The 86,642-nt window shown below is 72.2% G+C and carries 70 protein-coding genes, 1 tRNA gene and 1 pseudogene; 43 read left to right on the forward strand and 29 right to left on the reverse strand.

Annotated elements, in window-relative coordinates; all coding sequences use genetic code 11:
• Positions 1-358 precede the first annotated feature (358 nt).
• The 4 genes from pepN (at position 359) to AVW11_RS12050 (ending at position 7,533) form a co-directional block, all read left to right on the forward strand.
• Positions 359-2,869: an aminopeptidase N gene (gene pepN / locus AVW11_RS12035; RefSeq protein WP_076043973.1), complete on the forward strand. Its 2,511-nt coding sequence runs from the start codon at positions 359-361 to the stop codon at positions 2,867-2,869.
• Positions 2,870-3,336: 467 nt separating this feature from the next.
• Positions 3,337-4,719, forward strand: coding sequence for a pyridoxal phosphate-dependent decarboxylase family protein (locus AVW11_RS12040; RefSeq protein WP_076043974.1), 1,383 nt, complete (start codon positions 3,337-3,339; stop codon positions 4,717-4,719).
• Positions 4,716-6,125 (forward strand): lysine N(6)-hydroxylase/L-ornithine N(5)-oxygenase family protein, encoded by a 1,410-nt coding sequence (locus tag AVW11_RS12045; protein WP_076043975.1) that lies wholly within the window; start codon positions 4,716-4,718, stop codon positions 6,123-6,125. The genes AVW11_RS12040 and AVW11_RS12045 overlap by 4 nt, the downstream gene beginning before the upstream one ends.
• 124 nt (positions 6,126-6,249) lie before the next feature.
• A complete protein-coding gene (locus AVW11_RS12050; protein WP_076043976.1) occupies positions 6,250-7,533 on the forward strand; it encodes a HEAT repeat domain-containing protein in 1,284 nt (427 codons plus the stop codon).
• A 138-nt stretch (positions 7,534-7,671) separates the two neighbouring features.
• Here the strand turns inward: AVW11_RS12050 and AVW11_RS12055 are convergent, their stop codons facing one another.
• On the reverse strand, positions 7,672-9,498 hold the full coding sequence (locus AVW11_RS12055) for a bifunctional metallophosphatase/5'-nucleotidase (protein ID WP_076043977.1): 1,827 nt from the start codon (positions 9,496-9,498) through the stop codon (positions 7,672-7,674).
• Positions 9,499-9,624: 126 nt separating this feature from the next.
• Here AVW11_RS12055 and AVW11_RS12060 point away from each other — a divergent pair, with 126 nt between their 5' ends.
• The 4 genes from AVW11_RS12060 to AVW11_RS12075 all read left to right on the forward strand — a co-directional run bounded on the left by AVW11_RS12060 (position 9,625) and on the right by AVW11_RS12075 (position 13,124).
• Positions 9,625-10,350, forward strand: coding sequence for an SIMPL domain-containing protein (locus AVW11_RS12060; RefSeq protein ID WP_076043978.1), 726 nt, complete (start codon positions 9,625-9,627; stop codon positions 10,348-10,350).
• A gap of 146 nt (positions 10,351-10,496) precedes the next feature.
• Positions 10,497-11,924 carry a pyruvate kinase gene (gene pyk, locus AVW11_RS12065; protein WP_030846441.1) on the forward strand — a complete coding sequence of 476 codons (1,428 nt, stop codon included), beginning with the start codon at positions 10,497-10,499 and terminating at the stop codon, positions 11,922-11,924.
• Positions 11,925-12,030: 106 nt separating this feature from the next.
• Positions 12,031-12,489 carry a MarR family transcriptional regulator gene (locus AVW11_RS12070; protein WP_076043979.1) on the forward strand — a complete coding sequence of 153 codons (459 nt, stop codon included), beginning with the start codon at positions 12,031-12,033 and terminating at the stop codon, positions 12,487-12,489.
• A 50-nt stretch (positions 12,490-12,539) separates the two neighbouring features.
• A complete protein-coding gene (locus AVW11_RS12075; protein ID WP_076043980.1) occupies positions 12,540-13,124 on the forward strand; it encodes a GNAT family N-acetyltransferase in 585 nt (194 codons plus the stop codon).
• Here the strand turns inward: AVW11_RS12075 and AVW11_RS12080 are convergent.
• Positions 13,121-13,885: a helix-turn-helix domain-containing protein gene (locus tag AVW11_RS12080; RefSeq protein ID WP_420856374.1), complete on the reverse strand. Its 765-nt coding sequence runs from the start codon at positions 13,883-13,885 to the stop codon at positions 13,121-13,123. The genes AVW11_RS12075 and AVW11_RS12080 overlap by 4 nt on opposite strands.
• Before the next feature lie 111 nt (positions 13,886-13,996).
• Positions 13,997-14,069: transfer RNA gene (locus tag AVW11_RS12085), tRNA-Leu, on the reverse strand.
• Between the two features lie 126 nt (positions 14,070-14,195).
• Here AVW11_RS12085 and AVW11_RS12090 point away from each other — a divergent pair.
• Complete coding sequence (locus AVW11_RS12090; RefSeq protein ID WP_030846426.1) at positions 14,196-14,822, forward strand: ANTAR domain-containing response regulator; 627 nt, start codon at positions 14,196-14,198, stop codon at positions 14,820-14,822.
• Positions 14,823-14,894: 72 nt separating this feature from the next.
• On the opposite strand, the gene AVW11_RS12095 is transcribed toward AVW11_RS12090, so the two are convergent.
• From AVW11_RS12095 to AVW11_RS12130, 8 genes are all read right to left on the reverse strand, one after another.
• Positions 14,895-15,611 (reverse strand): ABC transporter ATP-binding protein, encoded by a 717-nt coding sequence (locus tag AVW11_RS12095; protein ID WP_030664901.1) that lies wholly within the window; start codon positions 15,609-15,611, stop codon positions 14,895-14,897.
• Entirely contained in the window at positions 15,608-16,699 is a 1,092-nt protein-coding gene (locus tag AVW11_RS38955; protein ID WP_076044000.1) for an ABC transporter ATP-binding protein, read from the reverse strand. The genes AVW11_RS12095 and AVW11_RS38955 overlap by 4 nt, the downstream gene beginning before the upstream one ends.
• A gap of 5 nt (positions 16,700-16,704) precedes the next feature.
• Positions 16,705-18,435, reverse strand: a complete 1,731-nt coding sequence (locus AVW11_RS12105; protein WP_076043982.1) for a branched-chain amino acid ABC transporter permease — start codon at positions 18,433-18,435, stop codon at positions 16,705-16,707.
• Between the two features lie 5 nt (positions 18,436-18,440).
• Positions 18,441-19,373 carry a branched-chain amino acid ABC transporter permease gene (locus tag AVW11_RS12110; protein ID WP_060178966.1) on the reverse strand — a complete coding sequence of 311 codons (933 nt, stop codon included), beginning with the start codon at positions 19,371-19,373 and terminating at the stop codon, positions 18,441-18,443.
• Positions 19,374-19,490: 117 nt separating this feature from the next.
• On the reverse strand, positions 19,491-20,723 hold the full coding sequence (locus AVW11_RS12115; RefSeq protein ID WP_060178967.1) for a branched-chain amino acid ABC transporter substrate-binding protein: 1,233 nt from the start codon (positions 20,721-20,723) through the stop codon (positions 19,491-19,493).
• Positions 20,724-21,263: 540 nt separating this feature from the next.
• Positions 21,264-21,665: a hypothetical protein gene (locus AVW11_RS12120; RefSeq protein WP_060178968.1), complete on the reverse strand. Its 402-nt coding sequence runs from the start codon at positions 21,663-21,665 to the stop codon at positions 21,264-21,266.
• A 206-nt stretch (positions 21,666-21,871) separates the two neighbouring features.
• A complete protein-coding gene (locus tag AVW11_RS12125) occupies positions 21,872-22,363 on the reverse strand; it encodes a PaaI family thioesterase (RefSeq protein WP_030846413.1) in 492 nt (163 codons plus the stop codon).
• 54 nt (positions 22,364-22,417) lie between these two features.
• Positions 22,418-24,688: an FdhF/YdeP family oxidoreductase gene (locus tag AVW11_RS12130; RefSeq protein WP_076044001.1), complete on the reverse strand. Its 2,271-nt coding sequence runs from the start codon at positions 24,686-24,688 to the stop codon at positions 22,418-22,420.
• A 200-nt stretch (positions 24,689-24,888) separates the two neighbouring features.
• Here AVW11_RS12130 and polA point away from each other — a divergent pair, with 200 nt between their 5' ends.
• On the forward strand, positions 24,889-27,612 hold the full coding sequence (gene polA / locus AVW11_RS12135; protein WP_060178969.1) for a DNA polymerase I: 2,724 nt from the start codon (positions 24,889-24,891) through the stop codon (positions 27,610-27,612).
• A gap of 40 nt (positions 27,613-27,652) precedes the next feature.
• Here the strand turns inward: polA and AVW11_RS12140 are convergent, their stop codons facing one another.
• Complete coding sequence (locus AVW11_RS12140) at positions 27,653-28,546, reverse strand: DUF4184 family protein (protein ID WP_076043983.1); 894 nt, start codon at positions 28,544-28,546, stop codon at positions 27,653-27,655.
• Positions 28,547-28,731: 185 nt separating this feature from the next.
• On the opposite strand from AVW11_RS12140, the gene AVW11_RS12145 reads away from it, so the two are divergent.
• The 3 genes from AVW11_RS12145 (at position 28,732) to pgfA (ending at position 31,335) form a co-directional block, all read left to right on the forward strand.
• Positions 28,732-29,964 (forward strand): lytic transglycosylase domain-containing protein, encoded by a 1,233-nt coding sequence (locus AVW11_RS12145; RefSeq protein WP_076043984.1) that lies wholly within the window; start codon positions 28,732-28,734, stop codon positions 29,962-29,964.
• Positions 29,965-30,196: 232 nt separating this feature from the next.
• The gene (locus tag AVW11_RS36515) at positions 30,197-30,337 is read left to right on the forward strand and encodes an SPW_0924 family protein (protein ID WP_106971437.1); all 141 of its coding nucleotides are present in this window, start codon (positions 30,197-30,199) and stop codon (positions 30,335-30,337) included.
• Positions 30,338-30,351: 14 nt separating this feature from the next.
• Positions 30,352-31,335 carry a cell envelope lipid trafficking protein PgfA gene (pgfA, locus tag AVW11_RS12150; RefSeq protein ID WP_030846403.1) on the forward strand — a complete coding sequence of 328 codons (984 nt, stop codon included), beginning with the start codon at positions 30,352-30,354 and terminating at the stop codon, positions 31,333-31,335.
• On the opposite strand, the gene AVW11_RS12155 is transcribed toward pgfA, so the two are convergent.
• Together AVW11_RS12155 and AVW11_RS12160 are read right to left on the reverse strand one after the other, a co-directional pair.
• Entirely contained in the window at positions 31,322-33,994 is a 2,673-nt protein-coding gene (locus AVW11_RS12155) for an ATP-dependent RNA helicase (protein WP_076043985.1), read from the reverse strand. The two genes, pgfA and AVW11_RS12155, sit on opposite strands and share 14 nt — an antisense overlap.
• A gap of 4 nt (positions 33,995-33,998) precedes the next feature.
• Positions 33,999-34,847 (reverse strand): class I SAM-dependent methyltransferase, encoded by an 849-nt coding sequence (locus AVW11_RS12160; RefSeq protein ID WP_030846399.1) that lies wholly within the window; start codon positions 34,845-34,847, stop codon positions 33,999-34,001.
• 352 nt (positions 34,848-35,199) lie between these two features.
• Here AVW11_RS12160 and rpsA point away from each other — a divergent pair, with 352 nt between their 5' ends.
• From rpsA to AVW11_RS12180, 4 genes are all read left to right on the forward strand, one after another.
• Positions 35,200-36,708, forward strand: a complete 1,509-nt coding sequence (gene rpsA, locus AVW11_RS12165; protein ID WP_030666059.1) for a 30S ribosomal protein S1 — start codon at positions 35,200-35,202, stop codon at positions 36,706-36,708.
• 247 nt (positions 36,709-36,955) lie between these two features.
• On the forward strand, positions 36,956-37,894 hold the full coding sequence (locus tag AVW11_RS12170) for a PAC2 family protein (protein ID WP_076044002.1): 939 nt from the start codon (positions 36,956-36,958) through the stop codon (positions 37,892-37,894).
• A gap of 59 nt (positions 37,895-37,953) precedes the next feature.
• On the forward strand, positions 37,954-38,577 hold the full coding sequence (gene coaE / locus AVW11_RS12175; RefSeq protein WP_076043986.1) for a dephospho-CoA kinase: 624 nt from the start codon (positions 37,954-37,956) through the stop codon (positions 38,575-38,577).
• A gap of 65 nt (positions 38,578-38,642) precedes the next feature.
• The gene (locus AVW11_RS12180) at positions 38,643-39,029 is read left to right on the forward strand and encodes a tetratricopeptide repeat protein (protein WP_030846384.1); all 387 of its coding nucleotides are present in this window, start codon (positions 38,643-38,645) and stop codon (positions 39,027-39,029) included.
• Positions 39,030-39,112: 83 nt separating this feature from the next.
• On the opposite strand, the gene AVW11_RS12185 is transcribed toward AVW11_RS12180, so the two are convergent.
• On the reverse strand, positions 39,113-39,379 hold the full coding sequence (locus tag AVW11_RS12185) for a DUF6343 family protein (RefSeq protein WP_030846381.1): 267 nt from the start codon (positions 39,377-39,379) through the stop codon (positions 39,113-39,115).
• An 89-nt stretch (positions 39,380-39,468) separates the two neighbouring features.
• Positions 39,469-40,086, reverse strand: coding sequence for a hypothetical protein (locus AVW11_RS12190; protein ID WP_076043987.1), 618 nt, complete (start codon positions 40,084-40,086; stop codon positions 39,469-39,471).
• Positions 40,087-40,275: 189 nt separating this feature from the next.
• Here AVW11_RS12190 and AVW11_RS12195 point away from each other — a divergent pair, with 189 nt between their 5' ends.
• The 3 genes from AVW11_RS12195 to AVW11_RS12205 all read left to right on the forward strand — a co-directional run bounded on the left by AVW11_RS12195 (position 40,276) and on the right by AVW11_RS12205 (position 45,817).
• Complete coding sequence (locus AVW11_RS12195) at positions 40,276-41,601, forward strand: helix-turn-helix domain-containing protein (RefSeq protein ID WP_079250600.1); 1,326 nt, start codon at positions 40,276-40,278, stop codon at positions 41,599-41,601.
• 95 nt (positions 41,602-41,696) lie between these two features.
• Positions 41,697-44,615, forward strand: coding sequence for a DEAD/DEAH box helicase (locus AVW11_RS12200; protein ID WP_240528163.1), 2,919 nt, complete (start codon positions 41,697-41,699; stop codon positions 44,613-44,615).
• Complete coding sequence (locus AVW11_RS12205) at positions 44,612-45,817, forward strand: SWIM zinc finger family protein (protein WP_076043988.1); 1,206 nt, start codon at positions 44,612-44,614, stop codon at positions 45,815-45,817. Before AVW11_RS12200 ends, AVW11_RS12205 begins: the two co-directional genes overlap by 4 nt.
• On the opposite strand, the gene AVW11_RS12210 is transcribed toward AVW11_RS12205, so the two are convergent.
• Complete coding sequence (locus AVW11_RS12210; RefSeq protein WP_060178977.1) at positions 45,798-46,346, reverse strand: hypothetical protein; 549 nt, start codon at positions 46,344-46,346, stop codon at positions 45,798-45,800. The genes AVW11_RS12205 and AVW11_RS12210 overlap by 20 nt on opposite strands.
• A 195-nt stretch (positions 46,347-46,541) precedes the next feature.
• Between AVW11_RS12210 and AVW11_RS12215 the strand changes: the two genes are divergently transcribed.
• On the forward strand, positions 46,542-47,171 hold the full coding sequence (locus tag AVW11_RS12215; protein WP_413081428.1) for a chaplin: 630 nt from the start codon (positions 46,542-46,544) through the stop codon (positions 47,169-47,171).
• Here the strand turns inward: AVW11_RS12215 and AVW11_RS12220 are convergent.
• Positions 47,164-47,832 (reverse strand): DUF2293 domain-containing protein, encoded by a 669-nt coding sequence (locus AVW11_RS12220; protein ID WP_060178979.1) that lies wholly within the window; start codon positions 47,830-47,832, stop codon positions 47,164-47,166. The two genes, AVW11_RS12215 and AVW11_RS12220, sit on opposite strands and share 8 nt — an antisense overlap.
• A 148-nt stretch (positions 47,833-47,980) precedes the next feature.
• Between AVW11_RS12220 and AVW11_RS12225 the strand changes: the two genes are divergently transcribed.
• Positions 47,981-48,379 (forward strand): cupin domain-containing protein, encoded by a 399-nt coding sequence (locus AVW11_RS12225; protein WP_060178980.1) that lies wholly within the window; start codon positions 47,981-47,983, stop codon positions 48,377-48,379.
• Positions 48,380-48,424: 45 nt separating this feature from the next.
• Here the strand turns inward: AVW11_RS12225 and AVW11_RS12230 are convergent, their stop codons facing one another.
• A complete protein-coding gene (locus AVW11_RS12230; RefSeq protein WP_076043990.1) occupies positions 48,425-49,879 on the reverse strand; it encodes a WGR domain-containing protein in 1,455 nt (484 codons plus the stop codon).
• 93 nt (positions 49,880-49,972) lie between these two features.
• Here AVW11_RS12230 and AVW11_RS12235 point away from each other — a divergent pair, with 93 nt between their 5' ends.
• On the forward strand, positions 49,973-50,620 hold the full coding sequence (locus AVW11_RS12235) for a nucleoside/nucleotide kinase family protein (RefSeq protein WP_060178982.1): 648 nt from the start codon (positions 49,973-49,975) through the stop codon (positions 50,618-50,620).
• Between the two features lie 265 nt (positions 50,621-50,885).
• Here the strand turns inward: AVW11_RS12235 and AVW11_RS12240 are convergent, their stop codons facing one another.
• Both AVW11_RS12240 and AVW11_RS12245 read right to left on the reverse strand, forming a co-directional pair.
• Positions 50,886-51,830, reverse strand: a complete 945-nt coding sequence (locus AVW11_RS12240) for a carbohydrate kinase family protein (protein ID WP_076043991.1) — start codon at positions 51,828-51,830, stop codon at positions 50,886-50,888.
• A complete protein-coding gene (locus AVW11_RS12245) occupies positions 51,827-52,771 on the reverse strand; it encodes a pseudouridine-5'-phosphate glycosidase (protein WP_060178984.1) in 945 nt (314 codons plus the stop codon). The genes AVW11_RS12240 and AVW11_RS12245 overlap by 4 nt, the downstream gene beginning before the upstream one ends.
• Before the next feature lie 82 nt (positions 52,772-52,853).
• On the opposite strand from AVW11_RS12245, the pseudogene AVW11_RS12250 reads away from it, so the two are divergent.
• Both AVW11_RS12250 and AVW11_RS35765 read left to right on the forward strand, forming a co-directional pair.
• Positions 52,854-53,615, forward strand: a pseudogene (locus tag AVW11_RS12250) (class I SAM-dependent methyltransferase); the annotation flags it as partial.
• A gap of 93 nt (positions 53,616-53,708) precedes the next feature.
• Positions 53,709-54,131 carry a cupin domain-containing protein gene (locus AVW11_RS35765; protein ID WP_079250601.1) on the forward strand — a complete coding sequence of 141 codons (423 nt, stop codon included), beginning with the start codon at positions 53,709-53,711 and terminating at the stop codon, positions 54,129-54,131.
• On the opposite strand, the gene AVW11_RS12260 is transcribed toward AVW11_RS35765, so the two are convergent.
• The 3 genes from AVW11_RS12260 to AVW11_RS12270 all read right to left on the reverse strand — a co-directional run bounded on the left by AVW11_RS12260 (position 54,121) and on the right by AVW11_RS12270 (position 57,174).
• Positions 54,121-55,326: an MFS transporter gene (locus AVW11_RS12260; RefSeq protein WP_173675320.1), complete on the reverse strand. Its 1,206-nt coding sequence runs from the start codon at positions 55,324-55,326 to the stop codon at positions 54,121-54,123. The two genes, AVW11_RS35765 and AVW11_RS12260, sit on opposite strands and share 11 nt — an antisense overlap.
• A gap of 315 nt (positions 55,327-55,641) precedes the next feature.
• Positions 55,642-56,205 (reverse strand): methylated-DNA--[protein]-cysteine S-methyltransferase, encoded by a 564-nt coding sequence (locus tag AVW11_RS12265; RefSeq protein WP_076043992.1) that lies wholly within the window; start codon positions 56,203-56,205, stop codon positions 55,642-55,644.
• Between the two features lie 66 nt (positions 56,206-56,271).
• Entirely contained in the window at positions 56,272-57,174 is a 903-nt protein-coding gene (locus AVW11_RS12270) for a glycerophosphodiester phosphodiesterase (RefSeq protein ID WP_060178986.1), read from the reverse strand.
• Positions 57,175-57,408: 234 nt separating this feature from the next.
• On the opposite strand from AVW11_RS12270, the gene uvrB reads away from it, so the two are divergent.
• The 4 genes from uvrB (at position 57,409) to AVW11_RS12290 (ending at position 63,458) form a co-directional block, all read left to right on the forward strand.
• Positions 57,409-59,574: an excinuclease ABC subunit UvrB gene (gene uvrB, locus AVW11_RS12275; RefSeq protein WP_030846332.1), complete on the forward strand. Its 2,166-nt coding sequence runs from the start codon at positions 57,409-57,411 to the stop codon at positions 59,572-59,574.
• Between the two features lie 88 nt (positions 59,575-59,662).
• Positions 59,663-60,241, forward strand: coding sequence for a TerD family protein (locus tag AVW11_RS12280; RefSeq protein WP_030028963.1), 579 nt, complete (start codon positions 59,663-59,665; stop codon positions 60,239-60,241).
• A gap of 44 nt (positions 60,242-60,285) precedes the next feature.
• Positions 60,286-62,235, forward strand: coding sequence for a TerD family protein (locus tag AVW11_RS12285; RefSeq protein ID WP_076043993.1), 1,950 nt, complete (start codon positions 60,286-60,288; stop codon positions 62,233-62,235).
• 239 nt (positions 62,236-62,474) lie between these two features.
• Positions 62,475-63,458: a TerC family protein gene (locus AVW11_RS12290; protein WP_030846326.1), complete on the forward strand. Its 984-nt coding sequence runs from the start codon at positions 62,475-62,477 to the stop codon at positions 63,456-63,458.
• Between the two features lie 14 nt (positions 63,459-63,472).
• On the opposite strand, the gene AVW11_RS12295 is transcribed toward AVW11_RS12290, so the two are convergent.
• From AVW11_RS12295 to AVW11_RS12305, 3 genes are all read right to left on the reverse strand, one after another.
• On the reverse strand, positions 63,473-64,798 hold the full coding sequence (locus tag AVW11_RS12295; RefSeq protein ID WP_037833317.1) for an MFS transporter: 1,326 nt from the start codon (positions 64,796-64,798) through the stop codon (positions 63,473-63,475).
• A 203-nt stretch (positions 64,799-65,001) separates the two neighbouring features.
• On the reverse strand, positions 65,002-65,658 hold the full coding sequence (locus tag AVW11_RS12300) for an MBL fold metallo-hydrolase (RefSeq protein WP_030846320.1): 657 nt from the start codon (positions 65,656-65,658) through the stop codon (positions 65,002-65,004).
• A 23-nt stretch (positions 65,659-65,681) separates the two neighbouring features.
• Positions 65,682-66,371 (reverse strand): maleylpyruvate isomerase family mycothiol-dependent enzyme, encoded by a 690-nt coding sequence (locus tag AVW11_RS12305; RefSeq protein ID WP_076043994.1) that lies wholly within the window; start codon positions 66,369-66,371, stop codon positions 65,682-65,684.
• Positions 66,372-66,556: 185 nt separating this feature from the next.
• On the opposite strand from AVW11_RS12305, the gene uvrA reads away from it, so the two are divergent.
• Entirely contained in the window at positions 66,557-69,550 is a 2,994-nt protein-coding gene (gene uvrA, locus AVW11_RS12310) for an excinuclease ABC subunit UvrA (RefSeq protein ID WP_076043995.1), read from the forward strand.
• 201 nt (positions 69,551-69,751) lie between these two features.
• Here the strand turns inward: uvrA and AVW11_RS12315 are convergent, their stop codons facing one another.
• Positions 69,752-70,633, reverse strand: coding sequence for a carbohydrate kinase family protein (locus AVW11_RS12315; protein ID WP_076043996.1), 882 nt, complete (start codon positions 70,631-70,633; stop codon positions 69,752-69,754).
• Positions 70,634-70,750: 117 nt separating this feature from the next.
• Here AVW11_RS12315 and AVW11_RS12320 point away from each other — a divergent pair, with 117 nt between their 5' ends.
• A complete protein-coding gene (locus tag AVW11_RS12320) occupies positions 70,751-71,182 on the forward strand; it encodes a Rieske (2Fe-2S) protein (protein WP_030846307.1) in 432 nt (143 codons plus the stop codon).
• 22 nt (positions 71,183-71,204) lie between these two features.
• Here AVW11_RS12320 and AVW11_RS12325 read toward each other — a convergent pair whose 3' ends face one another.
• Positions 71,205-72,155, reverse strand: coding sequence for a hypothetical protein (locus tag AVW11_RS12325; RefSeq protein WP_076043997.1), 951 nt, complete (start codon positions 72,153-72,155; stop codon positions 71,205-71,207).
• 229 nt (positions 72,156-72,384) lie between these two features.
• Here AVW11_RS12325 and AVW11_RS12330 point away from each other — a divergent pair, with 229 nt between their 5' ends.
• From AVW11_RS12330 to AVW11_RS12385, 12 genes are all read left to right on the forward strand, one after another.
• The gene (locus AVW11_RS12330) at positions 72,385-73,023 is read left to right on the forward strand and encodes a papain-like cysteine protease family protein (RefSeq protein ID WP_060180274.1); all 639 of its coding nucleotides are present in this window, start codon (positions 72,385-72,387) and stop codon (positions 73,021-73,023) included.
• A gap of 5 nt (positions 73,024-73,028) precedes the next feature.
• Entirely contained in the window at positions 73,029-73,820 is a 792-nt protein-coding gene (locus AVW11_RS12335; RefSeq protein WP_060180286.1) for a hypothetical protein, read from the forward strand.
• A 395-nt stretch (positions 73,821-74,215) separates the two neighbouring features.
• Positions 74,216-76,252 carry an excinuclease ABC subunit UvrC gene (gene uvrC / locus AVW11_RS12340; protein ID WP_076043998.1) on the forward strand — a complete coding sequence of 679 codons (2,037 nt, stop codon included), beginning with the start codon at positions 74,216-74,218 and terminating at the stop codon, positions 76,250-76,252.
• The gene (gene rapZ / locus AVW11_RS12345) at positions 76,249-77,196 is read left to right on the forward strand and encodes an RNase adapter RapZ (protein ID WP_030766667.1); all 948 of its coding nucleotides are present in this window, start codon (positions 76,249-76,251) and stop codon (positions 77,194-77,196) included. The genes uvrC and rapZ overlap by 4 nt, the downstream gene beginning before the upstream one ends.
• Positions 77,193-78,248 carry a gluconeogenesis factor YvcK family protein gene (locus AVW11_RS12350; protein WP_060180272.1) on the forward strand — a complete coding sequence of 352 codons (1,056 nt, stop codon included), beginning with the start codon at positions 77,193-77,195 and terminating at the stop codon, positions 78,246-78,248. The genes rapZ and AVW11_RS12350 overlap by 4 nt, the downstream gene beginning before the upstream one ends.
• Positions 78,239-79,234, forward strand: coding sequence for a DNA-binding protein WhiA (gene whiA, locus AVW11_RS12355; protein WP_030009075.1), 996 nt, complete (start codon positions 78,239-78,241; stop codon positions 79,232-79,234). The genes AVW11_RS12350 and whiA overlap by 10 nt, the downstream gene beginning before the upstream one ends.
• A 150-nt stretch (positions 79,235-79,384) precedes the next feature.
• On the forward strand, positions 79,385-82,345 hold the full coding sequence (locus tag AVW11_RS12360; RefSeq protein ID WP_060180271.1) for a M14 family metallopeptidase: 2,961 nt from the start codon (positions 79,385-79,387) through the stop codon (positions 82,343-82,345).
• Positions 82,346-82,577: 232 nt separating this feature from the next.
• On the forward strand, positions 82,578-83,582 hold the full coding sequence (gap, locus tag AVW11_RS12365) for a type I glyceraldehyde-3-phosphate dehydrogenase (RefSeq protein ID WP_030846288.1): 1,005 nt from the start codon (positions 82,578-82,580) through the stop codon (positions 83,580-83,582).
• A 127-nt stretch (positions 83,583-83,709) separates the two neighbouring features.
• Positions 83,710-84,921, forward strand: a complete 1,212-nt coding sequence (locus AVW11_RS12370; protein WP_060180270.1) for a phosphoglycerate kinase — start codon at positions 83,710-83,712, stop codon at positions 84,919-84,921.
• A 6-nt stretch (positions 84,922-84,927) separates the two neighbouring features.
• Positions 84,928-85,704 carry a triose-phosphate isomerase gene (tpiA, locus tag AVW11_RS12375; protein ID WP_076043999.1) on the forward strand — a complete coding sequence of 259 codons (777 nt, stop codon included), beginning with the start codon at positions 84,928-84,930 and terminating at the stop codon, positions 85,702-85,704.
• A 130-nt stretch (positions 85,705-85,834) separates the two neighbouring features.
• Complete coding sequence (gene secG / locus AVW11_RS12380) at positions 85,835-86,065, forward strand: preprotein translocase subunit SecG (protein ID WP_030831296.1); 231 nt, start codon at positions 85,835-85,837, stop codon at positions 86,063-86,065.
• Positions 86,066-86,246: 181 nt separating this feature from the next.
• Complete coding sequence (locus tag AVW11_RS12385) at positions 86,247-86,582, forward strand: RNA polymerase-binding protein RbpA (RefSeq protein ID WP_010352468.1); 336 nt, start codon at positions 86,247-86,249, stop codon at positions 86,580-86,582.
• The last annotated feature ends 60 nt before the right edge of the window (positions 86,583-86,642 follow it).

The raw sequence follows: 86,642 nt of genomic DNA on the forward strand, positions 1-86,642 counted from the left end.
TCCGACGCACCGCGGCCCCCCTCGCTCAGGCGAGGGGGGCCGCGCTTTTGTGGGCCTGACCTGCACGTTCCCCAAGATCAATTAGGGGATTCTTAGGGGACGAGGTCCGGTACTGGTAGTGGTCTGAGAGTGTGCGCAGAGTGTCCTGAGAGTGCCGAACCGTGGGTCGGGGTCCGACCACTATGGCATCTGACCTGCCACTTCCTGGACTGGGCTGCAGCTCGGAGGCGTGGCCAAGACTCCCTAAAAGATCTTCTCAACTTCATCATCGCCGAGGTCATCCGCCACCACGAGACGATCGCCGCGGGCGAAGAATAGACACTCGGGGTCCGGCCGCCCCCTGCGGCAGCATGGCCCCATGTCCGCACTCAAGCGCAACGAAGCGCAGCTCCGAGCCCAGCTCCTCGACGTCCACCACTACGCCGTCACCCTCGACCTCACCGGCGACGACGACACCTTCGATTCCACCACCCGCATCCGGTTCACCGCCCGGACCAGCGGCGACACCTTCGTGGAGCTGAAGCCGGACACCCTGCGCTCGGCGACCCTCGACGGCAACCCCCTCGACCCGGCCGCCCTCGAAGACAACCGGCTGCCGCTCACCGGCCTCACCCAGGGCCCCCACGAGCTGCACCTCGACACCCGCATGCGCTACTCCCGCACCGGCGAGGGCCTGCACCGCTTCACCGACCCCGCCGACGGCCAGACGTACGTCTACAGCCAGATGTTCCTCGACGACGTCCAAAGGGTCTTCCCGGCCTTCGACCAGCCCGACCTCAAGGCCGTCTTCGAGTTCACCGTCACCGCCCCCGCCCACTGGACCGTCCTCGCCAACGGCATCACCACCCGCCTCGCGGACCGCGACACGGACGGCGCCGGCATCTGGCAGTCCGCCCCCACACCCGTCATCTCCACCTATCTCGCCGCCGTCGCCGCAGGCCCCTGGCACAGCGTGACCACCGAACACGCCGGACTGCCCTTCGGCATCCACTGCCGCCAGTCCCTCGCCGCCCACCTGGACGCCGACGCCGACGAAATCCTCTCCATCACCAAGGCCTGCTTCGACCGCTACCAGGTCAAGTTCACCGAGCCCTACCCCTTCGACTCCTACGACCAGGCGTTCGTCCCCGAGTTCAACGCCGGCGCCATGGAGAACCCCGGCCTCGTCACCTTCCGCGACGAGTTCATCTACCGCTCCGCCGTCACCGACACCGAACGCCAGTCCCGCGCCATGGTCATCGCCCACGAGATGGCCCACATGTGGTTCGGCGACCTCGTCACCCTCGCCTGGTTCGACGACATCTGGCTCAACGAGTCCTTCGCCGAATACATGGGCTACCAGACCCTCACCGAAGCCACCCGCTTCACCGACACCTGGACCGACTTCGGCGTCACCCGCAAGCCCTGGGGCTACGACGCCGACCAGCGCCCCTCCACCCACCCCGTCGCCCCCACCCCCGACGACGTCCCCGACACCGCCTCCGCCCTCCTCAACTTCGACGGCATCTCCTACGCCAAGGGCGCCTCCGCCCTGCGCCAACTCGTCGCCTGGCTCGGCGAGAAGGACTTCCTGGCCGGCATCAACACCCACTTCGCCCGCCACAAGTTCGCCAACGCCTCCCTCGCCGACTTCATCGACTCCCTCGCCGCCCACACCGACCGCGACGTCCGCGCCTGGGCCGACGCCTGGCTGCGTACCACCGGCATCGACACCCTCACCCCGCGCATCGAGGACCCCGAGGGCGCCAACGGCTGGACCCTCACCGTCGACCGCGACGGCAGCCGCCCCCACCACATCGCCGTCGGCGTCTACGACCACGACCCCGTCGACGACCGCATCCTCGAACTGCGTGAACTCCTCGACCTCGACGTCCCCTCCGACGAGATCATCTCGGCCGGCGGCACCCGCCCCGCGCTGCTCCTCCTCAACGACGCCGACCTCACCTACACCAAGGTCCGCCTCGACGACACCTCCCTCGAAACCGTCCTGCGCAACCTGTCCGGCATCCCCGAAGCCCTCACCCGCGCCGTCGTCTGGAACTGCCTGCGCGACATGGTCCGCGACGGCGAACTCGACCCGCAGGCCTACCTGGCCACCGCCGGCGCCCACCTCCCCGCCGAACACGACCTCGCCATCGTCCAGGGCGTCCTCGCCTTCGCCCGCACCCAGATCGCCGACCACTACGTCGCCCCCGAGGGCCGGCCCGAGGCACTGGCCACCCTCACCACCATCGCCCGCGACCTGCTCCGCCGCACCGAGGACGGCTCCGAACCCGGCATGCGGCTCACCGCCGTACGCACCCTCGTCGGCAGCGCCACCCAGCCCGACACCATCGCCGCCTGGCTCGCCGACGACACCGTCCCCGGCGGCCCCGTCCTCGACCCCGAACTGCGCTGGCGCATCCTCACCCGCCTCGCCGTCCTCGGCGCCGTCGGCGAGAGCGACATCGACGCGGCCCTCGCCGCCGACCCCAGCGCCACAGGCGAGGAAGGCGCCGCCCGCTGCCACGCAGCCCTCCCCACCCCCGAGGCCAAAGCCGCCGCCTGGGACCGCCTCTTCCACGACGACAGCCTCTCCAACTACCTCTTCAGCGCCACCGCCCAAGGCTTCTGGCAGCCCGAACAGGCCGACCTCGTAGCGGAGTACGTCACCCGCTACTACCCCGAAGCCGTCGCCCTCGGCGCCCGCCGCGGCCCCGCCATCGGCGAAGCCGCGGGCCGCTACGCCTTCCCCGCCCACGCCGTCGACGAAGCCAACCTCAAGGCCGGCCAGGCCTGCCTCGCCGACCCGGACGTCATCCCGCTCCTGCGCCGCAAGCTCGTGGACCAACTGGACGACCTGTCCCGAGCCCTCCGCATCCGAGGCTGACCCTCACCCCCCCTGCGGGGGCTCGGCGGAACGGGGGCCGGTGCCGGTCCGGGGCACCGCCCGGGACTGCATGATGTATGGCGCCTTCACGGCAGTGCCCCGCAGGGGCATACGTCCCGGTCGACACCCCGGCCCGTCCCCGACCCCGGCGGGGCCGCGCGGCCGGTGACGGGGGCGGGGCGGGGTGCTGTCCGGGACGTAAAACGTGATTTGTTGGCGCGGTGACCGCCTGCGCGGGACGCTCCTGCGAAGGCGCCATAAATCATGCAGTCCCGGACGGCATCCCGCCCCGACCCCGGCACCGGCACCCCGCCTCCGGCAACGCCGACCCCCGCACCCCGCCTCCGGCAACGCCCACCCCGCCGCCGAGTCGGACAAACCCCGGCGGTTACCCCATTCGGGTCTGATCGTTGTACTGCTCGGGTGTCCCGCGCCGCACGGCACCCGGCCAGCCCCCGGAGGTCCCGTTGACAGCGCCGCACGGCAACCCGCTCGCCGGCGGAGCAACCGGCCCCCAGGCCCTGCGCCCCCTCCTCGACACCGTCCTCGACGCCCTGCGCACCGGCACCGCCGAACGCCGCGGCCCCCTCCCCGCCGGCGGCCCCGACGCCGTCACCGCCCACGTCCGCGCAACGCTCGGCACCGTACTCCCCGACCACGGCACCGGCGACCACGAAGCCCTCCGCACCCTCGTCCACGCCCTCGCCGCCGGCGCCGCAGACCCCGCCGACCCCCTCTGCGCCGCCCACCTCCACTGCCCGCCGCTCGCCGTCGCCACCGCCGCCGACCTCGCCGCCGGCGCCCTCAACCCCTCCCTCGACTCCTGGGACCAGGCCCCCGCCGCCTCCGCCATCGAAGCCCTCCTCACCCGCACCCTCGCCGCCGAGTTCTACGACACCCCCCACCCCGACGCCCTCGTCACCACCGGCGGCACCGAAGCCAACCAACTCGCCCTGCTCCTCGCCCGCGAACGCCACGGCCCCCACCTCACCGTCCTGCACGGAGCCAACGCCCACCACTCCGTCCCCCGCGCCGCCTGGCTCCTCGGCCTGCCCCCGGCCACCGAACTCCCCACACCCGCCGGCGTCCTCGACCCGGCCCGCCTCGCCGACGCCCTCGCCGCCACCCCCGGCCCCACCCTCGTCACCGCCACCGCCGGCACCACCGACGCAGGACTCATCGACCCCCTCCCCGCCATCGCCGACCTCTGCGAACACCACGGCGCCGACCTCCACATCGACGCCGCATACGGCGGCCTCCTCACCCTCAGCCCCCGCCACCGGCACCGACTCACCGGCCTCGGCCGCGCCCACTCCCTCACCGTCGACCTGCACAAACTCGGCTGGCAGCCCGTCGCCGCAGGACTCCTCGCCGTCCCCGACACCACGCTCCTCGCCCCCCTCGCCCACCAGGCCGACTACCTCAACGCCACCGACGACACCGACGCCGGCCTCCCCGACCTCCTCGGCCGCTCCCTGCGCACCACCCGCCGCCCCGACGCCGTCAAGATCGCCGCAACCCTGCGCTCACTCGGCCGCAACGGCCTCGCCCACCTCATCGACCGCACCTGCGAACTCGCACACCACCTCGCCCAGCGCCTCGACGCCCACCCCGGCTTCGAACTCCACTCCCCACCCACCATCAGCACCGTCCTCTTCCGGCCCACCCGCGCCACCGACGACGAGCTCGCCACCCAGCGCCGCGCCCTCCTCCACCAAGGCCGCGCCGTCCTCGGCCGCACCCACGCCGACGGCCGCCTGTGGCTCAAAGCCACCCTGCTCAACCCGCACACCACGGCGGGAGACCTGGACACCCTCATCGCCCTCCTGGAAGGCAGCACCCACCGATGACCGCCCAGCTCGATGCACCCCACGACCTCGTCGGAATCGGCATCGGACCGTCCAACCTGTCCCTCGCCGCCCTCGCCCACGGCCTCCCCCACCAAGGAGCCGGCGAACTCGCCACCGCCTTCTACGAGCAGCGCCGCGACTTCCGCTGGCACCCCGGACTCCTCATCGACGGAACCACCCTCCAAGTCCCCTTCCTCGCCGACCTCGTCACCCTCGCCGACCCCTCCAGCCCCTGGAGCTTCCTCAGCTACCTCAAGCACAAGGAACGGCTCTACCCCTTCTACTTCGCCGAGCAGTTCCACATCCACCGCGCCGAATACGACGCCTACTGCCGCTGGGTCGCAGGCCGCGTCCCCGGACTCCACTTCGGCCACCAGGTCGACGCCGTCCGCTGGAACCCCGAACGCGACCTCTTCGAAGTCGACTTCACCCAGCTCGACCCCGCCGGCGAAGCCGAAGCCCTCGGCCGCACCCACACCCGCAACCTCGCCCTCGGCATCGGCACCGCCCCCCACATCCCCGACCCCCTGCGCCCCCTCGCCGAAGCCCCCACCGTCCCCGTCATCCACTCCGCCGACTACCTCGACAACCGCCAGCGCATCCTCGCCGCCGAACACGTCACCGTCATCGGATCGGGCCAGTCCGGCGCCGAAGTCTTCCTCGACCTGCTCCGCGCCCGCCCCGCCGGCCGCGAACGCCTCACCTGGCTCGCCCGCACCCCCTCCTTCGCCCCCATGGAGTACTCCAAACTCGGCCTCGAACACTTCACCCCCGACTACACCCGCTACTTCCACTCCCTCCCCGAACCCGTACGCGACCACCTCGTCCCCGCCCAATGGCAGCTCCACAAGGGCATCGACACCGCCACCATCGCCGCCATCCACGACGAGCTCTACCGCCGCACCCTCCACGGCGGCTGGCCCGACGCCGTCCTCACCCCCGGAGTCACCGTCCGCACCGCCGGACGCGTCGCCACCACCAAGGTCGAACTCCACCTCGAACACACCGAACAGGGCGCCCGCTCCCGCCTCACCACCGACGCCGTCGTCCTCGCCACCGGCTACCGCGAACGACCCCTCACCCGACTCCTCGCAGGCCTCGACCCCTACCTGCGCAAGGACTCCTCCGGCCGCCCCCGCATCGACGACCGCTACCGGATGATCCTCGACCCCTCCGTCACCGGCAGCATCTTCGTCCAGAACGGCGAACGCCACACCCACGGCGTCGGCGCCCCCGACCTCGGCCTCGCCGCCTGGCGCAGCGCCGCCATCCTCAACACCCTCACCGGCAAAGAGCCCTACCCCCAGCCCCCACGCACCGCCTTCACCACCTTCGGCCTCGAACCCCGCCCGGAACCCCACCCCCGGCCCACCGTCGAACTCCGCCCCCTCGCCGACCACGCCTGACCCGCCCGCCCGCCCCCGGCCGGGACCCCCGCCACCCCCAGGCCCCGGCCACAAAAACCATGCGGGCGCATCAGACCGGCTGCCGTAGGCTGACCAGCGCAGACGCCACGGGGGGAGCACAATCATGCGCACGGACGGACACGCGAGCGCTCGGACGGAAAGCCCGCTGGCCGCAGCCGCCAGGGCCGGTGACAAGCTCCGCGTGCAACAGCTCCTGGAAGAACGCGACTTCTCGCCCTACCAGGGCCGCGACCACGAGACCGCAGCCTTCACCGCGGCCGTCCAGTCCTTCCACACCGACATCGCCGACATGCTCCTCAGATACGGGGCCGATCCCGCCCGGGTCGCCCCCGACGAGCTGCCCTCCCTACGCGAAGCCGTCGACTCGGGCTCGCCCGCACTGGTCGAAGCCCTGACCGCCCGCGACATCCTGGACAGGTACCCGACATCCGAGCTGGAGGACATGCGGGACCTGGCACGCACCTGGCACGAGAGCGGAACCGAGGCCGAACTGCGCCGCCGAACCGGCTCCCCGGACGCCATCGCCCACACCCGCGTCCAGGACGACGAATACTCCACCGTCGGCGAACTCACCCTCGGCGCACTGACCGTACGGGACGGACACGGAGCCATCCTCACCATCCTGGAGGAGAGGCTCGCCATCCGCACCCCGTGCGAGGAACTCATCACCCGCGCCCTGGAGCGCGACGCGAATCACCCGGCGTGGTCTCAATCCGCGATCATGCTCTCCCACCGACGCGAACAGGAATCCTGGGCCGCGGCCGAGACCCTGCGGACCGCCACCGACCCCTCCCGCCGGCTGTTCGGCGCCAAACTGATGCGACTGTTCGAGCTCTTCGCCGACAGCCACGACGAGGAATACTGCGTCCTCGCCGTCGCCGCCCTCACGGACTGGTCCGCCGACGAGACCGACCCCGGCGTCCTGGCAGAGGTGCTGTACGGCCTCTCCTCGTACCAAGGCCTGCGCGCCGAAGCAGCCCTCCTGGCACACCTCGGCCACCAGGACACCGGGGTCCGGCATGCGGTGGCCGCCGGCCTCGGCACGTCCCCGGACCCCGGACACCTGTCCGGCGAAGCCCGCGCGGCACTCCTGACGCTGATGGACGACCCGGACACCGACGTACGGATCGCCGCCTGCGGCAGTGCCGCCGAGATCGCCGACGGCGACCCCGCACTGACCCACGCCATGGCGGCCCTCCTCGACCACCCGGACCGCCGGGTCCAGCTCGCCGCCGTCCACGGTCTCGCACGCCACGACGACGAGCGGTGCGTGCAAGCCGCACAACGCCTCGGCCCGCCGCGGCCCGGCTTCCGCGACGAGGAGCGCTCCTACCTGGAAGCGGCCTGGCGGTACGAATGGCGCCGCGAGCAGGAGACACGACCCTGACCTGACACACACCAGGCTCACCAGGGCAGGGGCAGGGGCATGGGCAGCGGCGGCAGCCGCCCCGGTCCGGCGCCGACGCAGGGCACCGGACCGGGCACACACCGCACGCCGCGGGGCCCGCCCTTCGGGCCGCCGGCGCTACTGTGCGGACACGGCCTGGAACACCGGCACGCCCGCCCGCGTCAGCCGCCAGTCCACCGAAGCGAACTGCGCCGGATCGATCGTCCCCTTCGCCTTCACCCACTGGACGATCGTGTTGCGGATCTCGTCCGAGTTCGACCACAACTGCTTCGCCTGCGGCACGTGCGGGAAGTTCCCACCACCCGACGCCCGGTAGTTGTTCACCGCCAGCACGAACTGAGCCGCCGGATCCACCGCCTTCCCCTGGAAGGACAGCCCCGAGATCCGCGAACCCGCCGGCTGCGCAATGTCGATGTCGTACACCAGCCCGTACACCGCGTCGTAGTTGTAGTCCGGGATGCCCTCCGCGTTCGTCAGCTTCGCCGGATCCACCGCGTCACCCGGCGCCGTCCGCACGAAATACCGCGCCGAGTACTCCAGATAGTCCTTCAGCTGCGCACCCGTCAGCAGCCGCGCCTCCATCGTGTTCTCGAACGGGTACAGCCCCGCCGCATCCCTGATCGTCACCTGCCCGGCCGGGATCGCCGCCGTCCGCGAGAAGCACGAAGCCTGCGACAGCACCGGAAGCGCCGCCCACTGCGAACCCGCCAGCGCCGCCTTCACCGTCTCCGCCTGCACATGGTTGATCAGGTCGATGATCGGCACGTCCTTGACCGGACCCTCCGCCGAGGACATCGCCTGAGTCGAGGTGCCGATCACCTGGTTCACGTACGCCACGACCTTGCGGTGCTCGTCCGACAGCAGCCGCGTGATCTTCGCGTCCTCCGCCACCGTGTTCGAGTTCAGCACCTTCGCCGCGACCTTCGCCACCGACCAGCGGCCCTTCTCCCACACCAGCTCGAAGTCGAACAGCGTCAGCCGCTGCCCCCACTTCAGCGGCTCCGACAGCACCACGTCCTTACCGGTCGCCTTGTTCTTCACCCGGTACTCGGGGATCTCCGTGTGCGCGTGCCCCACCAGGATCGCGTCGATCCCCGGCACCTGCTCCGCCACCAGCGCCGCCGCGTTCTCGATGTACGGCAGCTGGTCACCGTAGGACGACGTACCGCTCGACCCCGAGTGCGCCGACACGATCACCACGTCCGCACCCATCGAACGCAGCCGCGGCACATACTTCGCCGCCTGCTCCTCCAGCCCCGGGAACGTCATCTTCCCCTGCACGTTCGCCTTGTCCCACAGCGCGATGCCCGGGTTCGTCAACCCCAGCACCGCCACCTTCACGTCCCGACCGCAAGGCGTGCGCAGCTTGTGCATGCTGTACGGCGCGAACGCCGGCTTCAGCGTCTTCGCATCCAGCGCGTTCGCCCCCAGCAACGGGAAGTCGCACTGCTCCTCGAACTTCCGCAGCACCGGAATGCCGTAGTTGAACTCGTGGTTTCCCAGCGCCGCCGCGTCATAGCCGATCGCGTTCATCGCCTGCGCCATCGGGTGCACCGGACCACGCCGCGCCGTGATCGGATCGACCTTCGCGTAGTAGTACGACAGCTGCGTGCCCTGGATGGTGTCACCCGCGTCGATCAGCAGCGTGTTGCGCCGCCCCTTCTCCGCCCGCACCTGCTCCACCAGCGTCGAGATCTTCGCCAGACCGACGTCGTTGTGCGCCTTGTCGTCGAACTCCTTGTCCGTGAAGTAGTCCCAGTTGAAGACGTTCCCGTGCAGGTCGGTCGTCCCCATCACCGTGAACGCGTACGTCCGCGGCCCCTTCGCCTTCGCATCCTGCACCCCGGCGGCCGCCGACGCCGGGGTGCTCGCGGCCCCCGCCAGCGCCACGGCCGCACCCGTCGCGGCCGTGGTCCCTATGAAAGTCCTGCGGTCGAACGCCATGCCATCTCCCTCTTACGGCTGAACAACGCGCGTAGATTCTGACCCGGCAGTAACAGGCCGCAACACCCCTGCCAGGTTTCGATCCGGTGACCACCCCCGAACGGGCGACAGTGCGAGAGTGAATCCATGACCCAGGACGCAGCGCACACACCGCACGCATCCCACCAGCCCTACGGCACCCCCGAAGTACCCCGCGTAGCAGTCCGCGGCGAAGCCCGCCTCGAAGTCGACCCCGAGATCGCCCGCATCGGCATCACTGTCAACGCCCGCGGTACCGACCGCCGCACGGCACTCGAAGACCTCACCCGCCGCAACAACACCGTCCTCGACCTCATCAAAAGCTACGGCGACCCCGTCGAAAAACTCGAAACCGGCGCCCTCTCCATCACGCCCGAACTCACCCGCCACGGCCGCGCCGAACGCGTCCGCGCCTACCACGGCCGAGTCCACATCACCGCCGAACTCAGCGACTTCACCGCCCTCGGCGAACTCACCACCCGCCTTGCCGACCTCGAACTCACCCAGGTCGACGGTCCCTGGTGGGCCCTGCGCCCCACCTCACCCGCCCACGGCGAAGCCCGCCGCCAAGCCGTGCTCGAAGCCGTCCAACGCGCCCGCGAATACGCAGAAGCCCTCGGCGCCCGCCTCGCCGCCCTCGTCGAACTCGCCGACCTCGGAGCCGAGAACGCCGCCCCCTTCCCCCAGGCCCCCGGCGGCTCCGGCATGCGGACCATGGCCTTCAGCACCGCCACCGAGGACGCCGGCCCCCCGCCGCTCGACCTCGAACCCCAGCGCCAGACCGTCTACGCCCAGGTGAACGCACGCTTCACCATGACCCCGCCGCAACTCTGAAACGCGGATAAAAAGGGCCCCCGGGGGTGCTCATCAGAGCACCCCCACGCACATTCAACAATTGTCAACAACCTTTCGCCCATTGGTTGTTGAGAGGACACCAGGAAGCGATTACCTACCCGTTGGTAGGGGAATAGGCTCGCCCCATGCGCCGAGCGAAAATCGTATGTACCCTGGGCCCCGCCACCGACTCATACGACCAGATCAAAGCACTGGTCGAAGCCGGAATGGACATCGCACGCCTCAACCTCAGCCACGGCACCTACGCCGAACACGAGGAGCGCTACCAGCGCGTACGCAAGGCCTCCGACGAGACCGGCCGCAGCGTCGGCATCCTCGCCGACCTTCAAGGCCCGAAGATCCGCCTCGGCCGCTTCCACGAAGGACCCGTACTCCTTGAACGCGGCGACGACTTCACCATCACCGTCGAAGACCACGAAGGCGACCGCCACACCTGCGGCACCACCTACAAAGGACTCGCCGCAGACGTCACCACCGGCGAACGCATCCTCGTCGACGACGGCCGCGTCACCCTCGAAGTCACCCACGTCGACGGACCCCGCGTCCACACCCGCGTCATCGAAGGCGGCATGGTCTCCGACCACAAAGGCCTCAACCTCCCCGGCGTAGCCGTCTCCGTCCCCGCCCTCTCCGACAAGGACATCGAAGACCTCCGCTGGGCCCTGCGCACCGGCGCCGACGTCATCGCCCTCTCCTTCGTCCGCAGCGGCCGCGACATCGAAGACGTCCACCGCATCATGGACGAAGAAGGCCGCCGCCTCCCCGTCATCGCCAAGATCGAAAAGCCCCAGGCCGTCGACAACATCGACGACATCGTCGCCGCCTTCGACGGCATCATGGTCGCCCGCGGCGACCTCGGCGTCGAAATGCCCCTGGAACACGTCCCCATCGTCCAGAAGCGCGCCATCAAACTCGCCAAGCGCAACGCCAAACCCGTCATCGTCGCCACCCAGATGCTCGACTCGATGATCGACAACTCCCGCCCCACCCGCGCCGAAGCCTCCGACGTCGCCAACGCCGTCATCGACGGCACCGACGCCGTCATGCTCTCCGGCGAGACCAGCGTCGGCAAATACCCCGTCGAAACCGTCCGCACCATGTCCCGCATCGTCGAAGCCGCCGAAGAGGACATCCTCGCCAAGGGCCTCCCGCCCCTCACCGACCGCAACAAGCCCCGCACCCAAGGCGGAGCCGTCGCCCGCGCCGCCGCCGAAATGGGCGACTTCCTCGACGCCAAATTCCTCATCGCCTTCACCCAGAGCGGCGACACCGTTCGCCGACTCTCCCGCTACCGCTCACCCATCCCCCTCCTCGCCTTCACCCCCGACCCCGCCACCCGCTCCCAGCTCAACCTCACCTGGGGCGTCGAAACCTTCCTCGGCCCCCACGTCGACTCCACCGACGCCATGGTCGCCCAGGTCGAAGAAGAACTCCTGCGCATCGGCCGCTGCGTCCCCGGCGACACCGTCGTCATCACCGCCGGCTCACCCCCCGGCGTCAGCGGCTCCACCAACCTCGTCCGCATCCACCACATCGGCGACCCCGTCCGCTGACCCCCACACCCACCACCGCGCCGGGCCCCACCGAACGGCCCGGCGCGCCACGACCACCACAACACCCCTTGACCCCAAGTCCACTTGAGGTCCTACGGTCACCCACATGACCACCACCCGGCAGTACTCCCGCGAACAACTCGCCGCCCAGCCCATCGGCCACTGGAGCCGCACGGCCGCCGACCTCGTCATCGCAGGCCTCCGCACCGCCCTCGCCGAGGAACACCTCACCCAGCCCCACTGGTGGGCCCTCAACCACGTCGCCGGCGCCCCCGGCACATGGACCCGCCCCGCCCTCACCGCGAAGCTCACCCCGTACGACGACCAGCACACCGACTTCGACACCGTCTACGACGACCTCGCAGCCCGCGGCTGGCTCACCGAGACCACCGACGGCCTCACCCTGACCGAGACGGGAGAGGCCGGACGCCTCCGCGCCCACGACCGCAACGCCAAGGTCCACACGAGGCTGCGAGAAGGCATCGACGACGCCGCATACGCCGCCACGATCGACGTCCTGCGCCGCATCGTCGCCAACCTCGGCGGCGACGGCGACCTGCCGTAGCCGAAGAAAGGGCTGGCGACAGACCCCGGCCGCCCAGTAGGAAGGGCGCCATGAGCACCTCCATACGGACCTTCGCCCGCACCACGCTCGACCTCGGCGACGCGCAGCTCCACCCCTGGGGCCGCAACCCCGCCGGACCGGAACTCCTCGACGACCTCGTCGCCGCCGCGGCCGACCCGAAGATCGCCCTCTGGAACCCCCTCGCCGCTGCCGACCACAAAGCCGCCCAGGCCTGGCTCGACGCCCGCGAGGACGGCTGGGACCGGGGCGCGGGCGCCGCCTTCGCGGTCCTGTCCGCCACCGACGGCGCCCTGCTCGGCACCGTCAACCTCCGCTGGGTCGACCGCGCCGACGGCCTGGCCATGATCGGCTACTGGTTCCTGCCGGACGCCCGCGGCCGCGGCCTCGCCACCCGCGCCACCCGGGCGGTCACCACCTGGGGCTTCCGCACGGGGGGCGCCCGCCGGATCGAACTCGCCCACGCCGCCGGCAACGAGGCCTCCTGCCGCGTCGCCGACCGCTGCGGCTACCTCCCCGAGGGCGTCCTGCGCGAGTCCCACCTCTTCGGCGACGGCCGCCACCACGACGAACACCTCCACGCCCGCCTCGCCACCGACCCGGAACCGGGCCCCTAGCACTTCGGCCCGATGTGGGCGTCCATGAGGGCGACGCAGTCCTTGCGGGCGATGGAGATGTTGAAGGGGTCGCTGCCGCGCGCGAGGACGGTCCACCGGACGCCGACCTTCGCGAGGGTGTCGGTGCAGAGCTTCCGGATGTCGTCGGACTTGTTCGTGAAGAAGTACCGCGGGTACTCGTAACGCTTGCCGTTGCGCACCGTCCAGTTGGTGACCCGACACCCGTCGGAGTGGATCAGCCCCCGGAGGAACTCCCACGGGTGCGCGTCGACGATCTCCTGCTGCCAGTCCTCCAGGACGATCCGCCGCTCGTGCTTCTTCCCGGGCCCGTGCTGCGGGAACAGGCACGTCCAGTGCCATGTGTACGACTTGACTTCGACGCAGCCGTGCTGCCGGCGCCGGCCCACCTTCGGCTGGGGCATGACCCGGTGCATGGCTTCTTCCGCTGCGTCGATGAGCCCCGGCTGTGACGCGTTGCAGAAGATGGACAGGTGGTGCTGCTTGTACTTGGAGATGATGTGGCCGTCTCCGAGGTACAGGCCCAGGAGGTAGGCGTAGGCGGGCCGGTCCATTTCCCGAGTTGTGCAGCGCGGACAATCGGTGGGTTGGACGTACACCTCGCCGCGCTGTCTGCGGTCCTCGTGTCGCCACCAGCCGACTGTTCCTCGGGGGATGCCCAGGTGCTCGGCCACGACCCTGTTGGTCACACCTCTGCGCAGCAGAAGGACTGCTTCTTCGCGTATCGCGGGATTGTGCTCCACGTACGGGAGCTTTGCCGACATTCGGCCGGTCGGTCGCAATTCGAAGTTTCGTTCACTGCGACGAGTGAAGATCGCAAAATTCGCTTGGCGACCTTGAAATCGAAGGAGAAGTACCCCGGGTCGGATTCGAACCGACGCTGAATGGGTTTTGAATCCATCGCCTCTACCGCTGGGCTACCGGGGCCCCTTCGAAATGAAGGATACAGAAGACCCTCCGTGTCACAAACATACAGGAGCTAGGTAGGCTCGGGGGAGCTGAATCGCCTTGCAACAAGGAGCCCCCGTGACCGCCGAGCACGAGTCGACGCCCATGCCCGACGCCGACCAGTCGCACGTTCCGCCGCTGACGACCCGGGTCGTCATCGCCGAGGACGAGGCGCTCATCCGTCTCGACCTCAAAGAGATGCTCGAAGAAGAGGGCTACTCCGTCGTCGGCGAGGCCGGCGACGGGCAGACGGCCGTCGAGCTCGCCCGCGAGCACCGGCCCGACCTGGTCATCCTCGACGTGAAGATGCCCGTCCTGGACGGGATCTCCGCCGCCGAGAAGATCGCGCAGGAGTCCATCGCCCCCGTCCTGATGCTGACGGCGTTCTCGCAGCGCGACCTCGTCGAGCGGGCCCGGGACGCCGGGGCCATGGCGTACCTCGTGAAGCCGTTCAGCAAGAGCGACGTGGTGCCGGCCATCGAGATGGCCGTGTCCCGGTTCGCCGAGCTGCGCGCGCTGGAGCAGGAGGTCGCCGACCTCTCGCAGCGGCTGGAGACCCGCAAGCTGGTCGACCGGGCGAAGAGCATCCTGCAGACGCAGTACGGGCTGACCGAGCCGGCGGCCTTCCGCTGGATCCAGAAGTCGTCCATGGACCGCCGCATGTCCATGCAGCAGGTCGCCGAGGTGGTCATCGAGGACGCCGAGGCGAAGAAGAAGGAGAGCGGGAAGTAGTTCCCGTCCCGGGCTTCCCGGAACATGCGTGAGGCCCGCCTCCCCCGAGGGAGGCGGGCCTCACACGTTGTGTCAGTCCTCGCCGAGGTAGGCCTTGCGGACGTCCTCGTTGTGGAGGAGGTCCTGGCCGGTGCCGGAGAGGACGATCTTGCCGATCTCCATGACGTGCGCCTGGTCGGCGAGGGAGAGCGCCGCCTGGGCGTTCTGCTCGACGAGGAGGATCGTCATGCCCGAGGCCTTGAGCTCGGAGATGGTCGACATGATCTTCTGCATCATCAGCGGGGAGAGGCCCATGGAGGGCTCGTCCAGCATGAGGAGCTTCGGCTGGCACATGAGCGCGCGGCCCATGGCGAGCATCTGCTGCTCACCGCCCGAGAGGGTGCCGGCGGCCTGCTTGCGACGCTCGCCCAGGATGGGGAAGAGGTCGTAGGCGCGCTGGATGTCCTTCTCGATGCCGTCCTTGTCGCTGCGGAGGAAGGCGCCGAGCTGGAGGTTCTCCTCGATCGTCAGCCGGGGGAAGATGTGGCGGCCCTCGGGGGAGTGCGCCAGCTTCAGGGCGACGATCTTGTGGGCGGGGACGCCGACCAGGGGCTGGCCGTCGAAGGTGATGCTGCCCGCGGTGGGCTTCAGGAGCCCGGAGAGGGTGCGCAGGGTGGTCGTCTTGCCGGCGCCGTTGGTGCCGACGAGGCAGACGATCTCGCCTTCGTTGACTTCGAAGGAGATTCCCTTGACGGCTTCGATCTTGCCGTAGGCGACCTTGAGGTCCTCGACCTTGAGCAGTGCGGTCACTTGGCCTCTCCTTCCGTGCGGGTGGTGCTGGTGGTGCTGTCCGCGTCGGCGGCCGGGGCCGAGTCGGTGGGGGCCTCGGTGTCCGGGTCGGCCGCGGGGGCCTCGTCGTCGTCCGTGGCTTCCGTCTCGGTCTCGGCGGCAGCTTCGGCGGCCTCAGGCTCGGCCTCAGCCTCAGCCTCGACCTCAGCCTCAGCGTCGGCCTCGGCCTCGGGCTCGGCCTCCGCGTCGGCCGCGGCTTCGGCGTGGGCCTCTGCGGCCTCGACCTCGGCGATCTCCGCCGCGCCCGGCTCGCCCTCGAAGGGGGTGCCGAGGTAGGCCGCGATGACGCGCTCGTCGCCCTGGACCTCGGAGGCGGTGCCTTCGATGAGCTTCTCGCCCTGGACGAGACAGGCGACGCGGTCGCAGAGGTTGAAGATGAAGCGCATGTCGTGCTCGATGACGAGTACGGCGATGCCCATGTCCCGGATCGCGAAGATGAGCTCTTCGGCGGCGCGGGTCTCCTGCGGGTTCATGCCGGCGGTGGGCTCGTCCAGGAGGATGAGGCCGGGGTCGCTGGCGAGTGCGCGGGCGATCTCCAGCTTGCGCTGCTCGCCGTAGGGGAGGTTCTTCGCGAGGTGGTCGGCCTTGTGCTCCAGGCCGATGAACTCGAGGAGTTCCATGGCGCGTGCCTCGCTGGCGGCTTCGGCCTTCTTGAAGCCGGGGCCGCGCAGCAGGGCGGACCAGAGGCCTTCCTTGGTACGGGTGTGGCGTCCGACGAGGACGTTCTCCATCACCGTCATGTTGTGGAAGAGCCGGATGTTCTGGAAGGTGCGGGCGATGCCGGCCTCGGTGACCCGGTGGGGCTTGGGCGGGAGGACCGTGCCCTTGTAGCTGACGGAGCCCTCGGTGGGGACGTACAGCCCGGTGAGGCAGTTGAAGAAGGTGGTCTTGCCGGCGCCGTTGGGGCCGATGAGTCCGACGATCTCGCCTGCGTTGACCTGGAGGTCGACGCCCTTGACGGCGGTGAGGCCGCCGAAGCGCATGGTGACGCCCTTGGCTTCGAGGACCGTGGTCTTCGTGGTGGTCGTGGTGTCCGTGGTGGTCGTCATGTTGTTCACGCCCCCGCCTTGGCGGTGGCCAGGTCCTTGGGGGCCTGGTCAGCGGTGTCGTCGTGGAACTCGAGCTGCGCGCGCTTGTTGGCGATGAGGCCTTCAGGGCGGAAGCGCATGAGCAGGATGAGGGCGATGCCGAAGGCGAGGAGCTGGTAGTCCTGGAGGAAGGCCAGCTTCGCCGGGATCAGGAAGAGGAGTGCGGCGCCGAGGATGGGGCCGCGGATGGTGCCCATGCCGCCGAGGATGACGGCGGCGAGGAGGAACGCGGAGTTCGGCGGGACGGGCCCGGCGAAGACGTAGTTCTCGGGGACGACCGTGGTGTTGACGTGGGCCTGGACGGTGCCGGCGAGGCCGGCGAGGGTGGCGCCGAGGGCGAAGGCGATGAGCTTGACCTTGAAGCCGTTGATGCCCATGGCTTCGGCGGCGGTCTCGTCCTCGCGGATGGCGACCCAGGCGCGGCCGATGCGGCTGTTGCCGGCGCGGGCGAAGACCAGGACGACCAGGGCCATCACCAGCAGCATCAGGAAGTAGTAGTTGGCGTAGGCGCCGAGTTCGATGCCGGCGACGATGTGGGACTCGCCGAAGTTCCACCCGAGGATTTCGAGGTGGGGGATGTTCGGGATGCCGTTGGGGCCGTTGGTGATGTCCGGGCCGGAGGTGCCGTCGAGGTTGCCCATGGCGATGCGGAAGATTTCTCCGAAGCCGAGGGTGACGATGGCGAGGTAGTCGCCGCGCAGGCGGAGGGTCGGTGCACCGATGACCACGCCGAAGACGAGCGAGACGATGGCGCCGACGATGACCGCCGCCCAGAAGGGGAGGTGGATGCCGAAGGCGGAGGCGGTGCTGCCGGAGACCAGGGCGGCGGCGTAGGCGCCGACGCCGAGGAAGGCGACGTATCCGAGGTCGAGGAGGCCGGCGAGGCCGACGACGATGTTCAGGCCGAGGGCGACGGTCGCGAAGATCAGGATGTTGACCGCGATCAGCGTGTAGGTGTCGCCGCTCTGCTGGATGAACGGGAAGGCGATCGCGGCGGCCGCGGTGCCGAGGAGGGTGACCTGGCGGTTGTTCGCGGTGAGGACCGAGAAGCGGGCGAGGAGGCCCGACTTGTTCAGGGCGAGGGCCGCGACGCCGACCGTGATCAGGTAGGCGACGAAGAGCTGCGGTTCCTTGTCATCGGTGTCGATGCCGAAGGTGATGACGAAGAGGCCGAGGGCGAAGACGCCGGTGATGATGAGGATTTCGGCCCAGTTGGGCAGGGTGCTCTTGGCGGGGGTGACCTTGCGGCTGTCGTCGGGGAGCTTGTGCGCGGCGAGGGCCGGGACGAGGGAGCCGACGAGGGCGACGTAGGCGCCGGGTTCGAGGTTGACGATGCCGCCGAGGACGACGGTGATCGCGATGACCGTGAACCAGGTGGCGGCCAGGTTGCCGAGGGCCAGGAACCAGATGGCCTTGCGGGAGCCGCCGGGGGTGAGCCAGCCGAAGCCCTTGACGCCGAGCGCGGAGAGCGCGTGGACGAGGGTGAGGGCGGCGCCGGCCAGGGTGACGTACTGGAGGTCGGCGGGGCTGCCGTAGAAGGTGAGGTCGCCGGGGAAGTCGGGGGTCCAGGTCCAGGCGAGGAAGGCGCTGACGATGGTGAGGAGGCTGCCACCGATGATCGCGTAGAGGAGCGTGGCGGGTGCGGCTGCCGTCTTCGCGGTCTGCGTCTGCGTCTGCGGGGTGGTGTTGGTGGTCATGGTTCTCACGCCCGATCCGTGACGCGCTGGCCGAGCAGGCCTTGGGGCCGTACGAGGAGGACGACGATGAGGAGTACGAAGGCCCAGACGTTGGACCAGGCTCCGCCGCCGAGCTGCTGCATGCCGGGGATCTCTTCGATGTAGGCGATCGAGAGGGCTTCGGCGAGTCCGAGGACGACGCCGCCGACCATGGCTCCGTAGATGTTGCCGATGCCGCCGAGGACGGCTGCGGTGAAGGCCTTGAGGCCGAGGATGAAGCCCATTTCGAAGTTGATCTGGCCCTTGTCGACGCCGTAGGCGACGGCGGCGACGGCGGCGAACGCGGCACCGATGGCGAAGGCCATGACGATGATGCGGTCGGTGTTGATGCCCATCAGCTTGGCGGTGTCGGGGTCCTGCGCGGTGGCCTGCATGGCGCGGCCGCTGCGGCTCTTCTGGACGAAGACGCCGAGGGCGAGCATGCAGAGCGGGGCGAGGATGAGGACGAAGAGGTCCGCACGCTGGATCGCGAGGCTTTCGGTGATCTTGAAGGCCGGGCCGGTGAACTCGGGGAAGCTGACGGCCTTCTTGGCGTCCGGGTAGAACTGCCAGACGAGCTGCTGGAGAGCGATCGAGAGGCCGATTGCGGTGATGAGGGGTGCGAGCCTGGGAGCGCTGCGCAGGGGGCGGTAGGCGAAGCGTTCGGCCGCGCATGCCACGGCGACGGAGCAGATGGCGCCGCCGACGATCATGACGGGTATCGCGATCAGCAGGGTGGTGCCGGTCGGGAGGATGGCGTAGGCGGTGAGCGCGCCGAAGCCGCCGATCATGAAGATCTCGCCGTGGGCGAAGTTGATGAGCTGGACGATGCCGTAGACCATGGTGTACCCGATGGCGATGAGGCCATAGAGAGCACCGAGGGCCAGGCCGTTGGCCAGCTGTTGCGGCAGTTCGTGCACCGCAGGGCCTCCGATGAGCGTGTCGGATAAGACTCCGCGCGAGGGCACTGTTTGCGCCCTCGCGCGGCGTTGGTTCAGGTGTTGCGCGTGTTACGGGTGGTGCTGGGTGTTACGGGCTTACTGGTTGAAGGTGTCGCTCTTGACGTCGACCCACTTGCCGCCCTCGACCTTGTAGACGGTGAGCTGCTTGTTGGTGGTGTCGCCGTACTGGTCGAAGGCGACCTTGCCGGTCACGCCCTCGAAGGAGACCTTGCCGAGGGCCTCGACGACCTTGGCGCGGGCGTCGTCGGGGAGCTTGCCGTTGTTGGCGGCGGCGACGGCCTTGACGGCCTGGATGACGGCCCAGCCGGCGTCGTAGGAGTAGCCACCGTAGGCGGCGTACGGGTCCTTGTAGCCCTCGGCCTTGTAGTCCTCGATGAACTTCTTGGCGGTGTCCAGCTTCTCGACCGGGTAGCCGATGGAGGTGGAGAGGTCGCCCTCGTTGGCCTCGCCGGAGGCGCTGATGAAGGCGGGGTCCTGGATGCCGTCGCCGCCCATGAGCGGGACGTTGGCGCCGGTCTTCTTGATCTGGTCGGCGAGGAGGCCGCCCTCGGGGTACTGGCCGCCGAAGTAGACGGAGTCGGCGCCGGAGGACTTGACCTTGTCGGCGGTGGAGGAGAAGTCGGTCTCCTTCACGGTGACGTGGTCGGTGCCGACGATCTCGCCGCCGAGCTTCTTGAACTCGTCGGAGAAGATGGCGGCGAGGCCGGCGCCGTAGGTCTGCTTGTCGTCGACGACGAAGACCTTCTTCTTGCCGGCGTCCTTGAAGAGGTACTGGGCGGCGAACTTGCCCTGGACCACGTCGGTGGCGGCGGTGCGGAAGTAGGTGTCGAAGGGGCGCTTGAACTCGCCCTTGCCCCAGTTGTCGCCCTGGCTGAGCGCGGGGTTGGTGTTGGCGGGGGAGACCTGGGCCAGCTTGGCGGAGGCGAAGACGCCCTGCATCTGCTGGGCGACGCCCGAGTTCAGCGGGCCGACGACGCCGACGACGTCCTTGTTGCCGACGAGCTTGGTGGCGTTGGCCTGACCGGAGGCCGGGACGGCCTGGTCGTCGAGGGCCTCGACCTTGAACTCGATGCCCGGGACCTCGTTGTTCTTGTTGGCCGTCTTGGCCGCGAGGTCCACGGAGTTCTTGATGCCCTGACCGAGAGCGGAGAGGGAACCGGTGAGCGGGGCGTCGACGCCGATGACGACGACGGTCTTCTTGCCGCCGCTGTTGTCCTTGGAGCCTCCGTCGCGCGATCCGCAAGCGGTGAGGGTCAGTGCTCCCGTGGTGATCACGGTGGTGAGGATGAGCAAAGAACGGTGTCGCACGATTCTTCCTTTCCCTGGCGCAGCCCTCTGTCGAGGTGCCGTTGGGTCGCCGGGCCGCACTGGAGAGGTCCACGGCCGTGCTGATTCGCGCCCTGCGGCGCGGTGACTGGCCGTGACTCTAGGGCCGAGGTGGCGAGCACCGGGAGGCGGGAAAGGAGGATGTGACGCTCTTGTTATGCCAAGGCCAAGAATGTGTGGTGGGAGTTTAAACAAAACGGACATTTAGGTGCCCTTGAGATCGTCCGCATGGTGAGAAATCGCAGTTCCTCTAAGGGGCTTGAGGGCTTCATGCTCCTGTCCGGGATCAAATTGAGCCGAATGTGGCTGCGCGTGCCCGAAAGAATCCTCCGGGTGGCCATTCTCAAGGGAAAAGGCGGATTCGAGCCGTCTTGGGAATTACGCAGAGTGATGATTTCGGCGTTGTGTCGGGACTGTGAACGATCTTGTTCTGGCGGCGTTAGGGCCTCCCACCTGCGGTTCGTCCCTCCGGGCGCATCTGCCCGGAAGACGGACAGCGTGCTCGGAATGCGGTGACGCCGGTCACAGCGGAGGGCGCTGGTTCTCCGAGCTGCCGGTCGCGCCGCCCTGCTCGGCGCAGCGTTGCGCCACGAAGCGGTCGATCAGCTCAAGTGCCTTGTCCCGCCCGGAAGTTCGCTCTTGCGCGCGTCCTGCGGCCACCGCGTCCTCGTGGATCGCGTACTGGTCGTTGGACAGGCCCTTCTGCTCCCAGTCGAGGCCGGACCACCTGGTGCCCAGGAGGGTCTCCTTCGCCCAGTAGGACACCAGGCTCGTGCACACCTGTACGGGCGAGGCGGGGGTGGGGGCGGACGGGCTCGCGGAACCCGCCGCGGAGGGTGGCGCGGAGGATGGGCATCCGGTCAGGGCGAGCGCCGCGAGGAGGGTGGGGGCGGCGTACCGGGCCGTGCGTGGCGTGGTCCCCATGGGGGGACGGTAGGCGGTGGCCGGCGGTGAGACAACAGATGTCACCGCAGAGCGTGCGGACTGGCGGATTCCGGGCGGTTGCGGCGCCGGTCGCCCGGGCGGACGCGCTGCGGGAGCTGCGCCGGAGCCTCGGCGCGGCCGGGAGGGGCCGGCCTGGGCTCCGGCGGCGGGTGGGCGGCCTGCTCGTCGGGGCTGTGCGGGCCGGGTCAGGCCTGGGAGTGGGCCTCGGCGCCGCCGGCGACCTGGTCGACGTCGCGCAGCAGGCAGGTCAGGCGGGCGGTGCAGATCCGCTTGTCCTGCTCGTCGGTGATGACGATCTCGAAGGTGGTGGTCGAGCGGCCGCGGTGGACCGGGGTGGCGACGCCGGTGACGATGCCGGTGCGGGCGCCCCGGTGGTGGGTGCAGTTCAGGTCCACGCCGACGGCGATCTTGCCGATGCCGCCGTGCATCATGGCGCCGATCGAGCCGAGGGTCTCGGCCAGGACGGCGGAGGCCCCGCCGTGCAGCAGTCCGTAGGGCTGGGTGTTGCCCTTGACGGGCATGGTGGCGACGACGCGGTCGGCCGAGGCCTCCAGGATGCGGATGTCCATGCGCTCGCCGAGGTCTCCGGCCGAGAACAGCGCGGGCAGGTCGACGCCCAGGGCCGCGTACTCGTCGAGGACCTCCTGCGGGAACTTCACTGCGTGCTGCTCAGCCATGGTCGGGCTCCGTTCGTCAACGCTCGTTAACCATCAATTCCTGAGGTCGTTCTATCAGGCCGGTTCGAAGCGCACGACGACGGACTTGCTGGCCGGGGTATTGCTGGTGTCCGCGGTCGAGTCGAGCGGGACCAGCACGTTCGTCTCGGGGTAGTACGCGGCGGCGCAGCCGCGGGCCGTCGGGTAGTGCACGACGCGGAATCCGGGCGCGCGGCGCTCCACGCCGTCCTTCCACTCGCTCACCAGGTCGGTGTACGAGCCGTCGGCGAGGCCCAGCTCGGCGGCGTCGGCGGGGTGGACCAGGACGACGCGGCGGCCGCCGGTGATGCCGCGGTAGCGGTCGTCGAGGCCGTAGATGGTGGTGTTGTACTGGTCGTGGCTGCGCAGGGTCTGCAGGAGCAGCCGGCCCGGCGGGACGCGGGGGTACTCGACGGGTGCGGCGGTGAAGTTCGCCTTGCCGGTCCTGGTGGGGAAGCGGCGTTCGTCGCGCGGGGCGTGCGGCAGCCGGAAGCCCTCGGGTCGGGCGGCGCGGGCGTTGAAGTCCTCGAAGCCGGGGACCACGCGGGCGATCCGGTCGCGGATGGCGGCGTAGTCGCGCTCGAAGTCCTCCCACGGGGTGGCGGAGGCGGAGCCGAGGACGGCGCGGGCCATGCGGGCCACGATCGCGGGCTCGGAGAGCAGGTGGGGGGAGGCGGGGGCGAGGTTGCCGCGGGAGGCGTGGACCATGCCCATGGAGTCCTCGACGGTGACGAACTGCCGGCCGGCGGCCTGGACGTCCTTGTCGGTGCGGCCGAGGGTGGGCAGGATCAGGGCGCGCCGGCCGGTGACCGCGTGGGAGCGGTTGAGCTTGGTGGAGACGTGGACGGTCAGGGCGGTGCGGCGGATCGCGGCCTCGGTGACCTCGGTGTCGGGGGTGGCGCCCACGAAGTTGCCGCCCATGGCGAAGAGGACCTTGGCCGTGCCGTCGCGCATCGCCTGGATGGAGCGGACGACGTCGTAGCCGTGGCCGCGCGGCGAGGTGATGCCGAATTCCTTGTCGAGGGCGTCGAGGAAGGCGGGCGCGGGCCGTTCGAAGATGCCCATGGTGCGGTCGCCCTGGACGTTGGAGTGGCCGCGGACGGGGCAGACGCCGGCGCCGGGGCGGCCGATGTTCCCGCGCAGCAGGAGGAGGTTGACGACCTCGCGGATGGTGGCGACGGCGTGCTTGTGCTGGGTGAGGCCCATGGCCCAGCAGACGATGGTGCGCTTCGAGGCCAGGATCATGGCGAGGGCGCGCTCGATCTCGGGGCGGGTCAGGCCGGTGGCCGTGAGGGTCTCGTCCCAGTCGGCTTCCTTCGCGGCGGCCGCGAGGGCCTCGTAGCCGTGGGTGTGCTCGCGGATGAACGCCTCGTCGGTGGCGCCGTCGGTGTCGATGACGAGTTTGTTCAGGAGGCGGAAGAGGGCCTGGTCGCCGCCGATGCGGATCTGGAGGAAGAGGTCGTTGAGTGCGGTGCCCCGGAGCATGCCGAGGGGGGTCTGGGGGTTCTTGAACCGCTCCATGCCGGCCTCGGGCAGCGGGTTCACCGAGATGATCTTCGCGCCGGCGGTCTTGGCCTTCTCCAGGGCGGAGAGCATGCGCGGGTGGTTGGTGCCCGGGTTCTGCCCGGCGACGATGATCAGGTCGGCCTGGTGGAGGTCTTCGAGGGAGACGCTGCCCTTGCCGATCCCGATGGTCTCGGTCAGCGCCGATCCCGAGGACTCGTGGCACATGTTGGAGCAGTCGGGCAGGTTGTTGGTGCCGAACTCGCGGGCGAAGAGCTGGAAGAGGAACGCGGCCTCGTTGCTGGTGCGGCCCGAGGTGTAGAAGAGGGCCTCGTCGGGGGAGCCGAGCGCGTTCAGCTCCTCCGCGATGACGCCGAAGGCGCGCTCCCAGCTGATCGGCTCGTAGCGGTCGCCGCCCTCGGGGAGGTACATCGGCTCGGTGATGCGGCCCTGCTGGCCGAGCCAGTAGCCGGAGCGGGCGGCCAGGTCGGGCAGGGGGTGCGCGGCGAAGAACTCGGGGGTGACCCGGCGCAGGGTGGCCTCCTCCGCGACGGCCTTGGCGCCGTTCTCGCAGAATTCGGCGGTGTGCCGCTTGTCCCCTTCGGGCCAGGCGCAGCCGGGGCAGTCGAAGCCGTCCTTCTGGTTGACCTTGAGGAGGGTGCGGGCGGTACGGGCCATACCCATCTGGGCCCCCGCGATCCGCAGGGTGTGGCCGATCGCCGGGAGGCCGGCCGCCGCGTGCTTGGGCGGTGTGACCTGCGGTGCGTCCTGTACCGGATCACCTGTGGGCGGCTTGGTCGCCATCGCGCTCCCCTTCGAGCGTACGTACGGGTGCAGCACGGGTGGCCGCGTGCTTCGATCCTTGCACGACCCACGGGTTCCGGGGGAGGGCGGTCCGGTGCTCGCGGCACCCGGCCGGGTGCGCCGGGGGCGTCCCGTGGGGCGGATGCGCCGGGGGAGGCGACCGGCCTGAATTGTCGGTGGGGGCGCCTAGGATCGGGGGCGTGGCAGATTCAGCATCGAAGAAGACGGACCAGACGACCGCAGCGGACCGCCCCCGCCTGATGCTCATGGACGGGCACTCCCTGGCGTACCGGGCGTTCTTCGCGCTGCCCGCGGAGAACTTCACCACCGCGACGGGGCAGCCGACCAACGCCATCTACGGCTTCGCGTCGATGCTGGCGAACACGCTGCGCGACGAGGCGCCCACGCACTTCGCGGTGGCGTTCGACGTGTCCCGCAAGACGTGGCGTTCGACGGAGTTCCCCGAGTACAAGGCGAACCGCTCCAAGACGCCCGACGAGTTCAAGGGGCAGGTCGAGCTGATCGGCGAGCTCCTCGACGCGATGAAGGTGCCGCGGTTCGCGGTCGACGGCTTCGAGGCCGACGACGTGATCGCGACGCTGGCGACGCAGGCGGAGGCACTCGGTTTCGAGGTGCTGATCGTCACCGGCGACCGGGACTCCTTCCAGCTCGTGTCCGAGCACACCACCGTGCTGTACCCGACCAAGGGCGTCTCGGAGCTGACCCGCTTCACGCCGGAGAAGGTCGAGGAGAAGTACGGACTCACCCCGCAGCAGTACCCGGACTTCGCGGCCCTGCGCGGCGACCCGTCCGACAACCTCCCCGGCATCCCGGGCGTCGGCGAGAAGACCGCCGCCAAGTGGATCAACCAGTTCGGGTCGTTCGCGGAGCTGGTGGAGCGCGCCGACGAGGTCAAGGGCAAGGCCGGGCAGAACTTCCGGGACCACCTGGAGTCCGTCAGGCTCAACCGGGTCCTGACCGAGATGGTCAAGGACGTGGAGCTGCCCAAGGGCGCCGCCGACCTGGGCCGCCTGCCCTACGACCGGGCCGCGGTGACCGGCGTCCTGGACGTGCTGGAGATCCGCAACCCCTCGCTGCGCGAGCGGCTGCTGGCCGTGGACCCGGGAGCGGCCGAGCAGGAGGCGGCTCCGGCGCCCGCGGCCGGGGTGGAGCTCGACGCGTCCGTGCTGGGCACGGGCGAGCTGGCGCCGTGGCTGGAGAGCCACGCGGGCGGTCCGCTGGGTGTCGCGACCGTCGACAGCTGGGCGCTGGGCCAGGGCAGCATCGCCGAGATCGCGCTGGCCGCCGCCGGAGGGGCCGCCGCCTGGTTCACGCCCGCCGAGCTGGACGAGAGCGACGAGCGGGCCTTCGCGGCCTGGGCGTCCGACGCGGCCCGCCCCAAGGTCGTGCACAACGCCAAGGGCCTGATGCGGGTCTTCCCCGAGCACGGCTGGAGCCTCGCCGGCGTCACCATGGACACCGCGCTCGCCGCCTACCTGGTCAAGCCCGGCCGACGCTCGTTCGCACTGGACGCCCTGTCCACGGAGTACCTGCACCGTGAGCTGGCCCCCGCCGCCGCCGACGGGCAGCTGGCCTTCGGCGCCGACGAGACGGCCGAGGCCGAGGCGCTGATGGCGCAGGCCCGCGCCGTTCTGGACCTGGGCGACGCGTTCTCCGGCAGGCTCACCGAGGTGGGCGCCGCGGAGCTGCTGCACGACATGGAGCTGCCGACCTCCGAGCTGCTCGCCCGGATGGAGCGCGCCGGCATCGCCGCCGACCGCGACCACCTGGAAGCCATGGAGCAGCAGTTCGCGGGAGCCGTGCAGCAGGCGGTCAAGGAGGCGCACGCCGCGGTCGGCCACGAGTTCAACCTCGGCTCGCCCAAGCAGCTCCAGGAGGTCTTCTTCGGCGAGCTGGACCTGCCGAAGACGAAGAAGACCAAGACCGGCTACACCACGGACGCCGACGCGCTGGCCTGGCTGGCCACGCAGACCGACCACGAACTCCCGGTGATCATGCTCCGCCACCGGGAGCAGGCCAAGCTGCGCGTCACCGTCGAGGGCCTGGTCAAGACCATCGCCGCGGACGGCCGGGTGCACACCAGCTTCAGCCAGACCGTCGCCGCGACCGGCCGCCTGTCCTCCACCGACCCGAACCTGCAGAACGTGCCGGTGCGCACCGACGAGGGACGCGCCATCCGCCGCGGCTTCGTCGTCGGCGAGGGCTTCGAGTCGCTGATGACGGCCGACTACAGCCAGATCGAGCTGCGCGTGATGGCCCACCTCTCCGAGGACGCGGGCCTGATCGAGGCGTTCGCCTCCGGCGAGGACCTGCACACCACCGTCGCCTCCCAGGTCTTCGGCGTGGAGCGCGACCAGGTCGACGCCGAGATGCGCCGCAAGATCAAGGCCATGTCCTACGGCCTGGCCTACGGGCTGTCCGCCTTCGGCCTCTCCCAGCAGCTGGGCATCGAGCCCGCCGAGGCGCGCGGCCTGATGGAGACCTTCTTCGAGCGCTTCGGCGGGGTCCGCGACTACCTCCAGCGCGTGGTGGACGAGGCCCGGGCCACCGGCTACACGGCGACGATCTTCGGCCGCCGCCGGTACCTGCCCGACCTCAACAGCGACAACCGCCAGCGCCGCGAGGCCGCCGAGCGGATGGCGCTCAACGCCCCGATCCAGGGCACCGCAGCCGACATCGTCAAGGTCGCGATGCTGCGCGTGGACAAGGCGATCACCGAGGCGGGCCTGCGCTCGCGCATGCTGCTCCAGGTCCACGACGAAATCGTGCTGGAGATCGCCCCCGGCGAGCGCGAGCGGGTGGAGGAGCTGGTGCGCCGCGAGATGGGCGCCGCCGTCGAGCTCCGCGCCCCGCTGGACGTGTCGGTGGGCGTCGGCTCCGACTGGGAGTCCGCCGCGCACTGACCTAATACGACCACGCGCGGCAGCGCCCGTCCCCGTCCGCTCAGGCGGCGGGGACGGGCGTTCGCGTCTCCTCGTCCGCGCGGTCCCCGCGGTCTCCCCGGTCTGCGCGGTGCCCGTCGCGTCCCCGGTCGCGCCACTGCCGCAGGCGGACGAGGACCCCGTACACCAGCAGGGACACGCACAGGCCGCCGCCCGCCCCGAAGCAGACCGTCGGGATGATGTCGAGGGGCGTACGGATCCGGTCGAAGAAGGTGAAGAAGCGGATCACCCGGAACGTCACCCCGGCCGCGACGCCCGCCGCGATCAGCGCCAGCGCACCCCGGTGCTCCGCGCGGCCGAGCACCGGCACGGACGCGGGCGGCCTGCCGTCGGGCAGCCGGCGCAGCGCGGTCGCCGTGAACCACAGCAGCGCGCCAGCCGCGATCGCCGAAGTGCCGTACTGCAGGAAGGTGTAGGCCGGGAAGCCGAAGGCCACGGGCTCACCCAGCCAGGGAAGCGCGTTCGTCCCCCACCGGTCCAGGTGCGTGAAGCTGTCCCACAGCACGTGCGTCAGCGAACCGATGACCGCCGACACGTAGAACCAGGCGGCGAACACGGGCAGTCGGCGGCGGGTACGCCATTCCTCGCCCCGGACGAACGCGTGCACCCTGCCCTGCCACCCGCCCGGCAGGAGCGCGACGAGGGGCTCGCGCAGCAGCAGCCAGCCCCCCACGAGCAGCGCGGTGAGGACCGCGTCCAGCGTGAAGATCCCGAGCAGCGAGTGCGTGACGCTCCCGTACGCCATGAAGCCCTCGACGACCGCGTCGGTGAAGTAGAAGGTGTCCGGCGCGAAGGAGCCGAGGACCATCGCGGAGGCGACGAGGGGGCCCCGTGCACGCCCCGTCCGGCGGATGGCCGGAAGTACGGCGGCCGCATGGCTGAGAGTGAACGGCATGACACCTCTTCTGCGCGCTGCTGGGCGGTCGTTCCCCCTTGGGGCCGATGCGCCCGAAGGGTCCCGACAGTATGCGTGAGCTGCCCGTGGACGTGGGGATCCGGTGAAATCCGGCCCGTGATACGTGCCCGTGGAAGGGAGTTGACGTAGGGTCACGCGGACGTCGAGGGGGAGGGGTCCGGCTCATGTCGTCTCGGATATTCGGCCGCAGGCTGCGCCGGGGGACCACGGCCGCGCTGGTCTGCGTGCTGACGGTCGCCGCACTGACCGCTTCGCGGGGCCCGGCGGGTCCGGTGCCGAACACGGCCGTGGCGGCCGGCGGGGAAGCGGACGGGTCGCCCCCGGCGCCGCAGAGCGGCGGCGACGCGGCCTACTTCACCGAACTGCCCCCGCTGGTGAGCCCGCAGCCGCCGGCGGTGCTGCTGCCGGACGGGACGCCGCCGGCGGCGGGCACGCAAGCAGCGGCGCAGCCGGAACAGCCCTCCGCCCCGGTCGGGACGGGGCCGCGCGAAGGGGCGCAGGGGATACCGGCGAGCGTGCTCGCGGCCTATCAGCGGGCGGAGCGGACGGTCGGACAGAGCGACCCCGGCTGCGGACTGCGCTGGCAACTCCTGGCAGCCATCGGCAAGGTGGAGTCCGGACAGGCACGCGGCGGCCAGGTCGACGCGGCCGGCACCACCCTGCGGCCGATCCTCGGACCGGTGCTCGACGGCAACGGCTTCGCGCACATCACCGACACCGACGGCGGCGCGTACGACGGCGACGCACGGTACGACCGGGCGGTCGGGCCCATGCAGTTCATCCCTTCCACCTGGGCGGCCTGGGGCCAGGACGCGGACGGCGACGGGCGCCGCAACCCGAACAACGTGCACGACGCGGCCCTCGCGGCCGCCCGCTACCTGTGCGCGGGCGCGAGGGACCTGCGGGTGGAGGCCGACCTGGACCGGGCGGTGCTGTCCTACAACCACTCCACGGAGTACCTGCGGACGGTGCGGTCCTGGTTCACGTACTACCTGAAGGGCACGCACGAGGTCCCCGACGCCGTCGGTACGCCGACACCGGCACCGGTCCCCGCAAAGCCGTCCCTCAAACCGACGCCGACCCCCACGCCGACCCCGTCGCCGACGCCCACGCCGTCCCCGACGCCTACCCCCACGCCGACCCCGTCGCCGACGCCGACACCGACCCCCACGCCGACCCCGTCGCCGACACCCACGCCGAGCCCGACGGCGACCCCGTCGCCGACGCCGACCCCCACGCCGACCCCGTCGCCGACGCCGAGCCCGACCGCGACCCCGTCGCCCCGGCACACCCCCACCCCGACGCCGACCACGACGGCCACCCGGACCCCGGCGCCCACGGCCACCCCGAAGCCCGCCGCGTCCCAGGCACCGACGCCCGCGGCGACCACCCCGTGAGGCAGTCCGGGTGATCGCCGAGCGGACGCGGTGTGCCTATGCCCGCCGTGCCCGCCGTGCGCGCCGTGCCCGCCGTGCCCGTGTCCGTGTCCACCGGCGGCCGGGCCCGGCCGCACCGTCCGACCGCCCGCGCCCGCAGGCCGCGGACCCGTCGCCCTGACGGTTCTCATCTGGCCCCCGCGTTGCTACGGTGCCCCCTCTCTGACGCCTCATCAGATCTCGGAGCCCCGGCATGCGCGCATTCGTCGCCGCCGTCATCGGCCTCGCGGCCGCGCTGGCCCTCGTGTTCGCCATCACGGCGTTCGGGGTGCCCGAAGGCGAGACCTCACCCAAGCCCCTGCTCACCACCGCGCCCCCCGCGCCCGGAAAGTAGAGGAGGGCCCGACCGTGCGACGCAGAGCGAGCCTTGTCCTGCTGGCCCTAGCCGTGTTCTGCGCAGCCCTCGCGCCGCTGCTGCGCTGGTACGCGTTCCCGCGCCTGGCGAAGATCCCGCCGAACCAGTACCAGGAGATGGTCCTGGAGGCGAAGGACGCGACCCTCCTCGACTACACCGGCGGCATGCAGCCCAAGAAGGTCGACAAGGTCACCATCGTCCAGACCCTCAAGGGCAACGTGGAGGCCTCCAGGGAGATCGAGGCCACTGCCGGCAAGGACGTCGTCGTCTGGGACACGCTGTCCCACATCATCGGCCCGGACGGCAAGATGGTCTCCCAGATCCCCGAGCGCTACATCTTCGACGCGCACACCCAGGACCCGGTGCACGCCACCGGCGAGATGGTCGACGGCGACGCGGTCAAACGCCAGGGCATCGAGTTCAAGTGGCCCTTCTTCACCGAACCCCGCGACTACCTCTACTTCGACGCCCAGACCCGCACCTCCTCGCCGATCCACTACGTCGGACCGCGCCGCTTCAAGGGCATGGACGTCTACTACTTCGAGCAGACCATCCCCTGGACCAAGGTGGCCATGCCGAAGAAGATGCCCATCGAGGGCATCGACCCCGCGACGATCGAGGCGGCCACCGGCACCACCCTCTGGTACACCGCCAAGGTGCGCTTCTGGGTCGACCCGGTGACCGGGGCGCCCGTCAACGCCGAACAGGACATCCAGCAGGAGATGCGCGGCGGCATCGCCTCGGGCGGCCCCGACGGCAGGCTCACCGCCTTCGCCGGGCACGTCACCATGCGCGAGGACTACTCCGACCACACCGTCGCCCTCGTCAAGGCGAACCGGGCCAAGATCCTCACGCTGCACACCTACGCCCCGGCCGGCCTGGCCGCCGGCGGCCTCGCGCTGCTCGGGCTGGCGCTGTGGCTGGAGGCCCGAGGCCGCCGCGTACGGGACGGGGACGAAGGGGTCAGCCCCGCCTGAGCCGGGCGTTGGTGTGGCGGGTGGGCTCGGCCGTGGCCGGGTCCTGCGGCCAGGGGTGCTTGGGGTAACGGCCGCGCAGCTCCGCCCGGACGGCGCGGTAGCCGCCCTGCCAGAAGGAGGCCAGGTCGGCCGTGACGGCCGCCGGACGCCCGGCCGGCGACAGCAGGTGGACGACTACGGGAACCCCCGCCACCCGCGGGGTCTCGGCCAGCCCGAACAGCTCCTGGAGCTTCACCGCCAGCACGGGCTGCTCGGACGTGTAGTCGACACGGATCCGGGATCCGCTGGGGACCTCGATCCGCTCCGGCGCCAGCTCGTCCAGCCGCGCCGCCTCGCCCGTCGCCCACGGCAGCAGCCGGTTCAGGGCCTGGCCGGCGTCGATCCGGGCCAGGTCCGCGCGCCGCCGGGCCCGGGACAGCTCGGGCTCCAGCCAGTCGTCGGCCCGCTCCACGAGCGCCGCGTCCGCCTCCACGTCGGGCCACGGGCCGCCGACCGTCCGGTGCAGGAAGCCCAGGCGCGCCCGCAGCACCCGCGCGTCCGGGGACCAGCGCAGCAGGCCCAGCCCCTCCGCCCGCAGCCCGTCGAGGAGAGCCGCCCGGACGAGCGCCGGGTCAGGGCTGCGCAGCGGACGTACCGCCAGCTCGACCGCCCCGAGCCGCTGCGCCGCACGGGCGACCACGTCCCCGTCCTCCCAGTGCACCTCCTCGGCGTCGCTGCGCAGGTGTGCGGCGGCCGCCAGGGCGGTGTCCTCGTCGATGACGGCGGCCAGCCGGATCCGTGCGGAGGCCGAGTGCGGGGGCCGGTCGGCGACGGCGACGGCCAGCCAGGGCGCGTTGCGCAGGCCCGAACCGTCACCGAGCTCCGCCCCGGTGCCGGAAGCCATGAGGAACGCCCCCGCCCCCTTGGCCCGGGCGACCCGCTCGGGAAAGGCCAGCGCGGCGACGAGCCCGGCGGCGGCATCGTCGGGGCTCCGCCCCACACCCCCGCCGACGCTCGACACACCCGAAGCCCGGCCCCCGGCCCCGGAGTCGCTGCCCGCACCCCCGGCCCCGGCCGCATGCCCGGCCCCGGCCGCATCCCCGGCCCCGGCCGTAGCCCCGGGCGCGGGGTCGGAGGTGCTGTCCGCGGGCCCGGCTCCGGTTTTCGGCGAGCTCCCCGCAGGGGCGACGGCACGGGCCAGGCGGGCCGCCTCCGCGCGCCAGCGCGCCGCGTAGCCGTCGCCGCCCGCGCGGGCCCGCCGCCAGGCCGCCGCCAGGTCGTCCCCGTACTCGCGCGGCGGCTCCTCGCTCAGCAGCGCCACCACCTCCGCCGCCCGCTGGGCGCCGAGCGCGGCGCCGCCGTCCAGCAGGGCACGCGCCAGCCGCGGGTGCAGCCCGAGCCGGGCCATCCGCGCCCCGCGCGGGGTCGGCCGCCCGGCCGCGTCCACCGCGCCGACGGCCACGAGCACCTCCCGCGCCGCGGCCATCGCACCGGCCGGCGGCGCGTCCAGCAGCGCCAGCCCGGACGCGTCCGGGTCGCCCCAGCAGGCCGCCTGCAAGGCGAACTGCGCCAGGTCGGCGATGCGTATCTCCGGCGCCGGGAACGCCGGCAGCCGGCCGTCCTCCGCCTCCGTCCAGCACCGGTACACCACGCCCGGCGCCTCACGCCCGGCCCGACCCGCCCGCTGGCGCCCGGCCGCCCGGGAGGCCCGTACGGTCGCCAGCGCGCCCAGCCCGCGGGCATGGTCCACCCGGGGTTCGCGGGCCAGCCCCGAGTCGACCACCACCCGCACCCCGGGGACGGTCAGGCTCGACTCCGCCACCGCCGTCGCGAGGATCACCCGGCGGCGGTCCGAGGCCGTCAGCGCCGCGTCCTGCACGGCCGCCGGAGCCCGCCCGTGGACCTGGAGCAGCTCCGCGTCCACCCCGCCCAGCTGCCCCGCCACCCGCGCGATCTCGCCCACACCGGGCAGGAAGCACAGCACGTCCCCCGAACGCTCCGCCAGCGCCCGCCGCACCACCGAGGCCACGTGCGCCAGCTGCGCCGGATCCACCCGCATCCCGTGCGGGGGCCGCACCGGGCGGGCCGGAGGCGCCCAGACGGTCTCCACCGGGTACGAGACCCCCGCGGCCTCCACCACCGGCGCACCCCCGAGCAGCCGGGCCCAGCCCGCGGAGTCGGTCGTCGCCGACGCCGCCACGAGCCGCAGCTCCGGGCGCAGGGTCTCCCGTACGTCCAGGAGGAACGCGGCGACGGTGTCGGCGTCCAGGTGCCGCTCGTGGCACTCGTCCAGGACCACCACGTCCACGCCGGCCAGCTCCTGGTCGCGCTGGAGCCGCTGGAGCAGCACCCCGGTGGTCACCACCTCCACCACCGTGCCGGGACCCGCCACCCGCTCGCCGCGGACCGTGAAACCGACCGAGCCGCCGGCCCGCTCGCCCAGCAGCCAGGCCATCCGGCGCGCCGCCGCCCGGGCGGCGATCCGCCGCGGCTCGGCCACGACCACCCGGCGCCGCGGCCCGCCGCCCACCAGACCCGCGAGGACCAGCGGGACCAGCGTCGTCTTGCCGGTCCCGGGCGGCGCGCACAGCACCGCGGTGCCGTGCGCGTCGAGGGCGGACACGAGCCCGGGCAGGGCCTCGCGTACGGGCAGGGCGTCGAGGGCGGCCTGGCGGATCAAGACGTCAGGCCCTCTCGCAGACGAAGATCGCGGTGCCGGGGATCAGGTTGCCGCGCAGCGGGGACCAGCCGCCCCACTCCTGGCCGTTCCACTCGGGCCACTCGGGCTCGACGAGGTCGAGCAGGCGGAAGCCGCCCGCCACCACGTCGCGGACGCGGTCGCCGAGGGTGCGGTGGTGCTCCACGTAGACCGCGCTGCCCTGCTCGTCCTGCTCGACGTACGGGGTCCGGTCGAAGTAGGAGGCGGAGACGGTCAGGCCCTCGGGGCCGGGCTCGTCGGGGAAGGCCCAGCGGATCGGATGGGTCACGGAGAACACCCAGCGGCCGCCGGGGCGCAGCACGCGGTGCACCTCGCGCATGACGTTCACCGGGTCGGCGACGAAGGGGACGGCGCCGTAGGCGGAGCAGGCGAGGTCGAAGGAGGCGTCACGGAAGGGGAGCCGGCCGGCGTCGGCCTCGACGAGCGGGATGTCGTCGCCGATGCGCAGCGCGTGCTGGAGCTGGCGGTGGGAGAGGTCCAGGGCCACCGGGCGGGCGCCCTGGGCGGCCAGCCACCGCGAGCACTGGGCGGCGCCGGCGCCGATCTCCAGCACGTCCTTGTCCTTGAGGGAGGCCGCGGGGCCGAGGAGGGCCGCGTCCGCCTCGTCGAGGCCCTCGGGCCCCCAGACGAAGCGGTCGTCGCCGAGGAAGGCGCCGTGCTCGCTCTGGTACTCGTCGGCGTTGCGGTCCCACCAGCCGCGGCTCGCCCGGCTGCTCTCCGCTTCCCCCGCGTCACGGCGTGTGGCCTCGGCGTCGTCCGCGGAGCCCGGATCGGCCGCGTACGCGTTCTCGGGGGCGTCGTCCTCTTGGTTCATGGGGCCCGTCGTCGTAGTCTGCGAGTGTCTTGGGAAGTGGCAGGAACCGCCATCAGGGCGTTCCCGCCCATGAATTGTGCCGGTTGTGCGGTGATCCGCCCGGGGTGTGGGGCTTCGCGCATTGACCCTGTCCGGCCGCCCCCGTATGCTACAAGTTGCGCTGCGAGCCTGTGCTCCTCAGACCTAGCAGGCTGCGCTTGCATCTGTTGATGTCCCCTCGGTTTTCGAGGCCTCCCCGCTTGTGCGGATCAGGGGCTTCCTTGGCTGTCCGGCTTCTTCGGCAGATGCCGATAAGGGCTCCCGGCGTAGCAGTACCTACGACTTTCTGTCCGTAACCGGAGCCCTTTCCCACATGACGAGCAGCACCGAGACCACCTCTACCACTCCGCAGGTAGCGGTCAACGACATCGGTAACGAGGAAGCCTTCCTCGCCGCGATCGACGAGACGATCAAGTACTTCAACGACGGCGACATCGTCGACGGCGTCATCGTGAAGGTCGACCGGGACGAGGTCCTGCTCGACATCGGTTACAAGACGGAAGGCGTGATCCCGAGCCGCGAGCTCTCGATCAAGCACGACGTCGACCCGAACGAGGTCGTCAAGGTCGGCGACGAGATCGAGGCCCTGGTTCTCCAGAAGGAGGACAAGGAAGGCCGCCTGATCCTGTCCAAGAAGCGCGCTCAGTACGAGCGTGCCTGGGGCACGATCGAGAAGATCAAGGAAGAAGACGGCATCGTCACCGGTACCGTCATCGAGGTCGTCAAGGGTGGTCTCATCCTCGACATCGGCCTCCGCGGCTTCCTCCCGGCCTCCCTGGTCGAGATGCGTCGTGTCCGCGACCTCCAGCCCTACGTGGGCAAGGAGCTCGAGGCGAAGATCATCGAGCTGGACAAGAACCGCAACAACGTGGTCCTGTCCCGCCGCGCCTGGCTCGAGCAGACCCAGTCCGAGGTCCGCCAGACGTTCCTCACCACCCTGCAGAAGGGTCAGGTCCGCTCCGGCGTCGTGTCCTCGATCGTCAACTTCGGTGCCTTCGTGGACCTGGGTGGCGTCGACGGTCTGGTCCACGTCTCCGAGCTGTCCTGGAAGCACATCGACCACCCGTCCGAGGTTGTCGAGGTCGGCCAGGAAGTCACCGTCGAGGTCCTCGACGTCGACATGGACCGCGAGCGTGTCTCCCTGTCGCTGAAGGCGACGCAGGAAGACCCGTGGCAGCAGTTCGCCCGTACGCACCAGATCGGCCAGGTCGTCCCGGGCAAGGTCACCAAGCTGGTTCCGTTCGGTGCGTTCGTCCGCGTGGACGAGGGCATCGAGGGTCTGGTCCACATCTCCGAGCTGGCCGAGCGCCACGTGGAGATCCCGGAGCAGGTCGTCCAGGTCAACGACGAGATCTTCGTCAAGGTCATCGACATCGACCTCGAGCGTCGCCGGATCTCGCTGTCCCTGAAGCAGGCCAACGAGTCCTTCGGTGCCGACCCGGCGTCGGTCGAGTTCGACCCGACCCTGTACGGCATGGCCGCGTCCTACGACGACCAGGGCAACTACATCTACCCCGAGGGCTTCGACCCCGAGACCAACGACTGGCTCGAGGGCTACGAGAAGCAGCGCGAGGCCTGGGAGACCCAGTACGCCGAGGCGCAGGCCCGCTTCGAGCAGCACCAGGCTCAGGTCATCAAGAGCCGCGAGGCCGACGAGGCCGCTGCCGCCGAGGGCGCTGCCGCCCCGGCCGCCGGTGGCAACGCCGGTGCGGGCATCTCGGGTGGTTCCTACTCCTCGGAGTCGGACGAGACCTCCGGCGCCCTGGCGTCGGACGAGGCCCTGGCCGCGCTCCGCGAGAAGCTGGCCGGCGGCCAGAGCTGATCGCAGCGCGCATCGCACCGACGGTGTGAGCAGAGCTGATCGAGTACGACGGTGAGGCCCGTCCCCTTCGGGGGGCGGGCCTCTCCGCGTTCCCGGGCCGGTCGTCCGGTCGCGCGTGGTCCCGGCGAGTCGGTGGTTGCCGTGATCGGTGTGATCCATTGCGTTCCTGTGAAGGGGGCCAACTGGGGAATGGCGGCGCCGCCTTGGACGTTCTTCGCAGAGAACGAGACGAGGAGGAGTGGTGGCGGTGCTTGATCCACAGGGCTTGTACGAATGGGATGCCAAGGGTCTGGCGGTGGCGGACCTGGCGGTCGCCCAGGACTCGGCCGGGCTGGTCATGCTGTACCACTTCGAGGGGTACATCGACGCGGGAGAGGCCGGCGAGCAGATCGTCGAGCGGCTGCTGGACACGCTGCCCCACCAGGTGGTCGCCCGCTTCGACGCGGACCGGCTCGTGGACTACCGGGCGCGCCGTCCGCTGCTGACCTTCCAGCGCGACCACTGGGCGGAGTTCGAGGAGCCGCGGCTGGAGGTCCGGCTGGTCCAGGACGCCACCGGGGCGCCGTTCCTGCTGCTGTCCGGCCCGGAGCCGGACGTGGAGTGGGAGCGCTTCGCCGTCGCCGTCCGGCAGATCGTCGAGCGCCTCGGGGTCCGGCTCTCGGTCAACTTCCACGGCATCCCGATGGGCGTCCCGCACACCCGGCCCGTCGGCATCACCCCGCACGGCAACCGGACCGACCTCATGCCGGGTCACCGCAGCCCCTTCGACGAGGCCCAGGTGCCCGGCAGCGCCGAGTCCCTGGTGGAGTTCCGTCTGTCCCAGGCCGGGCACGACGTGCTCGGCGTCGCCGCGCACGTCCCGCACTACGTGGCGCGCTCCCCGTACCCCGACGCCGCGCTGACGGTGCTCGAGGCCATCACCGCGGCGACCGGTCTGGTGCTCCCGGCCGTGGCGCACGCACTGCGGACCGAGGCGCACCGCACCCAGACGGAGATCGACCGGCAGATCCGTGAGGGCGACGAGGAGCTGGTCGGCCTGGTGCAGGGGCTGGAGCACCAGTACGACGCCGCCGCCGGGGCCGAGACCCGGGGCAACATGATCGCCGAGCCGGCCGAGCTGCCGTCGGCGGACGAGATCGGCCGCGAGTTCGAGCGGTTCCTGGCGGAACGCGAGGGTGAGGGCTGAGCCCCGACCGCCGGGCCCGACCCCGCACGGGTGTGCGGACACCCCCTAAGCTGCGGTCCATGCTGAAAGTGGGCCTGACGGGCGGAATCGGAGCCGGCAAGAGCGAGGTCTCGCGACTGCTGGCGGGGTACGGGGCGATCGTCGTCGACGCCGATCGGATCGCGCGGGAGGTCGTGGAACCCGGTACGCCGGGGCTCGCGGCCGTCGTCGCCGCCTTCGGGGAGGAGGTGCTGACCCCCGAGGGGGCGCTGGACCGGCCGAGGCTGGGATCCATCGTCTTCGCGGACCAGGACAAGCTCCGCACCCTCAACGCGATCGTGCACCCCCTGGTCGGCGCCCGGTCCGCCGAGCTGGAGGCCGCCGCGGGCCCCGACGCGATCGTCGTCCACGACGTACCGCTGCTCACCGAGAACGGCCTCGCACCCCTCTACGACCTGGTGGTCGTGGTGGACGCGGCCCCCTCGACGCAGCTGGCCCGGCTGACCGGGCCGCGCGCCATGGCCGAGGACGAGGCCCGGGCCCGGATGGCCGCGCAGGCCACGCGCGAGCAGCGACTGGCGGTGGCCACCCTCGTGATCGACAACGACGGACCGCTGGACGCGCTGGAGCCGCAGGTGCGCAAGGTGTGGGAAGAACTCACGGCACGGGCCTCGGGCCGGGCCCCGGGCAGCGCCACCGCCTGACGTGTGCATGGAATAGCGCGCGGGGCGGTGGCGTTGAAGGCGCCGGTAGAGGGAAGGATCCATCCGTGTCCGAGACCACGCGTCCCACGCCGTCCAGCCCGGAAACGCACGTCATAGACTTCCGGGCGGCCGAGCAGCTGCTCGCCGCACGCGACCCGCGCGGCGCGGTCAAGCTGCTCGACTCGGTCGTTGCCGCCCATCCGGAGAACACAGCGGCCCGGCTGCTGCGCGCCCGGGCCTTCTTCGCCGCCGCCCAACTGCGTCCGGCGGAGCTGGAGTTCGAGCTGGTGCTGGAGCGGGAGCCGGACAACGCCTTCGCCCACTTCGCGCTCGCCCGCACGCACGAGCGCGCGGGCCGGCCGGAGCAGGCGCGCAAGCACTTCCGGCTGGCCGCGGCCCTCGACCCGCAGCCGGACTACCTGGCGGCGGCCCGCTTCGAGGACCAGGCCTGACCGCCGGACCACCCCCGCCGCCCGGCCGGTTGACCGCTCGACCGTCGTGCCGCCCGGTCGGCGGTCCGCCGGGACGGCGGCGGTCAGCGGCTGTCGGGCGGCTCGTACGGCGGGATGTCCCGGCCCGGCTGGTAATGCGGGCCTTGGCGGAGGTGGCGCACGATCATGAACAGGTCCACGCTCACCACGACCGCCAGCGCCCCGCACGCCGCCGCCCATCCGGGACGGCCCGCCAGCGAGAAGGCGACCGTCCCGAAGGCGGCCCAGAGCAGCCCCCAGACACCCAGCCAGAACCGCAGCCGCAGCGGACTGCGCGCGGTCACCGGCTCGTTTCCGGAACGCATGGCCATCGCCTCTCGCTGTCCATGGTCCCACTCGCCCGGCGGGCCGGTCCCGGACGGCGGCGCCCGCAGGCCGCGGCCCGGCCCGAGGGCCGGGGCTACGGGTTGAGCTTGTTCACGGCCGTGGTGGTCGTCTTCTTGAAGGCGGCGACCGGGGCCTGCGACAGGTCGCCCATCTGACCCCACTTCACGACGGTCACGGTGGAACCGTCGCGCCCGATCCCGTACAGGTGCACGCCCGGCTCGGATTCCGGGATCGAGGTGTGCACCCCGTAGACGTGCGCGCCCTCCTCGACCGGGAGGGTCCCGTAGTCCTGCCAGGAGGCCGTGCCGCCCGGGGTCGTGCGCAGCCAGTCGGCCGCGCAGCCCGCGACCCTGCGCTCCAGCGTGCCGACCAGCTTGGCGGCCGCGGCGGGCGACGCGGACCGCACGGAGACCTGTACGGCCCCGGTGTCGAGCTCCGTGCCGAACGCGCGGTGCCAGCTGCCCACCGCCGGCAGTACGCCGTCCAGGCAGAACGGCGCCGTCTCCGGCAGCCCCTTGGTGATCTCGCCGGCGTACCAGGGGGACGTCGGATGCGGCGGCAGGTCGGTGCCGGTCAGGAAGCCGGGCGCGCCGGCGGCCGCGGCGGAGTTCGAGGTGGTGAGGACGAGGGCGGCGGCCGCCGCGACCAGTGCGGTGGCGAGGGTGGCGGCGGTGTCGGTACGTCGGAACATGTCGGTTCTCCCCGTGGATGCATCGGTGTGCCTGTGCCTGTGCCTGTGCCTGACAAGGCTGTTCCCCGGCAGGGGCGCACGGCCACGGTTCGGGGCGAAATCGGGACACTGGAACGCCCGTACGCGCTGTCACCTGGGGGAACACCTCAGGCATGGAACGGAGCCGCGGGACGGGGGACGGGGGACACCGTGAGTGAGGCCGAGGATTTCGCGCGGCTGATGCGGGAGCTGAAGGAGCGCGGCGGGCTGAGTTACGGCGCCCTGGCGCGCAGGCTGCACACGAGTACGTCGACGCTGCACCGCTATTGCAGAGGGGAGGCGCTGCCGGCGCAGTTCGCGGTGGTGGACCGCTTCGCACGGGCCTGCGGGGCGTCGGCGGCGGAGGCGGTGGACCTGCACCGGGCGTGGCTGCTGGCGGACGCGCGGCGGCGCGCGGGTCCGGCCGCGCCCGATCCGGCTCCGGATCCGGATCCGGTGATCGCTCCGGATCCGAAGCCGGAGCCGGGGCGGGCCGCGGCCGGCACGCGGGAGCCGGCCGTTCCGGCCGTGCCGGCGGGGGCGGCGGTGGCGCCGGTGGCGCCGGTGGTCCGCCCGTCCTGGCACCGGCGCAGGGCGGCGGTGGTCGCCGCCGCCGGGCTCGCGGCGGGTGCGGTGGCCGTGGCGCTGCTGGCGGTGACCGCACCCGGCCGGGGTGCGCCGCACACCGCGTCGGGTTCGGGCCCGGGGGCCGGTGCGCGGGGCCCCGCGGCCTCCGCTGCGGCGGGGACCGCGCCGGCGGCGGGAGCGGCTCCGACCGGGTCGGCGACGCCTCCGGCGCCGCCCACGGCACCGTCTGGGGGACCGGCCACCGCGCCGGCCCCGTCCTCCGCCCCGCCGTCCGCGCCGGCCCCCGGCCACGCGCCGGCGGCGCCCCTCCGGGCGGCGGTGCGCTCGCACGTGTGGGCCGCGGGCTGCGACCATGCCTACCTGGCCGAGCGCGGCCCCGCATCGGTGCCGCCGCCGCCCGTGGAGGCGGACGCGCCCGCCTGGGTCGCGGCGCAGCGCGCCGTGCACGCCGGGAACCAGATCGTGGAGGTCACCCTGCACGGCACCGGTTCGGGCGCGGTGGTCCTGGAGGGGCTGGAGGTGCGGGTGGCGGCTCGCCGCACACCGCCCGCCTGGAACGTCTACGAGATGTCGCAGGGCTGCGGCGGAGGCATCACCCCGGCCCTCTTCGCCGTCAACCTGGACGCGCCGCGCCCACTGGCCCGGCCCGTCGCCGGGAACGACTTCGGGAACCGGGTACCGGCACCGTCCTTCCCGATGCGGGTCTCGGCCGCCGAGCCGGTCGTCCTGCGCGTGGCGGCCACCACCACGGGCTGCGACTGCGACTGGTCCCTCGACCTGCGCTGGTCCTCGCCGACCGGCTCGGGAACCCTGCGCATCGACGACGGCGGCCGCCCGTTGCGCACGAGCGCCGCCGCCGGTCGGCCCGTCTACGGGTATGCCCTCGAACTGGGCCGCTGGTCCCGTTGAATCCCCAGGTCAGGGGCCTTGTCAGTGGTCGCACCTAGACTCGTGGGGAAGGGGTCGGCAGGTCCGAGAGGACATCGAGAGGGAGGGGGGACACCATGCCGGCGCAGACGCAGTGGCCGCCACCGGCACAGGCACAGCCGCAGCCGGAAGCGCGGCCGCAGCCCGGCACGCGGGCGCCCGCGCGGCCGCAGCCGGTGCCGTACGCATCCGCGCTGCTGCGGCATGCCGCCGTCTTCCTGCCCGCGGCCGTCCCCCGGGAGGGACGGGTCGCCTTCTGGTCGCCCGACGGCCTGCCCCTGCCCGAGACGGGCACACCGGCGCCGCTCACCGTCGTACGGCCGCACGGCACGGGGGTCCGCAGCCGGACCGTGCCCGCGGTGACCTTCTCCGTCGCCGCCGCCCTGCCCCTCCTCACGCCGGCCCCCCGCAGCCCCGCCGCGCACCCCGCCACCCGGGCCTGGGGCACCGCCGCCACGCAGGCCCTCACGCTGGCCGCGCGCGGCCGGCTGCTCCCCGGGCTCACCCCCGAGGGCGTCGACGCCTGGCGGGCGGGCCCGCTCGACGCCGCGGACATCGCCCACCTGAGGGCGGTCGCCGCCGCGCTGCCCCACGAGGGTTACGCCACGCCCCTCACCGGGCGCCGCCCGCTCCAGCTGCCCGAACCGGAGGCGCTGGTCCGCGCGTTCCTCGACGCCGTCGCCGACAGCCTGCCCCGCACCCCGGCGGCCGCCGTCGCCGCCGGACTGCCGTTCGCCGCCCGGGAACCGCAGCGGGTGCCCGGGATACAGGAGTGGGCCGCGCAGGTCGCGGCCGGATCCGACACCGGGGTCGGGCTCTCGCTCCGGCTCGACCTGTCCTCCTTCCGCCTCTTCGACGAGGCGGAGGGGGAGGAGGTCCGGCGCGCCGGGGCCGCCGTCGTCCAGGTCCACAGCCTCGCCGACCCGACGCTGGTCACCGACGCCGGACAGCTGTGGGCCGGCACCGCGGGGGTCGGCTTCGGTCCCCGCGCCCGGATCGACGCCGTGCTCGCGCTGCGCCGGGCCGCCCGGGTCTGGCCGCCGCTGCTGCGGCTGCTGGAGCAGCCCGTGCCCGACGCCCTGGCACTGTCCGACCCCGAGCTGGAAGACCTGCTGGGGGCCGCCGCGAACCGCCTGGCGGCCGCCGGGGTCGTCGTCCACTGGCCGCGCGACCTGGCCCGTACGCTGTCCGCGACCGCCGTCGTACGGTCCACCGCGCCCGGGTCCGCCACCGACGGGACGGCCTTCTTCGACGCGGAACACCTCTTCGCCTTCTCCTGGGAACTGGCCCTCGGCGGCGACCGCCTCACCCCGGGCGAGATGGACGCGCTGGCACAGGCCCACCGGCCCGTCGTGCGGCTGCGCGACCAGTGGGTGCGGGTCGACCCGGAGCTGGTGCGCAAGGCACGCAAGCGGGAACTGGGCCTGCTGGACCCGGTGGACGCGCTGGCCGCCGCCCTGTCGGGGACCGCGGAGGTCGGCGGCGAGCAGGTCGAGGCGGTGCCGGTGGGAGCGCTGGCCGCGCTCCGGGAGCGGCTGACGGGGGAGTTGGCGCCGCTGCCGCAGCCCGCCGCGCTCAGGGCCACCCTGCGCGACTACCAGGCGCGCGGCCTGGCCTGGCTGGATCTGATGACCTCCCTCGGCCTCGGCGGCTGCCTCGCCGACGACATGGGCCTCGGCAAGACCGTCACCCTCATCGCGCTGCACCTGCACCGGGACCGCCGGGAGCCGACGCTCGTCGTGTGCCCGGCCTCCCTCCTGGGCAACTGGCAGCGTGAGATCGAGAAGTTCGCGCCCGGTACCCCCGTGCGCCGATTCCACGGCGGCGGCCGCAGCACCGAGGACCTGACGTCCTGCGAGGGCGGGTTCGTCCTCACCACCTACGGGACGATGCGCGCCAGCGCCGCCCAGCTCGCCGAGCAGCGCTGGGGCATGGTCGTCGCCGACGAGGCGCAGCACGTCAAGAACCCCCACTCGGCGACCGCGAAGGCACTGCGCACGATCCCGGCGCCGGCCCGGGTGGCACTGACCGGCACCCCGGTGGAGAACAACCTCTCCGAGCTGTGGGCGCTGCTCGACTGGACCACGCCGGGCCTGCTGGGCCCGCTGACCGCCTTCCGGGCCCGCCACGCCCGGCCGGTGGAGCACCAGCAGGAGGAGGACGGCGGCAACGAGGCCGCGGTCGCCCGGCTGGCCGCGCTCGTACGGCCGTTCCTGCTGCGGCGCAAGAAGTCCGACCCCGGCATCGCGCCCGAGCTGCCGCCGAAGACGGAGACCGACCACCCGGTGTCCCTCACCCGGGAGCAGGTCTCGCTCTACCAGGCCGCGGTCGACGAGGCGATGGCGGTGATCGAGGCCAGCGAGGGCATGGAGAGACGCGGCATGATCATGAAGCTGCTGGCCTCGCTCAAGCAGATCTGCAACCACCCCGCGCAGTACCTGAAGGAGGAGCAGCCGAGGCTCCCGCACCGCTCGGGCAAGCTCGCCCTGCTGGACGAGCTGCTGGACACGATCGTCGCCGAGGGCGGCTCGGTGCTGGTCTTCACCCAGTACGTGACGATGGCCCGGCTCATCGAGCGGCACCTGTCGGCGCGCGGCATCGCCTCCCAGCTCCTGCACGGCGGCACCCCGGTCCCGCGCCGCGAGGAGCTCGTGGACCGCTTCCAGGCCGGCGAGGTCCCCGTGTTCCTGCTGTCCCTCAAGGCCGCGGGCACCGGCCTGAACCTCACCCGCGCCGGCCACGTCGTCCACTTCGACCGCTGGTGGAACCCGGCCGTCGAGGAACAGGCCACCGACCGCGCCTACCGCATCGGCCAGACCCAGCCCGTGCAGGTCCACCGCATCATCGCCGAGGGCACCGTCGAGGACCGCATCGCCGAGATGCTGGAGGCGAAGCGGGCCCTGGCCGAGGCCGTCCTCGGCTCCGGCGAGGCGGCGCTGACCGAGCTGACCGACCGTGAGCTCGCGGATCTCGTCTCCCTGCGCAGGCCCGCATGATCACCGCGCGGGACGACCGCCGCCGCACCTTCGAGACCGTGCCCGCCGGGGCGGAGGCCGTCAGCTGGTGGGGCCGGGCCTGGGTGTCCGCGCTGGAAGACGCCTCGGGCGATCCGGCCCGCCTGGCCCGGGGCCGCGGCTATGCCGCGGCCGGGCACGTCGACGCGGTGACGGTCACCCCCGGCCGGATCGTCGCGTACGTCAGGGGCAGCAGACCCCGCCCGTACCGTACCGAGCTGACCCTGCCCGCCTTCACGGACCCGCAGTGGAGCGAGCTGCTGGAAGAGGTCGCGGCCGACCCGGCGGCGCTCGGAGCCCTCCTGGAGCGCGAGGTCCCGCAGTCGCTGGCGGGGACCGTCCTGCCCGGCGTCCGTGAACTCGTCCCGCGCTGCTCCTGCCCGGACGTCGGGCGTCCGCCGTGCAAGCACGCTGCCGCCCTCTGCCACCGTGCGGCCCGCCTCCTCGACGAGGACCCGTTCGTCCTGCTGCTCCTGCGCGGGCGGGGCGAGCGGGAGCTGCTGGAGGACCTCACCCGCCGCAACGCCGCCCACGCCGCACGCGAACAGCCCGACACCGCTGCGGACTTCCCCGGCGTCGCCGCCCGGGAGGCGCTCGCCCGCACCGTGCTGCCGCCGCTGCCCGCGCCGCTCGCCGCCCCCGCCGCGGCCGGCCTGCCGCCCGCCTACCCGGCCGACCCGGCGGCGCCGGACCCCCTCGTCCTCGACCAGCTCGCCTCCGACGCGGCCGCCCGCGCTCTCGCACTGCTCACGACCGGTGAGGATCCGATCGCCGGGCTCTCCCTCTGGCAGGACGCTGTACGGCTGGCCTCCGCCGAGCCCACGTCCGGCCTGACGGGTGCGGCCCGCACCCTGTATCGGGACCTGGCCCGCGCCACCGGGCGCACCACCACCGATCTCGCGCGGGCCGCGGCGGCCTGGCGCCAGGGCGGCCGCCCGGCCCTCGCCGCCCTCGAAGAGCCCTGGGATCCGCCGGCCGGCCCCTTCGACCGGGCCCGCCCGGCGCTCCTCGCCGCGTCGCAGGGCGCCTTCCGCCCCGACCGCAACCGCCTGACGTCCCCCACCCGCCAGCTCCGGCTCGGCCGTGACGCCCTCTGGTACGCCTATGAGTCCCGCCCGGACGGGGACGACTGGTGGCCCACCGGCCGCCCCTCCCCGGACCCGGTCAGCGCCCTGCTGGGCTGAGACCCTCCGCCCAGCGGTTCAGGGCGGTGAAGTCCCGGTCCCGCAGGCCGTGACGGGGGTGGACGCGCAGCAGGAGGGCCGGGGCCGGATGGTGGGCGTCCACCCAGGCCCGGTCCTGCGGGGTGATCATGTCGTCGACCCAGGCGAACGGGCGGCCGGCCGCCCAGTCCCGCAGGTGCCGGGTCTTCCAGGAGAGGCCGTCGGGGTCCTCGGCGAACAGTTCGGGCCACTCGACGACCGACAGGTCGCCGGGAAGCCCGATGTGCGGGGAGATCAGGGTGTTGGCCTGGTGCGTCCAGGCCGTGGCCCAGGCGATCTCGAAGGGCAGGGCCAGCAGCCGGGCGCCGTGGGAGGGGTGGAGGCGGACCCGTGCGCCGCGCCTGGCCCTGCGGGTCTCCGGATCGCGGTAGGAGAGCCAGACGTCCGGCCACATGCGGTGGCTCCGGTAGCCGCGCAGGCCGGCGGAGAGGGAGCGGAAGGGGTTGAGCGGGCCGTCCACGTCGAGGAGCAGCAGCGGGCGTTCAGTCATGAAGTACCCAGTACCCAGTACACGATTGAGTGAAATGCCTACCGCTTCTATAACCCGTACGGGTTCGGAGGCGTTGTTTCCGGTGCGGGGCTGGGCCCCGAAATCCACCGGAAGGCAGGGAAAGTGATGCGTCACAGTCGTCGAAGTGGCCTGATCGCAACGGTCGTTGCAGGCGGCGGCCTGGCCGTCGCGGGCGTGAGCGGGCTCGCCCACGCCGACGCGGACGCCGTCGGCACGGCCGAGCGGTCGCCCGGTCTGCTGTCCGGGAACCTGGTGCAGCTGCCCGTGAACGTCCCGGTGAACCTCTGCGGCAACACCGTGAACGTCGTCGGCGTGCTGAATCCCGCGGCCGGGAACCGCTGTGCGAACGACGCGCGGGGCGGCGGCGACACGGGCACGTCGCAGCAGGGCGGCGGGAACGGCGGGGGTGCGGTGGCAGAGGGCCGCGGAAAGGATTCTCCGGGCGTATTGTCCGGCAATGGGATCCAGCTCCCGGTCGACCTCCCGCTGAACGTCAGCGGCAATTCCGTCAACGTGGTAGGCATCGGGAACCCCGCGCACGGCAACACGTCCGTCAACGTCGAGAAGCCCACCGAGGGCAAGCCGGTCCAGCCGCCCGTCGTCGAGAAGCCGGTCACCCCGGTCACCCCGGTCAAGCCGGCCACCCCCGCCACGCCGGTCGTCCCGGTCACCGAGGCCCAGCCGCCGCGGCACAGTGAGGCGCTCGCCCACACCGGCGCCGACGGCGCCGGCTACCTGCTGCCCGCGGGTGGAGCCCTGCTGCTCGGCGGTGTCCTCCTCTACCGCCGCTTCCGGCTCAACTAGCCTCGCTCCGCGGCAGGGTGCGCCACCCGTCGAGGATGGCGTCGATCCGCGGAGCCAGCCGGGCGCGGGCCGCGAAGCGGGGCACGCCCGCCATCAGCAGGGCGTCGTACTCGGTGTCGGTGTGCCGGACCGCAGCCCGCACCGCCACCGAGACCGCCGCCTCGTCCAGGGCCCGACCCGCCGCGGTGCGGCCCACCCGGCCGCTGCCGCGCAGCGAGGCGTGGGTGGCGATCGCCACGGCCCGGTCGGCCGGGCAGCCGGGGAACAGCCGCACGATCTCGGCGGCGAAGGCCGCCGTGAACCGGACGTCCTGCGCAGCACGGCGCAGCCGGTCGCGTTCCCGGCGGCGCGCCCGCGCCTCGGAGTCGGCGAGACAGGCGCGCTCCGCGTCCGCCAGAGCGGCTTCCTCGACCAGGAGCCCGAGGCGCTCGTAGCGGCGGCGGCGCCTGTTGAAGCGGACCACGACGGCGGAGAGCGAACTGGCCTCGCGGGAGCGTCGGGTGAGCGCGGCGTCCCCGCGCGGAAGGTAGACGAGATGCCCCAGATCCGCGCAGTCCAGGCACCGGGGCACACCGGCCTCGCGGACCAGGTGCCGCAGGGGACCCTGCCGGCACTCCGCGCAGTGGATCTGCTTCGCAGACTCGAACACGACCAGGCTCATACAGGTGTGATACCGCCCCACGGGCCTCATATCACCTGGTGGTGAAGGGCGGTTGAGGTTTCACCGACTCTTTCGTGATCGGCCTGATCACTCCTACGGTGGGCCCTGGTCCGCCGACCGCGGGGGCCGGTCCACGGAGGAGGAGCACATGGGCGCACGACGGACGACGACGGCACGGCCGCCGGTGATCGGCTTCGGCATGAGCACCGGAAGGGCATGCGTCACCACGGTCCCGGCCGGCCACGAGATCGTCATCCCGCCGGGCGGCTGCACCGGCTGGCACTACCACCGGGTGCGGCTCGAAGCCGTCGTCCTGGCCGGCACCCTGACCCGGATCCTGCACGACCTCACCGTCGAAGTGCACCGGCCCGGAACCGCGTTCGTGGAACCGGCAGGCATCGGCCACATACACCTGGGCCACAACCTCGGCACCGAGCCGGTCGTGCTCCACGTGACCCCCCGGCTGCCCGAGGGGACCCCGTTCTCCATACCCACGCCGGCCCCCTCCGGTGCCACACCGGAGGTCTGCCGGCAACACCCCCACTGAGCCGCCGCCGCGTACGGGCCACCGCGTACGGGCCGCCGCGTACGCTCACACCAGTCGGCGAATCTCCCCGCGGACCCGGTAGAAACCCCCGGAGGCCGCATGCAGGCCGTCGACCACGTACCGGGCGCCGACCTCCCTGATCCCCCGCGGGAACTGCACGTTCCAGGAGGACTCGAAGCCGCTCGACACCACCTGCACCCGCATCCGGCCGCCCTGCTGGACGCACTCCACCACCACACCGCCCGCCGGATCCGAGGCCACCGCGGCCATCGAGACCGTCGCCACCGCCGAGGCCGACGCGGCCGGGGTGAACACCGGCAGCGCAGCCGCCGACTTCACGTCCATCGGCGCGGGCACCGAACCCTGCTGGGCCGCCGCGATGGCCTGCTCGCTCGCGTCCACGCAGACCAGCGAGCCGTCCGTGGTCACCAGATACAGCCGCCCGTCCAAATACTGCATCGACAGCGCCGACCCGCCACCGGTCCCCAGCTTCCACAGCCGGTTGCCGCCCGCGTCGAAGCAGTAGACCGAGGAGGAGGAGTCGCCCGCGAAGACGTGGCGGCCGTCCGGCGAGGTCGCGCACGAATACACCGCCGCGTCGCACCGGTAGGTGGCCTCCGTCGCCCCCGAGGCCTTCGACAGCCGCTGCACGGTGTTGCGGACCGTACCCGCGTACACCGAGTGCTCCTCCTGCCAGCCGAACAGGACACCGCCCGGGGTGGCGCTGTGCCACAACTGCCCGGTGCCGTCGGCCGCGTAGGCCGTCACGCCGGCGCTGTGCCCGTGGTACACGGCCCGCTCGTCGGCCCGGACCATCCACGCACCCGTCCCCGAGGACTTCCGCGACCACTGGTGCTCGTCCTCGTGGTCGATGACGGTCAGACCGCCGTTCGCGTCGGAGACGTTCAGCACCCCCTCGTGGATGTCCAGCCAGTAGATGTCCACGTCCGCCGCGATGGCGTAGGCACCGAAGGGGACCTTCGACGACAGGTCGTACACCGTGCCGTCGTCGCAGCCCGCGTATATCCAGAAATCGTCCGCCACCAGGCACTTCACCCCGTCCGGCAGCGAATAGCGGGCCAGCACCTCACCCCCGTGGCTCAGCGTGTACACGTCTCCCGCCTGGTTGCCGACCCAGCAGCGGTCCTCGTCGACGTGGATCCCGAAGGCCGCGGAACCGGTCCGGAAACGCCACAGCACCGGGGCGACGGCACGCGCCGTCGAAGGAGCCGACGACACCTGGCGGCGCGTCACCGCACGGGCGGCGCGCTGCCCCTGCACGGCCGGGGCATACCCCTTGCGGACCTTCTCGCCGATCTTCTTGGCGGCGGCCGCCCGGGCCTTGTCGACCGTCGGGAACGAGGAGCTCTGCACCTGGCCCGGCGCGCCGATCCGTCCGTAGCGCACGCAGACGGCCGTGCCGTCCACGGTCACCTCGTAGAACTTGTGCGCCCCGCCGCCGTCCTGCGACAGCTCCAGATACGTCGTCTCCCGAGCCATGACAGACCCCTCCCCGAAAGCCGGGCCACCGGCGCCCTTTCCGCGGTGATCCCTCGTGGGGAAAAGCTAGGGCCGAGCACTGACAATGGGCCGGTGCAGTGGGAAGCGATCACATGGCAGCGGATGGCCGAGCGGCTCGCCGGCCGCCTCGACGACCCCGACAACGCCCCCGGTCCCGGCGCCTGGCAGCGCGTGGGCATCGACGGAGCGCCCGCGGCGGACACCGCCACCCTCGCCGGACTGCTCGCGGAGGAGCTGCGGCTGCGCGGACGCCCGGTCCTGGTGGTGCCGACGGCCGGCTTCCTGCGGCCCGCCTCCCTCCGCTTCGAGCACGGCCGCCAGGACGTGGACGCGTACCTGGACGGCTGGTACGACACGGCCGCGCTCTGGCGCGAGGTGTTCGGGCCGACCGATCCCGGCGGGACGGGGCGGGTGCTGCCGGACCTGTGGGATCCGGTCACCGACCGGGCGACCCGCAGCCCCTACGTCGAACTCCCCGCCGCGGGAGTGCTGCTGGTGCACGGGCCGCTGCTGCTGGGGCGGTGGTTCCCCTTCGACCTGAGCGTCCACGTGAGGCTGTCGGCGGGGGCGCTCGCGCGGCGGACCGAGGAGTCCGAGCGGTGGACGGGAGCGGCGTTCGCCCGGTACGAGGCCGAGGCGGATCCGGCTTCCACCGCCGATGTCGTGGTGCGGGCCGACGACCCCAGGCACCCCGCCTGGACGGGGTTCCGCAAGCGGTGACGCCGGGTGCGGGTGCGGGTGCCGCTGCGCCGAGCCTCCTCCCCGCCCCGCCCTCCCTCCATTCCCCGGGCGCTGCCCGGACCCGCGCCTCAATCGCCGGCGGGGCTGGGGTGGGCGCTGCCCGGACCCGCGCCTTGATCGCCGGCGGGGCTGGGGTGCGTTGTCCGGACTCGCGCCTCGACCGCCGGCGGGGGTGGGGTGGGTGCTGTCCGGACTCGCGCCCCGATGGCCGGCGGGGGTGGAGTGCGTTCGGGCATCGGCCCGGTCAGGGGCAGGCGGCGCCGGGTGGGCCCTCGGGACGTGCCCAGGGGCGGCCGCCCGGACGGGTTATGGCTTGGGCTGCTGCGCGGCAGCCCGCGCGAGCCGCATCCGGCGGGTCCGCGCCGTCCAGGCGGGCCGCGAGGAAGGCGCCCGTGAAGGCGTCGCCGGCTCCCGTGGAGTCCACCACCGCCTCGGCCGGATCCGCGGCCGCCACCTCGGCGGTGATCCGGCCCCGCTCGGCCACCAGCGCCCCCGCCGGGCCCAGCGTCACCACCACCAGCGGCACCCGCCGGCTCAGCGCCGCCGCCGCACGGGCCGCGCCGGCCCCTTCCGGCAGCCCGGCCAGCAGCCGGGCCTCGTCCTCGTTCGGCAGCAGCACCCCCGCGCCCGCCACGGCGTCCAGGAAGCGCTGCGGGCCCAGCGCCGCCAGGAACCCCGCCGACGCGGGGTCCACGCTCACCGGCACCCCCCGGCTCCGCGCCGCCCGCAGCGCGACCACGGCCAGCTCCCGGCTGCTGGCGGCGAAGAACAGATAGCCCGACAGGTGGAGGTGCGCCGCCCCGTCCAGCAGGGACGGGGCCCAGTCGGCCGGGCACAGCCGCAGCGAGGCCCCGCTGTCGGTGAGGAAGGTCCGCTCCGCGTCCGTGCCGACCAGGGCCACCACCGTTCCGGTCGGCTCCTCCGCGTCGACCACCAGCCGGGGCCGCACTCCCGCGTCCACCAGGGCCCGCTCGTGCCACCGCGCGGACTCCGCGCCCACCCGCGCGAGGAGGCGTACCTCCGCGCTGCCCGTACGGGCGGCCCAGCACGCCGCGTTGGCCCCCGCCCCGCCCGGCAGGGTCCGGATGCGGGCCGCGGTGTCGGTGGCCGGAGCCAGCGGCCGCGGATGTATGGCCACGACATCCGTCACCACGTCCCCGACCACGAGCAGCGCCCCCGCAGCCGTCATGCCCGCGCCGCCCAGGCCCCGGCGATCCGGGCACCGAGCCGTACGTTGCCGCGTACCGCAGCAAGGTTCGCCTCCAGCGAGGCCCCGGCCGTCGCCCGTACCAGGAACCCCAGCAGGAACGGCGTCACCGCCTGCCCCGTGATCCCCTGCTCCCGGCAGACGGCGAGCGCCTCGGCCAGGACCCGGTCGTGCAGCTGCGGATCCAGCTGGTCCGAGGCCGCCACCGGATTGGCCACCAGCAGCGCGGACTCCGGCCCGCCCAGCGCGTCCTGGGCGGCCATCACCGCCGCGACCTCCTCGGGCCGGTGCACGGTCCAGTCCACCGGCTCGCCGGAATCGGCCAGGTAGAAGCCGGGGAACCGGTCCGTGCCGTACCCGAGCACCCCCACCCCCAGCGTCTCCAGCCGCTGGAGCGTGGCCGGCACGTCCAGGATCGACTTCACACCCGCGCACACCACCGTGATCCGGGTCCGGGCCAGCAGGGAGAGGTCCGCCGACTCGTCCTGCGTCTGCGCCCATTCGCGGTGCACGCCGCCCAGCCCGCCCGTCGCGAAGACGCGCAGGCCCGCCCGGGCCGCGAGGAAGGCCGTCGCGGACACCGTCGTCGCGCCGGTCGCACCCGTCGCCAGCGCGGGCGCCAGATCCCGGTGCCCGAGCTTGCGGACGCCGTCGCCGGTCGCGATCCGCTCCAGCTGGGTCTTGTCCAGGCCCGCCCGGGCCACGCCGTCGACGATCGCGACCGTCGCCGGGACCGCACCCTCCGCGCGGACCAGGTCCTCCAGTTCGAGACCCACTTCCAGGTTGCGGGGGCGGGGCAGGCCGTGCGCGATGATCGTCGACTCCAGGGCCACCACGGGCCTGCCCTGGGCGAGTGCCTCGCGCACCTCGTCCGACAGGACCGGTCCACCGGACGGGGATGCAGTTGCTCTGTGCTGTGACATGTCCCCATCCATGGCACGGGACCGGCGCCCCCAAACGCACTCCCGCCCCACCCGTCCCAAGCTGTCCGAGTAGCGTTCCCCCATGGACACGCGCGGCTTCTACGACGGGCTCGCCGACCGCTACGACCTCATCTACGCGGACTGGGACGCCTCCGTCACCCGGCAGGGCCGGGCTCTCGACGCGCTGCTCACCGCGGCGCTGGGCCCCGGACCGCACACCGTCCTCGACAACGCCTGCGGCATCGGCACCCAGTCCCTGGGCCTGTCCGCACTGGGTCACAAGGTCACCGGCACCGACCTCAGCCCCCTCTCCGCGGCCCGCGCCGCGAGGGAGGCCGCCCGCCGGGGCCTCGCCCTGCCCGTCGCCGCCGCCGACATGCGGGCCCTGCCCTTCGCGGACGCCTCCTTCGACGCCGTGGTCTGCGCCGACAACGCGCTGCCCCACCTGCTGACCGCACGGGACGTGTGCGCCGCGCTGGCCGAAACCCTGCGGGTCCTGCGCCCCGGCGGACTCCTGCTGCTGTCCACCCGCCCGTACGGGGACCTGCTGCGGGCCCGGCCGCAGAGCGAGGCCCCGCACGTCCGGACGGACCCCGACGGGCGGCGCACCATCACCTTCCAGCTGTGGCACTGGCACGCCGACGGGGAGCGCTACGACCTGGAGCTCTTCCAGCTCCTGCCGGCCGGCGACACCTGGACGCCCCGGACCTCGCGCGCCACGTACTGGGCGCTCACGCAGGAGCGGACCGCGGAGTTCGCCCGGGAGGCGGGCCTGCGCGACACCGTGTGGCACGCACCGGCGGACACCGGCTTCCACCAGCCGGTTCTCACCGCCCGGCGCCCCGGCCCGACTGGACAGGATGACGCGTGGGCCGGTCCGTTGCTGGACGCTGTGGCCACCGCGCCGCGCGGGCGGGCCGCACTAGGCTGGCGCGCCATGAGCACCAGCGATCACTCCGCGGCACCCGCATCCGCACCCGCACCCGCCCCCGCCCCCGCCCCCGCCCCCGCCCCCGCCCCCGCCTCCTTCGCCGTCGACGTGGCGGACGTGGAGCTGGAGCCCGAGGACCTCGACCCCGCGCAGATCGTCTCCGGCGACCCGGTCGTCACGGGCAAGGTCCTGTGGGAGTCGGCCGACGGCAAGCAGGTGCGCGGGATCTGGCAGATCACCCCGGGTGTGGTCACCGACGTCGAGGCGAACGAGTTGTTCGTGGTGGTCGCCGGACGCGCCACCGTCGAGGTCGAGGGCGGCGGGACCCTGGAGGTCGGCCCCGGCTCGGCCTGCGTCCTGCGGGAGGGCGACAAGACGGTCTGGACCGTCCACGAGACGCTCCGCAAGGCCTACCACATCAGCTACTGACCCCCTTGGGCTCCGCGGGGTGGCGGCGCGCGGTGAACAGGGCGAGCGCCGCCATCGGCAGCAGCAGCGAGGCCCCGACGGCATTGAGCCAGCCGTAGCCCGCCTGGGACATGACGACGCCGGCGGCGGCCCCGCCCACGCCGGCGGCCGTGTTCATCGTGAGGTCGCTCAGGCCCTGCACGGCGGCCCGCGCGGCCTGCGGCACCGAGTCGGTCAGCAGGGCCGACCCGGACACCATCCCGGCGGACCAGCCGAGGCCGAGCAGGAAGAGCCCCAGGGCGCTTTGGCCGTGGCTGGGCCCGGCCGTCCCGGCGAGCAGCGCGGCGACCGACAGCAGTCCCGCGGCGAGGCCGATCACGGTGAGCCGTCCCAGACGGTCCGCGAGCCACCCCATGAGCGGGGAGAAGGCGAACATCCCGGCGATGTGACCGCTGATCACCAGCCCGACGAGTTCCAGCCCGGCGCCGTGGTGGCCCAGGTCCACCGGGGTCATGACCATGATCGAGACCATGGTGGTGTGGGACACGGCGACGGTCAGCAGGGCGAGGCGGGCCCGCGGCGAGGACTTCACGGCGGCGATTCCGGCACGGATCGAGCGGCCCTCGCGGGCCTGCTCCTCGGGTGCGGCGAGGGCCCGGGCCGTCAGCAGCGGGTCCGGGCGCAGGAGTACGGCGATCAGCGCGCCGGTCAGTACGAAGACGACGGCGGCCCACACGAAGGGGCCGGCCGTCTCGGGTATGGAGGTCCCGGCGAAGCTGCGGCTCGCCGGGGCGGACAGGTTGGGGCCGAGGACCGCGCCGAGGGTGGACGCCCAGACGACGACCGAGATGGCCCGGGCCCGGCGGTCGGGGGCGGCGAGGTCCGCGGCGGCGAAGCGGGCCTGGAGGTTGGCGGAGGAGGCGGCGCCGAAGGCGGCCATGCCGAGCAGCAGCAGCGGGAAGTTCTTGATCGTGGCCGCGAGCACGACGAGGCCCGCCCCGACGGCGCCGATCCCGTACGCCAGGACCAGCCCGGGGCGCCGGCCGCGCGCCGTCATCAGGGCGGCGAGCGGCAGCGAGACCAGGGCGGTGCCGATCACCGAGGCGGTCGAGGCGAAGCCGGACAGCGCCTCGGTGCCGCTGACCTCGGTGGCGAGGACGGGCGCCAGGGCGATGCTGATGGGCACGCCGAGGCCGCCGAGGACCTGGCCGGCCATCAGCACCCGGGTGGTGCGCTTCTGGAGCCGCGCGAGGTCCGGGAGGTCGAGCGGCGGGGCGGGCCGGTCCGTGCCGGGCGAGGCGGTCACGCCGTACACCGCCCTCGCGGGTGCGCGGCGCGGGGTGCGGGGGACGTGGCGGAGCCGGGTGCGGCGGCAGCAGTAGTCACCGGCGCAGTGTGCCACCCCTTACCGTCCGGCGGAACCGGGTCGGCGCAGCAGGCCGGGGCCGCAGGTCACGGGTGTCACAGCCGGCCGGCCCCACCCGTCTTCCGTGCCGGGTGGCGGGGGCCGCCCGTACGGGCCGCAGGGAGCTCAGAACAGCGGCTGCGGAAGCACCCCCTCCAGCGCGAGGAGCTGTCGCTTCGTCTCCAGCCCGCCGCCGAAGCCGCCGATGCCGCCGTCGTTCTCCACGACCCGGTGGCAGGGCACCACCAGCGGCAGCGGGTTCGACCCCATGGCGTTGCCCACGGCCTGGGCCGCGCCGGGCTGTCCGACGCGGGCCGCCAGCTCCCCGTAGCCGACGACCGATCCGTACGGCACGGAGCGGTCCAGCTCCTGGAGCACCTGCCGGTTGAAGCCGGAGCTGAGGCGCCAGTCCAGCGGCAGGTCGAAGCGCCGCAGCGAACCGGCGAAGTACGCGGCGAGCTGGCGCACCGGCTCGGCCAGCAGCACCTCCTCACCCGGTGCGGCCCGCCGGGCGTCGGCGCCGAGCCGGGAGACGAGCGGGCCGACCATCCCCTCGAGCCGGTCCGGCCCGGCATGGAACTCGACCCGGACCAGCCCCTCGGACGTCGCGGCCAGGAGCAGGGGGCCGATGTCGCTGGCGACGACGGCCCATTCGAGGTGCGGCCCGCGGGGCCGCTCGGTGCTGTCCACCCGTCCACGGTACGGCCCGCCTCCGACAGGCCGCCGTCCTCCCGGCCCGCCGCCGCGCGCAGGCGGTCAGAAGCCGCCGACCGCCTCCCGGACGACGTCCGGGGCGTTGGTGATGATCCCGTCCACGCCCATCTCCTGCACCTTCCGGGCGGTCGCGGCGTCGTCGACGATCCAGGTGTCCACCTCCATCGCCCTGCCGTGGGCCCCGAGCAGGCCGTGCACGGCCGCGACCCAGTCGGCGGTGATGGTGGTGTGCCACGGGTTGATCCGGTCGGTGAACTCCGCGTACCGCGGCAGGTCGGCCACCGGCGGGGTGCCCAGGAAGGCCGTCACCAGGTCGGGGCGCAGCCCGTGCACGATGCGCACGGAGTCGGCGCTGAAGCTCTGCACCACCAGGCGCTGCGCGACGTGGCGCGGGTCGAGCCAGCCCGCCTCGCCCAGCACCCTCAGGGTCTGCTCCTCGATCCCCGGGTAGAGCTCCGGCTTCTTGATCTCCAGCAGCAGCCGCTGCCGGTTGCGCTGCACCCGGTCGAGGTACTGCCGCAGGGTCGGGACGGAGGCCCCCGCGTACTCCTCGCCGAACCAGCCGCCCGCGTCGAGCCGGGCGATCTCGGCCGCCGTGAAGTCCTTGACCTTCCATGGCTTGCGGTCCGGGAAGAGCTGTTCGACGTTCGTCGTCCGGGCCAGGGTGTCGTCGTGGATCACCACCAGCTCGCCGTCCCTGGTGCGCTGCACGTCGTTCTCGACCCAGTCGAAGCCCAGCCGCATCGCCAGGTCGACCGCGGCGAGGGTGTTCTCCGGGGCGTACGCCGAGGCTCCCCGGTGGGCGTACACGACGGGACCCCCCAGCCCCAGAGGTCCGGCGGCGGATCCGGGCCCGGTGGCGGCGTACGAGGCCGTCCCGCCCAGCAGGGTGAGGGCGAAGCCCAGGAAGGCGGCGGCGGCCGCGGCGGCGGGTCGGACGTACATGTGCGTTCTCCTCGGGTCGTGAGCCCTGTTCCTGCGTCAGACGGGTGCGGAGCGGCAGACGTTGTGGCGATGCACTTCACCGCGATCATGGGGTTGAAGATCACCTAGCCGCCACCGAACTACGACAAACGGACCAGAACGGATGACGGTGGCCCAGGCCGGCGGCGCCGCCCGGAGCGCGCCGGGAGCGGGCGGGGAGGCGTGAGTGTCGGTGGGGGGTCGTACGGTGGAGTCATGCGGCCCGTATCGAAGATCGAACGCACGGTGGCGCCTTTCGAGGTCGTCAGCCCCTACCAGCCCAGCGGCGACCAGCCGGCGGCCATCGCCGAGCTGGAGAAGCGCATCCGTGCAGGTGAGAAGGATGTCGTCCTGCTGGGTGCGACCGGCACCGGCAAGTCGGCGACCACCGCCTGGATGATCGAGAAGCTCCAGCGACCCACCCTGGTCATGGCGCCGAACAAGACGCTGGCCGCCCAGCTGGCGAACGAGTTCCGCGAGCTCCTGCCGAACAACGCCGTCGAGTACTTCGTCTCGTACTACGACTACTACCAGCCCGAGGCCTACGTACCGCAGTCGGACACGTACATCGAGAAGGACTCCTCGATCAACGAGGAGGTGGAGCGGCTGCGCCACTCCGCCACCAATTCGCTGCTGACCCGGCGGGACGTGATCGTCGTCGCCTCGGTGTCGTGCATCTACGGCCTCGGCACCCCGCAGGAGTACGTCGACCGGATGGTCTCGCTCAAGGTGGGCGAGGAGATCGACCGGGACCAGCTGCTGCGCCGCTTCGTCGACATCCAGTACACGCGCAACGACGTCGCCTTCACCCGCGGCACCTTCCGGGTGCGCGGCGACACCATCGAGATCTTCCCGGTCTACGAGGAACTGGCCGTCCGCATCGAGATGTTCGGCGACGAGATCGAGGCCCTCTCCACGCTGCACCCGCTGACCGGCGAGGTCATCAGCGAGGACCGCGAGCTCTACGTCTTCCCCGCCAGCCACTACGTCGCCGGCCCCGAGCGCATGGAGAAGGCGATCAACGGCATCGAGGCCGAGCTGGCCGAGCGCCTCGCCGAGCTGGAGAAGCAGGGCAAGATGCTGGAGGCGCAGCGCCTGCGCATGCGCACCACCTACGACCTGGAGATGATGCGCCAGATCGGGTCCTGCTCCGGCATCGAGAACTACTCGCTGCACATGGACGACCGCGAGCGCGGCTCCGCCCCCAACACCCTCATCGACTACTTCCCGGAGGACTTCCTCCTGGTCATCGACGAGTCCCACGTCACCGTGCCGCAGATCGGCGCCATGTACGAGGGCGACGCCTCCCGCAAGCGGACCCTGGTCGACCACGGCTTCCGGCTCCCGTCCGCGCTGGACAACCGGCCGCTGAAGTGGGAGGAGTTCCAGGAGCGCATCGGCCAGACCGTCTACCTGTCGGCGACCCCCGGCAAGTACGAGCTCTCGCGCGGCGACGGCTTCGTCGAGCAGATCATCCGCCCCACCGGCCTCATCGACCCCGAGGTCGTGGTCAAGCCCACCGAGGGCCAGATCGACGACCTGGTCCACGAGATCCGCCGGCGGGTGGAGAAGGACGAGCGCGTCCTGGTCACCACCCTCACCAAGAAGATGGCCGAGGACCTCACGGACTACTTCCTGGAGCTCGGCATCCAGGTCCGCTACCTGCACAGCGACGTCGACACCCTGCGCCGCATCGAGCTCCTGCGCGAACTGCGGGCCGGCGAGTACGACGTCCTGGTCGGCATCAACCTGCTGCGCGAGGGCCTCGACCTGCCCGAGGTGTCCCTGGTGGCGATCCTCGACGCCGACAAGGAGGGCTTCCTGCGTTCGGGCACCTCCCTGATCCAGACCATCGGCCGCGCGGCGCGCAACGTCTCCGGCCAGGTCCACATGTACGCGGACAAGATCACGCCGGGCATGGAGAAGGCGATCGAGGAGACCAACCGGCGCCGCGAGAAGCAGATCGCCTACAACACGGCCAACGGGATCGACCCCCAGCCGCTCCGCAAGAAGATCAACGACATCGTCGCCACCATCGCCCGCGAGGAACTGGACACCGAGCAGCTCCTCGGCACCGGATACCGGCAGGCGAAGGAGGGCAAGGGCGCCAAGGCGCCGGTCCCGGCGCTCGGCGCTCTCCCGGGCCACGCCGCCGCGGGCGCCAAGGGCGGCAAGGGTGGGAAACCGGCCAAGGGGGCCAAGGGTGCCGAGGTGCTCACCGACCGGCCGGCCGCCGAACTGGCCTCGCTCATCGAGCAGATGACCGAGCGCATGCGCGCCGCCGCGGCGGAGCTCCAGTTCGAGGTCGCGGCCCGGATCCGGGACGAGGTCGGCGAGCTGAAGAAGGAGCTTCGGCAGATGAAGGAAGCGGGCCTCGCCTGAGTCGGGGGCTGTCAGTAGGGTTGGGTCACAGCCGCAGGAACACGCTGCGCACCAGTCAACTGGGGCGGGCTACGGAGAGGGGACGCGCGTGACGGTCAACATGACCAAGGGTCAGGCCATCAGTCTGCAGAAGTCGGACGGAGGGACGCTGACCGCGGTCCGGATGGGCCTGGGCTGGCAGGCGGCCAAGCGCCGCGGACTGTTCGGCTCGCGGACGCGGGAGATCGACCTCGACGCGTCGGCGGTGCTCTTCGCCGACAAGCAGCCGGTCGACGTGGTCTTTTTCCGCCACCTGCAGAGCGACGACGGCTCGGTGCGCCACACCGGTGACAACCTCGTCGGCGGCGTCGGCCAGGGCGGGGACGACGAGGCGATCCTCGTCGACCTCCAGCGCGTGCCGGTCCACATCGACCAGATCGTCTTCACGGTGAACTCCTTCACCGGCCAGACGTTCCAGGAGGTGCAGAACGCCTTCTGCCGCATCGTCGACGAGACCAACGGCCAGGAGCTGGCCCGCTACACCCTCGACGGCGGCGGTGCGTACACCGCGCAGATCATGGCGAAGGTGTCCCGCGCCGGCTCCGGCTGGCAGATGACGGCCCTGGGCAACCCGGCCAACGGCCGCACCTTCCAGGACCTCATGCCGGCGATCCTGCCGCACCTGTAGCAGTACCGGAAGAAGAGAAGAAGGCGCGGGGGAGGGGCTGCACGATGACGGCCGAACTGGTCCGGGGGCAGAACCACCCCGTGTCCCGGAGCCGGGTGGAGATCAGGGTCTCGGCGGGCACACCCGTGCTCGCCCTGGCCTCGCTCGCCGACGAACAGGGCCGGCTCGCCGGCACCGGGGTCCTTGCGCACCCGGGCGCCAGGACCCTCCCCGGCGTGCACGCGCCGGCGGACCTCGCCGACCGGCACACCTTCGCCGTGGACCTCGACGCCGTCGCGGCGGACGTCCACCGCGTCGGCGTGCTGCTCGTACTGCCGCCCGGCGGCCCGGTCTGCTTCGGCGCGGTCCCCGCCTCCTACGTGGCCGTGGCCGCCCCCGACGGCGGCGGCGAGATCGCCGGCTACACCCTCACCGGTCTGGACGCCGAGACCGCCGTGATCGCCCTGGAGCTGTACCGGCGCCAGGGCGCCTGGAAGGTCCGCGCCGTCGGCCAGGGCTACTCCGACGGCCTCGGCGCCCTGCTCGCCGACGGCGGGATGCCCGCACCGGCCGCCCGGGAGCTGGCCGCCGCCGCACTGCGCGCCGCCGCCCCGGCGAAGGAGGCCGACGCGACGCTCGCGGCCCTGCCCAGCCTCGTCGGCGACCTGCGCGCCCCGCAGACCCCGGAGCGGGCCGCCGCGCCCGCCCCGGACCCGACGCCGGCCTCCGGCGTGCCGTACGCCGGTACGCCCGGCCCCGCGCCCGCCGGCGCCGGCTCCCCGCCCACGATCAGCTACACCCACCCGCGCCGCCGCCGCACCAGCAGCGAGCCGCCCGAGCCGGCCCCCCGCGCCGCCGCGGCGGCCGAGCCCGGACAGCCCCCGCGACCGGTCGCCGGCGACGCCGCCGGCTGGTCCATGGACGAACGGCTCTACAACCAGGTCTGGGGCATGTTCGAGGACCTGGCGCGCACGGTCGCCGCCTACCGCAGCGCCGTGGAGTTCGCCGACTCCCGCATGGACCGCGAGCTCGACGACGCCCTCTCCGACCCGCGCCACCGCATCGGCGGCTCCGGTAACGCTGCCCGCGACGCCGCCCGCGCCCGCCGCGAGGAACTGGTCGCCCAGGCCCAGGCCGTCCTCGACCGCGATCTCGCCCAGCTGATCGCCGAGTCCGAGGTCGTAGAGCCGGCACTGCCCGCCTCGTACGCCCGCTGGGACAACCCCGTCTGGCACGGCCACCGCACGCCCGAGGAGGGCCCCCTCGCCCTGCGCCTGGGCGACCTGCACCTGCCCGAGCGGCCCGACCTGCGCATCCCCATGCTGGTCCGGGTGCCGCTGGAGCGCGGACTGTGGATCGACAACGGCCGCACCGGTTCCGAGGCCGCGATGGCCATGGACACCGACCGGCTGCGCCGCGCCGCCATGGACATGGCCGTCGCCCACGCGGTGCGGCTGCTCGCGGTCCACCCCGCCGACCGGTTCTCCGTCCACGTCATCGACGCGGCCGGGGCCGGCGCCGCCTCCCTGGCGCCCCTCGTACGGGCCGGGGTGCTGGCCGCGCCGCCCGCCGCCGGGGCCGCCGGGGTGAGCAGGACGCTGGCGGAGCTGACCCGGCGGGTGGACCTCGTACAGATGGCGCTGAAGGCCGGAGCCCCCGAGGACCTGCCGCCGGACGTGGACACCGCCGAGCAGCTGCTCATCGTGCACGACTTCCCGCACGGCTTCGACGACCGGGCCGTCACCCAGCTGCGCTACCTCGCCGACGAGGGCGCGGCGGTCGGCGTGCACCTGCTGATGGTCGCCGACCGCGACGAGGCATCCGCCTACGGGCCGCTGCTGGATCCGCTGTGGCGCTCCCTGATGCGGCTCTCGCCGGTACCGGACAACCACCTGGCGGACCCCTGGGTGCACCACGCCTGGACCTTCGAACCGGACCTTCCGCCGCAGGGCAGCCAGGTCCTCGGCCAGGCGCTCGACCGGGTGGCGGAGGCCCGGCGCACTACCCGTCCGTGACCATCCTTTGGCATTCCCTTTACCTTTACCGCCTTCGGCGGGTAAGCTCGTCTGCGCGGAGGGGAGTATTCCTGCTTTCCTGCTACGGCGTACCCGTCAATACGGACCGTTGCGTTTGAATGAGCGCACGTCGGTCCCGGGGCGTCGGCCCGCGGCCTCCAGGCCGTCCGGGTGGAAGAGACCTCCGGCAGCGATGACGCTGACGAAGTGCTGAGCCATCCGCCGGAGGCGTATTCACCATGGAAGTTTCCTGGGCCCTTTGGGTCGCGACCATCCTCGGTCTGTCCCTGCTCATCGGCGCCGATTTCTTCATCGGCCGCAAGCCCCACGACGTGTCGATCAAGGAAGCCGGCACCTGGACGGTCGTCTGGATCGTCCTCGCCGCCCTCTTCGGCCTGGGCCTGTGGTTCTTCGGCAACCCCCAGGCATCACAGGAGTTCTTCGCGGGCTTCATCACCGAGAAGTCCCTGAGCGTCGACAACCTCTTCGTCTTCGTCCTGATCATGGCGAAGTTCGCGGTGCCCTCGCACCTCCAGCAGCGCGTGCTGCTCATCGGCGTGCTGATCGCACTCGTCCTGCGCGCGATCTTCATCGCCGCCGGCGCCGCGATCATCGCCAGCTTCAGCTGGGTCTTCTACATCTTCGGCGCGTTCCTGATCTACACCGCGTGGAAGCTGATCCAGGAGGCCCGCAAGGACGAGGAGGACGAGGAGTTCGAGGAGAACCGCCTCCTGAAGTCCGTCGAGAAGAAGTTCGGCGTCGCCGACCAGTACCACGGCACCAAGCTCTTCATCGTCAACAACGGCAAGCGCGTGCTGACCCCGCTGATGATCGTCATGCTCGCCATCGGCACCACCGACGTGCTGTTCGCGCTGGACTCGATCCCCGCCATCTTCGGCCTCACCCAGGACCCGTACATCGTCTTCACGGCCAACGCCTTCGCGCTGATGGGTCTGCGCCAGCTGTACTTCCTCATCGGCGGCCTGCTGGAGAAGCTGGTCCACCTCAGCTACGGCCTGTCGATCATCCTCGGATTCATCGGCGTCAAGCTGGTGCTGCACGCCCTGCACGAGTCCGGGGTGCACGTCCCGGAGATCTCGATCCCCTTCTCCCTGGCTGTCATCTGCGGTGTCCTGGTCATCACCACGATCACCAGCCTGATCGCCTCGAAGAAGCAGGCGGCGGCCGAGGCCGCCACCCGCGGCGAGAGCGTCGACGCCTGACCTCGGAAGCGGACCTACACGGGGGCGGCCGCTTCGGCCGCCCCCGTTTCCGTCTCCCTCACCCCGGCGGGCCCGCCCGACCGCTTGCCCACCACCCGGGGACCGGTCTCCGGGAGCAGCGCGAAGCACGCCAGGCTGACCAGGGCGATCGCCGTGAGGTACGCGGCGACGCCCCACGGCGGCCCGGAGCCGTCCGCCAGCGCCGTCGCCACGATCGGGGTCAGCGCCCCGCCCAGCACCCCGCCCAGGTTGTAGCCGACGGCGGCCCCCGTGCAGCGGATCCGCGGCGCGTACAACTCCGGCAGGTACGCCCCCACCACCGCGAACATCGTCACCATGCCCAGCAGTGCCACCGCGAAGCCCAGCGTCATCAGCAGCGGGTCGGCCGTCCGCAGCAGCGCCATCAGCGGGAACATCCACACGGCGCTGGCCGCGCAGCCGGCCAGGCACAGCGGCCGCCGCCCGTACCGGTCGCCGAGCGCGGCGAGCAGCGGGGTCATCAGGCCCTTGAACGCGACGGCCGCCATGATGCAGGCCAGCATCGTCGTGCGGCCCACCGCGAGGCGCTCGGTGGCGTAGGCGAGGGACCAGGTGGTGACCGCGTAGAAGACGGCGTAGCCCACGGCGAGGGCCCCGCCGGTCAGCAGGAGCAGCCGCCAGTGGCCCCGGACCACCTCGGCGAGCGGGGCCTCGGCCCGCTGCCCCGTCGCCGCGAGCGCCCGGAACTGCGGGGTCTCCTCCACCGAGCGGCGCAGCCACAGACCGGCCAGGGCCAGCAGCCCGGCCGCCCAGAACGGCACGCGCCACCCCCAGGAGGTGAACTGGGCGTCGGACAGTGAGGCCGACAGCCCCAGCATCAGGCCGTTGGCCAGCAGGAACCCGACCGCCGGGCCGATCTGCGGGAAGCTCGCCCACAGTCCGCGGCGGTGTTCCGGCGCGTGCTCGGCGGTCAGCAGCACCGCGCCGCCCCACTCACCGCCGAGCCCCAGGCCCTGGAGGAAGCGCAGCAGGAGCAGCAGCACCGGCGCGGCGATGCCGATCGTCCCGTACGTCGGTACGCAGCCGACGGCGACCGTGGCGAGGCCGGTGAGCAGCAGCGAGGCCAGCAGGACCGGGCGCCGGCCGTAGCGGTCGCCGATGTGGCCGAAGAGGGCGGATCCCAGCGGGCGGGCGAGGAAGCCCGCGCCGAAGGTGCCGAAGGCGGCCAGGGTCCCGGCGAGCGGGGAGAAGGAAGGGAAGAAGAGCGGGCCGAGCACGAGTGCGGCGGCCGTCCCGTACACGAAGAAGTCGTAGAACTCGATGGCGGTCCCGGCGAGCGCCGCGGAGGCGAGCCTCAGCATGCCGGGCCGGGCGGGGCCGCCGTCGTCGGCGGCCCGCGGGGCCGGAGCGGGGGAGGCGGCAGGGGCGGGTGGCGGGGAGGGGTCCGGTTGCATGCCGCACCAGATACCGCCTCCCCGTCCGCCGGGACACGCGTTCGGCCGTCAACGACCGGAAGGAGTGCTCCGCGTGGCGAAGTTGACGCGTTGCGATCCCTGGACGGCCCCTACCAGCCGCGCTCGCGCCACTCCGCCAGGTGCGGACGCTCCGCGCCGAGGGTGGTGTCGTTGCCGTGGCCCGGGTAGACCCAGGTCTCGTCGGACAGCTGCTCGAAGAGCTTGTGCTGCACGTCGTCGATGAGGCTCTTGAAGGCCTCCGGGTCGTCGTGGGTGTTGCCGACGCCGCCCGGGAAGAGGCAGTCGCCGGTGAACACGTGCGCGTGGCCGTGCGGGTCGTCGTAGATCAGGGCGATCGAGCCGGGGGTGTGGCCGACCAGGTGCCGTGCGGTCAGCTCGACCCGTCCGACGCGCAGGGTGTCCCCGTCCGCGACCGGGACGTCGGTCGCGACCGGGATGCCCTCGGCGTCGAGGGCGCCCGCGTAGGTCCGCGCCCCGGTGGCCGCCACGACCTCCGCGAGAGCGCCCCAGTGGTCGCCGTGCCGGTGGGTGGTGACGACGGAGGCGATGCCGTCGTCGCCGATCAGGTTCAGCAGCGTCTGCGGTTCCGCTGCCGCGTCGATGAGCAGCTGCTCGTCGGTGGCCCGACAGCGCAGCAGGTACGCGTTGTTGTTCATCGAACCCACCGCGACCTTGGAAATCATCAGGTCCGCGAGCTCGTGCACGTCGGCCGGACCGCCGACCTTGACCTCTCCGGTGTACGTCATGTGGTGATCCTAGAGGTCTCGTCCTACAGGGGCGGGAGCTCGGGGAGGGGGCCGCCCCCGGTGGTCAGGGAGGCGCCCTTGTCGCCGCGGCCCGCGAGCCAGGCGAGCAGGGCCGCGGGGGAGCCCGACACGGTCACGGCGGGGTCCCCGGCGGAGCCGGTGCGCCAGGTGCGGCCGTCGGTGGCGGCCAGGGCCGTGGCGGGCACCTCCGGGCGTCCGGACCAGCGGTCGGCGAGGAAGGCGATCTCGCGGTCGGTGAACTCCTCCGGAAGGTCGCCGAGCTCGTAGCCGATGTTCAGGTCGACGTGGTGCAGGTCCACCTCCACCCAGCGGCGGAAGGGCACGTTCGAGGCGAGGTCGGTGACGCCGCCCCGCAGCTCGACGGTGCGCGACCAGTCCTGGTCGTGCTCCGTGGCGGCGAGGAAGCGGGCCGCGGAATCACGGAGGTCCGCCAGGTGTTCTTCCAGAGGCCGGCCGGCGTCGCGTGCGATGTCCGCGTCGCGCGCCTCGCCGCTCTCGTACATCGGGCGGCCCTCGAAGACGTTCAGGAGGGCGTCGGCGTTGCGCGCGAGGTGGGCCAGGATGTGGCCCCGGGTCCAGCCCGGGAGGTGTGACTCCTCGGACAGGGCGGCGTTGTCCAGTTTCGCGACCGCGGTCAGCAGCCGGTCCGTGGCTTCACGTACAGATCGCAGGTCGTGCACATGATCAGTCATGACGTCGAGCCTAGTGCTCGCAGCCCGCGGCCACACGATCGGGTGAAGAGGTCTGCGGAGTGCCGTAAATCGAATGTGCGTGCTATACGCTCGAAGTCCAGACTCCATCTCCACCGCAGAGGCGCCCCCCATACCCTGGGACGGGGGCCGTGCCCCCCGCTCTCTCAAGAAAGGTGCGGACCGGCGTGACCGACCGTCTCATCGTTCGTGGCGCTCGCGAGCACAACCTCAAGAACGTCTCGCTCGACCTGCCCCGCGACTCACTCATCGTCTTCACCGGACTCTCCGGGTCGGGCAAGTCCTCCCTGGCCTTCGACACGATCTTCGCCGAGGGCCAGCGCCGCTACGTCGAGTCGCTCTCGTCGTACGCCCGCCAGTTCCTCGGGCAGATGGACAAGCCCGACGTCGACTTCATCGAGGGCCTCTCGCCGGCCGTCTCGATCGACCAGAAGTCCACCTCGCGCAACCCGCGCTCGACGGTGGGCACCATCACCGAGGTCTACGACTACCTCCGCCTCCTCTTCGCCCGCATCGGCAAGCCGCACTGCCCCGAGTGCCGCCGGCCCATCTCGCGCCAGTCGCCGCAGGCGATCGTGGACAAGGTGCTCGCGCTCCCCGAGGGCAGCCGCTTCCAGGTGCTCTCGCCGCTCGTGCGCGAGCGCAAGGGCGAGTTCGTCGACCTCTTCGCCGACCTCCAGACCAAGGGCTACAGCCGGGCGCGGGTCGACGGGCAGACCATCCAGCTCTCCGAACCGCCGACGCTGAAGAAGCAGGAGAAGCACACGATCGAGGTGGTCATCGACCGCCTCACCGTCAAGGAGAGCGCCAAGCGCCGGCTCACCGACTCCGTGGAGACGGCCCTCGGCCTCTCCGGCGGCATGGTGATCCTGGACTTCGTCGACCTCGCCGAGGACGACCCCGAGCGTGAGCGGATGTATTCCGAGCACCTCTACTGCCCGTACGACGACCTCTCCTTCGAGGAGCTGGAGCCGCGCTCCTTCTCCTTCAACTCGCCCTTCGGCGCCTGCCCCGAGTGCACCGGCATCGGCACGCGCATGGAGGTGGACCCGGAGCTGATCGTCCCGGACGAGGACAAGTCCCTCGACGAGGGCGCCGTCTCCCCGTGGTCGCTCGGCCACACCAAGGACTACTTCCAGCGGCTGATCGGCGCGCTCGCCGGCGAGCTGGGCTTCCGCACGGACATCCCGTGGGCCGGACTGCCGGCGCGCGCGAAGAAGGCCCTGCTCTACGGGCACAGGACGCAGATCGAGGTCCGCTACCGCAACCGCTACGGGCGGGAGCGGGCCTACACGACGGCCTTCGAGGGCGCGGTGCCGTTCGTGAAGCGGCGGCACGCGGAGTCGGAGAGCGACGCGAGCCGCGAGCGCTTCGAGGGCTACATGCGCGAGGTGCCCTGCCCCACCTGTGAGGGCACCCGCCTCAAGCCGATCGTCCTCGCGGTGACGGTGATGGAGAAGTCCATCGCCGAGGTCGCCGCCATGTCGATCAGCGAGTGCGCGGACTTCCTGGGGCGGATGCGCCTCGACGCCCGCGACAAGAAGATCGCCGAGCGGGTCCTGAAGGAGGTCAACGAGCGGCTCCGCTTCCTCGTGGACGTCGGACTGGACTACCTCTCCCTCAACCGGGCCGCAGGCACCCTGTCCGGCGGCGAGGCCCAGCGCATCCGGCTCGCCACGCAGATCGGCTCCGGCCTCGTCGGCGTCCTCTACGTGCTGGACGAACCCTCGATCGGCCTGCACCAGCGAGACAACCACCGGCTGATCGAGACGCTGGTGCGGCTGCGGGACATGGGCAACACGCTCATCGTCGTGGAGCACGACGAGGACACCATCAAGGTGGCCGACTGGGTCGTCGACATCGGTCCGGGCGCGGGCGAGCACGGCGGCAAGGTGGTCCACAGCGGTTCGCTCAAGGAGCTGCTGAAGAACACCGAGTCGATGACCGGGCAGTACCTGTCGGGGAAGAAGTCCATCGAGATCCCGGACATCCGACGGCCCGTGAACGGCGAGCGCAGGCTGACCGTCCACGGCGCCAAGGAGAACAACCTCCGCGACATCGACGTCTCCTTCCCGCTGGGCGTGCTCACGGCCGTGACCGGTGTCTCGGGCTCCGGGAAGTCGACCCTGGTCAACGACATCCTCTACACGCACCTGGCGCGCGAGCTGAACGGCGCCCGCTCGGTGCCGGGGCGGCACACCCGCGTCGACGGCGACGACCTCGTCGACAAGGTCGTCCACGTCGACCAGTCGCCCATCGGCCGGACGCCCCGGTCGAACCCGGCGACGTACACCGGCGTCTTCGACCACGTGCGCAAGCTGTTCGCCGAGACGATGGAGGCGAAGGTGCGCGGCTACCTGCCGGGCCGCTTCTCCTTCAACGTCAAGGGCGGCCGGTGCGAGAACTGCTCCGGCGACGGCACGATCAAGATCGAGATGAACTTCCTGCCGGACGTCTACGTCCCGTGCGAGGTCTGCCACGGCGACCGGTACAACCGGGAGACGCTGGAGGTCCACTACAAGGGCAAGTCCATCGCGGAAGTCCTGAACATGCCGATCGAGGAGGCGCTGGGCTTCTTCGAGGCGGTGCCGACCATCGCGCGCCACCTCAAGACGCTGAACGAGGTCGGGCTGGGCTACGTCCGCCTCGGCCAGTCCGCGCCGACCCTGTCGGGCGGCGAGGCGCAGCGCGTGAAGCTCGCCTCCGAGCTGCAGAAGCGCTCCACGGGCCGGACGGTGTACGTGCTGGACGAGCCGACGACCGGCCTGCACTTCGAGGACATCTCGAAGCTGATCAAGGTGCTGTCGGGGCTGGTCGACAAGGGGAACTCGGTGATCGTCATCGAGCACAACCTGGACGTCATCAAGACCGCGGACTGGGTCATCGACATGGGCCCCGAAGGCGGTTACGGCGGCGGCCTGGTCGTGGCCGAGGGCACGCCCGAGCAGGTGGCCTCGGTGGGTGCGAGCCACACGGGCAAGTTCCTGCGGGACATCCTGGGCGCCGACCGGGTCTCCGACGCCGGGGCTTCTCCGGTGCGGGCCGCGGCGAAGAAGGCCCCGGCCAAGAAGGCGGCCGCCGCGAAGAAGGTGGCCCCCGCCAAGAAGACGGCGGCCAAGACGGCGGCCAAGAAGACGACGACGCGGGCCCGCAAGGCCTAAGCCAGGGGGAAGGGGCCCGGAGCCGGGGCCGGGCCAGGAGGGCCGGCGGTGGCTGCCGGGCCCCTTCTGCCGTCCGCGGCTCCGCCCGGTCCGCTCCGCGGATGCCTCACCGCGCCGCGGCCGGGCGCCCCGGCCACCATGACCCCGCGGCGCAGGGCGCGCCGACCGGCAGGACGCCGCGGCGCCCGTGCCGTCCGGCGGCTATCCGCCGAGCTCCGCCGCGTAGGGGGGTTCCGCTCCCGGGCGGGTGCAGGTCAGGGCCGCCGCGTGGGCGGCGTAGGCCAGGACGTCCGGCCAGTCCACCGCAGCGCCCGGATCCGCCGCCAGGCGGTGCAACAGGGCCGCGTTGACGGTGTCGCCCGCCCCGATCGTGTCCGCCACCGCGACCGGGCGGGCCGCGGCCGAGTGCTCGGCGCCCTCCCGCGTCCACACCGTCAGGCCCGCCGCGCCGCGGGTCAGCACCACCGCCGAGGGGCCGGCCGCCAGCCAGTCCCCGACCCGCCCGCCCAGCCAGGCGGCGTCCTCCTCGGACAGCTTCAGGACGCCGGTGTGCGGCAGCAGCCGCTCGGTGAAGCGCGCGCGGTAGCCCGCCGCGTCCCCGATCAGCGCCGGCCGGATGTTCGGGTCCAGCAGGGTCAGCAGCCCGCGCCGCGACTCCCGGCGCAGCAGGGCCTCGTACGCGCTCGCGCCCGGCTCCAGGACGAGCGAGCAGGTGCCGAGCGCGAGGGCCCGTACCCCCTCCGGGAGGGCGGGCGGCAGGGTGAACAGCCGGTCCGCGGTGCCCTCGACGTAGAACCCGTAGGAGGCCGAGCCGTCCGGGGCCAGGGAGGGCACGGCGAGGGTGGTGGGCTCCGGCCCGCGCTGGACCAGGGACACGTCCACCCCGGCCGCCCGCAGTCCGGCCAGCAGGCTCTCGCCGAAACCGTCCGTCGAGACCCGGGAACAGAAGGCGGTGTCCGCGCCGAGCCGCCCGAGGGCGCGCGCCGTGTTGTACGGCCCGCCGCCCGGCCGGGGCAGCAGGGCGCCGGGCGGTCCGACCGCGGGCACCAGGTCGATGAGGGCTTCTCCGCCGACGACGATCACGCGGAGGAAGGTACTCCATGCAGCGGCGGTATCGTCGGGTGGGCCGGTGCACGGGCCGGGCCCCGGCCCGTCCCCCTCCGTGCCCGTCCCACCGCGCCCGCACCTCAGGAGAACCGCATGTCCGCGCCGCAGTCCGCCGCCCGCCGTACCGTCCTCAAGGGCGCCGCCGCGCTCGCGGGGGCCGCAGGCGCCGGGGCGGCGCTCACGGCCTGCTCCACGCAGACCAACAGCGGCGGCAACACCCCCGCGACCCCCACCGCCCCGGTGGACCTGGGAGCCGCGTCCGACGTCCCGGTGGGCGGCGCCAAGCTCTACCGGGAGCGGAAGCTGATCGTCAGCTGCCCGGCGGAGGGCCGGTACAAGGCGTTCAGCGCCCAGTGCACGCATGCCGGCTGCGTCCTCGACAAGATCGTCGAGGGGGAGGGGAACTGCCCCTGCCACGGGAGCCGTTTCGACGTGTCGACGGGCAAGGTGCTGAGCGGCCCGGCCGACCGGCCGCTGCCGGAGGTGCCGGTCCGCTCGGAGAACGGCAGGCTCGTCGCCGGCTGACCCGCGTCCCGTCCCGTCCGGATCAGTCCCAGTCCCAGGCGATCCCGAGGATCCCGCGCCGCACCGACTGCTCCACCAGGTGCACCGCCCGGTGCCGGCCGCTCGGCGTCAGATCGGCCAGGCCGGTGCGCGGGGCCTCCGGCCCGCTGCGGGCGAACCGCCGGCAGCGCACCGGGAGGGCCGCCGCGTCGAAGCGGACCTGGAGCATGTACTGGCCGCCCGCGTAGCTGAAGCCGCGCACGTACTCGCCGCTGCGCGGACCGGTGCCGTCCTCGACGCCGTAGCCGAAGACGTAGGTGTCGCCGCGGCGCAGCCGGGCGTCGAAGAGCAGCTCCGCGACGACCACCCCGGCCTCGGGATGGCACCGCACCCGGCCCGTACGGCAGTTCTCGTACGCCGTCACGCGCACCCGGGACACGTCGCAGCCCGGGTCGCCGTGGTGCACGGCGAGGTAGCGGTCGACCCCGTCCCGGTGCGCCCGGACGATCTGCTGCGACTCGCGGACCCGCAGCTCGCCCGCCGCTCCGATGCGGACCCGCTCGTGGTGGCCGAGCGAGTGCAGCCCGCCGTCCGGCGGGAGCTCCATCCCGTCCAGCAGCCGCTCAACCGTGCCGCCCCCGCTGAACAGGGCCCGGTACGAGCGGCCGGCCGGACGGGCGGCGGGCCCGGCGACGGACGCCGGGTCCGGGACCGCCAGCAGCCTGACCAGGGCGCCGTCGGGCAGCTCCAGGATCGTCTCCAGGGCGGTGACGGCCCGCAGGGATTCCGGCTGGCGCGGCCTGCGGGCGCCCTGCTGCCAGTAACTGAGGCTGGTCACACCGACCTTGATGCCCTGCGCCGCGAGGCGGTGCTGCACCCGCTGGAGGGGCAGCCCGCGGGCCGCGAGGGCGGCGCGCAGGGCGAGGTGGAAGGGGCCGGCGCGCAGCAGCCGGTTCAGTTCCGCCATGGTCGCCGGATCCGTGGAAGGCCGCATGGCGACTCCTCTGTGAACGTTCACACGCGCCGAGGTGGGGGTCTCGGCGGCAGCGTCGGGGGGCCAGGTGGAACGACAGCAACCGTTCACACCGCAGTCCCACCGTTCACACTGCAACGTCACCGCGTATTGAAGCGTGTTGACCTGATCGCGACAACTCCCTGATGCTCCTCCACAGCGTCCGGACGCGCTCCTCCACCCCCCCACTCCCCACCTCGGGAGGAACGCGATGCGCAACCGAAACCGGCGGCTTTCCCCGGCCGCCCTCCTCACCGCCGTTCTCACCGCCCTGCTCCTCGCCCTGCCCGCCGGCACCGCCACCGCCGCGGGCCCCGCCGCCGGCGCCGCCACCGCCGCCGGTGCCGACGCCGGGCCCGACCTCGCCCTGGCGCAAAAGCGCCTGAACATCACCATGCAGGCGCAGCAGAAGAGCAACTGGTGCTGGGCCGCGGGCGGCAACACCATCGCCACCTGGTTCGGCCGCACCTACAGCCAGAACCAGTTCTGCAACGCCGCCTTCAACCGCCAGCAGGGCACCGACTGCCCGAACAACCAGGCCACCCTCGGCAACGTCCAGACCGGGCTGCGCTGGGCGGGCATCAACCCCGGCTCGTACGTCAACGGCTGGCTGCAGTACTCCACGGTCCAGACCGAGATCAACGCGGGCCGCCCGATCGAGACCCGCATCCAGTGGTCGAACGGCGGCGGCCACATGCACGTCGTCCACGGCTACGACACCGCGGGCAACTGGGTCTACTGGGGCGACCCCTGGCCCTCCAGCGACCGCTACAACTGGGCCTCCCACGCCTGGTACGTCAACAACAACACCTTCTCCTGGACCCACTCCCTCTACCGGATCGGGGCGTGAGCGCCATGACCCTGCGCGCCTCGGCCGCCGCGGCCGTCCTCGCCGCCACCGCCCTCCTCGGGCTCGCCCCGCGGGCCGCCGCCGCGGCCCCCGAGCCGCAGCCCCAGGCGGCCACCGCCGAGAACAGGGCGGCCGCCGCGCAGGCGGCGACCGCCCCCGACACCCTGGCCACGCTCTCCCGGTTCTTCGCCCGGGAGGGCAGGGTCGCCGCCGCCGCCGCGCAGCCCCGTATCGAGGGCGAGGCGATACCGGTCAACCACCTCTCCCCGGACTTCGTCGCGGGCCGGGCGGGTGCGTCCGTCGCCCGCCTGGAGTTCCTCGCCAGCAAGGCGGTCTCCTCCGACGGGCAGCAGGCCGCCCTGTGGACCGCCCGGACGAAGACGGGCTGGCAGGTCGTGAACATCGCCACCGGCGACGACGAATTCCGCTACGCACGACTGGGCGCCGCGAAACTGCCCGGCGGGACCGTGTTCCGGGAACCGCAGATCGACGCCTGGTACGTCGCCGGCGGCGACCGGGTGCTGCCGCTGGACGAGGACGCCGTACGCGCCGTGGGCGCCGCGGGCACGACGCTCGGCGCCTACCGGGCGCGGGTGGTCGGGGCCTACGGGGACAAGCTCCCCGGCTCCCCGTACGCCGGGCGCGGCGCGGCCGGCGGCTTCGCCGAACCCGAAGGCTCGGACTCCGGCCCGGGCACCGCCCCCGGGGTGCTGCCGGCCGGGGCCGGAGCCGGGGTGCTCGCGCTGGCCGGGGCCGGGGTGCTGCTGCGGCGGTCCCGGCGCCGGGCCGCGCCCTAGCCGCCGCACCCGTCGGGCTCGGCCGGCGCCGGAGGCCGGGCCCCGCGGGCAGCTCTCCCCGCCCCGCACTCCGCCGTCTCCCCGGGCTCCGCCCCGGGCTCCGCCCCGGGCTCCGCCCCGGGCTCCGCCCCGGGCTCCGCCCCTCACACGCCGGCGGGGCCGGTCTTCACGCCCCGCCGGCGCTTGAGGGGCGGCCGCGGCGGCACAGCCGGACACGTACGGCCCGTCGGCGGGGCAGAGCGAGGCGGAACCCGCGAGAGCCGGGCGGCGGGCGGTCGCACGGCCCGCCCGCGGTCCGGGAGGCCTCCGGGGCACCGGCGGACGCCGGATCCGCCTACCGCGCCGGGGCCCGGGACGGCGGGGCGTTGTCGGCGCGCGCCAGTAGGGTGGTTGGCATGGCCGACCCTTCCAGCTACCGCCCCCAGCCGGGGCAGATCCCCGACTCCCCGGGCGTCTACCGGTTCCGCGACGAGCACCGCCGGGTGATCTACGTCGGGAAGGCCAAGAGCCTGCGCCAGCGCCTGGCCAACTACTTCCAGGACGTCGCCGGCCTGCACCCCCGTACCGCCACCATGGTGACCACGGCCGCGTCCGTGGAGTGGACCGTGGTCTCCACCGAGGTCGAGGCGCTCCAGCTGGAGTACTCCTGGATCAAGGAGTACGACCCCCGGTTCAACGTGAAGTACCGGGACGACAAGAGCTACCCCTCCCTCGCCGTCACCCTGAACGAGGAGTACCCCCGGGTCCAGGTCATGCGGGGGCCCAAGAAGAAGGGCGTGCGGTACTTCGGCCCGTACGCCCACGCCTGGGCGATCCGCGAGACCGTCGACCTGATGCTGCGGGTCTTCCCGGTCCGGACCTGCTCCGCCGGGGTGTTCAAGCGCTCCGCCCAGATCGGCCGGCCCTGCCTCCTCGGCTACATCGGCAAGTGCTCCGCGCCCTGCGTCGGCCGGGTCACCCCCGAGGAGCACCGCGAACTGGCCGAGGACTTCTGCGACTTCATGGCCGGCCGCACCGGTGCCTACCTCTCCCGGCTGGAGAAGGAGATGCACATCGCGGCCGAGGACATGGAGTACGAGAAGGCCGCCAGGCTGCGCGACGACATCGGGGCCCTGCGCCGGGCCATGGAGAAGAACGCCGTGGTGCTCGCCGACGCCACCGACGCCGACCTGATCGCCGTCGCCGAGGACGAGCTCGAAGCCGCCGTGCAGATCTTCCACGTCCGCGGCGGCCGCGTCCGCGGACAGCGCGGCTGGGTCACCGACAAGGTCGAGGCGGTCGACACGGCCGGACTGGTCGAGCACGCCCTCCAGCAGCTCTACGGCGAGGAGAAGGGCGAGTCCGTCCCCAAGGAGGTGCTGGTCCCCGCGCTCCCCGACGACACGCCCGCGCTGGCCCAGTGGCTCGCCGAGCGGCGGGGTTCCCAGGTCAGCCTGCGGATACCGCAGCGCGGCGACAAGAAGGCCCTCATGGAGACCGTCCACCGCAACGCGCAGCAGTCCCTCGCCCTGCACAAGACCAAGCGCGCCGGCGACCTCACCACCCGTTCCCGGGCCCTGGAGGAGATCGCCGAGGCCCTGGAGCTGGACGGCGCACCGCTGCGCATCGAGTGCTTCGACATCTCCCACCTCCAGGGGGACGACGTCGTCGCGTCCATGGTCGTCTTCGAGGACGGCCTGGCCCGCAAGAGCGAGTACCGGCGCTTCCAGATCAAAGGCCGTGTCGGAGACACGCAGGTCTGGCACGGCGAGGGGCAGGACGACGTCCGGTCCATGCACGAGGTGGTCTCCCGGCGCTTCCGCCGCTACCTCCTGGAGAAGTCCAGGACGGGGGAGTGGGACCCCCAGGACGGCGAGGACGGGCCCCCCGAGGACGACGGCAAGCCCAAGCGCTTCGCCTACCCGCCGCAGCTCGTCGTGGTCGACGGCGGACGGCCCCAGGTGGCCGCCGCCCGCCGTGCCCTGGACGAGCTCGGCATCGACGACGTCGCCGTGTGCGGCCTCGCCAAGCGGCTGGAGGAGGTCTGGCTGCCCGGCGAGGACGACCCGGTCGTCCTGCCGCGCACCAGCGAGGGCCTCTACCTGCTCCAGCGGGTGCGTGACGAAGCCCACCGCTTCGCCATCCAGTACCAGCGCAGCAAGCGCGGCAAGCGCCTGAAGGCGGGGCCGCTGGACGAGGTGCCCGGCCTCGGCGAGAGCCGCAAGCTGGCCCTGGTGAAGCACTTCGGTTCGGTGAAGAAGCTGAGACAGGCGACAATCGACCAGATCTGCGAGGTCCCGGGCATAGGACGGAAGACGGCCGAAACCGTGGCCGCGGCCCTCGCCGGGGCGGTCCCCGCCGGTCCTGCCGTCAACACGGCCACAGGAGAGATCATTGAGGATGAGAACCCCGCGCCAGCGGGAGCATCGTCCGAACGGGGGACCGAGCAATGACCGAGCACGAGACCACGCACGACCGAGACGGAGCACAGGTGAGTACGGGCACGACAGTGGAGCCCGGCGAGACCGCCGAGGCGGCCATCCCCGAGCTGGTGATCATCTCCGGCATGTCCGGGGCCGGCCGCAGCACGGCGGCCAAGTGTCTGGAGGACCTCGGCTGGTTCGTCGTCGACAACCTCCCGCCGGCGCTGATCCCGACGATGGTGGAGCTCGGCGCCCGCTCCCAGGGCAACGTGGCCCGCATCGCGGTCGTCGTCGACGTCCGCGGCCGGCAGTTCTTCGACGCGCTGCGCGAGTCCCTCGCCGACCTCGACCACAAGGGCGTCACGCGCCGCATCGTCTTCCTGGAGTCCTCCGACGACGCGCTGGTCCGCCGCTTCGAGTCGGTCCGCCGCCCGCACCCGCTCCAGGGCGACGGCCGCATCACCGACGGCATCGCCGCAGAGCGCGACCTGCTGCGCGAGCTGCGCGGCGACGCCGACCTGGTGATCGACACCTCCAGCCTGAACGTGCACGAGCTGCGCGCCAAGATGGACGCCCAGTTCGCCGGGGACGAGGAGCCCGAGCTGCGGGCCACCGTGATGTCCTTCGGCTACAAGTACGGCCTCCCCGTCGACGCCGACCTCGTCGTCGACTGCCGCTTCATCCCCAACCCCCACTGGGTCCCGGAGCTGCGCCCCTTCACCGGGCTCAACGAGGAGGTCTCGGGGTACGTCTTCAGCCAGCCCGGCGCCAAGGAATTCCTCGACCGCTACACCGAACTGCTCCAGCTCATCGCCACCGGCTACCGCCGCGAGGGCAAGCGGTACGTGACCATCGCCGTCGGCTGCACGGGCGGCAAGCACCGCAGCGTGGCCATGTCCGAGAAGCTCGCCGCCCGCCTCGCCTCCGAGGGAGTCGAGACCGTCGTCGTCCACAGGGACATGGGGCGCGAGTGACCGCACGGACCCCGCGGCTGAGCCGCCTGCGCCGCCTCACCCCGGGACGGGGAGACGACGGCGCGGGCCGCTCCGGCCGCCGGAGGGGCGCCACGCCCAAGGTGGTCGCGCTCGGCGGCGGACAGGGCCTGTCGGCCTCCCTCGCAGCCCTGCGCCGGATCACCGGTGACCTCACCGCCGTGGTCACCGTCGCCGACGACGGCGGCTCCAGCGGCCGGCTCCGGGAGGAGCTCGACGTGCTGCCGCCCGGCGACCTGCGCAAGGCGCTGGCAGCGCTGTGCGGGGACGACGACTGGGGCCAGACGTGGGCCCGGGTCATCCAGCACCGCTTCCAGTCCGAGGGCGACCTGCACGGGCACGCCGTCGGCAACCTGCTGATCGTCGCCCTGTGGGAACAGCTCGGCGACCCCGTCCAGGCCCTCGACCTGGTGGGCCGGCTGCTGGGCGCACAGGGGCGGGTGCTGCCGATGTCGGCGGTGCCGCTGGAGCTCCAGGCCCTGGTCAGGGGCCACGACCCGGCCCGGCCCGAGGACGTCGACACCGTCCGCGGGCAGGCCACCGTGGCCCTGACCCCGGGCGAGGTGCTCTCCGTACAGGTCGTGCCGAGCGCCCCGCCGGCCGTGCCGGAGGCCGTCGCGGCGGTGCTGGACGCCGACTGGGTGGTGCTGGGCCCGGGCTCGTGGTTCTCCTCCGTGATCCCGCACCTGCTGGTGCCGGAACTGCTGGACGCGCTCGTCGAGACCAAGGCCCGGCGGGTCCTGTCGCTGAACCTCGCGCCGCAGCCCGGCGAAACAGAGGGCTTCTCTCCGCAGCGTCATTTGGAGGTTTTGGCCCGACACGCCCCTAAACTCGCCCTGGACGTGGTGCTGGCCGACGAGGCCGCCGTGCCCGACCGCGAGTCCCTTGCCGATGCCGCGAAACGGTTCGGTGCCGCGGTCGAGCTGGCGCCCGTGGCCAGGCAGGACGGCTCGCCGAAGCACGACCCGGAGCTGCTGGCCGCCGCGTACGACCGTATTTTTCGGATGCATGGAAGGATCGGCCCATGGCGATGACGCCTGCGGTGAAGGACGAGATCTCCCGCCTGCCCGTCACCCGGACCTGCTGCAGGAAGGCGGAGGTCTCGGCGATCCTTCGGTTCGCGGGCGGGCTGCACCTGGTGAGCGGCCGCATCGTCATCGAGGCGGAGCTGGACACCGGGATCGCCGCCAGACGTCTGCGCAAGGACATCCTGGAGATCTTCGGGCACTCCTCGGACCTCGTGGTGATGGCGCCCGGCGGACTGCGCCGCGGCAGCCGCTACGTGGTCCGTGTGGTGGCCGGCGGTGACCAGCTGGCACGCCAGACGGGCCTCGTGGACGGCCGCGGACGCCCCATCCGGGGTCTTCCCCCGCAGGTGGTCTCCGGAGCCACCTGCGATGCCGAGGCGGCGTGGCGCGGCGCCTTCCTGGCCCACGGCTCGCTCACCGAACCGGGCCGGTCCTCCTCCCTGGAGGTCACCTGCCCCGGCCCGGAGGCCGCCCTGGCCCTGGTGGGCGCCGCCCGCAGGCTCTCCATCGCCGCGAAGGCGCGCGAGGTGCGCGGAGTGGACCGGGTCGTGGTCCGCGACGGCGACGCCATCGGCGCCCTGCTGACCCGCCTCGGCGCGCACGAGTCGGTGCTGGCCTGGGAGGAGCGGCGGATGCGGCGCGAGGTGCGCGCCACCGCCAACCGCCTCGCCAACTTCGACGACGCCAACCTGCGCCGCTCGGCGCGGGCCGCCGTGGCCGCCGGCGCCCGCGTACAGCGCGCGCTGGAGATCCTCGGCGAGGAGGTCCCCGAGCACCTCGCCGCCGCCGGCCGGCTGCGCATGGAGCACAAGCAGGCCTCCCTGGAGGAGCTGGGCGCCCTCGCCGACCCGCCGCTGACCAAGGACGCGGTCGCCGGCCGCATCCGGCGCCTGCTGGCGATGGCCGACAAGCGGGCCCAGGACCTCGGCATCCCCGGCACCGAGTCGAACCTCGACCTCAGCGAGGAGATGGCCGACAACATGGCCGGATGACTGCGCCGGGTGGGAGACCGCCTACGGCAGAAGGGGCTCGTGCGATCACTCGTGCGGGCCCCTTCGCGGTATGCCCCATTGACATGAGCATGGGCCGGTCTTGAGTCTGGCGTCCGAACCTTTCGTGGCAGCCGACGCCCAGGGGGGCACATGAGTCACCGCGCGAGAGTCGTCCTCGCCGCAAGCGCACTCGTTCTCGGAACCACACTCGCCGCGCTGCCCGCGGCGGCCCAGGACCGGCCCGGCACCGCCGGCGCGGCCGGCACCGAGGAGGTGCGGGTCTACGACGCCGACATCACCAAGGAACAGGTGCCGCTCGTCCTCGCCGCCGGCCAGGACGCCCACGAGCTCACCGAACGCGCCCCGGAGACCGGGACCGCCCGGGTCGAGCTCTTCCTCACCGCGGCCCAGGCCGGCGAGCTCGCGGCCCAGGGCGTCCGGCTCGCCGAGCGCAAGATCCCCGCCCAGGGCCTGGCCCGGGCCAAGGCCGCCGGCGACGGCGTGTTCCGCCCGTACAGCGGCAAGGGCGGCCTCCAGGAGGAGATCCTGCGCACGGCCGGGGAGAACCCGGAGCTCACCAAGGTCGTCTCCATCGGCAGGACCGTCCAGGGCAAGGACATCCTCGCGCTCAAGGTCAGCAAGAACGCGAAGAAGACCAGGGACGGCTCCAAACCCTCCGTGCTGTACATGTCCAACCAGCACGCCCGCGAGTGGATCACCCCCGAGATGACCCGGCGGCTGATGCACCACACCCTCGACCACTACGGCAAGGACCAGCGGATCACGAAGCTGGTGGACTCCAGCGAGCTGTGGTTCCTGCTCAGCGCCAACCCCGACGGCTACGACCACACCCACGCCGCCGAGAGCCAGCGGCTGTGGCGCAAGAACCTGCGCGACAACAACGGCGACGGGAGGATCACCACCGGCGACGGGGTCGACCTCAACCGCAACTTCGCCTACAAGTGGGGCTACGACAACGAGGGCTCCTCGCCGAACCAGGCCGGCGAGACCTACCGCGGCCCCAAGGCCTCCTCCGAGCCCGAGACCGTCGCCCTCGACGCCTTCCAGAAGCGCATCGGCTTCGAGTACGCCGTCAACTACCACTCCGCCGCCGAGCTGATCCTCTACGGCGTCGGCTGGCAGGTGGCCACCCCCACCCCGGACGACGTCGCCTACAAGGCGCTCGCCGGCACCCCCGAGAACCCGGCGGTCCCGGGCTACTACCCGCAGGTGTCCTCGGAGCTCTACACCACCAACGGCGAGGCCGACGGCCACGGCGCCAACGTCAACGGCATCATGATGTTCACGCCGGAGATGACCACCTGCCAGACCGCCTCCGCGAGCGACCCGAACGACCGGTGGAGGCCCGAGGACTGCGCCTCCGGCTTCAACTTCCCGGACGACGAGAAGCTCATCCAGGAGGAGTTCGCCAAGAACGTCCCCTTCGCCCTCGCGGTCGGCGAGAGCGCCGCGCACCCGGACCGCCCGGCGTCCCCGGTCGGCCTGAGCGCGGCCGACTTCACCCTCGACGCCTTCACCACCTCCTACGCGGCCCGCGGTCAGGACCAGGAGGTCGCCGTCACGGCCCGCAAGGCCCTGAAGGACAAGGAGCTCAACTACCGCATCAACGGCGGCCGCACGCACGACGAGGACCTCGAGGCCTGGAAGGGCGGCGACGTCTACGGCGGCGAGGACAACAACTGGTTCGACGAGTACCGGGCCGAGGTCGAGGGCGCGAAGCCCGGCGACAAGGTCGAGGTCTGGTTCACCGGCCGCGACCGCTCCGGCAAGCGGGTCTCCAGCGAGCACTTCACGTACACGGTGGCCGAGCGGCCGCGCGCCGACGTGCTGGTGGTCGCCGAGGAGGGCGCCGCCGCCCAGCACGCCCAGAAGTACGTCGACGCGCTGCGCGCCAACGGCCGGTCCGCCGCGGTCTGGGACGTCGCCGTCCAAGGCGTCCCGCACCACCTGGGTGTCCTCTCCCACTTCGGTACGGCCGTCCACTACACGGGCGCCAAGTCGCCCGGCGGCGACACGCAGTTGGCGGTGCGCGACTTCCTCAACGAGGGCGGCCGGCTGATCGAGGCCGGCGAGCTGGCGGGCGGCAACGCCCAGGTCGGCCGCGCCGTGACCAACGACTTCAGCCAGTACTGGCTGGGCGCCTACGGCCGCAGCAGCACCCCCGGCGCCACCGGCTTCGCCGGCACCGGAGCCCTCCAGGGTGCGCAGGGAGGCCTGGGTGACGCCGCGGGCAACCCGCTCAACGCCCCCGGCTCCTACACCGTGACCTCCGAGACCCTGGCGCCCGCGCAGTTCCCGCAGTTCTCCAGCGCGCAGGCGGGCCGGTACACCGGCGTCACGAACCCGTACGCCCCCTACGCCGGCACGGGGATGGCCTCGGCGCTCCACACCGACAACGACTGGAAGCGGCTCGTCCGCACCCTCGACCTCACCGGGGTGACCGCCGCCGACCAGCCGAAGCTGAAGCTCGCCCTCAACTGGAACACCGAGGAGGGCTACGACCACGCCGCACTGGAGGCCCGCAGCGCCGGCGGCGACGACTGGACCATGCTGCCGGAGGAGGGCGGGCTGAGCAGCTCGGCCGTCCCGGAGGAGTGCGCGGCCGGGTTCTTCATCAACGGCCACCCGTTCCTGCGCCGCTACCTCACCCTGGACGGCGGCGGCTGCAGCCCGCAGGGCACCAGCGGCCGGTGGAACACCTTCACCGGGTCCTCCGGCGGCTGGAAGCAGGTCTCCTTCGACCTGAGCGCCTACGCGGGCCGTTCCGTCGAGCTCTCGCTCTCCTCCATCACCGACCCGGGTTCGGGCGGACGCGGCGTCTTCGCGGACGAGGCGCGGCTGTCGACCGCCGGCGGGGAACAGGCCGTCGAGGGGTTCGAGACCTCCCTCGGCGCGTGGGCGGCCCAGGGCGCGCCCGCCGGAAGCCCCGACGTCGCGGGCGACTGGTCCCGCACCGGCGAGCTCTTCCGCTCCTACGCCTCGGTGACCACGCGTGACACCGTCCTTCTGGGCTTCGGCCTGGAACACCTGCCCGCGGCGGCGGACCGCGCCCTACTCGTCGGTAAGGCACTCCGCTCGCTCAACCGCTGATCAGCGCCACCCTCGACGCTCACCCAGAGTGACCGGGGTCAAGGTCCCCGGGGCCCGCGCCGGTACGTCCCGAGCGGGCCCCGCAGGGGATACCCCGGCGAAGTGGGGGGAGTGTCAGCCCTCGACCGATGTCACCCAAAAGCTCACGGAGAGGTAGGGTCGTAAGCGGTCGGGGACATCCCATTTCAGCTCGCCGGCGCTCTCACCGGCGCACCAACGAGGAGATCGGTTCGTGACGATCCGCGTAGGCATCAACGGTTTTGGCCGCATCGGCCGCAACTACTTCCGGGCCCTCCTGGAGCAGGGAGCGGACATCGAGATCGTCGGTGTCAACGACCTGACTGACAACGCCACCCTGGTGCACCTTCTCAAGTACGACACCATTCTGGGCCGCCTCAAGGCCGACGTGTCCCACACCGACGACACCATCACCGTCGGCGGCAACACCTTCAAGACCTTCGCCGAGCGCGACCCCGCGAACCTCCCCTGGGGCGAACTGGGCGCCGACATCGTCATCGAGTCGACCGGCATCTTCACGAAGAAGGCCGACGCCGCCAAGCACCTCGCGGCCGGCGCGAAGAAGGTCCTCATCTCGGCTCCGGCCAAGGACGAGGACATCACGATCGTGATGGGCGTCAACCAGGACAAGTACGACGCGGCCAACCACCACGTCATCTCCAACGCGTCCTGCACCACGAACTGCGTGGCGCCGATGGCGAAGGTCCTCGACGAGAACTTCGGCATCGTCAAGGGCATGATGACGACGGTCCACGCGTACACCAACGACCAGCGCATCCTGGACTTCCCGCACTCGGACCTGCGCCGCGCCCGCGCCGCCGCCGAGAACATCATCCCGACCTCCACCGGTGCCGCCAAGGCCACCGCACTGGTCCTCCCGCAGCTCAAGGGCAAGCTGGACGGCATCGCCATGCGCGTCCCGGTCCCGACCGGCTCGGTCACCGACCTCGTGCTGGAACTCGACCGCGAGGTCACCAAGGACGAGATCAACGCCGCCTTCCAGAAGGCCTCGGAGGGCCAGCTGAAGGGCATCCTCGACTACACCGAGGACGCGATCGTCTCCTCCGACATCGTGAACTGGCCGGCGTCCTGCACCTTCGACTCCTCCCTGACCATGGTCCAGGGCAAGCAGGTCAAGGTCGTCGGCTGGTACGACAACGAGTGGGGATACTCCAACCGCCTCGTGGACCTGACGGTCTTCGTCGGCGGCCAGCTCTGAGTTTCCCGGGCTGACACCACGATGTGAAGCACAGGGTCCGGGCCGCGCGACGATGCGCAGTCCGGACCCTGTAGCTTGCCAGTCGTTCTTCGCCCCCGACACGGGCGCCCAAAGGAGTCAGAAACACATGAAGACGATCGACGAACTGCTCGCCGAAGGCGTCAAGGGCAAGCGGGTCTTCGTCCGCGCGGACCTCAACGTCCCGCTCGCCGAGGGCACCATCACCGACGACGGCCGCATCCGCGCCGTCCAGCCCACGATCGCGAAGCTCGCCGAGGCCGGCGCCCGCGTCATCGTGGCCTCGCACCTCGGCCGCCCCAAGGGCGCCCCGGACCCGGCCTTCTCGCTCGCGCCGGCCGCCGCGCGCCTCGGTGAACTGCTCGGCGCGGACGTCGCGTTCGCCACCGACACCGTGGGTTCCTCCGCCAAGGAGACCGTCGCCGCCCTCACCGACGGCAAGGTGGCCGTCATCGAGAACCTCCGCTTCAACGCCGGCGAGACCTCCAAGGACGACGCCGAGCGCGGCGCCTTCGCCGACCAGCTGGCGGAGCTCGCCGACGTCTACGTCGGCGACGGCTTCGGCGCCGTCCACCGCAAGCACGCCTCGGTCTTCGACCTGCCCAAGCGGCTCCCGCACGCGGCCGGGCAGCTCATCGCCACCGAGGTCGGCGTCCTGAAGAAGCTGACGGACGAGGTCAAGCGGCCCTACGTCGTGGTCCTCGGCGGCGCCAAGGTCTCCGACAAGCTCGCCGTCATCGACGAGCTGCTCGGCAAGGCCGACCGCCTCCTGATCGGCGGCGGCATGGCCTACACCTTCCTCTACGCCAAGGGCTACGAGGTCGGCATCTCCCTGCTCCAGAAGGACCAGGTCGAAAAGGTCAAGGAGTACATGGCCCGGGCCGAGTCCACCGGCGTCGAGCTCGTCCTGCCGGTCGACATCCTGGCCTCGACGGACTTCCCCGACCTCAAGGGCAAGACCCCGGCCGAGTACACCACCGTCGACGCGGACAAGATCCCCGCCGACAAGGAGGGTCTGGACATCGGTCCCAAGACCCGCGAGCTGTACGCCTCGAAGATCGCCGACGCGGCGACCGTGTTCTGGAACGGTCCCCTGGGCGTCTTCGAGCACCCCGACTACGCCGGAGGCACCCGCGCGATCGCGCAGGCCCTCGTCGACAGTGACGCCTTCACCGTCGTCGGCGGCGGCGACAGCGCCGCCGCGGTCCGCACGCTGGGCTTCGACGAGAACGCTTTCGGCCACATTTCGACCGGTGGCGGCGCCTCCCTCGAGTACCTCGAGGGCAAGACGCTCCCCGGCCTCGCCGCCCTGGAGGGCTGAACCCGCATGACCACCCGCACCCCGCTCATGGCGGGCAACTGGAAGATGAACCTCAACCACCTCGAGGCCATCGCCCACGTCCAGAAGCTCGCCTTCGCGCTCGCCGACAAGGACTACGACGCCGTCGAGGTCGCGGTCCTGCCGCCCTTCGTCGACCTGCGCTCCGTCCAGACCCTGGTCGACGGCGACAAGCTGAAGATCAAGTACGGCGCCCAGGACATCTCCGCGCACGACTCCGGCGCCTACACCGGCGAGATCTCCGGCCCGATGCTGTCGAAGCTCAAGTGCACGTACGTGGCCGTCGGCCACAGCGAGCGCCGCCAGTACCACGGCGAGACCGACGAGATCTGCAACGCCAAGGTCAAGGCCGCCTTCAAGCACGGGATCACCCCGATCCTGTGCGTCGGCGAGGGCCTGGACGTCCGCAAGGCCGGCCGGCAGGTCCCGTACACGCTCGCCCAGCTCGACGGCGGCCTGAAGGACGTCCCGGCCGAGCAGGTCGAGTCCATCGTGATCGCCTACGAGCCCGTCTGGGCCATCGGGACCGGCGAGGTCGCCACCCCCGAGGACGCCCAGGAGGTCTGCGGGGCCATCCGCGGCCGCCTCGCGGAGCTGTACTCGCAGGAGCTGGCCGACAAGGTCCGCATCCAGTACGGCGGCTCCGTGAAGTCCGGGAACATCGCGGCGATCATGGCCCAGCCCGACGTCGACGGCGCCCTGGTCGGCGGCGCGGCGCTCGACGCGGACGAGTTCGTCAAGATCGTCCGCTTCCGCGACCAGTGAGTATGCGGTAGGGCCGATCCGTCGTACCCTTGCGGGGGCCAGGGGCTGGACCACCAGCCGCTGGCCCCCGCGCACATCCCGCAAAGCCGGAAAGCCTGAAAAAGCCAGAAAGTAGGAATCAGCCGTGATTATGGGGTTCTCGATCGCCCTGATCGTCTTCAGCGCCCTGCTGATGCTGCTCGTGCTGATGCACAAGGGCAAGGGCGGCGGCCTCTCCGACATGTTCGGCGGCGGCATGCAGTCGTCGGTCGGCGGCTCCTCCGTCGCGGAGCGGAACCTGGACCGCATCACCGTCGTGGTGGGCCTGCTCTGGTTCGCGTGCATCGTCGCGCTCGGCCTGGTGATGAAGTCGGGCAGCTGACCGTTCTCGCCATTCCGGCAGTCCGGTCGGCATCGCCCGACCTATGATGAGGCTGGCGTCCGCGACGTGGAATCAGTAACTCCGCTCGCTGGACGTGCGTTGGGCCTTACGTAGACTTGGGCGCTCCGCGGCGGAAATTCCACTCATACTCCGCGGCACCATCACGCAGGGAGTTACGACCGTGGCAAGTGGCAACGCGATCCGTGGTAGCCGGGTCGGAGCGGGGCCGATGGGTGAGGCGGAGCGCGGCGAGTCCGCGCCCCGCCTGCGCATCTCCTTCTGGTGCTCGAACGGGCACGAGACGCAGCCGAGCTTCGCCAGCGACGCGCAGGTGCCGGACACCTGGGACTGCCCGCGCTGCGGGTTCCCGGCCGGCCAGGACCGGGACAACCCGCCCGCGCCGCCGCGCACCGAGCCCTACAAGACGCACCTGGCGTACGTGCGCGAACGGCGCTCGGACGCCGACGGCGAGGCGATCCTCGCCGAGGCGCTCGCCAAGCTCCGGGGCGAGATCTGATACCGCCCGGCGAATGTGACGTGAGGCCCGGCCCCGCAGGAATCTCTCCTGCGGGGCCGG

The sequence above is a fragment of the Streptomyces amritsarensis genome (genome assembly GCF_001953875.1).
GTDB lineage: Bacteria > Actinomycetota > Actinomycetes > Streptomycetales > Streptomycetaceae > Streptomyces > Streptomyces amritsarensis.

What these genes read in the sequence shown, in the direction of transcription:
- AVW11_RS12290 (WP_030846326.1), top strand. Translation starts at nt 62,475, where the DNA reads ATGGAAGTTTCCTGGGCCCTTTGGGTCGCGACCATCCTCGGTCTGTCC.
- AVW11_RS12105 (WP_076043982.1), bottom strand. Translation starts at nt 18,435, where the DNA reads ATGACCACCAACACCACCCCGCAGACGCAGACGCAGACCGCGAAGACG.
- AVW11_RS38955 (WP_076044000.1), bottom strand. Translation starts at nt 16,699, where the DNA reads ATGACGACCACCACGGACACCACGACCACCACGAAGACCACGGTCCTC.
- AVW11_RS12060 (WP_076043978.1), top strand. Translation starts at nt 9,625, where the DNA reads ATGACCCAGGACGCAGCGCACACACCGCACGCATCCCACCAGCCCTAC.
- AVW11_RS12270 (WP_060178986.1), bottom strand. Translation starts at nt 57,174, where the DNA reads ATGTACGTCCGACCCGCCGCCGCGGCCGCCGCCGCCTTCCTGGGCTTC.
- AVW11_RS12325 (WP_076043997.1), bottom strand. Translation starts at nt 72,155, where the DNA reads ATGCGGCCTTCCACGGATCCGGCGACCATGGCGGAACTGAACCGGCTG.
- AVW11_RS12225 (WP_060178980.1), top strand. Translation starts at nt 47,981, where the DNA reads ATGGGCGCACGACGGACGACGACGGCACGGCCGCCGGTGATCGGCTTC.
- tpiA (WP_076043999.1), top strand. Translation starts at nt 84,928, where the DNA reads ATGACCACCCGCACCCCGCTCATGGCGGGCAACTGGAAGATGAACCTC.
- AVW11_RS12295 (WP_037833317.1), bottom strand. Translation starts at nt 64,798, where the DNA reads ATGCTGAGGCTCGCCTCCGCGGCGCTCGCCGGGACCGCCATCGAGTTC.
- AVW11_RS12370 (WP_060180270.1), top strand. Translation starts at nt 83,710, where the DNA reads ATGAAGACGATCGACGAACTGCTCGCCGAAGGCGTCAAGGGCAAGCGG.
- AVW11_RS12205 (WP_076043988.1), top strand. Translation starts at nt 44,612, where the DNA reads ATGATCACCGCGCGGGACGACCGCCGCCGCACCTTCGAGACCGTGCCC.
- AVW11_RS12160 (WP_030846399.1), bottom strand. Translation starts at nt 34,847, where the DNA reads ATGAACCAAGAGGACGACGCCCCCGAGAACGCGTACGCGGCCGATCCG.
- AVW11_RS36515 (WP_106971437.1), top strand. Translation starts at nt 30,197, where the DNA reads ATGCGCGCATTCGTCGCCGCCGTCATCGGCCTCGCGGCCGCGCTGGCC.
- uvrC (WP_076043998.1), top strand. Translation starts at nt 74,216, where the DNA reads ATGGCCGACCCTTCCAGCTACCGCCCCCAGCCGGGGCAGATCCCCGAC.
- AVW11_RS12140 (WP_076043983.1), bottom strand. Translation starts at nt 28,546, where the DNA reads ATGCCGTTCACTCTCAGCCATGCGGCCGCCGTACTTCCGGCCATCCGC.
- AVW11_RS12260 (WP_173675320.1), bottom strand. Translation starts at nt 55,326, where the DNA reads ATGGCCGGCCAGGTCCTCGGCGGCCTCGGCGTGCCCATCAGCATCGCC.
- secG (WP_030831296.1), top strand. Translation starts at nt 85,835, where the DNA reads ATGGGGTTCTCGATCGCCCTGATCGTCTTCAGCGCCCTGCTGATGCTG.
- AVW11_RS12185 (WP_030846381.1), bottom strand. Translation starts at nt 39,379, where the DNA reads ATGGCCATGCGTTCCGGAAACGAGCCGGTGACCGCGCGCAGTCCGCTG.
- AVW11_RS12300 (WP_030846320.1), bottom strand. Translation starts at nt 65,658, where the DNA reads ATGACGTACACCGGAGAGGTCAAGGTCGGCGGTCCGGCCGACGTGCAC.
- AVW11_RS12335 (WP_060180286.1), top strand. Translation starts at nt 73,029, where the DNA reads ATGACCCTGCGCGCCTCGGCCGCCGCGGCCGTCCTCGCCGCCACCGCC.
- whiA (WP_030009075.1), top strand. Translation starts at nt 78,239, where the DNA reads ATGGCGATGACGCCTGCGGTGAAGGACGAGATCTCCCGCCTGCCCGTC.
- AVW11_RS12125 (WP_030846413.1), bottom strand. Translation starts at nt 22,363, where the DNA reads ATGGCTGAGCAGCACGCAGTGAAGTTCCCGCAGGAGGTCCTCGACGAG.
- AVW11_RS12330 (WP_060180274.1), top strand. Translation starts at nt 72,385, where the DNA reads ATGCGCAACCGAAACCGGCGGCTTTCCCCGGCCGCCCTCCTCACCGCC.
- AVW11_RS12220 (WP_060178979.1), bottom strand. Translation starts at nt 47,832, where the DNA reads ATGAGCCTGGTCGTGTTCGAGTCTGCGAAGCAGATCCACTGCGCGGAG.
- rpsA (WP_030666059.1), top strand. Translation starts at nt 35,200, where the DNA reads ATGACGAGCAGCACCGAGACCACCTCTACCACTCCGCAGGTAGCGGTC.
- AVW11_RS12305 (WP_076043994.1), bottom strand. Translation starts at nt 66,371, where the DNA reads ATGACTGATCATGTGCACGACCTGCGATCTGTACGTGAAGCCACGGAC.
- rapZ (WP_030766667.1), top strand. Translation starts at nt 76,249, where the DNA reads ATGACCGAGCACGAGACCACGCACGACCGAGACGGAGCACAGGTGAGT.
- coaE (WP_076043986.1), top strand. Translation starts at nt 37,954, where the DNA reads ATGCTGAAAGTGGGCCTGACGGGCGGAATCGGAGCCGGCAAGAGCGAG.
- AVW11_RS12245 (WP_060178984.1), bottom strand. Translation starts at nt 52,771, where the DNA reads ATGTCACAGCACAGAGCAACTGCATCCCCGTCCGGTGGACCGGTCCTG.
- AVW11_RS12320 (WP_030846307.1), top strand. Translation starts at nt 70,751, where the DNA reads ATGTCCGCGCCGCAGTCCGCCGCCCGCCGTACCGTCCTCAAGGGCGCC.
- AVW11_RS12075 (WP_076043980.1), top strand. Translation starts at nt 12,540, where the DNA reads ATGAGCACCTCCATACGGACCTTCGCCCGCACCACGCTCGACCTCGGC.
- AVW11_RS12145 (WP_076043984.1), top strand. Translation starts at nt 28,732, where the DNA reads ATGTCGTCTCGGATATTCGGCCGCAGGCTGCGCCGGGGGACCACGGCC.
- AVW11_RS12240 (WP_076043991.1), bottom strand. Translation starts at nt 51,830, where the DNA reads ATGACGGCTGCGGGGGCGCTGCTCGTGGTCGGGGACGTGGTGACGGAT.
- AVW11_RS12190 (WP_076043987.1), bottom strand. Translation starts at nt 40,086, where the DNA reads ATGTTCCGACGTACCGACACCGCCGCCACCCTCGCCACCGCACTGGTC.
- AVW11_RS12210 (WP_060178977.1), bottom strand. Translation starts at nt 46,346, where the DNA reads ATGACTGAACGCCCGCTGCTGCTCCTCGACGTGGACGGCCCGCTCAAC.
- AVW11_RS12120 (WP_060178968.1), bottom strand. Translation starts at nt 21,665, where the DNA reads ATGGGGACCACGCCACGCACGGCCCGGTACGCCGCCCCCACCCTCCTC.
- pepN (WP_076043973.1), top strand. Translation starts at nt 359, where the DNA reads ATGTCCGCACTCAAGCGCAACGAAGCGCAGCTCCGAGCCCAGCTCCTC.
- AVW11_RS12360 (WP_060180271.1), top strand. Translation starts at nt 79,385, where the DNA reads ATGAGTCACCGCGCGAGAGTCGTCCTCGCCGCAAGCGCACTCGTTCTC.
- AVW11_RS12050 (WP_076043976.1), top strand. Translation starts at nt 6,250, where the DNA reads ATGCGCACGGACGGACACGCGAGCGCTCGGACGGAAAGCCCGCTGGCC.
- AVW11_RS35765 (WP_079250601.1), top strand. Translation starts at nt 53,709, where the DNA reads ATGAGCACCAGCGATCACTCCGCGGCACCCGCATCCGCACCCGCACCC.
- AVW11_RS12230 (WP_076043990.1), bottom strand. Translation starts at nt 49,879, where the DNA reads ATGGCTCGGGAGACGACGTATCTGGAGCTGTCGCAGGACGGCGGCGGG.
- uvrB (WP_030846332.1), top strand. Translation starts at nt 57,409, where the DNA reads ATGCGGCCCGTATCGAAGATCGAACGCACGGTGGCGCCTTTCGAGGTC.
- AVW11_RS12055 (WP_076043977.1), bottom strand. Translation starts at nt 9,498, where the DNA reads ATGGCGTTCGACCGCAGGACTTTCATAGGGACCACGGCCGCGACGGGT.
- AVW11_RS12045 (WP_076043975.1), top strand. Translation starts at nt 4,716, where the DNA reads ATGACCGCCCAGCTCGATGCACCCCACGACCTCGTCGGAATCGGCATC.
- AVW11_RS12090 (WP_030846426.1), top strand. Translation starts at nt 14,196, where the DNA reads ATGCCCGACGCCGACCAGTCGCACGTTCCGCCGCTGACGACCCGGGTC.
- AVW11_RS12285 (WP_076043993.1), top strand. Translation starts at nt 60,286, where the DNA reads ATGACGGCCGAACTGGTCCGGGGGCAGAACCACCCCGTGTCCCGGAGC.
- AVW11_RS12070 (WP_076043979.1), top strand. Translation starts at nt 12,031, where the DNA reads ATGACCACCACCCGGCAGTACTCCCGCGAACAACTCGCCGCCCAGCCC.
- pyk (WP_030846441.1), top strand. Translation starts at nt 10,497, where the DNA reads ATGCGCCGAGCGAAAATCGTATGTACCCTGGGCCCCGCCACCGACTCA.
- AVW11_RS12130 (WP_076044001.1), bottom strand. Translation starts at nt 24,688, where the DNA reads ATGGCGACCAAGCCGCCCACAGGTGATCCGGTACAGGACGCACCGCAG.
- AVW11_RS12200 (WP_240528163.1), top strand. Translation starts at nt 41,697, where the DNA reads ATGCCGGCGCAGACGCAGTGGCCGCCACCGGCACAGGCACAGCCGCAG.